Source organism: Geobacillus sp. BK01 (assembly GCF_052220245.1).
GTDB lineage: Bacteria > Bacillota > Bacilli > Bacillales > Anoxybacillaceae > Geobacillus.
On the sequence record NZ_JBQPTH010000003.1, the window covers coordinates 230,687 to 320,923 of the forward strand.

A 90,237-nucleotide genomic window follows, 5' to 3' on the forward strand; every position below is an offset into this window, starting at 1 on the left:
CCCCTTAAAATGAATGAATGACCATTCATTTTTTAAGTAAAAAAATTCGAACTATAATTTATTATAAAAAAAAGAACAGCAAAGGACAAGTGGAAGCGTTTCCTTTGCTGTTTTTTCGATGATTTTTGTTATAGCGCCCACACTAAACCGGTGCGGGCGAGGCGAATGACGCCGCGGAACGTCCGCTCCGCTTCTTCAACGAGCTGTTCGTGCCTGCCAACGTGCGGCAAGTGCGTCAACCATAGTTCACCAACACCCGCCCCCTCGGCGATGGCCGCCGCCTCCTCGCTCGTCATATGGCCGGCCGGGGCTGCGTTTTGCCCGGCGTAAAAATTGCACTCGCAAATGAGCAAGTCAGCTCCTTTTGCAAACGGTGCAAATTCCGGCATGTAGCTTGAATCAGCCGTATACACGACAGTCTTGCCCCCAGCGGTAATGCGCATAGCGTAGCATGGCACCGGATGGGCTGTTTTTAGAAATGTAAGCGAAAACGGCCCAACAACAAGCGTCCCTTCCGGATCATAGGCGTTTCCCTCCGTAATGCCGCTATGCGTCAGGCGGGCGAAGGCCGCCTCATCTTCTTTGTGGCCGTAAATCGGCAACACCGGCAGGTTCGCTCCTAAATTTTTATGAATGAGACGCGCATATTGGAGCGGACCGATGTCGGCGATATGGTCATAATGATAGTGGGAGACGATGACGGCGTCCAAGTTTTCTACAGCCGTGTAGTTTTGCAGCTTGGCAAGCGCTCCGCTCCCGCAGTCGACAAGCAAACGAAACCCGTCATGCTCAAACAAGTAAGCAGATGTCGCCTCATTGGCGGCCGGAAACCCTCCCCAATAACCGATGACTGTCACTTTCATTTCCTTTCCTCTCCTTCCATCCATCTTGCCTTCATCATACATGACAACCACCATTTTTTCATCTTTGTTGTTTTTTTGTTTTAAAACACCTATTGACATTTTCGGTTGTGTTATAATACAATAAAACCAACAAGACAACGGAGGGGATCGAGATGTTGATGAAAGTGTTGGAATTTTTCAAAAACCTGCCGCCGAAAAAGTGCTCGCAATGCGGCAAAACGATTGACGAGCAACACGAGTGCTACGGCAACACATGTTCTGACTGCCTTGGCGCCGCTTACCGCCACTAGGTGAGCGGACGCTGCCCTTGCGTCACGATGCCGGCTGCCCTGCCGGCGATAGGCTGTTCCTCGATGCAGCCTGCTTTTTTGCCTTGGTGCCCCAGTTATGGGGCCTTTTTTTATTTATCCATTTATCCTCAAAAAAGAAAAGCGCCCATTGTGGTGTTAAAGGCGCTTTTTGCCTAATATGGGACGGTTGCTGCCGGCCGTTCCCCGTTCTCAAGCTGCTGTTACCGTCTCGGCCCATGCTCGATAGCGGCGGCGGTAAAGGAGAAGAAAATACCCGAGCGTCGCTGCAGCAAAGACCGCAGCCACTCCTGCCAATATGGACGCCTCCTTCCACATGAGCGTGAAATCGCCGCTCGAAATCACCGCCCGCAGCCCGCGAATGGCGTGCGTCATCGGCAGCCATTGGTGGATGCGCTGCAACGCACCTGGAACGAGTTCAAGCGGATACGTGCCGGCGCTTCCAATCAACTGTGCGATCAAAAGCAAAATCGCGACAAACCGTCCCGGATTGTCAAAGAGTGTGACAAGGCATTGAACGATCATCATGAAAGTCATGCTGATGATCCACGTCAACAAAACAAAGCGGCCGACGCTCTGCACATGCAAACCAAGGCCATAAAGCAGCCATGCATCAGCCAAAAGCGTTTGTGCCGCCGCCGCCGCGGCAAGCACTCCCCATTTCCCGAAAAACCAAGCAAAGCCTGACGATGGGCGCCCGGCCGGTTCACGCAGCGGAAAGACGATCGTCAACAACAGCGCCCCGACGAACAAGCCGAGCGACAAAAAGTACGGGGCAAACCCGGTTCCGTAGTTCGGCACATGATAAAGCGGCTGTTTATCCTTTTGCACCGGATCGGCAATCATTTGCGACGCCTGATCGTCCGCATGAATGCCATCCGCTTTTTCCGCTCCTTCTTGCAAGCGGTCGGCCAGCTGCTCCGCTCCATCCTCAAGCCGGCCGAGGCCGCCTAGGAGCGATTCTCCGCCGCGGGCAAGGCGGCCAAGCCCTTCATGAAGCGAAGACGCCCCCTCCGCCACAGCGGAAACGCCATTGGAAAGCTGGTTGGCCCCTTCGGCTAATTGATTTGTCCCCGAGACGAAGCCGGCTGAACCGGAAGCCAGTTTGTTGACCCCCTCGGCAAGCTCGCGGCTTCCGGCAGCAAGCGTTTGCGCTCCGTCATGCGCATGTTGCAGCTGTTTGGCCAACTTGTCCGCTCCGTCGGCCAATGTTTGTTGGGCGGCGAGTAGACGATCTGCCCCATTGACCAACTGTTGTTGCCCGTTAACGAGTTTTCCTACACCAGACTGTGCCGCCTGCTGTCCGGAGGCAAGAGCGGACGCGGCGCCCGCGAGGCGGGAAAGCCCGTTTTGGATCGGCTCCATTCCATCAGCCAACGCTCCGACACCATTTGCCACATTTCCGCTTTCCTCAACGAGCGGCTGAAGCTGTTCATACAGCGCCTGCAACGTTTCCTTTTCCTGCGGATCTTGCGCCTTGGCAGCCAACACTTGCAACCCGGCGGCATACTGCTCGAGTCCTTTTTGCACTTCGCTCCCCCCGGCGGCAGCTTCATTCGCTTTTCGCTTCCACATTTCAACCTCTCCGCTTAGTTGAGACGCGTCGTGTTGAAGTCGATTGGCGCCATCCGTTAACACCGGCAACTGCGTTTGCAGCTCTTTGAGGGCAGAAAGCGAATCATGAAGCCCGCCCGCAAGCGATGCCGCCCCATGTTGAGCGGCGGTTGCACCATCGGCAAGCTCGCGGCTTCCGCTAGCCAGCTGCCCAAGGCCGTCTGCAAGCGACGCCGTCCCGTCCTGCACTTGTTTCGCTCCGCTGTTAGCGGCTTGCAAGCCGTTTTCAAACGTCAGCGATTTCTCGGCCAACTCAGTTAAATAACGGGTTAACTCGTCCGCCCCGTCCTTGGCTTGCTTCGCTCCAGCAGACAGACGGGCGCTGCCTTGCTCCGCCCCTGTCATTCCATCGACAAGTGCGCGGCCCCCTTTTCGCGCGGCTTGCACCCCGTCATGCAGCTGGCTCGCCCCTTTGCCCGCCTCACCGAGCCCGTCAGCTGCCTCTTGCATCTTCGCCAACATCGTCTCTACATAAGTTCTTGTCACATTGTTCGCCATTTCTTCCTTAATGGCTTCTATCGCGGAATCGCCGATTTTTCCCGCCAAATAGTTCGCCCCTTCATTCGGGATGTACACCAGTTTCAGCGGCTTCGGCTTCCCGCTTTGCACCGTTGTTGCGTTGGCGGAAAAATCTTTCGGGATCATGACCGCCATATAATACGTTCCGTCCTCTAACCCATCATCCGCCTGCTTGCGGCTGACAAACTGCCAATCAAACGTACCATTTTCCTTCAGCCGTTTCACGACATCGTTGCCAAGCTGAATTTTCTTGCCGTCAAGCAGCGCCCCCTCATCTTCATTGACGACCGCAACCGGCAATCGATCCAAATGACCGTACGGATCCCAAAACGCCCACAAAAACGATCCGCTATAAAGAAGGGGAATGAACAAAACCGCAAGAACCGGAATGAGCACTTTCGGGCGGAGCAGAATAGCTTGCAATTCTTTCATCAGCATCTAGCCTATTCCTCCTTTGAACAAATGACCAATTTGTCCATATGGTCATAACTAACAAAAAAAGACAGGATCATCTACTTGGACAATCCTTGTAAAAAATAAAGGGCAAACAGTTCGGCAATTTGCTCTTTTGTCAGCGGCTCATGATCTTTTTCCCAATCGACGATCAAGGCAATGTACACCTTCAACATTAAAAATGCGGTAATTTCCGAATTGCACGGACGGATTTCCCCTTTTTCCACCGCTGCCTCAATTTTTTGCCGGATAAACTCAACCATCTCCCGGTCGAGCTTGGCCAGCACGTCCTGTACCGCCGCAGTGCCAATGTTGCGCACTTCTTGGAGCAGCTTCGCCGTCAATTGGTGGCGCTGACGGAATTCCAAAATGCGGTACAAAGCGCGATGGACGTTTTCGGAAAATGGCAACGACGGAGCCATCGCCTGCTCAGCTTCTGCCTTGATTTCTGCGATCAAAGATGAAACGATTTCATCAAGCAGCTCCTCTTTGCTTTTAAAAAACGTGTAAATCGTCCCTTTGCCGACGTTGGCGAGCTTAGCAATTTGCTCCATCGTTGTCGCCTTATAGCCGAACGCAGCAAACGATTGGGCCGCCGCCTCGATAATTTGCCGTTTACGGTCGCTTGCCATGAGCCTCATCCTTTAACTTGACTGAATGGACAAATTGGTCAATTCGTCTCTATCATACCATGTGCACGCCGCCACGTAAAGGACCAAAATGATGCCCCCTTGAGGAGGCCCGGCCTCAACATTGTCTCCGACGGCCTCCACCGCCGGGCGCCAGCGAGCTGACGGCTAATGGACGCCGCTGTACAGGGCTTCTGCCGGCCGGTCGGGTTTCCCTTGCCACAAATAATCAAGCACGTCACGGACTGCCTTCTCCCCTTGATCAATGCAATCCGGCAACCCAAGTCCTTCATAGGAGCTGCCGGCCAAAAACACCCCAGGCAACTCGGCGGCCATATGTTGCTTAATCTTCGCCAGCCGCTCGCGATGCCCGACCGTATATTGCGGCATCGCCCGTTTCCATCGGGAGATGACGGCAAACTCCGGCTGGCCGTCAATTTTCATCACCTTGTTTAAATCATCCAATACAACGCGGACAATCTCGTCATCCGGCTGATCGACGATCTCCTCATCGCCTGGACGTCCGACATAGCCGCGCAGCAGCGCTTTACCGGATGGTGTCGTATGCGGCCATTTTTTGTGCGTCCACGTGCACGCCGTCATCGTATAATCGCTGCGGCGCGAGACGACAAACCCGGTGCCGTCAATATCTTGGCGGATCGCTTGTTCCGGAAAAGCAAGCGCGACCGTCGCCACCGACGTCAGCGGCACCGATCGGAACGGGGCAAAAAACGGGTAATCGGCAAACATGTCAGGCACAATATGGTGTGGCGTGGTGATGATCACACTGTCTGCCTCCCATGTTTCACCGTTGCTCAATTGCAGCTGGTACACCGAACCGGCGCGGGCGATCCGCTCCACGCGCGTTCCTTTTATGACGCTGCCCGGCTCAAGCCGTTTCTCCACCTCTTCAACAAGCGACTGCAAACCCGTTTTTAATGTCTGAAACGCCCCTTTTCGCTCCTTTTGCTCTTTTGGCGTCGTTCGTTTTGCACCACGAACGAGGCTTCCATATTTTTGTTCAAGCTGAAAAAACTGCGGGAATGTCGCCATTAAGCTCATTTCGTCGATGTCGCCGGCATAAATGCCGGACAGCAACGGTTCGATCAAATTGTCTACCACTTCATCGCCTAAACGGCGGCGAAAAAAGCGGCCAAGCGGCATGTCACCGTCTGTTTTCACCGGCGGCAGCACAAAATCGAGCGCCGCCCGCAGCTTGCCCGCAGGGGAAAACAACCCGGTCGCCACAAACGGGGCAATGCGCGTCGGGATGCCCATCACCGCCCCGCCCGGAATCGGATATAGCTTTCCGTTAACTAAAATGTACGACTTTCCGGTCGCATTATGGACGATTTCCTGTTCAAGCCCGACTTCTTTCACAAGTCGAAATGCGCTCGTTTTCCGTGCTAGAAACGAGTCCGGGCCACGCTCAATGACAAAGCCGTCGCGGACGACTGTCTGCACTTTTCCGCCGAGCCGGTGCGTCGCCTCAACAAGCTTGCATGCCAGCGGTAGATGCTGTTCTTTGATCGCTTTTTGCAAGTAGTAGGCGGCAGTAAGACCCGTAATGCCGCCGCCGATAATCACAACCGTCCGTTGTTCTTCACTCATGCTGATCGCCTTCTTTTGCGAACCGCTTTAACACGACCGTCGCCAACGCATCAATAAACAGTGGATCGGTGTTTGGCATCTCCGGCCGGTAATAGCGGGCGCCAATTTCTTCGGTTACTTGTTTGCATTCAATGTCGTTGTCATACAACACTTCCAAATGATCGGCAACAAAGCCGACCGGCGCATAAACGAACGACGTATAGCCGTGCTCTTCATGGAGGAGACGCGTCAAATCTTGTACATCCGGGCCCAGCCATGGTTCCGGTGTGTTGCCGGCACTTTGCCAGCCGACGGCGTAATGGGCGACGCCGGCCTGTTCGGCGATGCGCCTTGCCGTGTCTTCAAGCTGTACTGGATACGGATCCCCGGCCTCGATGATTTTTTCCGGCAGGCTGTGGGCCGAGACGATCAACACAGCCCGCTCCCGCTCACGTTCCGGCATGGCATCAAAAATGGCTTTCACCTGTTCGGTCCAATATTGCAAAAACTTCGGTTCGTCATACCACTGGTCAATCGTATAAATGGCCGGGCCGCCGAGCCGCCCGGCTGCCGCTTTGGCCCGCTCGTTGTACGAGCGGATGCTGAATGTGGAATAATGCGGCGCCAACACGATGCCGACCGCCTCTTTTATGCCGTCGGCGTGCATGCGTTCAACCGCGTCCTCAATGAACGGCTCGATATGTTTCAACCCCAAATACGCGCGAAACTCCACGTCCTCTTGCACAGCATTCAGCCGTTTCTCGAGTTGCTTCGCCTGCGCTTCCGTAATGTTCGAAAGCGGCGACAGGCCGCCGATGGCTTGATAGCGCGCTTTTAAATCATCGATTTGTTCTTGCGGCGGCTTCCGCCCATGGCGGATATGTGTATAGTATCTCTCGATATCCTCTTCTTTGTACGGAGTGCCGTACGCCATCACAAGCAGTCCGACAATGTTCTTGGCCATTGTGTTGCACCTCGTTTACTTTGCTGAAGTATACTCATGGATAAAAGCTGTGAGCCGTTTCAATGTGGCCGGCTGCACATCAGGGAAAATGCCGTGTCCCACGTTAAAAATATAGCCCGGCTGCTCCGTTCCTTCGTCCAAAATGCGTTTCACCCGCTCTTCAATCACATTCCATGGCGCGAGCAGCACCGCCGGATCCAAGTTGCCTTGGATGGCTTTCGTAATGCCTTGGCGGCGCGCTTCACGAATCGATAGCCGCCAATCAAGACCGATGACGTCAAGCGGCAAATCGTTCCACTCGCGCGCCAAATGGCCCGCCCCGACGCCAAACATGATGAGCGGTACACCTTCCTCACGCAAAGCGGCAAAAATGCGCGCCATCGCCGGCTTAATAAACGTCCGGTAATCGTCCGCATTCACCGCGCCAACCCAAGAGTCAAAAATTTGCACGGCGCTTGCCCCCGCCTCAATTTGTGCTTTCACATAGCGGATCGTCATCCCGGCGAGCTTGTCCATTAACGCAAACCATGCCGCCGGCTCGGCGTACATAAACGCTTTCGTTTTATAATAGTTTTTCGACGGGCCGCCTTCAATCATATAGCTCGCCAACGTAAACGGCGCGCCGGCAAACCCAATGAGCGGCACGTCGAGCTGTTCGGTGACAAGCAACCGGATCGTCTCAAGCACGTACGGCACATCATAATCCGGATCGATTTCCCCGAGCCGTTCGACGTCTTGAAGCGAGCGGATCGGGTTGGCGATCACCGGCCCGACGCCACCCTGAATCTCTACATTAACGCCCATTGCCGGCAGCGGCGTCATAATGTCTTTATATAAAATCGCAGCATCAACGCCATATTGCTCAACCGGAAGCCTCGTGACGTAAGCGCAAAGCTCCGGCTGGTGTGTGATCTCAAACAGTGAATACTTTTCTTTCAACGCCCGATACTCCGGTTGCGACCGCCCGGCTTGCCGCATGTACCACACCGGCACATAATCCGTTTTTTCGCCGCGGCAGGCGCGCAAAAACGTATCGTTCATTCGTCTTGTCATCTTCATCCGCCTTTCCTTCATCCAGTCCAGTCAACGATTTCCTGATTTCTTGTACATCCACGTTGCTTATCTCTTTTTCACTATACAGTTTTCGATGCCCGATGTATAGAGAAGGAAACAAACTGTCAAAAAATCGACCGATTTTTCAATCCATGCTTATTATAACAAAAAAGCCGTCCCGGCCGCACGGGACAGCTTTTTGGTCAGATGAGAAACATGGCGACAACGGTCGTGATCGCCAATCCGACCGCTACGGGAATCAAGTTGCGGCGCGCCAGCTCAAACGGATCGACGCCGCAAATCGCCGCAGCCGGGATGAGCGCCCACGGAACAAGCGTGCCGCCGCCAACCCAAATAGCAGCAATCTGGCCAAGTGCTGTTAACGTGGCCGCCCCGCCGCCAATGGCAACGGCAAACAAATGAGCGACCGAACCGGCAAGTGAGATGCCGGAAAATCCAGAACCGTCAAGGCCGGTAATGGCGCCGACGATCGTGAGCGTGACCGCCCCGATTTCATTGTTCAGCGGCACCGCATGAGCCAAGGCGACCCCTAAATCGTTGACAATCCCTTGTGACGCCTGCGGCAAATAGTCACCAATAATTTTCACGAATCCGGCATCACCAAGATAGAAAAAGGCCGCAATCGGAATGACGGGACCAAACACTTTAAACCCGAATTGAAACCCTTCAATAAAGTAGTTTGTCACCTCCTCAAAGCTTTCTTGTCGGTGGGCTAAAACAGAAATAAGAATTAAGATAAAAATCGCCGTTCCGCCAACTAGAGCCGTTGCCTCCCCGCCTTGCAGATGCAAATAAAACATCGCGATGACGTCAAGGACAAACAGCACCGGAATCAAAAGCGCCAGCCATTTTTTCGTCGTCTCGGCCAGCAGCCCACCCGTTTTCTCAAGCGCCGAATCGGTGGCGGCAGCGATTTCTGCATCCCCGTTCGTCAAACGGCCTTGCTTCATGTCACGGCGCAACAAATAAAACGCCGTGACAGTCGTGACGACCCCCATGACCAACACGAGCGGCACACTGGCCGCAATGACGTCGCCAACCGGCAGTCCGGCCGCATCAGCTGTCAGCTTCGGCGCCCCTTGAATGATAAAATCACCTGAAAGGGCGATGCCGTGTCCGAACAAGTTCATCGCCATCGCCACCCCTAGCGCCGGCAAGCCCACCCGAACCGCTGCCGGCAACAGCACCGCCCCCATAAGGGCAACGGCCGGAGATGGCCAGAAAAACCAAGAGATCACCATCATCAACATCCCGATCGTCCAATACGCCCAAGCCGGCGTGCGGATGAAACGGACAAACGGCGATACCATGACATCGTTGATGCCAGTCGCCGATAACACTTTGCTCATCGCAACAATAATCGAGATCACTAAAATTGTCGGCAGCAATTCGGTAATGGCGTAAATAAAGCTGTTAAACACACCGCTGACCGCTTCGCTCAGTGAATGGGTAGCGACCGCCGCCAACAAAAAAATGCCGGCAATGCAAACGAGTGATGTATCTTTGCGGGCGACCATAAACCCAATAATGAGCACGATAAACAGCAGGTAAATCCAGTGCAGTGCCACAAGCTCTACACCCATAAACAAATCCCCTTTCTCCCCGACTTCCAGCCCGGCCCGCCAGACATGCGCCTGGGCCGGTGTACTACAGCATATGAAACGGGAACAGAGGTGTGAGAACAAAGTGCGGGCAGCAGTGTGAGGTGCAATGCAGGATGGGTGGAAGAAAGAAACATGGACATAAGCATGCGTGCAGATCAAGACGAGGAAGTGGGAGCATTCTCGCCGGAAACAAAAAACGCCGGCATTAACGCAGAAAAGCGTTAACGCTCGGCTTTTAAGCCGTGCCGCGGGCGGACATACCGTCCGGCCGTCCAAACGCCCCAAACGATTCCACCCACCCACGTGGCGAGCCAAAGGGGGTGCGGGGAAACAACGAACAATACGAGATGAAACACCGTATTTTGCCCGATGAGCAAGATGGAGAACAACCGGTTGGCAGCCGCAGCCGGCTCTGTCGGCGGCAGCGGATACAGCTGCGTCCACAGCGAATAGCGGTGGCGGGAAGGCAGCGCTGCCAACTGAACAACAGTCAAATAAAGAAAGAAAAACACGATCGCCGCCCGGGCGTATTCGTGATCGACCACAGCGAGCAACACGCTCCCGAGCACCGTCAGGCGGATGTATAGCCCGGCATACCCACCGGCGCGGAGAAACGTACGCACGTACAAGTGAAAAAAGACGTTCCGCTTCCCATACGGGATAAGGCGAAGCAGCGGGTCAAGCCAACGCCGCCGCTTCGCTTCCTCCCGCCATTGTGGAACATCAGTAAACAAATTAGCCAGCCGGTAAAACGCCCTTGCTGCGCGCTGCTCCTCAGCAATGAGCCATTCCCATTTCCACCCTTTCCCTTTCGTCAAACGTAACAAATAAATCGAAAGGGCGCCCATCAGCGCAACAATCACTGCCGAAAACGGCCATGGAGCCCCCGCCAACCAAAAATAAACGGCTAACGCCGCCAACCCGAAGCGGGCGAGTGCACTTTGACGATGAAAAGACAACTCGGCGACAAAGCTTCCTTTCCAAGCGACCCATAAATTCCAAAGCTTTAAGCCCGCAAGACCAAGCAAAAAAAGCGGCCACGGAACCGGGGAAAATCTGGCATGAAGCGGTCCGGCCAGCAATAGCACCAGGCAGAGGCCGTATACGTGCCACACCGAAGAGAAAAGAAACGCCCGGCGAATATACGGAGATAGCTGCCATTCAGCCGCCAACAGAAACACCGCATCCGCCTCGCGAAATAACGTGCGCACCGTCCCGGATGAGACTGCCCAGCCGAACACGGCCGCCGCAATGGCAGGATACGGGAACGAGTCCGGGAGCGTCTCGACCCAGCGCTCGTACATGACCGCTATACCGCCGAGGACGATGACCAAACCGACGAGCAAATGATCGTTCAACATATAGCGCAAATAGCGGATCCTTTTTTTTCCTTCGGCTTGGAGACGTTGTTGCCAAAGCTTATGAGCATCGATCATGGCGCATCGTCCTTTGCCAATTCAATATATACTTCATCAAGTGTCGCCGCTTTCAGTCCGAACTGACGGCGAATGTCCTCAAGCGTCCCTTTCGCTTTAACCCGGCCTTGATGCAAAATGACGAATGAATCGCAAAACCGCTCCGCCGTCGCTAAAATGTGTGTCGACAACAAAATGCCTGCCCCTTTCGCTTTTTGTTCATTCATCCGCTCAAGCAACGCATGAATCGCGAGCGGGTCAAGGCCGAGAAACGGCTCGTCGATAATGTAAAGCGGCGGTTCGAGCAAAAAAGCGCAAACAATCATCACTTTTTGTTTCATCCCTTTAGAAAAGTGGGCCGGAAACGAGGAAAGCCGCCGCTCTAACCGAAACTCGCGAAGCAGCGGCGGAAGACGCCGTTCATACTCCGCCTCGTCAAGCCCGTACGCCATCGCCGCCAGACGCAAATGTTCCTCAAGCGTCAATTCTTCATACAACACCGGCGTTTCCGGAATAAAGGCAAACTGCCGCCGGTACGTTTCCGGTTCCGTCGCAAGCGTATGGCCGTTGATCGAAACGGTACCGCGGCGCGGCTCCATCAGACCGATAATATGTTTGATCGTCGTGCTTTTGCCAGCTCCATTTAAGCCGATCAATGCAACCATTTCACCACGATCGACCGTAAATGTCACATCCTCAAGCACGTTTTGCGCTGTATATCCCCCGTATAAGTGCTCCACTTGCAAAAGCGTCATCGTCTGCTTCCTTTCCGTTCTCTAATCGCTGTCGTCCCCATTGTACCAAAAAACAGCTATTTTTACCAAAAAAGTTCTTTTCGCTACTTTGCATAAACACTGTGATCCGAGGCATGATAAATAGCGAAGAGGGGATGGGGAATCACCAAGCAAAGGCTGATGAACGATCCATCCGAAATGGGGTGTTCGTCAAAGACACCGTTGTGAGCTGCAAGACGTTGTAACCCTTCATGAACAAAGGCCATCTATCTGTTGCTGGGAAGCAACGAACCTGTCCAAAAGGGGATGGTCACGTTGAACAAAGGAAGCGCTCACGTCTAAACGACTTTGTCGCAAATGGGGTGTTCATCAAACGCACATTTGATTTTGCATGATCCTCTCCCCTTTTCACCGGCCGGGATGTAGCCGTTTTACGGGATTACATCCCGGTTTTTTTATGGTAAAATGAAGAAAACAAAAGGAAAGGGTGACCGTTTTCGTGAGCGATTGTATTTTTTGCAAAATTATTAATGGTGAACTGCCGGCGGCGAAAGTGTACGAGGACGAGCATGTGCTCGCGTTTTTGGACATCAGCCAAGTTACGAAAGGCCATACACTTGTGATCCCGAAAATACATACAGAAAACGTTTTTACCCTCACGCCTGATGTAGCCAGCCGATTGTTTAGCGTCGTGCCCGCGATCGCCAACGCATTGAATAAAGCGTTCTCCCCGGCCGGGCTCAATTTGCTGAACAACAATGGCGAATCAGCTGGGCAAACGGTGTTCCATTACCATCTTCATCTCATTCCGCGCTACGGCAAAGGCGACGGATTTGGCGCCGTCTGGAAATCACATGCCAGCGACTATACACCCGCCGACTTGCAGACAATCGCCGCCACAATCCGCCACCAACTCAACTAAAAACAGAAGCAGGCAAAACCCTGCTTCCGCTTTTTTACTGTTGTCCAAGCACATCTTGCAAGTCTTTGTCCTTGATCTCAACGCCGGCGTCTTTCACAAGTTCATCCACTTTCGATTGCATTGTTGTCGGGTCAAGTTTGCTCCGTTTTACTTCAAATGTAATTTCGTCTTTCATTTCGTTAAATGACTTTTTCTTTTCCTTATCCGTCACTTTAATGATATGGTAACCGTAATCGGTTTTAATCGGATCGCTCACTTCGCCGACTTTCAGTTGGTAGGCCGCATCCTCAAACTCTTTAACCATTTTGCCCGGGCCGAACCAGCCTAAATCACCGCCGTTAGAAGCCGAGCCCGGATCTTGCGAATACTCTTTTGCCAACTTGGCGAAGTCTTCACCTTTGTCCAGCTTCGCCTTCACTTCTTTCGCGGTTTTTTCATCTTTCACTAAAATATGGCTGGCGCGAACTTTTGGCTTGTAGTTTTCGTAATACTCTTTCAGCTCTTCATCCTTCACTTTAATATCTTCAATCGCTGCCTTCGTCCGCAGCAAGTCGAGCTTGATCATCTCGCGGATCACGTTTTCTCCGTTTTGCTGTACAATCAAGTCGTACTGCGTGCCGTACGCCTCCTTAATCCGTTCGATTTCACGGTCGATCTCCTCGTCTGTCACCTTGTACTTTTCACTCAACACTTTTTGATCGATTAAATCACGAAGCACTGTCTTGCCGACGCGCTCTTTCATTTCATTATAAAATTCATCTTTCGTAATAGCACCGTTTTCCGTTTCGACAATCGCTTCTGAATCGCCGTTATTGCAGGCCGACAAAGCCAAAAGCGAAACAACGGCGGCAGCCATCATCCATTTTTTCATCCGTTTCACAACCCCTACATCTTTTTTCATTTTCCTTTTCAAGCTGCCGGCTATTGATGTTCCGGCATCAGTCGGTTGAACTTGTTCAACACCGGGCGATGCGTTACGCACCTGCGGAGGCATTGCGAAACAAAACGCCTCCCCCCTAAACCACGACAATAACTATACCACATTTGCCGCAAAAAAAAAACCTATTTCCGTTTCAGCCATCCGCCCATCCATTGCCCGCTTGCCGCACATATGATGGAGATGAAGCACCGCGGCGGGCTTCTCCTTGCCGAAAGGGGGTGTTACAATGAGCGCACCTTATGCCGGAGGCTTTGCGTTAATTGTCGTGCTGTTTATTTTGCTCATCATTGTCGGCTGTGCTTGCGTCATCTATTAAGCGAAAGAGGGTGTTCCCGCGCCGGGAGCACCCTCTTCGTTCATTGTCCCCTCTTCGCCTGTGGGCGGAGCAGGCGTTTTTATGTAAGCAACACTTCAAAATAGGAAGAAATCAATAAAATCGTAATAAGTACATTGATGGTGCGAAAAACGGCCGGCTGTTGCTCCTCCGGGATATCGCGCTGTGCACAGAGCGAGTGGGTGAGCTGGTTCGCCAAAAACAAGACCGCAACCGCTAGAGGGATAAAATAAAGCGTCAAAGCTGTTCCCCTCCTCCTCGTCTTAACCAAACGCCTCCCATGGCTTTAACTTTACATCGTCCACGACCGGAAATCAATCTTTTTTCTCTTTCACGCATGGCGCACTAATTTTTTTCTATTGGTGAATGTGCACAAATTCGGTAAAATATACGTAAAAGCGGTCACATTTTATGTCAGCCAAAGGAGCACGGTGTATGGAAACGTTGGAAAAACGAGTCGCTAAGCTCGAATTTCACCAGTCGTTGCTGATGGAAATGGTGGATGAAACGAAAAAACCGTTTTATTCCCTCGTCATCCGCGCCGATTTAACGAAAGAAGAAGTCGATGCGTTCCTGTCGTTTTGTCACGAGCTCGCCGAACAATATGAGCAGCAAAAAGCGGAAGGATTGACGATTTTTACTCCCTTGCTCGTGCAATTCGCCGGGATGCTTCATCCGAACCTTCCGCTTGAACAAACAGTTGATGCCATGTTGGCCCAACAAATGTTTGTGCCGCTTATGACTGAACTAAAAGCACTCATCCGAACCGTCAGTTAGCCTGGCCGGCCAGCTCTTTCTCGTGCTCTTCCGCTTTTGGCGCCCGCTTGACGAGCTTACCGTCCTGCTCGACAAAATCTTCTTTAATGTTTTCGAACGCCCGCTCGAAAATCTCCATAAAATCATCCCCGTAAATGTTGCGGACAATGCACATCATTTCTAAAATTTCAGGAAACTTACCGTACAAGTCGCGCAACGGCAGCGCCCCATTAAACACCGCATTTTTCGCCGGATCGTACGTTTCCATGAGCTTCATCAGCACTTCTTCGCCCTTTTCTGTCAGCTCGATATACGTATTACGCTTGTCATCTTGCTTTTTGGAAAACGAAAGTAATCCTTTTTCTTCCAGTTTTTTCGAAAAATTAAATGCCGTTGAAACGTGCATCACACCAAATTTGGCAATTTCCGAAATCGAGGCGCCTTTAAAATGGTAGGCGATCCATAAAATATGGTGCTCGTTAATGTTCAAGTCAAACGGCTTAATCCATTGCTGCCAATCCTTTTCAATCGATTTCCATAACGCTTTGCTCAGCTGGGCGATCCGTTGGCTGAATAACATGGCCTCTTTGATGGAATAGTGCTGTTCTGTCGCTTTCATCGTTCCACCCACTCTTCCCTCACCGTATTTTTTACTCCCTATTATATCAATAAAACAAAAAGGAATAAAGACAAAAACATTTATTTTTATAATTTTTTTTGCATATTCATAGTAGTAACCATAAAGCGCTTGCCGCATACAGGAGGAGAACATAATGATGTATATACAATGGTTGCTTGTCACTGCCGGATTCTTATTTTTCTGTCTTTTTATAAACACCTTTTTTGCTTTATGGAAAGCGCGGGCATACCCGCCGAAAGCACTGCTGAAAGAGCGGGCTGTGCGCTATATTGGAATAGCGTCCATCTGTCTGCTCGCCGCCTGGCTTCTTCGCTACGTCTAGAACTTATTTGAATTTTCACATAATGAAAGGTAATAACCAAGCTATGGATGGGCATTTTTTTCCGCCCGCCCCCTTTGATAGCAAAAAACCCGACCAACCATGATCGGGTTTTTTGCTGTTTACACGTGCGCTGTGACGTTCATCCGCCGGAAAATCGACGCCACGATCGGATAGACAATGACCATCGCCACTGTGTTCAACGCCGCGGCCGGCAGCACAACGGTGACAAACAGCGCCGGAAACGCCGTTCCGCCCGGCAACCCGACGAGCAAGAGCGCCGCCGTCAAAAACACCGCGCCAGAGATGACGGTGCCGACAGCCGTCAACACCGCGGCCCCGACAACCGTTTGGCTGTATTTTTTCAGCAAGGTTACGAGGGCAAACACAACAAAGGCGGTGATAATTTTATCGATCACATTTGGCAGCTGCCCGCCCGGGAACGTCGTCGTCATAGCGGAAATCAAGCCGGTGGCGACACCGACAAGGCCGGCCGCTTTAACGCTCGGAAACAGCAAAATCGCCAAAAACATCATGGCCAGCATCATATCCGGCTTCATGCCGGCAAACAGTCCAGGAATGACCGCATGCAGCACGGCTCCGATTCCGACTAACAGCGCCATTGATACTAATGTCCTCACATTCATGCTCATCTCTCCTCATCTCTCCTCGTCTATTCTCTCGCTTGAGAATTTTTCTATCATTATATCACTTTGCAGCACAAAAGTGAAGAAGAAATTTTCAGGCAAAACGAAGGCGGAAGTCGTTCATAAACGACGCAAGCGCCTCGCATGCTTCAAGCGGCACTGCATTGTAAATCGATGCCCGGCATCCGCCAACCGACCGGTGGCCGCCAAGCCCAACAAAACCGCGCTCCTTCGCTTCCGCAAGGAACGTTTTCGTCAGCTCGTCATTCGGAAGCGTAAAGGTGACGTTCATAAACGAGCGGCTTCCTTTTTCGGCGTGCGGTTTGTAAAAGCCGTCACTTTCGTCAATCGCCCCGTACAGCACCGCCGCTTTTTGACGATTACGCTCTTCTACAGCAGCCACACCGCCTTGTTCCTCAACCCATTCGAGCACAAGCGACAACATATAAATCGCAAACGTCGGCGGCGTGTTGTACAACGAATTGCTTTTTTGATGCGTCCGATAATCAAGCATTGTCGGCAGCCCATCCGGGATGCGCTCAAGCAAATCGTTGCGGATGATGACGACCGTAACTCCCGACGGACCGAGATTTTTTTGTGCCCCGGCATAAATGAGGGCAAACTTGTTAACATCAAACGGCCGGCTCAAAATGTCGCTCGACATGTCAGCGACAAGATCAGCCGGCACGTCCGGAAACTCGTGCCATTGCGTACCGAAAATCGTGTTATTGGATGTAATGTGGACGTAGGCAGCATCTTTCGGCCATTTCACGTCGTCGAGCGACGGAATATACGTGTAGTTCGTCTCTTTGCTCGAGGCGACAACCGTCGTCAAACCAATTTTTTGCGCTTCTTTCAGCGCTTTCTCCGACCACGCCCCTGTCAGCACATAGCAGCCGATTTTCCCTTCAGCGAGGAAATTCATCGGCACCATCGCAAACTGCAAGCTCGCCCCGCCTTGCAAAAACAAAACGTCATAGCCATCCGGTACGTTTAGGAGCCGCTTGAGCCGCTCTTTCGCCGCATTATGGACGGCGTCGTATTCTTTGCTCCGGTGGCTTAATTCCATGACCGACATCCCGGTGTTTTGAAAGTTGAGCAGCTCCTGTTGCGCCCGCTCGAGCACCGGCAGCGGCAGCGCCGACGGGCCGGCATTGAAATTGTACGCGCGTTTCATTCCTCATCCCTCACTTTGTCCACTCGTAGTCCGTTGATATTATTATCCTAACATGAATTCTTAAAAAAGAAAGGGAATTTTTCGAAAAAAGCGTTTTCAAATGATATTTACTAAAAAAAAGAAGCCCTTGAATATTACAAGGACTTTGCTTGCTTGCGCCGTTCGCGTTCTTGGCGAATGCGCTCCATATAAACTTCCCCCTCTTTTTCAATAAACGCCTCATCTATTTCCCGCTCGCGCGCCGCCGTTTTCACGGTCATATAACCACTGAAAATAATGCCGGCCACGACTAGGTAGATCCACCACGGCAAACTGAGCATCCTCATCCCCCTTTTTCATGTGCTTGTCTTACTACACTATACGCGCAAGCAGGCAGCCGTATGCATAAAGAAAGAGGCGGGAACACCGCCTCTTTCTTTGGGACAACGCTTATGCTTCATTTCGCCTTTTCGTTTTCTCCTTTGCTTTCTTCCACTGTTTGCGCAGCTCGCTCAACTTTTCTTTCGCCTGTTCGTGCTGGGATGTTGGGACGATTTCAATGATCGGTTCGATCACGCTCTATCCCTCCTTTGCCGACGGCTATTTTTCATTACCCTCTTTCTTCGGTGTTGAAACAGCTAGAAACGCTGGTTTGTAAAACGAACGGTTGTCAAGGGCAAAGATGCGCTCCGTAAATTCGCCCGGCTTCACTTTTTCGAGCGCCCGATCGATCATGTTCATTTTCGCATCCAAATTGTCAATATAATGAAGCACTTCGGCTTCTTTCACGAGCGGCGGCTTCGGACTCCCCCACTCGGCCTTTCCATGGTGTGACAACACGAGATGTTGCAAAATGATGACTTCCTCCCCTTGAATGCCAAGCTGTTCGGCCGCTTTGCTAATTTCGCTCACCATGATGGAAATATGGCCGAGCAAATTGCCTTCGAGCGTATATGACGCCGACACCGGGCCAGACAGCTCGATCACTTTGCCAAGGTCATGCAAAATAATGCCGGCATACAGCAAATCTTTGTTGAGCGACGGATACAATCGGACGAGCGCCTTGGCAAGTTCAAGCATCGACACAACATGATACGCCAGTCCGGAAATAAATTCGTGATGGTTTTTCGTCGCCGCCGGGTATTCAAAAAACGGTTTTTCATATTTTTTTAACAAGTAACGGGTAATGCGCTGGATGTTCGGATTTTCCATTGCGAATATGTATTCGGTCACCTTCGCCCGCATGTCTTCCCGGTCAAGCGGCGCCGTCTCCAAAAAGTCATGAACGCGCACCGCATCGCCGGGGTGAGCCGGGCGGATCGAACGGATGCGCAGCTGCAATTTGCCGCGGTAATTGTGAATGTCTCCCGCCACTTTGACAATGCATTCCGGCACATACCGCCCCTCATCGTCCGGAGAGACGTCCCACAATTTCGCTTCAATGTCCCCGCTTTTATCTTGCAAAATTAATGTTAAAAACGGCTTGCCGTTGCTGGCAATGCCTTTTGTCGCCGATTTAATAAGCAAAAACAGATCGACTTGTTCCCCGACTTCGTAATGAATAATGCCTTTGGCCACTTCGTTCTCCTCCGTTTCCCTGTACGTACTCTCTAGTATATCATAACGGCTCGTGGGCAAAAAGAAAGCCTTGCCGAAACGGCAAGGAAAGCACATACAACGCATCTGTTTACTTTTTCGTCAGCTGAATCGCCTGTTTCATATCCTTGAACATGTTCACCCGTCCATACATCAACACCCCGCCCCGATACACTTTGGCGCCAACATAAATCAAGAAGGCGATCGTCCCCACCAACAGCGCAAAGCAGAGCGCCACTTCCCAAGCAGGCACGGACACAAGGCCGATGCGCAAAAACATGAGCAACGGCGCAAAAAACGGAACAAATGAGGCGCCAATCACAAACGGCGAATCGGGGGCGTTCAATCCAAACATCGCGATCATGAACGCGATCGCCACAATCATGATCACCGGCGTAATGAGCGGCTGGACATCTTCAACCCGGCTGACAAGCGAGCCGAGCACGGCAAACAACACCGCATACAAAAGATACCCGAGCAAGAAAAACAGGAGCGCATACACAAATATCGATGTTGGGAGATGGTCCAACCCGAGCAAGCGCCACACTTCTTGCCCGCTCATTTTTAATGCGGCAAAAGCAACGACAAAAAAGATGAAAAACTGCGTCAAGCTGACAAGGGCAACACCGATGATTTTGCCAAACAGCTGTTGGATCGGGGGAATGCTTGACACTAAAATTTCCATCACCCGCGACGATTTTTCCGTCGCAACTTCGGTGGCGATCATGCCTCCATACATCAAGACAAACATATACATCGCGAAAAGAAGGACGTAAACGAGCACGCGCGCTTGATTCAACTCCTCTTCCGTCTTGGCGTCTTCTTCAAGCGCCACCTTTTGGAACGAAACCGGTTTGTAAAGCTCCGCCATTTGTTCATTCGTTAAGCCGAGCTTAGCAGCGGAAAGCGCTGTTTTCAGCTGGCTTAACGCTTGTGCAAGCTCTTCCGGCGTCTGATTGTCGACAATGGTCTTGGCATAATAGACCGCTCTCGGCAACCCTCCCTCATCCGCAGACAAAATAAGCAGACCGTCCCATTCTCCTTCTTTAACCGCTTCTTTTGCCTCCTTTTCCATGTCCGTAATTTTGGTCAAGGCAACTTCGCCGCCGTTTATCTGTTTTGTTAACGGGCCATACAACGATCCCGTGCGGTCAATGACGGCCACTTGAGCCTTTTCATCGCTAGTGAAAAACTTAATGATCGATTGAATATTGGCTAAACCGATAATCAACAGGCACGTGATGGCAGTGGTCACCAGAAATGATTTTGCCTTCAACTTTGTTCCATATGTATGGCCCATGACAAGAAAAAATTTATTCATATGCCGCCCCCACTTTTTCAATAAAAATATCATTCAAAGATGGTTCCTCCAAGGCAAATAGACGCACCTTCACCTTCCCTGTGATATGGCTGAGGATCGCTTGCGCTATTTCCTCATTGGCGATCTGCAGCCGCACTCCTTCCACCGTCCGTTTCCACTGCAAAACGCCAGGAAATTGCGCCAATTCTTCCAACGGCCCCTCCCCTTGAATGACGAGGATTTGTTTTCCGAACGAACGTTTCAACTCACGGAGCATCCCAGACACCACGGCCTGTCCCCGGTGCAAAATGCAAACATGTTCACACAGCTCTTCTACATGTTCCATGCGATGGCTCGAGAAAATGATCGTCGCACCGCCCTGTTTTAAATCCAGCACCGCCTCTTTCAACAGTTCGACGTTCACCGGATCAAGGCCACTAAACGGCTCATCCAAGATGACTAGCTTTGGTCGGTGAAGCACGGCAGCGATAAACTGGACTTTTTGTTGGTTGCCTTTTGACAACTCTTCGACCCGCCTATTGGCATAATCACGAATATGGAAGCGTTCTAGCCATCGGTCGATTTCTGAGAGGAGATCTGTCTTTTTCATTCCACGCAAACGCCCTAAATACAGAAGCTGCTCTTTCACTTTCAGCTTCGGATACAATCCGCGCTCTTCCGGCAAATAGCCAATCAAATGACTTTTGGAGTAATCAATCGGCTCCCCGCACCAACGGATCACTCCTTCCGTTGGAAGCAAAAGACCTAAAATCATGCGAAAAGTCGTCGTCTTTCCCGCCCCGTTTGCGCCGAGCAGACCAAACATTTCCCCTTCCGGAACAGTCAACGTCAGGCCATCGACAGCAGTCGCTTGACCAAACCGTTTCGTCACCCCGATGATCTCTATGCTCATCCATATTCCCCCAATGAAAAATAAATTTTCCACACATATTATAAAACGTATTATTGAAAAAAAAGTTTCACCTGTAAGCAGGAATCCGCCCCTCCAATCGCCAATAAAAAAATGAACAGGGATTCATTGAAAGGGGATGACAACATGCCAACGTATACGTTGACCGCCTTTGAACGCGACGGGGAAAAATTGCTTGATGAGACATTTGAAGCCGCGAATGATGAAGAAGCGAAAAAAATCGGTGAACAAAAGCTGCGCGAGCGCGGCTGTTGGGACAAAACGCATCGCTGTGTCAACGCCGGCGGCAAGCTCATTTTATTTCACCGCTAAAACACCCCGGGTTAGTTCCCGGGGTGTTGTTGTTTACCTAAATATTTCCTTTAACAGATTAATTTTTTCTTCCGTATATTCGGCGAAATGCTCGTTGTACACTTTCGGCTCTTTCGGATTCGCCTGGCGGGTGATTTTCCGTGTTTTTGGATCGACGAATTTGCTTGACGCCCCACAGCCGAGCCCGATGATCGACTGCTGTTCTTCCATGATCATGATATTGTAAATGCTCTCGTGCCCCGGCAAGGCGTAACCGACGTTTTCGAGGTTGCCGAGAATATTTTTTTGCCGATACAAGTAATACGGGACATACCCGCGCTCGTTTGTCCACCCTTGAGCCGCCTTCATCATCGCCTGTATTTCTTCACGGCCGGCGACTTTGTACCTCTCTTTGTTTTTCGTCATCTCGGACGCCCGCTTGAACGACAGCGTATGGACGGTAAGTGACTCCGGCATGAGCCGTTCCGTCTGTTCGAGTGTATACGTAAACTCCGGCAGCCCTTCACCCGGCAGACCGATGATTAAATCCATGTTGATGTTGTTCATGCCCATTTGCCGCGCCAACCGAAACTTGTTGACCGTCTCTTCAACCGTATGATGGCGGCCGATCGCCTTTAACGTTTCTTGGATGTACGACTGCGGGTTAATGCTGATTCGATCGATTTTCCATTTTTTCAGCACCTCAAGCTTTTCCGACGTAATCGTATCCGGCCGGCCGGCCTCGACCGTGATTTCACGGACGCGGTCAACATCCGGAAAGACGTCGTACATATGAGCGTATAAACGGTCCATCTCGTCAGCCGTAATGCTCGTCGGCGTTCCGCCGCCATAGTAGATCGTCGTAATGCGAATGCCGCGTTCGCGCAAAAAGCGGCCGACCGCTTCCATTTCATAATGGAGCCCGGCCAAAAAGGCGTCGACCGACCCTTGGCGGCCGTTAATGGCGTACGCCGGAAACGTACAATACGCGCACTTTGTCGGGCAAAACGGAATGCCGATATAAACGCTCACTTCATGAGCCAAATCGTATAAATCGGGCACGACCGTGAGCTGGCGGTCGACGATCGCCTGCATCAGTTCGATTTTCTCCTTAGTCACCAAGTACTCCTCGGCCAGCTTCCGATGCGCCTCTTCTTTCGAGAGCCCCGAGCGCAACAGCTGATGGAGCAGCTTCACCGGGCGAACGCCTGTTAAAATCCCCCACGGCTGGACCAGGTCGGTATAGTTCTCAAGCAACGTTAAATACACATGGAAGACTGCGTTTTTGAGCTGCTTTTCCTGCGCTTTCCCATCCGCGTCCGCCGGCACCCTTCGCTCATGCCCGGCTTCCTCGGTGCGCCCGGACGCCTTGTCAACAAGCGTTCCGAAAACAGCAATGCGCCCGTTTCCGCTGATGGCAAACGAGAGGGCCACATCAGCCTCAGGAAGCGGCGCAAACGACAGCTCCGGCGCTTCGAAAAACAGCTCGGTCATCACTTCAAGCGGACGTTGAAACCGCTCCGGATTTGGCAGTCCTTGAATTTCAATCCGCACGTTCATCACCTTTTCTGTCAAACTTCTTTCAGTGTACAGAACTGCTGTTTCCCCCGTCAAGCGGAAGAATGCACCTTCCTCGCCGCCTTGATGGAAGGACGCCGCTTCAAGCCGAGCCATATAATAAGGGGGCTGTCCGAAAGACCATTTTCGTTTAACCGGCGTTATATACCGTTTCCGGCTGGTGGGGAAAATGAAAAAGGGGGTCTCTGCGAACCCCCTCTTCCCCACCGTTTACTGTTGCGTTTTGAGTTTTTGCAAAAACTCGATTCGTTGTTGTTTGCGGAAATGTTCTTTCACCATGTAGGCGACGCCGAGTTGTTCGTTCGTACGGGTCACCCAGTCGGCTACCCGCTTTACTTCAAGCGGCGCATTGCCCATGGCAACACCAAGCCCGGCCGCTTCAATCGCTGGTAAATCATCAACGCCGTCACCGATCACTACTGTTTCTCTCAGCGATACGCCGATATGTTGAGCGAGCCGGCGCAGCCCGGCGAGCTTCGATACGCCTTGCGGGACAATTTCCATTTTTCCGCCCGGCTGCATAATCATATCGATAGACGGAACCGCCTTCGCCAAGACAGCGGCCGCTTCATCCCGTTCCGCATCCCCAGCAAAAAAGACATCAATTTTTGGCACCGCAATCGGTTCATCGATCAACACATCGCCGAGCGAATCCACAAATTGGGTCGGATAGAAAAAGGGATCGCTTGACGAGAGCACCGTTTGCACGACGAGGTTTTTTTTCACCTTTTTCCGGTTGCCGAGCGAATACCGTTCGTGCATGAGCCGAATATTGCAATTAAAGTTCTCCAAAATTTGTACGATATTAAACGTCCGTTCCTCGGGAATCAACATTTGGAACAGCTTGTCATCCAGCGTTTTGCCGACCATCGCCCCTTGAAAGGTGATGAGCATCCCATCGAGTCGGAGCGCTTTCGCCACTTTGCGGGCGGAAAGCAAATTGCGACTGGTCATTAATGTGACGTAAACCCCTTTTCGCTTTACATAGTTGACGGCCTCCTTCGTTTCACGCGGCAGGCGGCCGTTATTTTTCAAAATCGTTCCGTCAATGTTAAGTGCTAAGAGCTTATACACGGCTGTCTCCCCCTTTTGTCCATCCCGCTTTTTCCATCAGCGGATCATCACGCCGCTCTTTTGTTCGTTGGCAGCTTTGCATTTCTTTTCATTTTCATGACTATGACGGAACGGACAAAAAAAGAACACCCGACCGGGTGTTCTCCCCTTATTTTTCCCCCATCAGCGAGCGGTGCAACTCTTCGAGCGGTTTCATGGCGATTTGTTGGACTTCGGCGATCGTCATGCTCATTTGTTGTTCAAGCGCCATCAGACGGGCTAGTTTGGTGTTTTGTTGGGCAAGTGCCATCGCCTTTTGCGCCTGCTCGATTTCATCCGGCAAAATGGCAGCCCCGCTCATTTGTTTTTCGTGAAGCCGGAGTTGAATGTCGCGGAAGCTGGCAAACACCCGATAGGCGGTTTCATCGCGGCGGACATCTTCATATGCCTGTTTCAGTTGTTGGAACGGCTGGCTTGCCCGGATCGCCTGCTCAAGTTGTCTGGCGAGTGCGTGAAGAGATTCAGACATAAACAGGAGCCTCCTACATTAATATCGTTCACGTTCTAACGTATGCGCCGGCGGGCGGCGATATGCCTCCGGCTACAGCCATAAGCCGATGACGCCTTGAACAGCGCCGATCATCCCGCCAAGAAAAGCGCCCAAATACGTGATCATTTTCAACTCACGGCGGGCGATCGACAAAATGATCGCCTCTAATCGCCTTAGCGAAAACGATTCAACTTGATCGCGGACAATGTCCGCCAATCCGAGCTGCGCCACGATCCCCTCCATTTTGTCCCCAAGCACGCGAACCGCTGCGCCCACCGCTTGCGGAACGAGACGGTCGAACAGTTTTTGTTCATACGGAGCGATCAGCACGGCGATGGGGCGGTGCAGCCAGCCGTTGTTTCGCACAAGACTGCGGGCGGCGGCACTCACCGCCTCACGAATGCGCCGGCGACCGATCATCTCTTCAACAGCGGCCAGCGGATAGCTGATCCATTTGTTCCATTCCGCCCAAAGAAGGCGGGCGAGCATCGCTCTCGTACCGGCATGGCGCAAAAATTTGCTGAGCTCCGATTGCACTTTATCGACGAAATTGACATTGCCGAGCAACATTTGCAACATGCCCCCGACCATCCCTCTCTCCTGGAAAAAGCGGTGGATCATGCCGGCCAGCTGTTGTTTTCCTTCTTCACTGCTGAAATAATCGAGCACCCGATCGGCCAGGTAGCCGGCCAAGGCTTCAACGCGCGCCTCCATCGTTTGCTTCAGTTCCGGCGGCAATAGATCGCGAATGGGCCGCAGACGCCACGTTTCGCCCCATCGTTCATACACCTGCTCGATCTCCTTAGCCGCCAACTCGCTAAGCCGTTCATCAGGCGAATGGACGCCGAGGCGCTCGAGCAGCTGTGCTGGTGTTTCTTGGCGCGAAAGCCATCGTTTCAACCATTCACGTCCCCAGTCAGCCATTCCTACAGCAAAGTCATGATCCGTTAGCTTCCGACGCAGCCCTTCCGGTGTCACTAAATGCTCAACGACTGTTTTCCCGAGCTGTTCCGCGAGTTCCCGCCTCCGTTTTGGGATCAAGCCAGGGGTGAACGGCAGCTGTTTTCCAAATATGTATATCGGCTCATACGGGCGAAACAACATGACGATCGCGATAAAGTTCGTCACTCCACCGATTAGCGCCCCGACCGCGATCATAAACAACAAATAAACGAACGTGTCCATCATCTTCCCCTTCCGTCCGTGCCGCTGTCACCAAACAGCAGCCCTCATCATACGATACGGTATAAACGTTTGCCTAATTTTTCATTATAGACCTTGCCTGACGAATGCGCAAATGAGGGACTGCGATGAACGAACAACGAACCGTTGCCGTGCTGACGGAAATGAAGGAAACAAGTGAACAAACATATTTTGGCTCCATCCATCGTTTTTGCGAGGAACTGGCGCAATACGGGGAAGAGCGCGGCCTCTTTGTTTACGTCACATCGCCGTCGCTTTATTTGCAGCACATAGGCTATCAATGGGTTGGCGGTGAGTGGAGGAAACGAGATGTTCCTCCGGCTGATGTCATCTACAACCGGCTCCACTCGCGCCAATCGGAATATACTCCTTTGTTCACCGGGCTGCTCACCCGGCTTGCCGAGGAAGGGGGAACGATATTCAATCGCCGTTTTTTGCATAAATGGGAAGTGCATCGCTATTTCGAGCGGCACGAGTACTTGCATCCCTATTTGCCCAAAACGGCATTATGGAACAACGAACACACGCTTGAAGCCTTTTTGGCCGCCTTCCCATCCGTCTTTCTCAAACCGATCCACGGCAGCCAAGGGCGAGGGATTTTCTGCCTTGAACGTTTGGATGGCGGAATTTGTCTTCGCCACTCCACTTCCGCTTCGACAGCCATATACAGCTCGATAGACCATGTAGTTTCCGCTTTGCGGCAACGAACGAAGACGACAATGATCATTCAACAAGGGCTTGATCTCCGCACATTTGACGGCCGCCCGGTCGATTTCCGGCTTCTTTGCCATCGCGTTCGCAACAATGATTGGCGTGTTACCTCAGCGGTCGCCCGTGTGGCGCCGCCCCATCAGTTTGTCGCCAATCTCGCTCGGGGCGGGGAACTGATGGCGGTCAATCCCGTATTGCGAGAATGGTACACAGCATCAGACGCTTTCCAGAAAAAACAGCTTCTCAAAGAAATTGCGTTGGAAGCGGCGGCCGTGCTGACGCTTGAAGCGGAAGGGCTGTATGGGGAGTTGGGGATCGATCTCGCGATTGATGTCCATGACCATCCTTGGATCATTGAAGTGAACACAAAACCGTCGAAACAGACGGAACCGACAGCCTCTCCACAATCCGTTCGTCCGTCGGCGAAAGCAGTTATGGACTATTGTTTAGCATTGATGGAGGAAAGGGAGTGAACGACGTTGATTTCACTCGGTTTTGTCACCCTTGACGAACAGCAAGACCGCGGCTATTGCACCGAAGTGGCTAAACGCGCCGGGCGCTACGGCATTTCGGTTTGCCGTTTTTCGCCGCTGAATATTGACCCACAGACGGAACACGTTCACGGCTTTGTCTTTCAGGAAGAGACGAACGAATGGGCGGATGCCGTCTTTCCCATTCCACCGTTTTTATACGACCGTTGCTTTTACGGCCATGACGATCGTTCGAAAAAAGCGAAACCGATAATGCGCTGGCTAAAGCAGCGGCCTGACTTGGTCTTTTTAGGCTATGGCCTGCCCAACAAGTGGGAGGTGTACGAATCGCTTTCGGCCCATCCGCTTCTGTCGGCGTATGTGCCGCCGACCGTCCGTCTCGAACGCGCTGATGACATGCTCGAGCTTCTCCGTCGCGAACAGGCCGTCATTGCCAAGCCGGTGCACGGTTCCGCCGGACGCGGTATTTACGTTATCCAAAAAAAAGGGAAAACGTTATCCGTCCAAGACGGGAGCGGCAAAGAACGGGCGGTCATCACCCGCCGGAGAGAACTGGATCAGCTTGTCACCTCGTTGAACCGCCGCGACGGCTACGCGCTGCAGCCGCTTCTTTCACTGTCCACTCCGGCGAGCGAACCGTTTGATCTTCGCGTTTTATTGCAAAAAGATGAAACCGACCGTTGGATCGAACAAGTGCGGGCCGTGCGGATCGGGCACGCGGGAACGTGGGTGGCCAACGTCCGCGCTGGGGCCGATATTCGGCCATTTGCGGATTGGCTTGATTGCCTGCCGTCTCCAAAGCGCATCGTCGTGCTTGATAGTATCGAAACGATCATCCGCACACTGCCAACTTATATCGACAGTGAGTTCGGCCCACTGTTTGAGATTGGCTTAGATCTTGGCGTGGCCGACAACGGGGCGGTCTGGATTTTAGATGTGAATTCCAAACCAGGGAGAAAAGTCGTCAACATCCTCTCTGCGGAGCAACAAAACGGCATTTATGAAGCGCCGCTCCGCTACTGTTTGTTTTTGGCGGGCGGGGGGAACAGTCGATGACCTATGAATTCATCATTGACAAAAACGGGGAGAACACGGTCACCTTGCCCGCCTCGCTTCAAGCAAACGGACAAACGGCAGCTGCGTTTGGCAGCGTGCTTGTCCCGTGCCGGATTGTTTCCTCTTCCGCGCTCACCGACCGCGTGGTCATTACAAGTGACGTCGCCCGGCGCCTATCCATTCCGTTTGCCGCTAACGTCCACGTCTTTTTAACCGCGGAAGCCGTCCATTTCGGTCCGCTTGTCGGCGTTTTCACCGCCGGATTTACAAAGTCGCTTCAGCGGCCGGTCGGGGGGCGCAGTTTTTTCTTCGCCAAACTGTTAGCGCAAGAGAAACAAGTCGGCGGATTCGCTTTTTTGTTCGGCCCTTCCCATATCGACTGGGAAAACGGAATGATCAACGGCTATTTTTATACGGAACGCGGTTGGGAGCGCCATACGGTGCCATTGCCGACCGTTATTTACAACCGCCTGCCAAACCGGCGCATTGAAAATAACGAAATGTTTCAAACGATCACCGAGACGTTGCAAACCGCTTATGGCATTCCGGTGTTTAATGGTCATTTTTTCAACAAATGGGATATTTACCGTCAACTCGCCACCCATCGCGAAGCGCGACCGTACTTGCCAGCGACATCTGCCCATATTACATGGCAGACAGTCGAACAGTTTCTCACCCGCTACACGGAAGCGTATGTGAAACCGGCGGATGGGAGCCTCGGCCGCGGCATCTACCATTTGGCCCAAAAAAACAATGTATACGAATGCCGTTTTCGCGATGAACAAGGGGAAACGAAAACCGCCCTGTTTCCAACTGCCATGGCACTATGGCATTATTTGCTTGCCGAGGCGCCACTGCATCGCTGCGTCATTCAGCAGGCTGTGCCGCTCATGACCGTCAATGGCCGGCCGACGGATTTTCGCGTCCATACTAATAAAAATGAATACGGCCAATGGCAAGTGAGCGCCATCGCGGCCAAAATCGCCGGAAGGCAAAGCATCACCACTCATATGAACAGCGGCGGAATCGTTAAAACACTCGAAGACATTTTTCCGGACACTGCCCAGCGCGAAACCGTGTTGGCACGTCTGCATAACGCCGCTCTTACACTTAGCCGCTGCCTTGACGAAACATCGGAAACTTTGATCGGTGAAATCGGCTTTGACCTCGGTGTGGATAAACAGGGGAAAATTTGGATGTTCGAAGCCAACTCCAAACCAGGGCGCTCAATTTTTAAGCATCCAGGGCTTAAGGAGGCAGATGAGCGCACGTCGCTGCTGCCGCTCGCTTATGCCGTCCACCTAAGCAAAACGGCCATCACCGAACCAGAGGCGCTTTGGCCATGATCGTGATCGGCTATCGGCGCGACACGGGCGAGTGGGTTTGCAAGGAAGCGGGCGGGCTTTATCGATTTGGCAGCGGCCAGCTCGTCTTCACCGCTTCTCTTCCCGATCTTACTTTTGCCGTTCGCGCACAAGACGGGCGGGTCGGACCGCTTGTCGGCATTTTGGTGAGCGAATCGTCCATTCCGGCTTTGCTTGGCGGGAGAAAGCCGTGGCTTGAGACTGTCATCCGCTCGTTCCATGCTAATGGCGGGATCACCATCGTCAGCACAGCAGCCGGCATCGGTGAGAAAACGGTCTCCGGCTATGTATTCGTCCCGGCGCTCGAGCGTTTTGTCGAATCGTTTACCCCGTTGCCAGACGCCGTCTACAACCGGGTAAAAAGCCGCGAGGAAGAACAAAGCGAGCCGTTTCAAACAGCAGCGGCCCGGCTTGCCGCTCGCGGCATCCCGCTCGTCAACCGCTCCTTTTTCCGCAAGTCGGACGTTTACGACACATTGCGGACTGACCGTCGGCTTTGGCCGTACTTGTTGCCGACTGCACTTGTTGACACGGTGGATGACGTGCGTGCTTGGCTTGATCAATACAGCTGCATCTATGTCAAACAAGATAGCGGGTCAAGAGGAAACGGCTTATTCCGCCTCACCGCCTTGCCTGGGGCGGCGGCCATATGCGAATCTCCCCGCGGCCAAAAACGGTTGAGGGCGCTCGATGAGCTGGCGCCCCTTCTCCAATCTTGTCGTTACATTGTCCAAGCAGCAGCCGACACCGATACGTGGAACGGCCGCCGTTACGATTTGCGCGTGCTTGCTCATTGGCAGCGCGGCCGCTACACGATTACCGGCGTCGGTGTCCGCCTTGCCGGAACGCAGTCGCTGACCACCCACACTTTTCATGGTGGAACCGTATTGCCATACACAGAAGTCAAAGAACGCATCGACGAACAGGCGCTCGGGCAACTGATTGCCCTTAGCGGTGAACGCCTTAGCGAGCGGTTCGGCTTTGTCGGCGAATTTTCCGCCGACATCGGTGTCGGCCGCGAACGGCAGCTGTACGTTTATGAAATGAACGCCAAACCGATGGTGTTTGACGAACCGGAAATTGAAACGCAGCGTCTCAGGCGGCTTAATCAGCTGTTTGCCGAATTAGCTCATCTTGTGCCATAGCCCAAAACTCACGGCTGTACTGAAGCGCCTGACGAACTACTTGGCTGGCCGCCTGTTTGGCCGCACCATCCAATCGTCCGCAAATGTCCCGGCATAACTTTGCCTTTTCCCATTCTGCTTCCGCCAAGGATTGCAGCAAGTCCAAACGGCTGGCCCCCGTTTCTTTTCGCCCTCTTCCTTCATGGCATTCCACGTTAGCGCCGGACACTAAATAATGCACATATTGCCAAAGCTTCTGCTGCCGGCGGGTCTCGTCTAAGTAGCGAGCCCATGTCGGCTCGTCCGTTCCGGTCCCGGCGAGCTGTCTCGCCTTTGTTTCAGTTGCGGCGGTCGTTTCGATCAGCTTTTTAATGGAAACGATCATGCCCTATTCGCTCCTTCCCGCTTGTTCTGATTATCCATATGAGGTCAGTGGATAACGTATGCCTATTCCGCGCAAACTAGAAAAAAACGATGAGAAAGGAGCAAAACGATGGAACGGAAAGAAGCCGGACACCAAGACGTTTTGTACGAAGGGCGCGATGAATATTATATGGATATCGACCGGATGATTAATGAAGGAATGGCCGGCGGCGCTGTGCACGGTCGCGGCGATGAGGTCAATATCGAGGAAGCGCGCGACCTTGTAAAAGAGGAACCCCCTTATGAAGCAGGCGATTGACCAATGAACCGATTTTCCCGGCGTCGGGAAAGTCGGTTTTTTGTTATAATGAGTAAAAAAATGACAGAAAGGGTTGCGCCGCAATGTTAAAAGAGCTCAAGTTACTTTATGAAGAAGATATCGTCATTAACGGCCAGCCGGAAGATCCGGAAGCATACGAATGGTTTTATACTGCCGACGGCGATGAGATTGGCATCGCCAAACAGCGGTTAACGAAACGGGAACGACAATTGCTGGCGCTGTTTTTGATCCCGGCCGATCACCGGCGGGAACGAGAAAGTGAAGAGGAGCGGGCGTGGAAGCGCTGGATGGCAAGCGGCGACCCAGCGGCACCCGCCATGCTGGCTGCTCCGTACTGCCGGTTGATTCACTTCATCGTGAACCGGCCGATCACCGACAAAATCGAATTTGCTGAAACGATCCGCGACCTTTTTGATTCCCCAGTAACGATCGTTTGGAACAAGGATAAGGGCGGCCTGATCATCGAAGCCAGGCAAAAACGGACAGCCAAACCGCCGCTGTTGGCAGAAATGGCCGACGCGCTCGCTGCCGATTTTTACGCTACAATCCATTTATTCATCGGTCCGACTCGCCCTGTCGATGATCGGCTATATGAATCGTTTCTTCTTGAAAAAGAATGCTTTTCCGCCGCCCGGCGCTTTTGGCCGAAACAAACGGTGTACGAATGGGAAGATGCCATCCCTCTTCCTCTCCTTGGCGATGGCAGGAGGGATACGACCGAGCGGATCTTATCGTTTCTCGATGGATTTGATGAAGACGAAATACGAGCGATGGAGACATTTTTGCAATGTAATTTAAACGTCTCCATGGCGGCGAAAAAGCTGTACATGCACCGCAACAGTTTGCAATATCGAATCGATAAATGGACGGAGCAAACGGGTATTGACATCAAGCGATTTAAAGGGGCTGCGGCGATCTATTTGGCCATTTTGCACCGCCGCCGCACTTAACAGCCGCTGGGCCGTCCCGGCATGTCGCCGAAAACGGGCGGCATTTTTTGTGCACCTTGTCCATTTACGAATGTTCGTATTTTTCTATAGACTAGTACTAGGAGAAAGCGATTTCAATGATAGGAGGATTCATGATGGCAGAACTCGTTCTTGACCATATTTACAAAATTTACGACAACAATGTCACCGCCGTTAAAGACTTCAACTTACATATTCAAGATAAGGAGTTTATCGTCTTTGTCGGTCCGTCCGGCTGCGGCAAATCGACGACATTGCGAATGGTCGCCGGTCTTGAGGAAATTTCAAAAGGCGATCTGTATATCGATGGCAGGCGGATGAACGATGTGCCGCCGAAAGACCGAGACATCGCCATGGTGTTCCAAAACTATGCTCTTTACCCGCATATGAGCGTTTATGACAACATGGCATTCGGCTTAAAGCTGCGCAAATTCCCGAAAGCGGAAATCGAGAAACGCGTCCGCGAGGCGGCGCGCATCCTCGGACTGGAGCAATATTTAGACCGTAAGCCAAAGGCACTCTCCGGCGGACAGCGGCAACGCGTGGCGTTAGGACGCGCCATCGTCCGCGATGCGAAAGTATTTTTAATGGACGAACCTCTTTCAAACTTGGACGCCAAATTGCGCGTGCAAATGCGCTCGGAAATCGCCAAACTCCATCAGCGTCTTGAAACGACAACGATTTACGTCACCCACGACCAAACGGAAGCGATGACGATGGCAACCCGCCTTGTCGTCATGAAAGACGGCGTCATCCAGCAAGTCGGAACGCCGCGCGAAGTGTATGAGAAACCGGAAAACATCTTCGTCGGCGGCTTTATCGGCTCGCCTGCGATGAACTTTATTAGAGGGACGCTGCAAGACGGCAAGTTTGTCGTTGGCCAAACGTCATTTGGCGTGCCGGAAGGAAAAATGAAAGTATTGCGCGATCAAGGGTATATCGGCAAGGAAGTCATTTTAGGGATCCGCCCGGAAGACATTCACGATGAGCCACTCTTCTTAGAGGCATCGCCTGCGACAAAAATTAAAGCCCACGTCGAAGTCGCTGAGTTGCTCGGTGCCGAATCGATGATTTACTCCAACATCGATGGCCAAGAGTTTGTCGCCCGTATTGACGCGCGCACCGAAATCAAGCCGGGGCACCGCCTCGATCTTGCACTTGATATGAACAAAGCGCATTTCTTTGACGTCGAAACGGAGCGGCGCATTCGGGCTGCAGACGACAAGTAAGCCCTCATTTGTTTCTATGTAGATCCATCAGGCTCTAGCGTTGCGCTAGAGCCTATTCTTTAATAAAGCGCACTTCCTCTTCCCGGCAGTGCGGGCAGTAAAACAAATGGACACATTCGCGGTTCAAATACGTGCGCGGATAACCGTCGACAAGCTTCATGACATCCGTGTCCATATACGGGCTGTAATCGTCCAAATAGTCAGTAACTTTTCCTTGGTCCTCCATCGGCTGTCGGCAGTAGCTGCAGTACACTGTCATCCGGCGCAGCCCGTTGCAAAGCGGGCATACATTCATGCTGCTTCCTCCTCTAAGATGCTCCTTATTTTACATATTCCCTAATGATGACGACGTTAAAACGTTAAAAATTACCATATAACCATGGTGAATAACGGACTAAAAGCGAACCAAACTATGAGTACCGCCGGCAAAACAGGCCACCCGCCGCAATACCTATGCTGGCGAAAGCAAAAGCGGGTGGACGTTGGGTTCAGCCAAGCTTGGCAGCGCGCCTTACGGCGTGCGGCGCTGGTGCAAATCCAGCCAACCCAGCCATCAAAATTTACAAGAGGAGATGATCAACTATGGCACGCAACAATAACAATAATCAACTGTTAGTCGCTGGCGCTCAACAAGCCATCGACCAAATGAAATTCGAGATCGCTCAAGAGTTTGGTGTCAACCTTGGCGCTGATACGACTTCCCGCGCGAACGGTTCAGTCGGTGGGGAAATTACGAAACGCCTTGTAGCGATGGCCCAACAACAACTGGGCGGCCAATTTGGCAACGTTCAATAACCATTCTGCAGACAACTTCATAATAGATGGCCAGAGCCCCAGGCAAGTCAGCCTGGGGCTCTTTTATCTCGTCGTTATATGCCTCCCGCCTGCTCGGCGAGCGGTTGGCTCAAAGAGACAAGCACTTTGCGAATGCGCCGGTTATCAACTTGACGGACGGTCAACGTCAATGGACCGTACTGCAACGTTTCGCCCACTGCCGGAATGCGCTCAAACATTTCAAAAATCCAGCCGCCCAACGTATGCGATTCGCTTTCCGGCACGTCGATCTTCATCACTTCACAAAATTCATCAAGCGGCAGCTCGGCGCTGAATTCAAAACTATGCTCATCAATTTGGCGCACCGTTTTCACTGCTTCGTCATGCTCATCCCATATTTCGCCGACGATTTGTTCGATGATATCCTCGAGCGTAATCAAGCCGGCCGTGCCGCCGAACTCATCGACGACGATCGCCATGTGCACTTTGCTTTTTTGCAGTTCCGGCAACAAATCAGACACTTTCATCGACTCGACAACAAACAGCGGCTGACGCAACAACTCACGGATACGCACGTTGCGTTTTTGGATAAGCTCGCTAAAAAAGTCGCTTTCCGACAAAATGCCGATGACATTATCGATATCCCCTTCATATACCGGAATGCGGGAGTACCTTTCTTCCAAAAACACATCGCGAATCTCTTCAATCGACTGATTCACCTCAACCGCCACCATATCGGCGCGCGGTGTGAAAATTTCTTCGACTAAAATTTCATCAAAATCGAGCGAACGTTGAATCAGTTCTTTTTCCTTGTTGTCAATAACCCCTTCTTCTTCACTCAACTCGACCATCACTTTAATATCTTCCTCCGTGACGGCCGGCGCGGCAGCCCCGTTGGTGAACCGCCGGGCGATTCGTTCCCCCATGGCTTCAAACAATACCGTGATGGGGGCCATTAGTTTCATCAGCCCGTAGGCGAGGCTGGCATACCGAATCGCGAGCGGCTCTGCCTGCTCTTTCGCCATCGATTTTGGCAAAACTTCACCGAAGACAACGGACAAAATCGTCATGACCGCAATGGAGACAAATAAACCGGTCTGTTCCCCAAGCAGTGAAGCAGCGATATAAATAAACAGCGCGACCGCCGTGATGCTCGTCAGACGGTTGGCAATCGCGAGCGTCAACAACACGCGATCGAGTTGTTCGATCACCGCCTGAAGACGCTTATGGTGTGGATGCTCTTCCGCATGATGCTTTAACCGTGGTTTGCTTGCCGATGAAAATGCCGCCTCGGCCGAAGCGAACAATGCGTTTACGAGCAGAAAAAGAAAAAACCAACCGAACAACCTTAACGGCCACTCTTCCAATGAATCTTCACACTCCTATAGGAACATGACTATGTTATTCATATCCATTTTTTCACCGAAACATGCCTGCGAAAACAAAGTTTGCTTCACTGGATGGGAACGGCTGCACGTGGCATCCGCAGTCGGTTTCCGTCCCCTTACTTTAAATATACCAAATTTTTTGCCAACTGGCTACATCCGACGGATTATATTTCCATTTGAACGCTCTCCCACCTGCGCATACGCTTAGAGATGGGAGATGTTAGGAACCCCCGCCCCACATCAGGCTGTCAACCAAGCCATCTCCACGCATCCCGCGGTGCAGCTTTACACTTTCTGCTCTGTTGGAGCAAGAGGAAGATCGACGACGAATCCCGATTCATCCCCCCACTTGCCCTTGCGGGTGAAAATGGGGGGCTTCCCGACGCGGGATGATAAAAATAAAACACGTCGGAACACACCGACGCGTTTTACGATTCAAGCCAACAAGAGCCGATAAAATACACAAGCACCAACAATGAAGCGATATTAAGCGTAACGGACCACTCGGCCATTCATCTTCCCCTCCCGCCTTAATCGTATCATATTGACAAGCGGGAGAAGCAGGAAAAGAAAGAACGTTTTTTGACAGTTTGGTGACATAGAAGACGGGGATGCCCGCCTTGCATGGACATCCCCATTCCATAGCGCTCAAAGATGCTCTCTTCTTGTCCCGGTTTCACCCTAAATACCGGTAATAAATCGTTTTTGCCTCTTGCACATCTTTCGTGCCGTGCACGAGCGCACGGCCGTCGCTAAATACGACGAGCCGCTTGTCGTCAAGCGAAACAGAAACGAGATACGGGTTTGCTTCGGCCTGCAGCCCTTGGCGGCGAAACAGCACCGCCAATTCATCCAAATCGTACTGACGCCGGGAAGGGGGGCGGATTTGCACGGAATCGCGTCCGCACAGCACGGCGGTCTTCGTTTGTTGCTCATAAGAGAGAAACGGATAAGACGGATCATGACCGCACGTCGGACAGTCATCCCTTTTCACCGCATCAATGCGAATGGCTGCATATTCGTTCGTCCAAAGATCAAACGAGACGAGCTTACCGCGCAGCGCCCCCCAGTCTTCCACTAAAATTTTCAGCGCCTCTGCCGTTTGATAACTGACAACCATTTGGACCGCCGGGCTAATAATGCCGGCTGTGTCGCATGTCAAGCCCCCTTGTGGCACCGTTTCAAGCAAGCAATACAGACACGGTGTACGCCCTGGGATGAAGGCGTAGCTTAAACCGTAGCTGCCGACACAGGCGCCGTAAATCCATGGAATCCCGTATTTATAGGCGACGTCATTAACGATCATGCGCGTGTCAAAATTGTCGGTCGCATCAATCAATACATGAGGGCGCTGTTCACCTATAAGCGCCTCCAATTCTTCCGCACCGGCATCCCCAACAATGGCCTCAATATTGACATCGCTGTTTACTTGTTTAAGGCGTCGCTTGGCGGCGATCGCCTTCGGCAGCCGTTCTTTCGCGTCTGACTCGCCGTACAACTGTTGGCGCTGCAAATTGCTCCACTCAACGTAATCGCGGTCAATGATCGTCAATTTGCCAATGCCGGCGCGTACGAGCGCTTCGGCATTGCCCGTGCCAAGCGCCCCGGCGCCGATCAAGACAACATGCTTTTCCCGTATTTTCTTTTGTCCTTCTTCACCGATTGGGGCAAACAATTGCTGTCGGGAATATCGTTCGTTCAAACAACACTCATTCCTTCCGTCGGGCTGCTCGCTGACGCGTATCGTTTTTTCGGAATGCGTCCGGCTTCATAGCCAAGCCGGCCCGCTTCAATCGCCAGCTTCATCGCTTTCGCCATTTTCACCGGATCAGCTGCGCCGGAAACGGCGGTGTTTAATAGCACCCCGTCCGCCCCAAGCTCCATCGCCATCGCTGCATCCGCCGGCCCGCCGATGCCGGCGTCGACAATGACCGGCACGGTTGCCTGCTCGATGATGAAGCTCAAATTGAGCGGATTGATGATGCCCTGCCCTGAACCGATTGGAGACGCTCCCGGCATGACCGCATGGCAGCCAAGCTCCTGCAGCCGCCTCGCTAGCACAACGTCATCGGACGTATATGGCAACACAATAAATCCTTCCTCAAGGAGCATTTCTGCTGCCTTTAACGTTTCAACCGGATCCGGGAGCAACGTTTTGTCGCAGCCGATCACTTCTACCTTAATCATATCACATAATCCGGACGCTTTCGCTAACCGGGCGATGCGCACCGCTTCCTCAGCCGTTTTCGCCCCGGCGGTGTTTGGCAGCAGCTTATATTTGCCCAAGTCGAGCCGCTCTAAAAAGTTCGGCTGCTCCGGAGAAAAAATGTTCATCCGTCGAACTGCAAACGTCAAAATTTCTGCGCCTGATGCTTCCACAGCTTCTTTTTGCACATCCAAATCCGGATATTTGCCCGTGCCAAGCAACAGACGGGAAGAAAATTCATATGGACCGATTTTCAACATCTCAACCGCCTCCTACAAAATGAACGATTTCGACGCGATCGCCATCGGCAAGCGCCGTTTTTGCATATTCATGCTTCTGAATAATGCGAACATTGACTTCCACAATGGCGAGCTTGTTGTCAAGCCGGAAATGAGAAAGCAACTCGCTGACCGTTTTGACTTCATCGGGCACCGTGACGGTCTCCCCGTTGATGATTAATGTCATTCGATCCCCACCTTTTTTTCTGTATGGCGTGTCAACGAAAACGGCAACAAATCAATTCCCGGGTCTTTCCGCTCGACTAAATCAGCCATCAACCGCCCGGTCATCGCACTGAGCAAGATCCCGTTTCGGTAATGGCCGGCGGCAACGAACAGGCCGGCCCGGTCCGGATGTTCGCCGATATATGGCAAGCCATCTTTCGTTTGCGGCCTGATGCCGCTCCATGCCCTCAACCATTCCGCCTGTTTAACGTCAGGAAGCAAACAGGAAGCGCGGTGAAGCAAATTCATCACCCCGTCGGCCGACACACGCCGGTCGTATGTACCGGGAGTGGACGTCGCGCCAATCAGCAACCGGTTGCCCCGCTTTGGTACGATGTAGCAGCCGCTTTTCGCGAACACGGTCGCCTGCAGCAACGGAGCCGCCGTCCGCACCATGACGCACTCCCCTTTGACCGGATACACGGGAAGGGAAAGCCCAAGCCCGGCGCCAAATCGCGCCGTCCAAGCACCCGAAGCGATGACGACTGCCGCAGCCGCAAACGTTCCGTTCGCTGTTTCCACGATATGGCCGCCGGCGCCCGACCGGATGCCCAACACTTCCGTATGCTCATACAAATGGGCGCCGGCGGAGGAAGCGGCTGAAGCAAGAGCGGCGGCCAAATCCGGAGCGCTCACTTGTCCGTCGCCCCCGATGTACATAGCGCCGGCAATCGCTTCCGTTGCGAGATGCGGCTCGAGCTCAAGCGCTTCCTGTTTCGTCAACCAGCGCACCGGCTGATCTGTCGCCCGCCAAAATTCGTAATGACGGCGCAGCTCTTCTGTTTCTTCCTCTGTTGTCGCCACTTTCAGCATTCCTTTTTCGACAAGTCCAATGTCAATACCGGTTCTCTCCCGCAATTCTTCGGCAAGCACCGGCATGAGCGACCGGCTTTTTAACGCCAGCGGCACGAGCGGACTCGGCTCGGAAAATTCCGATTGCGCGCCAAGCATGCCGGCTGCTGCGCTTGACGCTTCACCGGCCATCGCTGCTTTTTCCAAAATCGCAACGCGATGCTGCCGTTTGGCGAGCTCGAAGGCCACTGCCGTCCCGATCACCCCGCCGCCGACAACTGCGACGTCATAATGATGCGCAGTCACGTTATCCCCTCCCTTTGACAATTTCATTGAGCCGTTTCGCCTCACCGACCGGATCGGCTGCGAAAAAAACGGCCGATAACACCGCCACTCCCGCTGCACCGGCTTCTAGCACTTGACGGACATTGCCGGCATGGATGCCGCCGATGGCAATGACGGGAATATGTACAGCGGCGGCCATTTCCTTCAGCAAGTCCACGCCGCGCGGCAGCAACCCGGGCTTGCTGGCGGTTGGGAAAATATGGCCAAATAAACAAAAGTGGGCACCGTCCTTTTCCGCTTTCTTCGCCTCTTCGAGCCCATGCACCGAGCAGCCGACTGTCAAATTGGAGAACGAGCGGCGGACGGCGCGTACCGGCAGGCTATGGTAAGCGAGCTGCACCCCGTTGACGCCGTAGACGGCCGCGACATCGACCCGGTCATTGACAATGATTTTTTGCGGCGGCACCCCGGCGCGAAGAAGTGCGGTGACAAATTCAGCAACCTCGCGCGCCGTTTTCTCCTTTTCCCGAATATGAATAGCATCGGCGTACGGATGAATGTGCCGACAAATGGCGGCGAACTCGTCGGCCGTCTGCCGGCCGGTCGAAATGAAGTGAAGAGTTCCCATCACGATCCCTTTCTTTCTACCGTACATCGTTGATTGAAATATACGGATACTGGATGCCGGCATAATAGGCAGCAAAGGACAAGACGGCAAACAAACCGACAAACAGAACATCGTATTTGCCAAACCCGATTTCATAATAAAACGTGCGCGGGCCGCTGCCGGAAAACTGTTTTGCCTCCATGGCCACCGCGATGCGTTGGGCGCGGCGGATGCTTTGCGCCAAAAGCGGAATGGCGTAGCGCTTCACTTTGCTAAGTCCGCCGCGGCTTGGCACGCCGCGCACCTTCAAAGCATAGCGCACGGTTTGAAACTCCTCCATCATCATCGGCAGCAAACGGACGGCCGCCAAAAAACTGTACGCATACTTCGGTTTCAACTTCAGTTGCTGCATAAGGGAATAAAACAGATGTACCGGCCGAGTCGTCAAGGAAAAAATTAATCCCAACAGCCCAAGTGCCAAGGCGCGAAACCCGAGATGCACGCCGCGCCAAAAACTTTCCGCTGTCACATGAATGAGACCCCAACGGAACCATGTTGTCGTCCCTTCGCCAAACATCATCATCGAGGAGGCGGTGGAAACAAAGATCAGAAAAAACGGCAAAAACAACGAGACAAGCATCTTAACCGGATACCCGGTACCAAAGCAAAACAAAATGAAAAGGGCAAACGACAAATTGATCAGCACGTTCGGATTATGAACGAACAACACCGCAAAAAAGAGCATGACGAGCACAATGAGCTTCAAACTCGGGTTCGCCTCATAAAGCCATGTCTCACGGCGCTGAATGTTCCAATTCATCGCCATGTCCCCCCTTCAGCCAGCACGGGCTTCAAAACGGCGAGCCGCTCATCGCGAACAAGCGCGCCATCCTCAATCGTCCACCGTCTCGTCGCGAAACGGCGGACGATTTGTTCGTCATGAGTGACCATGATGATCGCCGCTCCTTGCTCGCGATACGATTCAAGCATCGCCAGCAGCGCGAATGTGTTTTTCGCATCTTGTCCAAATGTCGGCTCATCAAGCAAAAAAAGACGTTGACCGGCGACGATCGAGGCAGCTACACTCAACCGGCGCTTTTGGCCGACCGACAGCTGATACGGATGCACCTCTTCCTTTCCGTCAAGGGCAAACGCGCTGAGCAGGCGGGTGACCGTCTCATTGATTTCCTCTTCAGGCCGCCCCTCAAGGCGCAACGAATACGCCAGTTCATCGCGCACAGAATGAGTGACAAACTGAAACTCCGGGTTTTGAAACACAAACGCAATATGGCGGTAGAGCGGCTGCCGGCGCTGAATGTCTTCCCCCAACAATGTATATTCGCCTTCTGTGCGAATCAGTTGCATCAACCCATGCAAAAGCGAGCTTTTGCCCGCGCCGTTCCGGCCGGTGACGGCAACCCATTCTCCCTCCCGCACAGTAGCTTCCGGGACGTTGATTTTTACCTCCCGACCGCGAAAACCGCGAAAATTGCGGAGGCAAAGGAGGTCCTTCCCCTCTTGCCGCTTTGGCCGCTGGACTCTTCGATCGTATTCGTCCCAAATGCCCGGATGCCAAATGCCCTCGGCGTGAATGACATCTTTATATTCAGAAAATACGTTCTTGGCCTTGCCATCAGCCATAATCCGTCCGTCGCGGCCGAGCAATACAATCCGATCAACAAAGTCTAAGACATGATCGATTTTATGTTCGACGATGACGACTGTTTTATCGCGACCCACCTTTTTGACGGTTTGCCATACCGCTTTTGTCCCTTCTTCATCAAGCAGTGCGGTCGGCTCATCCAAAAACAAAACATCTGGCTCAAGCGCGAGCACGGAGGCGAGCGCCAACCGCTGCTTCATCCCGCCGGAAAGTGTATGAATATCGGTGTGCGGTTCGATCGCCAACCCGACTTGATCCAACAGCGCACGGATACGGCCGGGCATCTCTTGACGCGGCACGCGTCTATTTTCGAGGGCAAACGCGATTTCCTCATCGGCATACGGCATGCAAAACTGTGCATCCGGATCTTGAAACACATACCCCCACTGTTTCGGTCGCTCAAGGCGCCCGGCTTTCATCGGCACGTCGATCGAACGCGGAATCAAGCCGGCCATCACTTGCAAAAGCGTCGACTTACCGCAGCCAGACGGACCGAGGAGAAGTACTTTCTCCCCAGCGGCGATCGACAGCGACAAGTCGCGAAACAATAAGTCGTTGTGCCCGGGAAATTTCAAGCGCAACTGTTCAATCACAATGGCTTGCTTCATCGCTTTTTCCCCTTATCGGTTCAGCGCATCGTAGTCCTCTTTGGAAGCCGGCCGCCACATTTGCGTCACCCCTGTTTTCTCAAGCGCCTTGGCCAACGAAACGGCGAACACGCCGGAAATGAGAACGGCGCCGACAAAGCGCGCCAACAAAAAGAGCGCCATGTTCCACGGGGCGAGGGCCTCGATATATCCTTTGTAAAAATCCATGATCAGCGAACCGACTGTCGCTCCGATAGCACTGAGCGACACGACAAGCACATCAAACCGTCGATAGCGGAATGCGGCAAACACCAACTCGGCAAACAACCCCTGAATGACACCATAAATGAGCACTTCAAGCCCCCATTGCGACCCCATGACCAGTTCGCCGGACGAAGCTGCAATTTCAGCGAGCAGTGCCACTCCCGGCTTGCGGATGAGCAAATAGGCGAGCGATGAGGCGATAAACCACATTCCGTATATCAATTGGTCGGCGTGAAACCCGAATACTTTCACCACTTCATACAACGGTCCCCACACTTTATAAATGACGCCAAACACAACAGCAATCACAATCGTCGTTAAAATATCGGCCAGCTTCAAGCCTTTCGATGTTTTTTCCAAGAAAACCCCCCCTTTTTAGTGTCGACGCCGTTTTACCGGCTCTCCACCAGCCCGGCGGACGGCCATCGCTCCAATTCATACGCCATCTCCCAAAACTTGTACTCATAGTCGCTGCTGATCAAAAAATGCTGTTCCATCCGACGCCGATCTTCCTCGGTTACAGCGGCGGCAATGGCGTCAAGCCGGTCGATCTGCTCCTTAACAAGCGAGCGAAACCAATCGGAGCTATATGTACTGATCCATTTTTCATAAATCGGATCGTTCGGCCGGCACGTTTTCAGCCGCTCGCCGATTTCGTAATACAGCCAATAGCACGGCAAAATCGCGGCAATGACATCACCCAAATGCCCTTCATACGCCGCCCGATACATATGCGATGTATACGCATAAGCCGTCGGCGCCGGCATGAACGCGGCCCGCTCCTCTTCGGTGATGCCAAGCAGTTCGGCAAACGTTTCGTGAAGCGATAATTCCGCTTCGCATGTGCTTTGGGCATGGTGCGCCAGCCGAGCCGTCGTCGCCAAATCCGGCGATTTCGCCGCCCCGATCGCCTGCACACGGGCAAAATGGCGCAAATAATACGCATCTTGCATGACATAATAACGGAATTTCGCACGATCCAACGTTCCTTCGCCAAGCTCTTTGACAAACGGATGATGAAAGCTTGCCTGCCAGATCGGATCAGCTGCCTGGCGCACCCGCTTTGCAAACGACATTTGTCTCCCCCTTTTCCACAAAATAAAAACGCCGCTTCCTTTACCAAGCAACGTAAAGAAAGCGGCGTGAGCCTACAATTTCGCAAGGCAGAATCATGATCCGCCTATGTGCAGCTCCTCCACTTCCCTACGCTGGTATTACCCAGATCAGGTGCTAAGGGTCTCAAAGGCACACTTTGATCTCAGCCTTTCTAAAGGCCCCCCTAGTGGATGTTCTATCATGATGCCATTTTCCTGTTTATCTTTATCATATCACGACGGCGGCGATTGTCAACCTTTTTTTTCCGTCCGACGTTGCACCGCGCTCCGCGATTCGCTATGATTAAAACGCAACAATTGACTATCGGATGGGAGTGGAACGAATGGCAAAAGTCATGTTAAAACGGCAGCGGAAAAAACGGCTCGAACAAGGCCATCCGTGGATTTTCCAAAGCGAAGTCGACCGCATCGAAGGCGACGTCAAGCCGGGCGACTTCGTCGATGTCTATAACCATCAAGGCTATTGGCTGGCGAAAGGATACATTAACCCGGCCTCGCAAATCATCGTGCGCGTGCTGACGCAAAATCCCGAGGATGAACTCGATGAGCGCTTTTTTATTAGGCGCATCCGCCAAGCGTGGGCGTACCGCGAACGGATGATTCCGGGCGTCCGCTCATGTCGCGCCGTCTACGGCGAAGCCGACTTTCTTCCGGGGCTCATCGTCGATAAATATGAGGACGTGCTTGTAGTACAAATTTTGTCGCTTGGGATGGAAAAACGCAGAGATTGGATTTTGCACGGCTTGCTTGACGTGTTCTCACCAAGAGCCGTTTATTTGCGCAATGATGTATACGTCCGCGAACTGGAGGGGCTCGAACAAGAAAAAGGCTTTTGGTACGGAGAAGCGGAAACCGAAGTCGAAATCGAGGAAAACGGTGTCAAATATATTGTTGATATTGAAGGCGGTCAAAAAACCGGCTTTTTCTTCGATCAGCGGCAAAACCGCGCTGCTCTGCGCCCGCTTATCGGCCCGGAGACGACGGTGCTTGACTGTTTCACCCATACCGGCTCCTTTATGTTAAACGCCTGTCTGTACGGGGCAAAGCACGTCACCGCCGTCGACATTTCCGAACATGCGATTGAAACAGCAAAACGAAACGCCGCCTTAAACGGGTTTACAAATGTGGAATTTGTCGTCGCCAATGCGTTTGACTATTTACGCGAAGCGGTGCGGGCTGGCAAACAGTGGGATGTCGTCATCATCGACCCGCCGGCGTTCGCCAAATCGGCCCACGCGGTATCAAAGGCGCTGCGCGGCTATAAGGACATCAATTTAAACGGGCTGAAGCTTGTCAAAGACGGCGGCTTTTTCGTCACATCGAGCTGCTCATATCACGTTCGCCCCCATCGATTTCAAGAAATGGTCGCCGACGCGGCGTTTGACGCCAAAAAAGTGCTGCGCGAAGTGTACTGGAACGGCGCCGGCTATGACCACCCGAAACTGCTCGCTGCCGATGAAGGCGACTATTTAAAATTCGCCATTTATGAAGTGCATTCCCGACGTTAAGGAAAAACGCTTAAGGACGAGCCTTAAGCGTTTCTTTCTTGCCCCGGGCGGAGCGGCTGTTCTTTGCGCACCACGCTCAAATAAACGAGCATGGAAACAAGCACCGAACCGGCGGACGCTAAATAAATGCTCGGGTAGCCAAACCAATGGCTAACTTGACCAAAGACGATCGCTCCGATGCCAACTCCCAAGTCAAAAAACGAGAAAAACGTTGCGTTCGCCATTCCTTTCCGGTGAACAGGCGCCCGCTCGACCGACCATGCCTGCAACCCCGGCTGCACCATGCCGAACCCAAATCCGTACAGCACTGCTGCAGTCAACAACGCCCACTCCCCTGGCAGCCAGGCGAGCATCAGCATCGCAAGCAAAATAAGCCCCGCCCCCGGGAGAAAGACAGCCCGATGCCCTTTCCGGTCATACAGTTGGCCGGCGAACGTCCGCGTTACCATTAAAGCGAGCGCGTAAAGCAAAAAGTACAGCTGCAAGCCGCCGATCCCTTTTTGCGCCGTATACAGCGGCAAAAACGAAGCGATGCCGCCAAACGTCACCGTTAAAAAGAACAGCAGCACCGATGGAATTAAGGCCGTCCTTTCGTAAAGGTCCCATTTGTTCTCCTCTTGTCTATCCCCTGCCTCCGCCTTTTTATATGTAATGGCAGCGGCAAACAATAAGGAGGCTACACCGAGCGCCGCACAAATCATAAATAAATGGCTGAACGGAATGGCAGCCGCCAGCACGAGTCCGAGTGACGGTCCAAAAGCGAGGGCGATGTTCCCCGACAATCCGTAATAGCCCATCCCTTCTCCACGGCGGTTCGCCGGGATAATGTCCGTTGCCACCGTGCCGGACGCCGTTGTCGAAAATCCCCAGCCGACCCCTTGAACAACCCGCATCAAAAAGAGAAGAAAAATGCCGGAAATGAAACTATACGAGCCGACCGAAATAACAAAAATAAACAAACCGAACAAAAACACAAACCGCCGTCCCCTCGTCTCAAGCGCATGGCCGGCAAACGGACGGACAACGAGCGCTGAAAACGTAAACACCCCGACAACAAGGCCGATTAACTGATCATTGCCGCCTAACTGTTCGACAAACAGCGGCAATGTCGGCAACGTCATTTGAAACCCGAGAAAGATGAAAAAGTTGGCCAGGCAAATTAAAACGAAATTGCGTGTCCAAATTTTTTCCTTCTGTTCCGCAACAACTTGCTTTTGTTGCGCATTCATACCGATCCCCCTTGTGAAATATGTATTTCGTGCCCCTTAATATTTGTCAGTATAACATAACTGTATGCTTTCGTTTAACGAAAATGTTTTTCCAACATGTTTTTTGAAAAAAGAGTCGCGCAAAGGCAGCTTCTCTCATCAGCGGCAAATGGCCGGACGTCCACACCCCCTCATTGGGTGTCAAACTGTTGGAATTGCGCCTTGACCAACTCGTAGTAAGCGCCGCGCTGCCTCATCAGCTCCTCGTGCGCCCCTTGCTCGACGATGCGGCCGTGGTCGAGGACGATAATATGATCGCGTCACAAATCGTCGACAACCGGCGGGCGATGATAGCAGTTGTCCGCCCGCTGAGCAGCGTTTCCAATGTCCGTTGGATAACGAGCTCCATTTCGGTATCGATGCTGGCCGCCGCCTCGTCCAAAATTAAAATTTTCGGGTCGGCCAACAGCGTGCGTTCCTTCCCTTTCTGAGTAAAAAAAGCCGCCAAATCGGCGGCTTTTTTACCATCCTTTCCGTTCCCGCAATGATGTAATTTGCGCGGTATGGTGCTTCCCGTGCCATGTATACAGCGCGGTCAATACGTACAGCGGCATCGGCTGCAACGCTCCTTCCGGGTGGACGAGGCGATGAAAATTCGCTTCTGTCATTGACTCGAGCAGCATCGCCCACCGTGCATGCAGCCCGTCAAGCAATAAAAGCGACGATTCGATCGACAATGTGCGGGCATCAGCTGTTTTGGCCCATTCGCTTTCGATAAACGGTTTAACGGTCGGCGCCTCTTCCGTCAATCCCCATTTCGTGCGCAAAAACGCGTTCATGCTGGCATCGGCCAAATGGTGGACAACTTGAGCCACCGTCCAGCCGCCGTCGCGATATGGCGTGTTCAATTGCTCATCGTTTAAATCGGCGACAGCAGCCCGCACCGCGTCAGGCAGCCGGCGGACATCGGCAATCCACTGCTGCACGTCTTCCGTCCGGAACTGCGCCGGCGCTTGAAACGTTCCGATCGGATAGCGGATCGGATCGATCGTTGACACCATTAATCATCTCCCTTCCACCTTATTTATTCAACGCGGATGGACGGATTCCTTCTTATTCTTTCCAGATGTAGACACGGACTTCATACGGCTTGAGCTTAAAGCGCGTCGCATTTTTATGCGTCGGAACCGGATAGTTGCCAAGCGCCAACTGGTGCGATTGAAGGCGAAGGCCGTCATGGCGGTAAAGCGAAGGGCGATCCGACAAGTTGACGACCACAAGCGCCCGGTCACGGCCGAGCGTTCTTGTATACGCGTAAATGGATGGGTGGTTTTCCAAAAGCAAATCGTACGTCCCATACACGAACAACTCGTTCGCTTTGCGCAGCTGGATCATTTTCCGGTAAAACGACCAAACGGAATTCGGATCGCGCTGTTCAGCCTCGACGTTAATCGTGCGGTAATTTTCGTTCACCTTGATCCATGGCGTACCGGTTGTAAATCCAGCGTTCGGCCCACTAGACCATTGCATCGGGGTGCGCGAGTTGTCGCGTCCGGTTTTCCAAATGATCTCCATCGCTTCCTCATGCGTCCGGCCATTCGCCCGTTCAAGTTCATACAGACGCCGGGCGGCGACATCGCGGTAATCACGAATATCACGGAATTGCACGTTCGTCATCCCGATCTCCTGCCCCTGATAAATGAACGGCGTCCCTTGCATAAAAAAATAGAGCGCGCCGAGCGCCTTGGCGCTTTCCGCCCAATAGTCGCGGTCATTCCCCCACGTCGAAACAGAGCGAGGCAAATCGTGGTTCTCCAAAAACAACGCATTCCACCCGCGGTTTTCAAGCCCTTTTTGCCATTTCGTCAACGTCCGCTTCAGGCGCCGGACATCGATGGAACCGTCAGTCCGCCTTTTCCATAGCCCTAGATGCTCAAACTGAAAAATCATATTGAACACGCCGGTTTCTTCCCCGACCCATTGTTCCGCCTCATCGACTGTGACTCCGTTCGCTTCGCCAACTGTCATAACATCATAACGCGCAAACGTTTGCTCCTTCAATTCTTTTAAATACTCCATAATGCCCGGCTGGTTCATATGCCCGGCGAACGACGGCACATACGTCAGCCCCTTCGGATTCGGCAAATCCGGCAGTCCCGGCTTTTTCTTAATATGCGAAATGGCGTCAACGCGAAAGCCGTCGATGCCTTTATCAAGCCACCAGTTGATCATCGCATAAAGCGCCCGCCGCACTTCGTCGTTTTCCCAGTTCAAGTCGGGCTGTTTGACGTCAAAAATATGCAAGTAATATTGCCCCGTCCGCTCATCGTATTGCCATGCCGAACCGCCGAAAATGCTTTCCCAGTTGTTCGGCTCACGTCCATCTTTGCCATCGCGCCAAATGTACCAATCGCGTTTCGGGTTGTCGCGCGATGACCGCGACTCGATGAACCATGGGTGCTCATCGCTCGTATGGTTGATGACCAAATCCAAAATGACTTTCAGCCCGCGCCGGTGCGCTTCAGCGAGCAGTTCATCGAAATCGTCCATCGTCCCAAACTCATCCATAATCGCTTGATAATCGCTAATATCGTATCCGTTATCGGCGTTCGGCGACCGGTAAATCGGGCAAATCCATACGATGTCAACCCCGAGTTCCACTAAATAATCAAGTTTTTCAATAATGCCGCGAAGATCACCGATGCCGTCGCCGTTGGCATCCATAAAGCTGCGCGGATAAATTTGATAGGCGACGCCCTCTTTCCACCATGTTTTCTTCAAGGCTGCCTCCCCCTTTGTGCACACGTTTTCACTATCACTGTACACTACATGGCGGCAATATACAACTCTCTTTTTTTCAAGGCTAGCGAAAAAATGGTTGACAGCTATTTTTGGACTGTTGTTTTCCATCGCCGCCCGTAAAACAATAGCCGTTTGCCAGACCATGTACATGCCGGCAAACGGCCGATTCGAACCATAATCAATGTTCGTTAGCGGTGCGGCCCGCCTCGTAAATTTTCAAGTTATGATATACGGTTTCAAGCGTCGGGGCATGGATGTCATATCGTTTCGCCAGCTGCAGCAAATACCCTTGCAAATGATCAGCTTCAATCGGCAGCCCTTTTTCCATATCGCGCTGCATTGATGACTTCATCGTCGGGGCGATCTGTTCGAGCTGAGCGCGCTGCCGCTCGGCCATCTCCTCGGTGAGTGGCGCGCCGTGCGCCTGCATGATCGTTTTGATTTCCCCAAGCAACCGGCTGATAATGGCGCCTCCATACTCACCGGAACGAACCGGCCCGATCGGAGCGCGAAACAGCGTCGTTACGCCCGACATCGTTGCAATAAATAAATATTTGTTCCACATGTCTGAAACGATCCGTTCGCTTAGCCGGAAACGGGCGTTGGCGCCGGCAAACAGCGATTCCAACGCTTCAACCCGCTCCGTCCGTTCGCCGGACCACTCACCGAAACGAACTTCATGCGCCGGACTTGTTTGGACGATTTCCCCTTTTTCGTTTAGCGTCGTTTCGATGAAACAAAGGCCTCCCAACACCTTGTCATCGCCAAATGACTCCTGCAACACATCCATATGGGCCATGCCGTTTAACAGCGGCAAAATCATCGTTGTCTCACCGACGTACGGTTTGGCATCAGCGATGGCGCCCGCCAAGTGATACGCCTTGTTTGAAAATACGACAAGATCGAACGGCTCCGTCCGTTCACCGGCCGCGATCAGTTTCGGCGCGAGCACTGCATCGCCGTGGACGCTGCGGATGACAAGCCCGCGCTCCTCAAGCTCCCGCTTTCTCCGCTCACGGACGAGAAATGTCACATCGACGCCTTTTTCAAGCAGGCGTCCGCCGAAATAGCCGCCAACCGCCCCTGCTCCCACTACAAGAATGCGCATGTATGTATCCCCCTTTTCGGTGTGTTTATGGCCAAGTCCCAGCTTGAATGGGCATCTCCCCGATGCGGACGTTGAAGAAAAAAAGGAAGAAGGGGCACCCCCTCCTTCCCTCCCACTCCTAGCAGCAGCGCGATACTTTGCCGCCTTTGGCGTTATAGCGCGCCTCTTGCGCTTCGCAGAAAAACTCTTTCCGCGACTTGATCGGCTCGCCCGGATGATGGGTTTTCATATGTTCGACATATTTTTCATAGTTTGGCACGCCGACAAGCAAGTCGAGAAACTGCCGGCGGTAAGCCAAAACGGTTTGCAGCCATTTAGGCATAATGCTTCGCTCCTTCTCCATCGCGCGGCACGTACGGCGCTTCTTTGAGCGGCACATGTTTGTTTTGCAGCACTTTGATCCAGATGTTCAATGCTGCGATGAGCATCGCGATGACAACCAACATAAAGATCGCTGTGAGCGTCGCATCAATATAATCGTTCATAATAATTTGCCGCATTTGCGCCTCATTCGCGGCCGGCGCTAAGATTTTTCCTTGGCTCAGGCTGTCTTGGAACATTTTCGCATGCGATAAGAAACCGACTTTAACGTTTTCGTGGAATAGCTTTTGGTATCCCGCCGTCAACGTGACGACCAAAAGCCATGTCGTCGGCACGAGCGTGACCCAAACGTACGCTTTTTTGCCCATTTTAAACAAGACCGTTGTCGCAAACAACAGGGCGATGCCGGCGAGCATTTGGTTGGCGATGCCAAACAATGGCCATAGCGTGTTAATGCCGCCGAGTGGGTCGACAACCCCTTGATACAAGAAGTAGCCCCAAGCCAGGACACAAAGCGTCGTCGCGATCAAGTTGGATACGAGCGAATCCGTTTTGCCGAGCGGCTTGTAGAACGTTCCCATAATGTCTTGGATCATGAAACGGCCGACGCGCGTGCCGGCGTCAATCGTCGTCAAAATGAACAGCGCTTCAAACAAGATGGCGAAGTGGTACCAAAACGCCATCAATGCCTTGCCGCCAATGACGTTCGACAAAATGACCGCCATCCCGATCGCCAGCGTCGGCGCCCCGCCCGTGCGTGACAACACGGTTTGTTCGCCGACGTCTTTCGCCAGCTCCGTCAACATGTCGGGAGTGAGCGTGAACCCCCACGACGATATGACTTTGGCGGCCTGCGCTACATCCGCCCCGATCACCGCCGCCGGGCTGTTGATGGCAAAATACACCCCTGGCGTCAAGATGCAAGCTGCGACCATCGCCATCACGGCAACGAACGATTCCATCAGCATGGCGCCGTAGCCGATCGGACGCGAATGGCTTTCCAGCTCGATCATCTTCGGCGTCGTGCCGGACGACACGAGCGCATGGAATCCGGACACCGCCCCGCAGGCGATCGTAATGAACAAGAACGGGAACAAGTCGCCGGCAAACACCGGTCCCGTTCCATCAACAAATTTCGTTACAGCCGGCATTTGCAAATCAGGCGTAACGACTAAAATGCCGAGTGCTAGTCCAACAATCGTGCCGATTTTCAAAAATGTGCTCAAATAGTCGCGCGGCGCCAACAGCAGCCACACCGGCAGCGCCGAGGCGACAAAACCGTAAATAATCATCAAGATCGCGATCGTTTCGCCTTTTAACGTAAACATTGCCGAGAGCGTTGGATGCTCCGCAACGTATTGCCCGGCCACGATCGACAAAATCAATAATACAAATCCCCCGAGCGACGCCTCAGCAACGCGCCCCGGACGGATGAAGCGCATGTAAATGCCCATCAAAATCGCAATCGGGATCGTAGCAGCAATCGTGAACATTCCCCACGGGCTTCCAACGAGCGCTTTCACGACAACGAGCGCCAAAACGGCCAATAAAATAATCATAATGCCCAAAATGCCAAGCGCTGCGATAAAGCCCGTCACCGGCCCCATCTCGTCCTTGATCATCTCGCCAAGCGACTTTCCGTTGCGGCGCATTGACGCGAACAAGATGATAAAATCTTGCACCGCCCCGCCGAGCACAACGCCAATAATGATCCAAAGCGTGCCGGGCAAGTAGCCCATTTGCGCAGCCAAAATCGGTCCGACAAGCGGCCCGGCGCCGGCAATGGCGGCGAAATGGTGTCCAAACAGCACCCATTTGTTCGTCGGGACGTAGTCCTTCCCGTCGTTAAACACTTCGGCCGGCGTTTTCCGATTATCGTCGAGCTCAAATACTTTACGGGCGATAAACCGGCTGTAAAAACGGTAGGCGACCGCATACGTACACACCGCAGCCACGATGAGCCACATCGCGTTGACCGACTCGCCGCGGCTTAACGCCAAAACAGCGAACGCTGCGGCTCCAAGGACGGAAATGAGCCCCCATAGCAAAATCGATTTTAGCCCCTTCATATGCCTCCTCCTTATTGGTCTTTCATTAATATTCCCGATATTACTATTATATTTATTATTCTGAAAAAATCAAAGACATTTTCTAACTTTCTGCTATTGTTCGAATCCACAGGAGAATGTTCCTTCTTCACTATTGCAAAAAAGTATAAAATAGGACTTTAGCGCGAAAAATGTAATTGTGCACCACCGCCTTGAGCATAAAATACTCACTTGCTGCCTCCCGCTCCGCTACACGGTGCAACAGACAAAGCAACGATCAACCAACATTATTTCAGTAAAGAGTCGAGAAAGTGAAAGCGATCGAAACATTGCTGTGGAGCATTGCGTTGCCCGGATTTGGGCAACTGTTAAACAAAAGGTATGTAAAAGGAATTGCGTTTATTTTGTTGGAACTGCTCATTAACACTCAATCTCAATTCAACGAAGCCATCCGTCTCAGCTTTTTGGGTCGTACGTACGAAGCGGCGGACGTTGTAGGAATTGAGTGGCTGATGTTTTACCCTTGTTTATACTTTTTCGCCATGTGGGATGCGTTCAAAGATGCCGGCGGCGGACAAACGCCGTACTCGTTCTTGCCCTTTGTCTTCTCCGCCTACTTTGTGACGGTCGGTTTAATGTACTCGTTCGACGTCACGATTGCCGGCATCTTTTTCGGACCGATTTGGTTGCCGATCTTGTCGGTCATCCCCGGGCTGGCCGCCGGCTGGCTGCTTCAGCTTCTCCTGCTGAAATGGCACAAACCCACCGACCCATAGCGTAAAAAAAAGCCGCCAATTATTCATTGGCGGCTTTTGGTTGCGGTTCTTTGGCGGCTTTTCTTTTTTTCATTGTCCCAATTGTAATGACAGCAGCAACAACAAGCAACTCAAATCCGTATTTCACCACTGGATTGGCGAAGTACTCTTTCAAAAACGGCTCGCCGACGATCATTTTCGATGCCGTCCAAGCAAGGACTCCGGCACCAATCGTAATAATAATCGGGAAACGCTCAATCCATTTCAAAATGAGCGTGCTGCCCCACACCATAATCGGTACAGAAATAACCAATCCAAGGACAACAAGGAGAAAACTTCCGTGCGCCGCACCAGCAACCGCCAACACGTTGTCAAGCCCCATCAATGCATCGGCAATAATAATGGTGCGAATCGCTTCCCATAAACTTCCCCCGGCCTCGATGTCATCGTGCCCTTTTTCCTCAACGAGCAACTTGTAAGCGATCCAAACGAGCAATATACCGCCGACAAGCAAAAGCCCCGGGATTTTCAGAAGCCATACGACAAATATCGTTGCCAGCGCGCGGATGACAACAGCGCCGACGGTTCCCCAAATGATCGCCTTTTTTTGCTGGTGCTTCGGCAAGTTACGGGCCGCCAGCCCAATGACAATCGCGTTATCCCCTGCCAAGACAAGGTCAATAATGATAATCGACAGCAGCGCTGTCCAAAATTCTGGAGAAAACAGCTCCACAAAATCGTCCCCCTTTATAAGTTATATTTTTCCTTTAATGATACTGGAGCCATCTTAATGACTTGCTGCAAAATAAACATGAAAACGGCGAAATCATCAATAATACCAAATAGTGCTAGCCAATCGGGAATGAGATCAAACGGCAACGCTATATATAACAGCAGCAACCCGACGGAAATCGCCTTTTTCCGCACCGGCACCTCGCGCGAGGCAAAAAACTCAAACAAAAACGGAAGAAAACGCCGGACGTGAACGATCAAGCGAAGTCGCTTCCACCACTTGCGCATGACATTCCCCCCATCTTTCTTACCATTTTTCCTATAAAATCGAGCCCATTTTGTTTTACGATTATCTTCCCCCCTTTCGTTTCATGAAATGAAAAAAACCTTTACCACACTTGGTAAAGGTCTTTAAACAAACAGAGACCTTTACCACAATAGGTAAAGGTCTCGCTAACAACGTTGCCGTTGCCAACAAAGCCGAGGGCGTGCACCCTGAACTGACGACTTTGCTGTTAAAGCTACTCCCCTTTAGCAACAGGATATTTACCTTACAATTCCATGATATTCAATGTTTATGCGTCCTGTCAATGCATTTTTTCCACACGTAATAAAAAATCGAACTCTTTTCACACCGTGCGAAAGCAGGAATGGATTTTTTCTGTGAAAATGCTTGCCTTAATCAGCCTTTTTCATATTGCGTGGTGAGCGGCGCTTTGCTCATGGATGTTTGTTGAAACCAACCGACAGCTTCTTGCTCCTTCCGATTGTTACTGTCCAGCTGTGAACTTTAAACCGATGATTCCGACAAGGATGAACAATAAAAAGACAATTCGCGGCGCGTTAACCGGCTCGTTTAAAAACAGCATGCCGATGATGACCGCCCCGAGCGCCCCGATTCCCGTCCAAACCGCATAGGCGGTGCCGATCGGCAACGTTTTCGTTGCCATCGATAAAAAGTAAAAACTAGCTGCCATCCCTGCAACAGTGACGACAGACGGCCAAAGACGGGTAAAACCGGCCGTGTATTTCAGCGAAATGGCCCATACGATTTCGAACACTCCGGCGACAAATAAGTATACCCACGCCATGTATCATTTCCCCCTTTCAAAACAAAAAAGCCGCGGGAAATATCGAAATGATACTCCTCCCGGGCTTTTGTCCCTCCGTGTACGCGGGCGCGCCGCGCGTTTTCTCTCGGTCACAGGCCGGCTGCCAAACAGCCGCGGAACCCTAGAAAACGTTTCTTGTATTTACTGGTTGTTAATCAGTATAACACATCAGCCAAACGCTTGCAATCCATCCGCCTTCCGCATATTTCCGACAGGTGAAGGCCGAGGAACCCCCATCCGTCTTACACCGGGTCGTTATCGACGCCACTGTACGATTCAATCGCTTGATCAAGCGCTCGGTAAGCTTCGGCGAAGGCGTTCGTCGCCGATTCGTCACCGGCGGCGGCAAGTTCGACCCGCGCATTGCGCGCATGCGTGACAGCGCGAATGACGTCTTCAATCATTTGCCTCTTCTCCCCAGCGTTCTCCTTCAATTGTTCAAGCTCATGGAGCGCCCCGTCAAGGCTCGTCGAACGCGGTTCGTCAAATGCTTGTTCCAACTGTTCTTTCACACGCTGCAACACTTCTTTCATGATCGCCCATCCTTTCTTTATTCATTGTCATCCGCTAGTGTGGGCGATTCACCGCAAACTATGCATCCTTGTCTCCATCGTGTTCAGTCATTGATCCGTGCATCTTTCAATCCGGCCCAAAAGGCGGCAACGACGGAAAGGGCAACAATCAGCAGCGGCGCATACATGATCAAAAACGTTTGCATCATCCTTTTCCTCCTTCCCATTTCCCTTTGACGTACGCTTTATTGAACAAAAAGAGGCGCATCAGCAAATACAAAGACGGGATGAGAAGCAAGAACCCGGCGATAAACGCAACAATTAACGCCATCGCCATCGTTTCATTGGTGAACCCGTCATAAATCGTTAAATGCGGGTAAAGCAAATACGGGTAATGCGAAATGCCGTAAGCATAAAACGCGAACGCATATTGAAACAAAAGCGCGATGAACGCCCAGCCAAATCGCCGTCGCCGCCAAAGCAGCCAAACGGTGACGACAAAAAGCAAAAAGGACACAGCCAACATCCACGCCACTTCCCATAGGTTGGCATAATGCTCTGGATTATGGTAGCGGAGTTGGTAAATAATGAGCAACGCTGACAACATCGTCGGCCCGCTCCAAAGCAGAGCATAGCGGCGCAACAGCTCTCGCGCCCGCTCGTCCCCCGCCGCGTTCGCATAATACGTCAAAAACACGGCGGAAATGTACAAGACGCTTGTGACGCTTAACAATACGATGCTCCATGACAAAGGACTTGCAAACAGTTTTTCGTAATCCAACACAACGGCCCCTCCGCGCCTCTCGACAAACCCGCCTTCTGAAATCGTCAAGACGACTGACAGCGAAGCGGGGATCAATAAGCCCGTCAGCCCGTAAGCGAGCAAATACCAGTTCCGCTCCGTCCCTCCGTATGTGTGAAAGGCGTAGTACGAGCCGCGGATGGCGAGCAAAACAATGGAAATGCTCGCTGGAACGAGCAGCACCGAGCCATAATAATACGCCGTTTTTGGAAAAAAGCCGACGATCCCGACAAAGAAAAAAACGAGAAAGACGTTTGTCACTTCCCACACCGGCGACAGATAGCGCTGGATGATGCGGTGCAAAATATGCTGTTTGTTCGCCCAATGGCTGTAGGCGCTGAAAAACCCGGCGCCAAAGTCAATCGAGGCAACGATAATATACCCGAACAAAAACAGCCATAACACCGAGATGCCGATGACTTCGAGCGTCATGGCGTCACCTCCCCGTTATTGGCGCGCTCTTCCAGCTCCCGTTCGACCGGGTTGCGTCGAAACATACGGACAAGCACCGTGGCGCTTGCAATGACGAGCACCATATACAAAAGACAAAACAAAACAAGCATCGTATCAACATGAGCGGACGATGTCGCCCCTTCCGCCGTTTTCATATAGCCGCGCAAAATCCACGGCTGCCGCCCGACCTCCGCCAAATACCAACCGGCTTCAATGGCGATCATCGCCAACGGCCCCCCTGCGATCAACAGCCCAAAAAACCATTTTTTCGCTGTCCATTTCCAACGAAAGATCGATCCGAGCCAATAAGCAGCCGATAAAATCATTAAAAACACGCCAATCGTCACCATGACATCAAACAAATAATGGATATAAAGCGGTGGACGCTCATCTTTTGGAATATCGTTCAATCCCGTTACAACCGCCCTTGGATCGTTGTGTGCCAAAATGCTTAACGCATATGGGATTTCAAGGGCATATTTCACTTCCCCGTCCTCCGTCAACGTACCAAATAAGATGAGCGGCGCATGGGAACCCGTTTCAAAATGCCATTCGGCAGCCGCCAGCTTTTCCGGTTGGTATTCGGCTAAAAACTTTCCTGACAAGTCGCCGACAAGAGCGCTCGCCACGGAAAAAATGAGCGCCGTTTTCATCGTTAAATGAAGCGCCTTGCGGTGGTACACATGCCGGTTGCCCTTCCATAAATGCCACGCCGCAATCGAAGCGAGTATAAACGCCGATGTCATATACGCCGTCGCCAGCACGTGGGCCACTTTTGTCGGCATCGCCGGGTTGAACATCGCGGCAATCGGGTCGATGTTGATAAGCTCGCCGTTTTTTATCTCAAACCCTTGCGGCGTATTCATAAACGCGTTCACCATCGTAATAAACATGGCCGACGCGGAAGAGCCGATCGCCACCGGAATAAGCAATAGCAAATGTTTTTTCTGATTTTCAAACCGATCCCATGTATACAAATAAACACCAAGGAAAATCGCTTCAAAAAAGAAGGCGAACGTCTCCATGAACAGCGGCAAACTGATCACTTGACCGGCCAGCTGCATAAAGTTCGGCCATAAAAGCGACAGCTGCAAACCGATCGCCGTTCCGGTCACGACGCCGACAGCGACGGTGATGACGAAGCCGCGCGTCCAGCGGCGGGCAAGCAAAATATAATGCATATCGTTTTTTCGGATCCCAACCCACTGGGCGATGGCAATCATCAATGGAATCCCGACGCCGATTGTGGCATAAAGAATATGGACGGTTAGCGTCAATCCCGTCAAAACACGGCTGAGCAGCACCGGATCATAGTTAGTCATGGTCATCCCCCCTTATGAAAACAAGCGGCCAATCAAAGAAAGCAAGACAACTGCTGCGACAGCAAAACTAATGAACACAAGCGCTTTTTCGTGTCGCTCCCACATGTTCATCCCCCCGGACGCTTAGACAATCACGAAAAAATTGTGACAACCATCACAAACTACCTACTTCATATTATTTCATAAAATCGGGAACGTTATCCGCCATGATTTCGAATAATTTGTGACATTTATCACATATTCATGGTGACAAACAAAAAAAGCAGGATATCCCTGCCCTCGATTATAAATATTTCCGATGCACCGTCTTCCCGTCATACGTAAACAACATCGGCTTTTCCTCGACGACCGTCTCCATATGGACCGGACGGCCCCACAACTGATAAATGTATGGCAGTACTTTTTCCAAATACTTCAGATCGAGTTCGATCCCCTCATACCAATGTTTTAAATACAGCTCTCCGTTGCGCATATAATCGCCGTCATTGACCGTGATATACGGGAATCCGCCGTTCACCCGCATGCTGACGAGCTGATCGCGGATATGCTCCCAATGTTTGTCAACGATTTTGTAATCTCTCCCTTGCTTTTGGAATAAATACATATCTTCGCGCATGACGAGCTCTTTCGTCAAATAGTTGCGCAAAAACGAAATGTCGGATTCCAATTCGCGCACTTCGAAAAGTTTCGCCCGTCCCGACCCCGGTTTGACGCCATATTTTTTCATCTCTTCCGTCGGATTGTTCCACCGCTCTTCAATGTCTTCAAAAATTTTCAACCCTAAATAGTACGGATTAATGCCCGTGCGCGACGGCTGCACAACGTTGGCGTTCAGTTTGGCAAACTCAATGGCTTCATCGCTCGTCAAATCCATTTCCCGCAAAATGCGCTGATGCCAATACGTCGCCCAGCCTTCATTCATAATTTTCGTTTCAAGCTGCGGCCAAAAATAAAGCATTTCCTCGCGCATCATCGTTAAAACGTCACGCTGCCAATCCTCGAGCTCGCGGCTGTATTCCTCGATAAACAGCAAAACGTCTTTCTCCGGCTGCGGCGGAAACTTGCGCCGTTTTTTCCGCGGTGGCGTTTTTGGCTTGTTCCGCTCATCAAGTAACCATAAATCATCGTATGGCGTCGATGTTTTGGATGGTTCCTCCTCCTCATACACTTCCGTATCTTCCCATGTCCACGACAGCTTCGGCCGCAACAGCGACGGGTCGATATGCTCTTGAATGGCTAAGACGGCATCTAAAAATTTTTCCACTTCCAATTTTCCGTATTGGTGCTCGTAATGTTTGATCCGCTCTGCTGTCGCGGCCATGCTTTCCACCATATCGCGCTTCGTGTTGCTGAAGCGGACATTGTTTTTGAAAAAGTCGCTATGGGCCAACACATGGGCGACGATCAACTTATTTTGAATGAGCGTGTTTGTATCGAGCAAAAAGGCGTAACAAGGATCCGAGTTAATGACGAGTTCGTAAATTTTGCTCAATCCTAAGTCGTAATGAAGCTTCATCTTGTAAAACTGCTTTCCAAAACTCCAATGAGAAAAACGCGTTGGCATCCCGTAGGCGCCAAACGTGTAAATAATGTCCGCCGGACAAATTTCGTAACGCATCGGATAAAAATCCAACCCAAATCCTTCTGCGATTTCCGTAATTTCCGCAATCGCCCGTTCCAGTTCGTTCAGCTCGTCCTGCCGCATCCAAATCCCCCCTTTTCCCCTTACCACAATGTATGAGGGAAAAGGCGTTTTGATACGTTGAATCATTGCCCATGCTTTTCATTTCGGCCTACCGTCCGTTATAATTTGTGTTATACACGACATGTTCCGATAAAGCGTGGTGATCGTTTGCATCAATATTGGCATCATCTCATCGAACATTTTGGCTACGTCGGCATTATGGTTGCGCTCATGCTCGGCATCGTCGGATTGCCGATTCCGGACGAGCTGCTGCTGACGTATGCCGGCTACCGCGTTTCAACCGGCGCCTTTTCGTATCCGCTTGCTTTTCTCGCCTGTTGGTTCGGGGCGATCGCAGGCATTTCACTCAGTTATATTCTTGGGATCACGTTGGGGCTGCCTTTTTTGCATAAATTCGGTCCAAAATTCCATCTGACCGAGAAACGGCTCGCACAGACGAAAGCACTTTTTTCTAAACTCGGCCCATCCGTTTTATTCATTTGCTACTTCATCCCCGGCGTTCGGCATGTCGCCGCTTTTTGGGCCGGCACAAACGCCTACAGCTGGAGAAAGTTTGCCTTGTTTGCCTATAGCGGAGCGATGGTATGGGTCGCCGTCTTTTTAACGATCGGCGCCTACTTTGAAAGCCGCTGGATGGAGGTCAAGCAGTACGTTCATACGTACCGCTTGCCTGTTGTCCTTGCTTTTCTGGCTGTTGTTGCATCGGCAACCTTATATTGGTACATCCAGCAAAAACGAAAAACACCGGGGTAATGTCCGGTGCTTTTCATTCTCTATGCACGCTATACGTTCCCGCGCGGGCCGCGGTGATACGTCTCTGTCAACAGCCCCATAAACAAACCGAATCCAAACATCACCATCGAGGCTCCGATGATTCCGAGGCTGACGATCGTCAAGAAAAAGTCTTTGTTGTAAGCGCTTGCGATAAAGCTAAGCAAAAAAAGCGCTGTTCCGACGATTAGGCCGACGGACGCCATCCATTTGCACATCTTTGTAATTTCGTGCCCTTCGTGCCGTTTGTTCATTTTCATCATCCCCTTTCTTAGAGGATACTATTATTGTCACAAAATTGCAATATTTACTTTTCCTTTTTTATCTCCATTTCGGTTATAATTTATATTTTGCCTTCTGTCACAACATTTACAGGGCAACAAAACAGCCCATCGTCATACACTAACAATGACTCCTTCTCGATAAAGGAGGCATGCCGCTTGAACACCGTCGACTACGATAAGGCGCTCTATTATACACATCGCTCCGAGTGGGATAATTTGCTCATTTTAATGGTGCGTACACCTGATGACATGCTGTCGAAAAAAATTGAAAAGTTTCTCCACGCCTATAATTTCGAGCACGACTATTCCGTCATCCAGGAAAGGCTCACTGCCTTGTTGCGCTACATCGACCACGCACTTGAAGTAAGTGAACAAAAAATGGGAGTCGAGCAGTACGCATATTTCTACTCGTAAAAGCAACGGGGAATTGGTTGAGTCCAATTCCCCGCCGTTGTTTACCCGTCAATTATTGAGCGTAAGAAGGCGAAACGGTGCGCAGCACATCATGTACTCGCTGCATGACACCATCAGTAAGCTTCGCCAATTTTTCTTCACTATCTTGCAACGATGCTCCTTTGACACCAAAGTACGCTTTCATTTTCGGTTCCGTCCCTGACGGGCGCAGGCAAAACCACGAGCCGTCTTCCAATACGTATTTCAAGACGTTGGAGGCCGGGAGCGTAATGGCTGTTTTTTCCCCGGTCAACGTATTGGTTCGTTCCTTCGTTTTGTAATCCTCGATCACCGTTACCTTTTTCCCCGCAGCCTCAACCGGCGGTTGCTGGCGGAATGACGCCAAAATGGCAGCGATTGTTTCCGCCCCTTCCTTCCCTTTTAACGTCAGCGACCGTTGCCCTTCGCGGTAATACCCGTACTTGGCAAACAATTGAAGGAGTGCTTCATACAGCGACAGCCCCTGCTTTTTGTAAAACGCGCACACTTCCGCCGCAAGAACAGCCGCCTGCACCGCGTCCTTATCGCGGGCAAAATCCCCAATCAAATACCCGTAGCTTTCCTCATAGCCAAACTGGAACGTATACTGCCCTGTTTGTTCATATTCCTTGATTTTTTCACCGATAAACTTAAACCCGGTCAGCGTATCGACGGTTTCCAAACCGAACGAAGCGGCGATCGCCCGACCGAATTCGGACGTGACAATCGTTTTTAAGATGACGCCGTTTGGCGGCAACAAGCCTTTTTCCTTCCGCTGTGACAATAAATAATGAAGCAGCAACCCTCCCGTTTGATTGCCGGTCAAAACGACATACTCTCCTTGCTCATTTTTAACGGCTATGCCGAGCCGGTCTGCATCCGGGTCGGTGGCAATGAGCAAATCCGCATTTACTTGCTTGCCGAGCTCAATTGCCAGGGCAAAGGCTGCGTGCTCTTCCGGATTTGGCGAAGTAACGGTTGAAAAACTGGGATCCGGCTTCTCTTGCTCCTTGACGACAAAGACGTTTTGGTAACCGAGTTCAGCCAACGCACGGCGCACCGGTTTGTTTGATGTACCGTGAAGCGGCGTAAACACGATGTTAATCGGCGTCTCTTGAGCCAGTTCCGGACGGAGCGAGATCGTTTTCACAGCGTTCACATACGCCTCATCGATTTCCTGGCCAATGATGCGGATGAGTCCTTTTTCTTTTAGCGTCTTTTCATCATCAACCTGAATGGCAAGCTCGTTCTCGACTTCATTGACGTAGCGGATCACTTCATCAGCGGTGTCTGGAGGCAACTGTCCGCCGTCTTCACCATATACTTTGTAGCCGTTATACTCCGGCGGGTTATGGCTGGCGGTGATGACAATACCGGAAAACGCCTGCAAATGGCGAACGGCAAATGATAATTCCGGTGTCGGACGCAATTCGTCGAACACGTATGTTTGAATGCCGTTCGTCGCCAACGTTTTCGCCGCTTCCATGGCAAATTCCGGCGATTTATGCCGCGAGTCGTAGGCGATCACAACACCGCGCCGCTTCGCCTCGTCGCCAAACGATTGTATGTATCGCGCCAATCCTGCCGATGCTTTCCGGACCGTATAAATGTTCATCCGGTTCGTTCCTGGTCCGATTTCACCACGCATACCACCGGTACCAAACTCCAAATTTTTGTAAAAACAATCTTCGAGCCATCGTTCATCGTCGCGATGCTTCTCCAATATTCCCCTCAGCTCCGGGTCTAGCTGCGGCTCGCGGAGCCATTGTTCATATTTCTGTCTCCACTCCATTAGTCTTACCCCCAATCTTGATTTCCCCTGTTTATGTATTCGCCCCCATCATGCAATATACCTGCTTAAAGAAAAAGGATGCCTCGAAAAACGAGGACATCCTCTTTCTTCCATTACCCTTGCGGCTGCGACGGTTCTGAAATATTCGTTAATGCCTGTTCAGCCGCTTCGTTCGATGCGCTGTTCGTCGCGATATCGCCTAAAGCCACGATGCCTTGAAGCTGGTTGTTGTCGACAATCGGCAAGCGGCGGACTTGGTGCTGCGCCATCACATTGGCGGCATCTTGAACGCTCATGTTTGGCGTACCGGTGACGACTTGGTTAGTCATGACATCCGCCACTTTGACCGTCGCCGGGTTTTTCCCTTGGGATGAGACACGCAGCGTAATATCACGGTCTGTAATCATCCCTTTGACTTGCCCATTTTCCACAACCGGAAGCGCGCCAATATTTTTTTGGCTCATAATTTGCGCCGCTTCTTGCACCGTTTGGTTCGGCGAAATGGTTGCGACGTTTTTCGTCATAATGTCTTGCACTTTGTTTCCGCTGTTGTTGGTCAATGTAATCCTCCCCTTTCACCGATTAGTATGACTCGTTTGCCGGACGATATAGATAGAAAATACTGTTTATCACCTTAAACCGGGAGGATCTTCGCTTCTTAGCGTAAGTGCGAGGGCGTCCAATACGTATATATTCCCATCCATAAGTAGGCGCACCGCTTTCTATGCTTTGCCATAGTGTCGAAAGAAAACGTTGGCTTCAATCGAGCGAAGGTCACGGTCTATAGATGGGCGGGAGGCAGATGTCGGTTGGCGTCGGCCAACGCGCATGATAAAATGAAGGTGTATTATGTTCTTTTCAAACCAAGCATTAGAAGGGCATGGGGAGCAGCCAGTGCGAAAACGAAGCAACACCTTCCATGCGTAAAAAGATCCATGGTGTGGAAAAATGCCGAATCTTTGGATGCTTATGGTTGGGATGGCCCAAATTGTGACGCTTAAGAAAGCGAAAGGCAGCTTTCACCATGGAACGGAGAAGCTTCCATATTCCAGCCGGGCTCAGTGGAAATAGGACACGACAGAGCAGAGTTCCCTCCGCAACATAAGGGGACAGAGGGAGCACAATGCACGGAAAAGGCCGCTTTTTCACGAATTCCCCCGCTAAGATGGCAACTGTCGGCAGCACTCCATAAGGAAGAAGGTGAACAAATGGGGGAAGAAAAACGAAGAGAAAATTTACTTTTGGCCGCTTGGGCGACAGCGTTTATTGCCACGCTTGGGAGCCTCTATTTTTCTGAGGTGCTTGGATTCGTTCCATGCGATTTATGCTGGTTTCAACGGATTTTTATGTATCCGCAAGTCATTATTTTAGGGATTGCCATCGCCCGCAAAGACTTTACAGCCGCCCGTTACAGTTTGGCGCTGTCTATTATCGGCGGCACTATTTCCTTATATCATTACTCTTTGCAAAAGATTCCTTTTTTCCAGTATTATGCCATAAGCTGCGGCCGCGTCCCCTGCACAGGGCAATACATTAACTGGCTTGGCTTTATTACCATTCCATTTTTGGCGTTGACGGCCTTTACCATTATTATTTTCTTGAACCTTGCTGTCATGCGCCGGCAAAGGGAGGAGAGCGGACGTTGAAAAAACTGCTTATATTTGGCGGCATCATCGCCGCTTTATTTGCTGCCATTGCTTTTGTCACGTTGTATGAACAAAAAGAAGCGGCCAAGAACAATCCTTATCAGAAAAGCGAGTTGCATCCGGCCACGATCGACCAACTTGACGATCCGAATTACCACAACATTATTTTGCCTGACGAGTTGCAACAACAATTGTCCAGCGGAAAGCCCGTTACCGTCTATTTTTACAGCCCGACATGCCCTCATTGCCGGCGGACAACACCAATTGTTGTTCCCTTAACGAAACAGCTTGGCATCGAGTTGAAACTGTTTAACTTGCTTGAATTTGAAGATGGCTGGGACACATACCGTATTGAAGCCACCCCGACAATCGTCCATTATGAAGACGGGAAAGAGACGAAACGTATTGAAGGATATCACGATGAACAAACGTTTCGCCAATGGTTTGCCTCCTTGCCGGAACAAGAAAAATAAGGAGCTTCGCCCGCTGTTGGCTCAGCTCCTTTTTCCTTACATCACCCACTGGCTCGTGGCAGGAACATACATGCTGCATGGCAGCACTCGCTTGCGGGTGAACTGCCTCGCCTGAAATGGAAAAGTGATTCCATGGCGGGCCAAAATGTTTTGGTTACGCTCAAACAACCATTCGTATTGTTCGTGCTCTCCGTGTTCCCCGATATGTTCGATGACCGTGATCAACGACTGTAACGCTGAGATGATTTGGAACGCCTCTTTCATCGTTCCGTTATATGTAACATGCTCATGGTCCAACGAAAGAATGCCAAGTTCCTCAAACTGGCGAATTTGCTCATCATCGAAATAGTACGGGAAAATATCAGTGTAGAAATAATGTAACAAATAGTGCATGTAATTTTCTTGCTCCGGAGTCACCGCATACATAATTTTCAATGTTCATACCACCTTTTCTTGCCGCAATGCTTGCGTTCTCCATCGCTGAAACGATACTATGAGTGTATCATATTCAATACACTTATAGGGGTAGAAAGTGTTTCCACGACTACAGAGAACTGGGAGGGACGACGACGTTTGTGGACGAGAAAAGGTGATTGGCTTGAATGCATCATCCCCAACCTATGGGGTGGGCTGACCATAGAACAACTGCTTAAAGAAGTATGGGCCGCCTCCAAAAAACTCGCCCATCGATGGCGGATGGAACAGGGCGTCAAACTGAACGGCCGGACCGTCTCTTGGCAGACGGAGCTTCGCGAACGGGATCGGCTTCAGCTTTATGCGTATCAACCGGAGCTATCGCTCATCATTCCGGAATACCGGGAACTTTCGATCTTATGGGAAGATGATCACTTGCTCATCTTAAATAAAGAAGCCGGCATCGATATCCATCCGTCCGAGCCGGAGCAGACAGGCACACTCGCCAATGCGGTCGCTTTTTATTTACAATCGCAGGCGATTTTGACAAAAGTCCGCCATATTCATCGGCTTGACCGTGATACGTCGGGGACAATTTTATTTGCCAAACATCCGCTCGCCGGGGCGACACTCGATCGAATGCTTGCCCGCCGTGGCATTAAACGAACGTATGTCGCCCTCGTTCACGGCCACCTGTCTCCGAAATCCGGTACAATTTCCGCGCCGATCGGCCGTGACCGCCACCATCCGACGCGACGTCGCGTCTCAAAAACAGGAGCGAGAGCAGTGACACACTATCGCGTGCTCAAAACGTTTCCGACCACGTCACTTGTGGAGCTTATCCTTGACACCGGGCGGACACACCAAATTCGCGTCCATTTGGCCCATCTCGGGCATCCGCTCGTCGGCGACGTGCTTTATGGCGGCCAACCGGTGTTTCATCGTCATGCGCTGCATGCCGCTAAACTAACGTTCCGCCACCCGTTTACAAATGAAGAAATTGTCTGTCTCGCGCAGACGAACGACTTCCCTGTCGATCTCACGGTCATTGATCATGAATCTCTCCCGCCTTCGCTTTAGTTGGCAGGAGAAGATGTTGAACACCCTCCCCCTGCGCTCACGCCGGCAAGCAGCGGTTTCCGGTTTAGGATGATAAAAGGCAGACGGTCTTCCGTCTGCCTCATAAACGCAATTTTTCCTCCTCTTCCGTACCTGTCGTTTCTCCCTCTTCTTCATCCAACTCCGGTTCTTTTTTCACCACTTCCAATGTCTTGACATGATGACCATCCATTTCTTTCACAGTAAAGAGATAACCATCAATCTCCACACTATCCTCTATCTGAATATCGTAATGTTTCGTCAAAATCCAACCGCCAATCGTATCGACATCGTCATCATCGATTTCAAGCCCTAACAAGTCGTTCACTTCGCTAATGAGCACTTTGCCATCCAAAATGAACCGATCCTCAATTTTTTGGATGAGCGGCGTTTCATCAATATCGAACTCATCTTGGATTTCACCAACGATTTCTTCCAAGATGTCCTCTACCGTGACCAAGCCGGACGTGCCTCCATACTCATCGACTAAAATCGCCATATGGATGCGTTCTTTTTGCATTTTAACCAACAAATCATGAATGGCGATCGATTCAATGACTTGAATGATCGGGCGAATATAGTCTTTCATTTGCTTTTCGTTTGATGGATTGACGACAAAATCCGTAAATACTTCTTTTACGTTAATGAGCCCGAGCACATGGTCCTTATCGCCATCAATGACCGGGTAGCGCGTATACTTTTCTTCCTGAATAATTTCCAAATTTTCCTTGACGCTCTTATTAATGTCTAGCGCCACGATCTCCTTGCGCGGCACCATAATTTCTTTTGCCACGCGGTCATCAAAACGAAAAATATTGTTGACATAGCGGTACTCAGACTGGTTAATCTCTCCGCTCTTGTAACTTTCCGATAAAATGAGACGCAACTCTTCTTCGGAGTGAGCAATCTCATGCTCCGCGACCGGCTTGAGACCAAAGAGACGCGTCACCAACCGGGCTGAATTGTTTAACGACCAAATCACTGGATACATGATTTTATAAAACCAAATGAGCGGTTTGGCCGTCCATAGCGTAATCGCTTCCGCCTTATGAATAGCAAACGTTTTCGGCGCCAACTCGCCGACGACAACGTGCAAAAACGTAATGAGCGAAAACGAAATAATAAACGCTAAAAGGTGGGAAATCGATTCCGATAAATGGAGGCGTTCAAACAGCGGCAGCAACATCCGCGCCACCGTCGGCTCCCCAAGCCAACCAAGACCAAGCGAAGTGAGAGTAATGCCAAGCTGGTTCGCCGATAAATAACCATCCAAGTTCGAAATCACTCTTTTCGCCGCGACCGCCCGTTTATTTCCTTCATTGACAAGTTGATCGATGCGCGAGCTGCGCACTTTGACAATGGCGAATTCCGAAGCGACAAAAAAAGCGGTGCAAGCGATTAACAGTGCCACTACCAATAAACCGGCTATGTCCAATTTGTATCTGAGCGCGGATGAAGCGCCCAGGTTACACCTCCTGCGCATAAAAGTATCAACAACAGCCTATAAGAAGTGCTGCCGCCGGACGGCCGCCAACGGCGGGCGACCCGAAACCGGCGGCTAACGTTTTACGATTCCTCGTTATGGTTCCCTTGGGTGAAAATGAGCACGTATTTCAACAATTCAAACACAGCGATCAATGTCGCAGCTACATACGTCAACGCCGCCGCACCGAGCACTTTGTTCACGCCGCGCGCTTCATCCGAAGCGATCATTCCTTCCGCCAAGATAAACCGTTTCGCCCGGGCGCTCGCATTAAACTCGACCGGAAGCGTAATAAGTTGGAATGCCACCGCCAGTGAGAAGAACAAAATGCCGAGGCCGAGCAACGAAAATTGCTGGAATAAAAACCCCGCCAACAGCAAAAACGGGGCCACACCGGAAGCCAAATTCACAACCGGGAACATCCGGTGGCGAAGCACGAGCGCCGCATACCCTTGCTGATGCTGAACGGCATGGCCAACCTCATGGGCGGCAACGGAAATGGAAGCGATCGAACGCCCGTAAAAGACGGGTTCCGACAGACGAACGACACGAGAAATTGGATCGTAATGGTCGGAAAGCCGCCCTGGCACGACCTCAACCGGCACGTGATGCAACCCTTGGCGATCCAAAATCATGCGCGCCACTTCTGCTCCGGTCAAACCTGATGAGGCAGGAACTTTAGACCAAGTATTGAAGTTGTTCGATACCTTCCATTGTGCCCAGAGCGAGATGAGGAAGGCAATAAAAATGAAAATATCCATCGGATGAAACAGCATTGCAACACCCTCCGTTTTTTCAATGTTCGGCAAATGTGTATACTATTATTTATTGTACTTATTTACTGTTTCATACGTCAAACATGCCGCTTTGGTTTCATTCCTTATAGAAAAAACAGCGCCAGCAGTAGGCGCTGTTTGGCTGATCCATTCATCAAAAGTTGAAATTGTCCGGGTCGGCTCCGATCCGTTTGTTTAAGTTTAATGCATCGATTCGCTTCATTTCCTCTTCAGTGAGCGAAAAGCCAAAAAGGTCCGCATTTTCCTTGATCCGCGCCGGCGTCACCGATTTCGGAATCGTCACGACGCCGTGCTGCAAATCCCAGCGCAACACGACTTGCGCTGGCGTTTTTCCGTATTTTTTTCCGATTTCAACGATCGTCGGCTCGGTTAAAATTTCCCCGCGCATAAGCGGCGACCATGCCTCAAGTTGAATGCCGTTTTCCTGACAAAACGACTGCAGCTCTTTTTGTGTCAGGCGTGGATGATACTCAACCTGGTTGACCATTGGTTTGATTTCGCAGTCAGCCATCACATCCTTCAAATGGTGAATTTGGAAGTTACTGACGCCAATCGCACGCACATAGCCGTCTTTATACAGCTTTTCAAGCGCTTTGTACGTCTCTTTATACTTCCCTTTCACCGGCCAGTGGACTAAGTACAGGTCAACGTAATCAAACCTAAGCTTTTTCAAGCTTGCATCAAACGCCTTTAGCGTCGTTTCATACCCTTGGTCGGTGTTCCATACTTTCGTCGTTACAAATACTTGCTCGCGCGGGATGCCGGATTCACGGATCGCCTGACCGACCCCTTCCTCATTTTCATAAAAAGCAGCTGTATCGATATGGCGATAGCCAACTTCCAACGCGGTGCGCACGGCGCTTTTCACTTCGTCTCCCTCTTTCACTTTGTAGACGCCAAGGCCGACCCAAGGCATTTGCACCCCGTTATGTAAAACCGCGCAATCTTGCAAGCTGTTCACGGTGATTCCCCCTCCAACATCAGTATAACTCTATTATGGAAAAACCGACAAGAAAAAGCAAAATATATGCGTTAAGGGAAACGGTCTACCCCGGCCTTTTTGTCTCCATCGATCCAGTTAACCTAACTGTTTGACAATGCCCTTGGCTTCAAGTTATGTGGCTATTTTACCAACAGCGGCACTGATCCCGTACAATCTGGCAACGACACCGCTATTTACAGATAATTAAAATATTTATAGAAAATTAACAATCATTTACATTCATTTTATTCACATTTCCTTTTTGGCTCTATACAATCATAACTGTAAGTCCACTAACGACTAAAGGGGGAATCGGGAACGATGGATCGCCGTTTATTCTTAAAATATGTAGGAAGCAGCACGGCCGCCCTAGTCGCGGCATCATCCGGCATTGAGACATTAACCGCGAAGGCCGACGCCTTGACCGCCAACCACTTGATGAACGGCCAGCCTCACGGAAAGGGTAAACCGCTCACCGCGCCTTTTAAGCCGATCAGCCGCACATGGGAAAACGATTTAGTCTTGCCGACAGGTTATCGATACAACATTATTGCTTCATATGGGGATGTCATTAACTCGAAAGGGGAGCGGTTCGGTGACTCGGCTGATCTTACGGTCTACTTTCCGATCGATAGCCTGACAGGCGGCAACAACTCCGAAGAAGGATTGATTTGGATCAACCATGAATTTCCTGAGCCAGAAAACTACATGAACATACTCGGAATTGACCCGAGTAAGTTTGACAAATCCAACCTTTCACGCTATCCCGAATTGTTAAAAATGGAGAAAGAAGCTGTCGGCGGCTCTATTATTCACGTTAAAAAAGAAAAAGGGGAATGGAAAGTAGTAAAAGACGACCAATACAACCGCCGGATCGATGCGAACACTCCGATTGTGCTGACCGGTCCCGCAAGCGGGAGCAGGGCGGTAAAAGGGGCCAAAACGGTAATAGGAACGCTTGGCAACTGCAGCGGCGGAAGAACGCTTTGGAACACCGTTCTTTCCTGTGAAGAGAATACATATTACGGCGACGACTACGGATGGCCTGATTTTATCAACGAGCATTATGGATGGGTTGTAGAAGTTGATCCGTTTAACCCAGATGCACCGATACGCAAACATACCGCGCTCGGACGCTTCGCCCATGAAAATACAGCTATGTCCTTGACAAAGGATGGCAGAGTTGCCGTTTACATGGGTGATGACAAAAGCGACGCCTTTTTCTATAAGTTCATTAGCCGAAAGAAATATAATCCGAATAGCCGCGAGGCCAACTTCGATATTTTAGAAAGCGGAACATTGTATGTCGCCGATCTCGGAAAACAAAAATGGATCGCGCTCGACTACGAAACGAATACAGATTTGCAAAATTACGAAAAGAACGGCAAAAAGTTTTTCACCAGCCAAGCGGACGTACTGACTTACGCGCGGGAAGCAGGTGTCGCGGTTAAGGCCACACCGCTTGATCGCCCGGAAGATGTCGAAATTCATCCTTATGATGGAAGTGTCTTTTTATCGTTAACAAATAATTCGAAGCACGGAAATTTCCATGGTCAAATTATTCGTTTTATCCCTGCAGATGGTGATCACGGAAGCGATAAGTTCACTTTTGAAGTATTTATTGCCGGCGGACGCTAAAGCGGCATTACGTGCCCGGACAACCTCCACTTTGATAGCAAAGGAAACCTTTGGGTGGTTGAAGACTTTTATGCAACGGAAGATAATGTGTACGCCGCCTACAAAAACTGTGGGGTGTTTATGATTCCGACTGACGGCAAACATTACGGGGAGCCGTTCCAATTTGCATCGGGGCCAAAGGGATGCGAAGTCACCGGCCCGTGGTTCACCCCCGATGAGCGTACATTATTTTTAGATGTACAACATCCGGAGACGTGGAATCCTTATCCGGGCCATCGTTTCGGCCGTTCTTGTCTCGTAGCTGTGCAAGGAGGGCATTTCAATAAATAGATGAAAAACCGTGTGCAAACGGATAATCCGTTTGCACACGAAAATGACAACTAAAAATCAGGAGGATATTGACATGTTGCAAAACATAGGAATTCCAGGACTAATCCTTATTTTAGTCATCGCCTTAATCATCTTCGGGCCGTCCAAACTTCCCGAAATTGGGCGCGCTTTTGGCACAACATTAAAAGAGTTCAAAAAATCGACGCGGGAATTGGTCGCAGACGATGAGCCGAACAAAACGTTGCCAACCAATAATAAAGTAGAAAAAACGAGCTAGCTAAAAGCAGAAAGCAATAAGGGGCAGCCCTTGCCCCTTGTTGAACAGGGGGAAGACAATGGACAAGAAAGATATGGAGCTTATCGGGCACTTAGAAGAATTGCGCAAACGGTTGATCATTACTTTGAGTGCTTTTGTTCTTTTGCTAATCGGCTCGCTCTTTTCTGCCCCGTCTATTTATAGATGGCTTGCCGAAGATCTTCCGGTGAAGCTTGCGGTTCTCGGACCGAGCGACATTTTATGGATTTATTTCATCTTAGCCGGAGTCATCGCCTTAGCCGGAACGATTCCCATTGCCGCCCATCAGGCATGGCTGTTCGTCCGGCCGGCATTGCACGAGCACGAGCGGAAAGTCACATTGGCCTACATCCCGGCACTGTTTCTTCTTTTTGTACTAGGAGTTTGCTTTGGTTATTTTATTATTTTCCCATTTATTTTTAAATTCCTTCTCTCTTTATCAGGGGATGCATTCACAACGCTCTTTACAGCGGAAAAGTATTTTCGATTTGTCATTCATACGACGGTTCCATTCGGATTTTTGTTTGAACTCCCGGCCATCATCATGTTTTTGACAAGTCTCGGAGTGTTGAATCCATACCGGCTGCAGCGGATACGAAAATTTGCTTATTTTGTATTAATGTTGATCGCAGTGTTCATCACTCCTCCGGATCTGCTATCAGACGTTCTCGTTATTATCCCCTTATTATTCCTATATGAGTGCAGTGTTTGGCTGTCTAAATCAGTGTACCGCCGAAAACATAGAACGAATGACGGATGGGTAAAAAACGAGGCCCGCTCTGTTCCGTAAGCTGCTTTTCCCGTCTGCATCTCCGTTCAGTTCAGCCAAATATCCCTAATCCCGCGGAAATCTGGCGATCGTTGGAACGATGTAAAAAACAAAAAGGCTCGCTCCAAAGATGACACGTGTCATCTTTGGAGCGGAGCCTCTGCTTGTTACTTCGCGATCGTCATCTTTCCTTCCACTAATTCCTGTTCGCTAGAAGGATGAAACTCATTTTCCATTTTCGAAACGACAACAGTCGCCACGGCGTTACCGATAATGTTCGTGATCGCCCGCGCCTCGGACATAAAGCGGTCGACCCCGAGCAACAAGGCAATGCCCTCAACCGGAATCATTGGGAATGCCGCTAACGTGGCGGCTAGTGTAATAAAGCCCGAACCGGTAACCCCAGCCGCTCCTTTCGAGGTGAGCATCAACACGCCAAGCAACGTCAGCTCTTGCCAAATCGTTAGGTCAATGCCGTATGCCTGGGCGATGAAAATGGCCGCCATCGACAAGTAAATCGATGTGCCGTCCAAGTTAAATGAATACCCGGTCGGAACGACAAGGCCAACGACCGACTTCGAGCAACCATATTTTTCAAGCCGTTCCATCAGCCGTGGCAGCGCCGATTCCGATGAAGACGTGCCAAGGACGAGCAACAGTTCTTCCTTAATATAAGCGAGAAACTTAAAGATGTTAAATCCGTAAAACTTCGCAATCCCGCCAAGCACGATGAAAATAAAGAGCGCCATCGTAATATATACCGACCCCATCAGCTTGCCAAGCGACACGAGCGAGCCGAGGCCGAATGTACCGATCGTGTACGCCATCGCGCCAAATGCGGCGATCGGCGATACTTTCATAACCATGTTGACCACGCCGAAGAAAACTTCTGCGATCCGCTCAAATAGAGAAAGCACTGGTTTGGCTTTTTCCCCTAACCCCGCTGCTGCCAAGCCAAACAAGACGGCAAAGAAGAGCACCGGAAGCAGTTCCCCACTGGCCATCGCGGCAACGACGTTATCCGGAATGATGCTTAATACAAAGTCGACAAATCCATGGCTCGTTTCTTCCGCCTGCTTCGTATATTGCGAAATGTCGCCGCCTTTAACTGCGTCAGTGTTGAAACCAATTCCCGGTTTGATGAAGTTCACAACGACAATCCCAATCGCCAGGGCAAACGTCGTCACGATCTCAAAGTAAAGAAGCGCCTTTCCACCAATGCGGCCAATTTTTTTCAAGTCGCCCATATTGCCGATCCCGATAACAACTGTAAAGAAAATGATCGGGGCGATCACCATTTTAATGAGCTTAATAAACCCATCAGCCAACACTTTTAACTTTGTGCCGAATTCCGGGAATAAAAATCCGACGGTAATCCCTAAAATAATACCGATAATGACTTGCACGGTTAAATTTTTGAATTTCCCCCTCATTTCTCCCACTCCTTTCTTTGTCTTGACAACGCTTTCAACACTATCATAAAGAAAAGTCGATTAAATAAAAATATTATGGTGATAATGGTCGTTTTGGTCTTTTTGGTCCCGGATGTTTGCCACAGGGAAACGGCAAAGGCAGAGCTCTTATCCGCTAAAAAAATCAAAAAAGCTTCCAACGATGGAAGCTTATTCATGGAATTCCTTAATTTCATTCAAAAGTTTCGAACCAAACTGTCTCGCAAACTCTTCATACAGCGGGGCAAGTTTTTGTTCCCATCTCTTTCTTTCCATCTCCGATAACAAGTAAAGATGGACGCTTTTCTGCTGCTTTAGTTGCTGCAATTCCCGCTCGTTTTGGGCCTTTGACTGACGCAAGTTCCATTGGGTCGCTTCGGCCATCGCTTCAGTGATTTTTTGCTGGATGTCTTTGGGCAGGCGATCCCAAAATGATTGGTTCATCATTACGGCATAGCCAAGATAGCCGTGATTGCTGATCGTAATATACGGTTGAAACTTGTAAAACCCCTTCGAATAAATATTGGAAATCGTATTTTCCTGGCCGTCAAACTCATGTCGCTCAAGCGCCCGGTATATATGGTCGAACGAAACGGCGACCGGTTCGCCGCCAAGCAGGCGAAACTGCTTATCAATCACTTCGCTCGGCATAATGCGAAAGCGCAAACCGCGGAAATCGTCAGGTTCGATAAGTGGGCGGGTAGTCCCCATCATTTGCTTAAATCCGTTGCTCCAAAGCGCCAACCCTTTGATTCCTTTTTCTTCAAGCATTCCGAGCAGCTCGTCTCCGACTTTTCCAGTGAATACACGGCGTATGTCGTCATCATCATGAAACAAAAACGGCAAATCGAGCACTTGCCATTCCGGAATGAGTTCTGTCACCTTCGAAAACGACGGGGCGATCATTTGTACATCGCCGCGCATCAGTGCATCAAGTTCCTCCCCGTCCGAATAAAGCGACCCGTTCGCGAACACTTCCACTTTCACGCGGCCGTTCGTCTTTTGTTCGACGAGCTCGGCAAACTTTTGCGCCGCTAGTCCTTTCGGTGTATTTTCCGCAACGACATGGCTAAAATAAATGATAATTTGGTTTTGCAGCCCTTTTTGTTCGTCGTCATACACCACTCGTTCCCGGGTTGTCTGGCGGTTCACAGCCCATACAACAAGACCGATGCCGATTATAAGAAATATCCCCCATAATTTCCACCTTTTTCTCATTATCCACACCATTTTCATTCTTAGTTTTCTTCCTTTTTATCATATCACCGGAATCGTGTTAGAATAAATAATAATGAATTTTCCGCATAAAACGAGGAGTTCATCAATGAATCGACTACCGATCCGTTGGAAAATCACAATTTTAATTTTTGTTATCGTCAGCTTTTCAATGCTGCTGAGCGGCGTGTTTATTATTAGCGATTTTTTCCATACAAAGGAAGAAGAATTAAGCCAGCGCGCCTTATTGACGGCACGCACCGTATCCGAACTGCCGGAAGTCAGACAGCACATTACCGGGCCAATGCCAAGCCGAGCACTCGTGAACCCGATTGTTGAACGGGTGCGCGTCATCCATAACGCTGATTATATTGTTGTGCTCGATATGAACAAAATCCGCCTCTCCCACCCGCTTCCGGCGATGATTGGCACCGTTTCCCGGGGCGCTGATGAAGGGCCGGCATTTGCCGAGCATACATACACATCAAAAGCGCACGGGGAAATCGGAACAGTAGTTCGTGCCTTCGTGCCGATCATGAATCCCGATCATGAGCAAATTGGTGTCACGATCGCCGCTTATCGATTGCCAACGTTTTGGGAGGCGATTAACACGTTAAAAGAGGAAATCGCCATGGCGGTCGTTCTATCGCTGCTCGCCGGCGGAAGCGGAGCTTGGCTGCTCGCCTCTCATATTAAGCGACAAATGTTTGAACTTGAACCGCATGAAATCGCCAAACTGCTCGTTGAGCGAACAGAGGCGTTTAACGCCATGCACGAAGGCGTCATCGCCATTGACAGCGATGAAAACATCACCATTTTTAACGACCGGGCGAAGCAAATGCTTGGCATTGAAGGGGATCTGGTAGGGCGGCCGATCCGTTCTGTTATCCCGGATACGTACCTTCCTGAAATACTTGAAGTGAACAAACCGATTTATAACAAAGAGCTGCAGCTTGGCAATTTAACGATTTGGAGCAACCGTATCCCGATTAAGATCGACGGAAAGACGGTCGGCGCCATTGCCATTTTCCAAGACCGGACGGAAGTCAAACGATTGGCCGAAGAACTGACGGGGGTAAAAGCGTTTGTCCACGCCTTGCGCGTGCAAAACCACGAATACATGAATAAGCTCCATACAATTGCCGGACTCATCCAGCTTGGCCATATTGAGAAGGCGCTTGAGTACGTGTTCCAAGTTACAGAAGAGCAAGCGGAGCTCACACAGTTTTTAAGCCGCCACATCAAAGATGAAAGCATTTCCGGACTATTGTTAAGCAAAATCCGCCGCGGCAAAGAGCTCGGTATTCGTGTGACAATCGACCGGCACAGCCGGCTGCATCGCCTCCCACCGCGCCTTGACCACCATGATTTCGTCGTTCTTCTTGGCAACTTGATTGAAAACGCCTTCGATGCGTTCCAAGGGATAACCGACCGGGAAAAAGAAATTTACGTCAGCATTGAACAAAATGAAGACATTTGTTCTCTCTCAGTCGAGGACAACGGCCAAGGCATCGCCCGTAAGCATATCGATCACATTTTTGATGAGGGTTTTTCAACAAAAGGAAAGAGCGGGCGCGGCATCGGCCTATATTTGGTGAAGAAAATTGTGGAAAAAGGAAACGGGCACATCGATGTTCAATCCGAGGAAAGAAAAGGAACCGTATTTACGATTACATTTGATATGTAACCGATTGATCTATACAGTGGTGTCCGCATTCGACATGCCCCTCATAAAACAAAGGAGGAAAAGTCTATGTACCGCGTGTTGCTCATTGAAGATGATCCGATGGTTCAAGAAGTAAATCGGCAAATGATCGAACAAGTGAACGATTTCACCGTTGTCGGCATTGCCGGAAACGGGGGGGAAGGGCTACGTCTTATCGAGAAGCTCCACCCTGATTTAGCTGTCATTGACATTTACATGCCACAATTAGACGGCCTTCAAACGTTAAAGGAAATCCGTGCCCGTGGGCATGAAGTAGATATTCTAGCCATCACTGCCGCGAGCGACATCGAAACGGTGCGCCGCGTCTTGCAAAATGGGGCATTCGACTATATCGTGAAACCGTTTAAATTCGAGCGGCTCAAACAAGCGCTTGAAAACTACCGGGCATTTCGCCGGTCGCTCGCGGAAAAAGAATCGCTCACCCAGGCAGAACTCGACGCATTGCGGCAAACAGCCGAGCAGCCTGCCGCCCCACTTCCTGAGCTTCCGAAAGGATTAAACGAAGTGACATTGGAAAAAGTCGTCTCCTATTTACGCCAACACCGCTTTCCTGTCTCTGCCGAAGAAGTGGCCGAAGGTGTCGGCATCGCCCGTGTCACTGCCCGCCGCTACTTGGAATACCTTGAGAAAACGGGAAAAGTGATGCTCGATGTCCAATACGGCGGCGTGGGCCGTCCCGTCAACCGCTATCAGTTGAAGCGCACATAGCTTACCCGGTGGTCCGCACGATCAATCGGGTCGGCAGCTCTTCTTGTTTTCGCGGGACATGTCCTGTTTCAAGCCAATGATGGAGGAGTCGAAACGCTTTTTCCCCAAGTGAAAAATGAGGGAGCGCAACCGTCGTGATGCCTAACATCTCCGCAAGCGGATCATTGTCAAAGCCAATAACGGAAAGTTCTTCAGGAATGTGCACTCCGATTCGATGCGCTTCGAGCACGATGCCGGCCGCCACCTGGTCACTCGTTACAAGCAACGCGCTCGGCCGCTCCCCCATCGCCACCCATTGCCTCATGACACGCTTTCCGTCTTCAAGAAACAAACAACCGTCAAAAACCCAGTGGCGCCGAGGAACAACGCCGATGTCACGCAGCACATCTTGATACGCCGCCGCCCTCGCTTGACTGTTCGGTCCTGTCATTCTTCCGATGCAATAGCCGATCCGCCGATGCCCTTTGTGCACTAAATAGCGCAGTGCCTTGGCGAACGCCCGATAGTGATCGATATAGACAGTGAAGAAATCGTATTCTTCCGCCTGCTCGCATAAAACGATGGGCCCCTCTTCCTGATATGCCGCGAGCACCTCCGAGCCCGCTTCATGAGAACAGACGATCAACCCATCCATTTGTTTCATCCGCAGCCGTTCTAACGCCTCAAGTTCCCGTTCCACATCATAATTGGTCTGAAACAAAAGCAACTGATAACCGTAACGAAGCGCCTCCTTGGAAATCCCTTCAATCACGGCTGAAAAATAAGGGTGATGAATGTACGGGAGCATGACCCCAACAATCGTCGTCCTTCCTTTCGCCAGATGAACCGCTTGAATATTTTTCGTATAATGAAGCTTCTCAACCGCTTCCCAAACCGCCCTTCGCTTTTCCTCGCTTACATACGGATACCCGTTCAATACCCTTGATACCGTTGCTACCGATACACCTGCTTCTTTCGCCAAATCGCGGATGTTCGCCACGTTCCCACTCCTTCCAAAAAAACGCTTGACTTGAAACGCGTTTCATACATTATGTTGATCCCACCATCTAGTATACAGGAGGAGGAGTGCACATGCTTTACGGGTTTGCTTTACTCGCGCTGCTTATGGCCACTGTTTTGGGGGGTGCGCATATCGCTGTAAACGCCAAAAATCGAAGAAAATCAAGCGATCGGAAAAAATGAGGAAACCAGCCTGTTTGTTTCTACTGTTTCAACTGCTATAATGAATGGTATATGGAAAGCAAGGAGGAATCGAGATGCTTCGATACTGGAAACCACTTTTCTCGATCGCTGTCACCGCCGCCTTGCTTGCCGGCTGCGGCACAGAGGCGCCTGCATCAGAAGGGACAGCTGCGAAAGAAAAGCAATCCGCAAGTTCGGATGAGAACTCCACCAACACGCAAACAGCAGAGCCAGCGGGCCAACAGGCCCCCCCGATCGATGAACAAAATGAGGCAGGAGGTGGACAAGACGGGGCGAAAGGGGACGAAACCGCCTCTTCACGGCCGACGACCTCCTTGTCCTACCAAAGCGGAAATCAAACCGTTACCGGAACAGCGACTTTGCAAACAAGCGACAACCAACATTTCTCCCTCTATGTACTGGACGGTTGGACGCTGGACGCTGAAGAGCCTCATGCCGATGTATTGCTCCACGGTGAGTCGTTCGCCCGCATTCGCTTGCTTCAAGACGGCGAGACCAACTATGAGCAGCTGGCCAAAGAACATGCCCAAGCGGTCGACGCCAACGCCGCCCGTCAGCAAACGGACAGACTGCCTAAGCCGTTCGCTGATGCGGTTTGGTACACGGCCCAATCCGACGGTGTTACCGTCCACGTGATCGCCAGCGCCCAGCCGGTGCCGATGTTGCTAATCGTACATGCGCCTGATCAGAAGGATGTGCTCGGTGCTGTGCTCGCCATGGTAGCGACGCTGCAAAAGCAATAACTCGTTTTCGGGAGGGCCTCGCCCTCCCGCCCTTTCAAAAAGAAAAACCCCCTTTTTTGCACCGTTAAGAGGGTCAAACGAGCTGCTTGCTTTCTTCTTTGCGGAAAAACGTTCTCATCGCATGAAACACATCCGATTTTTGCTTTAAGATATAATGGCGGAATTTTTCATCTTTAATATTGCGATACGCGGACATAAGCGTGGAATGGCGATTGTACTGGTTCACTTCCCCATACCCAAACATGTTCGATACTTTCATCAATTCTTGAACAAGCTTGACGCAGCGGGCATTGTCAGATGTCAAGTTGTCGCCGTCGGAGAAGTGGAACGGATAAATGTTGTAGCGTGACGGAGAATATTTCGTTTCAATCAGTTCAAGCGCTTTGCGGTAGGCCGACGAACAAATCGTGCCGCCGCTTTCTCCTTTGGTGAAAAATTCTTCCTCACTGACAACTTTTGCCTCTGTGTGGTGGGCAATAAAGGCGATATCCACCGTCTCGTACTTCGTTCGCAAAAAGCGCGTCATCCAGAAGAAGAAACTGCGCGCCATATATTTTTCCCACATGCCCATCGAGCCGCTTGTATCCATCATCGCTAGGACGACCGCTTTCGATTCTGGTTTGACGACTTCGTTCCACGTTTTAAACTTCAAATCCTCGCGATAAATCGGGTAAAAGCCCGGTTTGCCGCTCATGGCGTTGCGCTTGAAAGCGGCAAGCATCGTCCGTTTTTTATCGATGTTCCCCATCAGTCCGGTGCGGCGAATATCATTAAACTCGATATGTTGGACAACGTTTTGGTCGAGCTCTTTCCGCTTCAAATTCGGAAGCTCCAATTGGCTAAAGAGCGCCTCCTCGATTTCCATTAACGACACTTCAGCTTCGTAATAATCTTGGCCTGGCAAATCGCCGGCTCCTTGGCCTTTTCCTGGCCCTTGCCCCTCCCCGCTTCCGTCTCTGGCCACCACATCACCGACTTGGCTGTCTCCGTTTCCTTGGCCGACGTGTTTGTTTTTCTCGTAGTTGTAGCGGATTTTATACTCGTCAAGCGAGCGGATCGGAATTTTGATCACGTCGCGTCCGTTGGACATAATAATGCTTTCTTCCGTAATTAAATCCGGTAAGTTATTTTTGATCGCCTCTTTTACTTTTTCTTGATGGCGCTTTTGGTCATCATGACCTTTGCGGTGGAGGGACCAGTCTTCTTTCGATACAACGAAATTCCCCTTCATTCTTTCCCCTCCTTTGTCAAAATTGTTTTCACACTTTTCGCTTTTCCGCATATACTTATGTTGGCGTCATCAAAACGGACCATCACTATGCCAGTTTGTTTATTTTTATCCTATGCAAAAATTCAAAATAATTGACAGATGAAAGCGGAAAATAGAAAAGCGGACAAGAGGCGGACAAGCCCGATTATCGGGGCAAAAAAAGCATGCCCCGGCGCTCGAGGCATGCCTAGCGGTTCAACAAGCTGCCGACATAGCGGAGCAATTCATTGGCCGATGTGGAATTGTACCCGTACTCATCGATCAAGCGGGCAACGACTTCGTTAATTTTCTTCAGTTGTTGCTCATCAGGCGTCTTCGTCGACGTCGTAATTTTCACGATGTCCTTCAAATCGGCGAACAGCTTTTTCTGGATCGCTTCGCGCAACCGCTCATGCGAGTTGTAATCAAACTTTTGCCCTTTGCGTGCATAGGCAGAGATACGGATTAAAATTTCTTCACGGAACGCTTTTTTAGCGTTTTCGGAAATGCCGATCTGTTCCTCAATCGAGCGCATCAACTTCTCATCCGGATTCATTTCCTCGCCGGTGAGCGGGTCGCGTAATTTCGTTTTGTTGCAATACGCTTCCACATTGTCCAAATAGTTATCCATCAACGTCTTCGCCGATTCCTCATACGAGTACACGAACGCCTTTTGTACCTCTTGCTTGGCGATTTCATCATACTCTTTGCGCACAAGCGAGATAAAGTTCAAATACCGTTCACGATCTTCTTTTGAGATGGATGGGTGCTGATCCAATCCCTCTTTCAACGAGCGAAGCACATCGAGCGCATTGATCGAGGGCACTTCCTTGCGAATAATGCATGCAGAAATGCGGTTGATGACATAGCGCGGGTCGATGCCGCTCATCCCTTCGTCTGGATGTTCTTTTTTCAGTTCTTCTACATCGACTTCATTGAATCCTTCGATCATCTCTCCGTCATACAGGCGCATTTTCTTCAATAAATCCACATCCGGCCGCTTCGATTCTTTCAGCCGCGTCAAAATCGTAAACATAGCAGCAATTCGAAGTGTATGGGGAGCGATATGCACATCAGCGACATCGCTTTCACGAATCATTTTTTCGTAAATGCGCTCTTCTTCGGAGACGCGTAAATTGTACGGAATCGGCATCACGATAATGCGCGAATGAAGCGCCTCGTTCTTTTTATTCGCAATAAACGAACGATACTCTGTTTCGTTCGTATGGGCTACGATCAGTTCATCTGCGCTGATGAGCGCAAACCGCCCAGCTTTGAAATTGCCTTCTTGCGTCAGCGACAACAAATGCCAAAGAAATTTTTCATCGCACTTTAACATCTCTTGAAATTCCATAATGCCGCGGTTCGCCTTGTTCAGCTCGCCGTCAAACCGGTACGCGCGCGGGTCGGATTCTGAACCATACTCAGCAATCGTCGAAAAATCGATGCTCCCTGTCAGATCGGCAATATCTTGTGACTTCGGGTCAGACGGGCTGAACGTCCCAATGCCGACACGGCGGTTTTCCGAGAAGAAAATGCGTTCAATGATCACGTCTTCAATCCGGCCGCCATACTCTTTCTCCAGCCGCATCATATTGAGCGGCGACAGCTCCCCTTCGATGCGAATGCCGTATTCACGGTAAAAATCATCACGCAAATGGTGGGGAATCAAATGAAGTGGATCCTCGTGCATCGGGCAGCCTTTAATGGCATACACAGCGCCGCGGTCTGTTTTCGAATACTCCTCGAGCCCGCGCTTCAGAAGCGTCACAAGCGTCGATTTCCCGCCACCGACCGGCCCCATCAACAACAAAATCCGTTTGCGTACATCCAACCGTTTCGCCGCTGGGTGGAAATATTCTTCAACGAGCCGTTCGAGCGCCTCCTCAAGCCCAAACAAATGCCGACTGAAAAACTTATACCGTCTCCGTCCATCCACCTCTTCGACTCCGGCATCTTTAATCATATTATAAACGCGCGAATGAGCCGATTGGGCCACCCACGGCTTTTCTTTTAAAATCTCTAAATACTCGGCAAACGTCCCTTCCCACCTCAGCCGTTCTTCCTCTTCCCGGTACCGTGCGATTTTTCTTAAAATATCCATAAAGGACCTCCTCACCCTTGGATGTCTAACAGCAAGATTATTACAATTTATGCGAGGATGTCCCGTATCATTCGCCGCAAAAAAAATTTTGTCTTCGAACCGCTGGCGGCAGTCATTCACATGCTTGGCCATATTCGCTATAATAAAGAGGGAAACGCCTGCCACTTTCATTGCAAGGGAGGAAAAAAGCGATGCGCACATTGCTTGTACTAGGGGTTATCATTGCATTTTTAACGGCCATTTTCACCGCTGGCTACGAAGACAAACCAGGCGTCAAACAATAAGGCCCAAAAAAACGACCTCCATAGCGAAGGTCGTTTTTTTGTTCACGACAGACCGTGAAACCGTTGCTGTCGCAACGCCTCATACACTAAAATCGCCGCCGTATTGGATAAGTTCAGCGAACGGACTTTGTCGTTCATCGGAATGCGCAGGCAACGGTCCATATTGGCCTCGAGCAGCTCCTTCGGCAACCCGGTCGTTTCCCGGCCAAATACAAAGAAAATGTCTTTTTCCGTATCGCTGAAGTCAAACGAGTCATAATATTGTTGGCCAAATTTTGTAATAAAGTAAAACTCACCGCCTGGAAACCGGGCAAACAACTCATCGAGCGAGTCATAATACGAAATGTTGACGTACGGCCAATAGTCAAGGCCAGCGCGCTTTAACATTTTATCATCCGTTGAAAACCCAAGCGGACGAATCAGGTGGAGCGCCGTATCCGTCGCCGCGCATGTGCGGGCGATATTCCCGGTGTTGGCTGGGATTTCTGGTTGATACAGTACTACATGAAGCGGCATTTTGTTCACCTCAACAACGTCGTTTATTTGCGATCAATGATGTGAAAAAATTTATACCGAATGTTGGGGGTATAGGCACTTGAATCTTCATATGACCAGTAACGCATGCGGCTGTTTGTCGTATGGGCGTTCACAAGCGGCATCCCGTCTTGGTCTTTCGCCACCACGATCGTCGTATGGTCGAAGCGGCCGTCTCCTTGAAAATCATAACAAATGACATCGCCTGCCATCAATTGCTCTGGTTCGGGCACTTCCACCGCCTGCAGACCGATGCGCGATCCGCTTAAATACCAGCGCAGCGAGTGGGCGACAGCCCAACTATAACTCCAACTCTCGTTTTGACACCACCATCCCCGTGCCCGGTTTGGATAACCAGTCATCGGCGCTCCCCCCGCATACAAGCATTGGGAAACAAAGTTCGTACAATCAACGCTGAAGGATGGAAACGCCGGATTATGCCGGTTCCACCACGTTTCCGCATACCGCACCGCTCGCGCACGATCATATTGGTAAGACAACCGCTCGCCCGTCCACCGCTCACGCTCGACACGCGGCGCCTCAACATATTCCCCCGTCCGGCTGATCCGTTGGTCATCAGCCAGCTCACCGCCAAAAAAGCAGGCGCATCGTTCCTCGACTTGCTCTTCAATATATAAAGCTGCCCCGTGCTTAATTAAAAATTGATGGTGGGCAATGTAAATCATTTTTGTCTCTCGTTCGACTGTCTGCTTGCCGACAACTTGCCCGCGGATCGTGCACCGGACAATTTCAGCCCCACGTTTGTTGCAGAGCTGCTTCTTTCTTACCACTTCTTCATCCTGTACATGATCTTCCGCCACAAATGAACGGGCCCGCTCGTTGAGCCACTGTTGCAGCTGCTTTTTCATACCGCTCCCCACTTTCTTTTTGTTACTACCTTATGTGAGGAAGCGGCAGTTTTTTCCCTATTCCTTCACCTCGGCCAACAGTTTCAATCCCTTGTCAATCTCAACGATTACATCGATATCAGTCTCCGTTTCCCTTGCCGCTTCCAAATGCGGCTTGGCGCTTCGATCACCGATTTTCCCCAGCGCCCATGCCGCCGTCCCGCGGATGACCGGGCGGCTGTCTTCCTTTAACAGCCGCAATAAATGCGGCACTGCCGTCCGGTCTTTGTAGTGAGCAAGGGCAAGAATCGCGTTGCGTTGGATCGGTTTTTTCCCACGCCACGAGCCGGCCATCGCGCCAAACTTTTCTTTAAACTCGCGATTGCTTATTCCAAGAAGCGGAACCAACTTCGGTTTGGCCGCCTCCGGATCCGGCTCCAATTCCGGATGCAAGTGAAAATCTTTTCCCTTGTTTTCCGGGCAGACTAATTGGCATGTATCACATCCGTACAACCGGTTGCCAATTTTCTCCCGAAATTCATCAGCCAAAAAGCCTTTCGTTTGCGTTAAAAACGAGATGCACCGTTGGGCGTTCAACTGCCCCCCCTGCACAAGCGCCCCGGTCGGGCAGGCGTCAATGCATTTTGTGCACGTCCCACATCGGTTTTCAATCGGCTCATCCGGAGGAAATGGGATGTTGGTAATCATTTCTCCAAGATATACATATGAGCCAAACTCCGGGGTAATGATCGAGCAGTTTTTCCCACTCCACCCGATCCCAGCCCGCTCCGCCACCGCCCGATCAGCAAGCTCTCCTGTATCGGCCATTGACCGAACACGGGCGGATGGCACCCTCGCGAGTAAAAACTCCTCTAACTTCTGCAAACGTTCTCGCAACACATCATGGTAATCCTTCCCCCATGATGCGCGGCAAAAAAGGCCGCGCCGCTCCGTTTTCGTCCCACGCGGCGCATCTTTCATTTTCGACGGATAAGCGAGGGCGATGGCAATGATCGATTTTGCTTCAGGAAGAAGCAGCGAAGGATTCGTCCGTTTTTCAATGTCCGGCTCCTCGAATCCTGACTGATAACCGAGTTCTTGTTGCCGTCGCAGCCGTTCCTTTAATTCTATAAATGGGTCCGCACTCGCAAATCCGATTTTATCAATGCCGATCAATCGGCTATACTCAATCACATCCTTCTTTAACTCCATGACGTCCATTATTTTCCCCCCTTCCGCGGTATATGGTAAAATAAAACGCGAGGTGATTCATATGCAATGCATCATATCCGCGCAATTAAAACAGCGGCTTCCTTCAGGTAAATTCGGCATCATCCGCTATCGTCATATCGAAGTCGGCGACTCGCCGCAAATGGTAAAAGGACGGCTTGAGCTGTTTCAAGAGTCCATTTACGTGGAACTGCAAGAAAGGCCACTTGCCGACATTCCCGAACTCGCCGAATGGCGCCGGTCATTCAAACAAATCGGCACTGATCCAAGCCGCTACCGCCCATCAAGCGAAAGTTTATACCGGCGCATCCAGAAAAGGAATTTCATTCCTTCTATCCATTCCGCGGTTGATGTGAATAATTTTTTTTCACTTTATTACAAAATCCCGGTCGGCATCTATGATCTTGACCGCATCGAAGGAATAGTGGCCATCACGATAGGCACAGAGCAAGATGAATACATCGCTTTAAACGGCCGTCCCGTCAATTTCGCCAACAAACTCGTCAGCAAAGACGAACGCGGCCCGTTCGGCAGCCCTATCGTCGACTCTGAACGAACAGCAGTGACGCGAGAAACAAAAAACGCCCTGCAAATCGTTTACTTTCTTCCATCGATGAAAGAGGACGCGGCCCGACGCCAACTTCAAGCCATTCAAACGATGTTTACACAAATTCATGGCGGCGAGGCCGATGCACAATTGCTAGTATAACAAAAAAACGCAATGCCCCGTTCGTTGACGAAACGAAACACTGCGTTGTCCCCAATGTGTAATTCAAGACTAACGGTAACTATTATAACAAAACACTACAGGCAAGGCAAGGAAAAGCGCAAAAATCGACAAAATTGGTTGTATAAAAGGGCACCAGACTATCTGGTGCCGGCACTAATGACCCGTACGGGATTCGAACCCGTGTTACCGCCGTGAAAGGGCGGTGTCTTAACCACTTGACCAACGGGCCATTCATGGCGGAGAAGGCGGGATTTGAACCCGCGCGCCGCAAAACTGCGACCTAACGGTTTAGCAAACCGTCCCCTTCAGCCACTTGGGTACTTCTCCATAAAATGGCTCCGCAAGTAGGATTCGAACCTACGACCTACCGGTTAACAGCCGGTTGCTCTACCGCTGAGCTATTGCGGAATGATGCATCCACAAAAAAGTTCATTAGTATTATAACGAATCATCTGACAATATGCAACGGAAAATGGTGGGCCTAAGTGGACTTGAACCACCGACCTCACGCTTATCAGGCGTGCGCTCTGACCAGCTGAGCTATAGGCCCCCAAAAGCGGGTGATGGGAATCGAACCCACGACATCAGCTTGGAAGGCTGAGGTTTTACCACTAAACTACACCCGCATAATATTTGGCTTAACATCCGCCACGCTTCTTCCATGCCTCTTCCTCTACAAGCATATTCGAAGATGCCAGGTGCGTCGAGGCAACTCGAAGCGGATTCGACGATGCGGTGCTCGTGGCTGCAGTTTTACCACGAAACTACACACACAACAAACATGAATGTAAGAAAAAGAAAGGGCGACTAGTGGGAATCGAACCCACGCATGCCAGAGCCACAATCTGGTGCGTTAACCACTTCGCCATAGCCGCCACATTGATGGTGCCGGCTGCAGGACTTGAACCCGCAACCTACTGATTACAAGTCAGTTGCTCTACCAATTGAGCTAAGCCGGCGCATTTAAATTCATCACTGATTCATATTATCTGCCTAGTTGTGCCTCTTCCTCTACAAGCTGATTCGAGGATGCTGGATGCGTCGAGGCAACTCGAAGCTAATTCAATGATGCCGATGCTCGTCTCTACCAATTGAGCTAAGCCGGCACATTTAAATTCATCACTGACTCATATCGGTGCTATAAATGCATGGCGGAGGAGGAGGGATTCGAACCCCCGCGCGCCTTGCGACGCCTCTCGGTTTTCAAGACCGACCCCTTCAACCACTTGGGTACTCCTCCAAAAAGTAATATAATAATGGTGGACCTTGTAGGACTCGAACCTACGACCGGACGGTTATGAGCCGTCTGCTCTAACCAGCTGAGCTAAAGGTCCGATAATAGTGGCGGTGGAGGGGATCGAACCCCCGACCTCACGGGTATGAACCGTACGCTCTAGCCAGCTGAGCTACACCGCCAAAATAATATAAATCATATATTCGAATGGTGGAGCCTATCGGGATCGAACCGATGACCTCCTGCGTGCAAAGCAGGCGCTCTCCCAGCTGAGCTAAGGCCCCATACAAAAATCGGGAAGACAGGATTTGAACCTGCGACCTCACGGACCCGAACCGTGTGCTCTACCAAGCTGAGCTACTTCCCGGTGAAACGCGCTCGAGAGGATTCGAACCCCTAACCTTCTGATCCGTAGTCAGATGCTCTATCCAATTGAGCTACGAGCGCAAGTGCCGAGGGCCGGACTCGAACCGGCACGGTAGTTACCTACCCCAGGATTTTAAGTCCTGTGCGTCTGCCAATTCCGCCACCCCGGCAGACAGCTGGAGCGGAAGACGGGGCTCGAACCCGCGACCCCCACCTTGGCAAGGTGGTGTTCTACCGCTGAACTACTTCCGCAAAATGGTGAGCCATGGAGGACTCGAACCTCCGACCCTCTGATTAAAAGTCAGATGCTCTACCTGCTGAGCTAATGGCTCATATTTTCAATAACACTCTAAGCATCGCTTTGCTCTACCTGCCCCTTCCTCTACAAGCTCATTCATGGAAGTCGAGTGCGTCGGGGCAACTCGTGGCCTATTCGACGATGCATCGCTCGTTACTGAGCGAATGGCTCATATTTTCAATAACACTCTGAGCATCGCTTTGCTCTACCTGCCCCTTCCTCTACAAGCTCATTCAAGGAAGTCGAGTGCGTCGGGGCAACTCGCAGTCAATTCGATGATGTATTTTCGACAAAATAAGGAATGCCGGCTGCAGGACTTGAACCCGCAACCTACTGATTACAAGTCAGTTGCTCTACCAATTGAGCTAAGCCGGCACATTTAAAATTAGTTAGTGACTCATATTATCTGCCTAGTTGTGCCTCTTCCTCTACAAGCTGATTCGAGGATGTTGGATGCGTCGAGGCAACTCGAAGCTAATTCAATGATGCCGATGCTCGTCTCTACCAATTGAGCTAAGCCGGCACATTTAAATTAATTAATGAGACAATGGTGGCTCGGGACGGAATCGAACCGCCGACACAAGGATTTTCAGTCCTTTGCTCTACCGACTGAGCTACCGAGCCGTATTAGGTTTTATGCTGTTTACCTGTTCTGCCCTGTGTCTCTTCCTCTACAAGCTGATTCCAGGAAGCCGGATGCGTCGGGGCAACTCACAGCTAATTCGATGAAGCGGATGCTCGTCTCTACTGACTGGACTGCTGAACCTTGTATTTCACAAAAAAGTGGCGGTCCCGACGGGACTCGAACCCGCGATCTCCTGCGTGACAGGCAGGCATGTTAACCACTACACTACGGGACCAATTTGGTTGCGGGGGCAGGATTTGAACCTGCGACCTTCGGGTTATGAG

Annotated in this window: 91 protein-coding genes, 19 tRNA genes, 2 pseudogenes and 2 riboswitches; of the genes and pseudogenes, 28 read left to right on the top strand and 84 right to left on the bottom strand. The window is 51.1% G+C overall.

Annotated elements, in window-relative coordinates; all coding sequences use genetic code 11:
- Nucleotides 1-128: 128 nt before the first annotated feature.
- On the bottom strand, nt 129-863 hold the full coding sequence (locus ACTVDO_RS05270; protein WP_442901168.1) for an MBL fold metallo-hydrolase: 735 nt from the start codon (nt 861-863) through the stop codon (nt 129-131).
- 152 nt (nt 864-1,015) lie between these two features.
- Between ACTVDO_RS05270 and yhfH the strand changes: the two genes are divergently transcribed.
- The gene (yhfH, locus tag ACTVDO_RS05275; RefSeq protein WP_020958812.1) at nt 1,016-1,153 is read left to right on the top strand and encodes a protein YhfH; all 138 of its coding nucleotides are present in this window, start codon (nt 1,016-1,018) and stop codon (nt 1,151-1,153) included.
- Nucleotides 1,154-1,363: 210 nt separating this feature from the next.
- Here yhfH and ACTVDO_RS05280 read toward each other — a convergent pair whose 3' ends face one another.
- The 8 genes from ACTVDO_RS05280 to ACTVDO_RS05315 form a co-directional block, all read right to left on the bottom strand.
- Nucleotides 1,364-3,742: a YhgE/Pip family protein gene (locus ACTVDO_RS05280; protein WP_442901169.1), complete on the bottom strand. Its 2,379-nt coding sequence runs from the start codon at nt 3,740-3,742 to the stop codon at nt 1,364-1,366.
- Between the two features lie 74 nt (nt 3,743-3,816).
- Nucleotides 3,817-4,389, bottom strand: coding sequence for a TetR/AcrR family transcriptional regulator (locus tag ACTVDO_RS05285; RefSeq protein WP_020958810.1), 573 nt, complete (start codon nt 4,387-4,389; stop codon nt 3,817-3,819).
- A gap of 165 nt (nt 4,390-4,554) precedes the next feature.
- Entirely contained in the window at nt 4,555-5,997 is a 1,443-nt protein-coding gene (gene hemY / locus ACTVDO_RS05290; protein ID WP_020958809.1) for a protoporphyrinogen oxidase, read from the bottom strand.
- A complete protein-coding gene (gene hemH, locus ACTVDO_RS05295) occupies nt 5,990-6,940 on the bottom strand; it encodes a ferrochelatase (protein WP_020958808.1) in 951 nt (316 codons plus the stop codon). Before hemH ends, hemY begins: the two co-directional genes overlap by 8 nt.
- Nucleotides 6,941-6,955: 15 nt before the next feature.
- Nucleotides 6,956-7,993, bottom strand: a complete 1,038-nt coding sequence (gene hemE / locus ACTVDO_RS05300; RefSeq protein WP_023817483.1) for a uroporphyrinogen decarboxylase — start codon at nt 7,991-7,993, stop codon at nt 6,956-6,958.
- Nucleotides 7,994-8,196: 203 nt separating this feature from the next.
- Entirely contained in the window at nt 8,197-9,597 is a 1,401-nt protein-coding gene (locus ACTVDO_RS05305) for a hypothetical protein (protein WP_020958806.1), read from the bottom strand.
- A gap of 242 nt (nt 9,598-9,839) precedes the next feature.
- Nucleotides 9,840-11,054 (bottom strand): ABC transporter permease, encoded by a 1,215-nt coding sequence (locus ACTVDO_RS05310; RefSeq protein ID WP_020958804.1) that lies wholly within the window; start codon nt 11,052-11,054, stop codon nt 9,840-9,842.
- Complete coding sequence (locus ACTVDO_RS05315) at nt 11,051-11,788, bottom strand: ABC transporter ATP-binding protein (protein WP_020958803.1); 738 nt, start codon at nt 11,786-11,788, stop codon at nt 11,051-11,053. Before ACTVDO_RS05315 ends, ACTVDO_RS05310 begins: the two co-directional genes overlap by 4 nt.
- Nucleotides 11,789-12,266: 478 nt before the next feature.
- Here ACTVDO_RS05315 and ACTVDO_RS05320 point away from each other — a divergent pair, with 478 nt between their 5' ends.
- Nucleotides 12,267-12,689, top strand: a complete 423-nt coding sequence (locus tag ACTVDO_RS05320; RefSeq protein WP_020958802.1) for an HIT family protein — start codon at nt 12,267-12,269, stop codon at nt 12,687-12,689.
- A 34-nt stretch (nt 12,690-12,723) separates the two neighbouring features.
- Here ACTVDO_RS05320 and ACTVDO_RS05325 read toward each other — a convergent pair whose 3' ends face one another.
- Nucleotides 12,724-13,560 (bottom strand): peptidylprolyl isomerase, encoded by an 837-nt coding sequence (locus tag ACTVDO_RS05325; protein WP_041267842.1) that lies wholly within the window; start codon nt 13,558-13,560, stop codon nt 12,724-12,726.
- A 295-nt stretch (nt 13,561-13,855) separates the two neighbouring features.
- On the opposite strand from ACTVDO_RS05325, the gene ACTVDO_RS05330 reads away from it, so the two are divergent.
- Nucleotides 13,856-13,945 carry a YjcZ family sporulation protein gene (locus ACTVDO_RS05330; RefSeq protein ID WP_020958800.1) on the top strand — a complete coding sequence of 30 codons (90 nt, stop codon included), beginning with the start codon at nt 13,856-13,858 and terminating at the stop codon, nt 13,943-13,945.
- Between the two features lie 79 nt (nt 13,946-14,024).
- Here ACTVDO_RS05330 and ACTVDO_RS05335 read toward each other — a convergent pair whose 3' ends face one another.
- Nucleotides 14,025-14,204 (bottom strand): hypothetical protein, encoded by a 180-nt coding sequence (locus ACTVDO_RS05335; protein ID WP_020958799.1) that lies wholly within the window; start codon nt 14,202-14,204, stop codon nt 14,025-14,027.
- 194 nt (nt 14,205-14,398) lie between these two features.
- Here ACTVDO_RS05335 and ACTVDO_RS05340 point away from each other — a divergent pair, with 194 nt between their 5' ends.
- On the top strand, nt 14,399-14,740 hold the full coding sequence (locus ACTVDO_RS05340; protein WP_442901170.1) for a YhaI family protein: 342 nt from the start codon (nt 14,399-14,401) through the stop codon (nt 14,738-14,740).
- Here the strand turns inward: ACTVDO_RS05340 and ACTVDO_RS05345 are convergent.
- A complete protein-coding gene (locus ACTVDO_RS05345) occupies nt 14,733-15,338 on the bottom strand; it encodes an HTH-type transcriptional regulator Hpr (protein WP_020958797.1) in 606 nt (201 codons plus the stop codon). The genes ACTVDO_RS05340 and ACTVDO_RS05345 overlap by 8 nt on opposite strands.
- Nucleotides 15,339-15,492: 154 nt before the next feature.
- On the opposite strand from ACTVDO_RS05345, the gene ACTVDO_RS05350 reads away from it, so the two are divergent.
- Entirely contained in the window at nt 15,493-15,681 is a 189-nt protein-coding gene (locus ACTVDO_RS05350; RefSeq protein WP_023817481.1) for a hypothetical protein, read from the top strand.
- A gap of 119 nt (nt 15,682-15,800) precedes the next feature.
- Here the strand turns inward: ACTVDO_RS05350 and ACTVDO_RS05355 are convergent, their stop codons facing one another.
- The 7 genes from ACTVDO_RS05355 to ACTVDO_RS05385 form a co-directional block, all read right to left on the bottom strand.
- Complete coding sequence (locus ACTVDO_RS05355; protein WP_023817479.1) at nt 15,801-16,325, bottom strand: tryptophan transporter; 525 nt, start codon at nt 16,323-16,325, stop codon at nt 15,801-15,803.
- Between the two features lie 94 nt (nt 16,326-16,419).
- The gene (gene serC / locus ACTVDO_RS05360) at nt 16,420-17,502 is read right to left on the bottom strand and encodes a 3-phosphoserine/phosphohydroxythreonine transaminase (protein ID WP_442901171.1); all 1,083 of its coding nucleotides are present in this window, start codon (nt 17,500-17,502) and stop codon (nt 16,420-16,422) included.
- Nucleotides 17,503-17,636: 134 nt separating this feature from the next.
- On the bottom strand, nt 17,637-17,822 hold the full coding sequence (locus ACTVDO_RS05365) for a sporulation YhaL family protein (RefSeq protein WP_020958793.1): 186 nt from the start codon (nt 17,820-17,822) through the stop codon (nt 17,637-17,639).
- A 109-nt stretch (nt 17,823-17,931) separates the two neighbouring features.
- On the bottom strand, nt 17,932-18,057 hold the full coding sequence (locus tag ACTVDO_RS05370; protein ID WP_020958792.1) for a hypothetical protein: 126 nt from the start codon (nt 18,055-18,057) through the stop codon (nt 17,932-17,934).
- A 24-nt stretch (nt 18,058-18,081) separates the two neighbouring features.
- Nucleotides 18,082-19,059, bottom strand: a complete 978-nt coding sequence (gene yhaM / locus ACTVDO_RS05375; protein ID WP_442901172.1) for a 3'-5' exoribonuclease YhaM — start codon at nt 19,057-19,059, stop codon at nt 18,082-18,084.
- A gap of 109 nt (nt 19,060-19,168) precedes the next feature.
- The gene (locus tag ACTVDO_RS05380; protein WP_442901173.1) at nt 19,169-20,398 is read right to left on the bottom strand and encodes an ABC transporter permease; all 1,230 of its coding nucleotides are present in this window, start codon (nt 20,396-20,398) and stop codon (nt 19,169-19,171) included.
- Nucleotides 20,391-21,290 (bottom strand): ABC transporter ATP-binding protein, encoded by a 900-nt coding sequence (locus tag ACTVDO_RS05385; protein ID WP_442901174.1) that lies wholly within the window; start codon nt 21,288-21,290, stop codon nt 20,391-20,393. The genes ACTVDO_RS05380 and ACTVDO_RS05385 overlap by 8 nt, the downstream gene beginning before the upstream one ends.
- Nucleotides 21,291-21,434: 144 nt before the next feature.
- On the opposite strand from ACTVDO_RS05385, the gene ACTVDO_RS05390 reads away from it, so the two are divergent.
- A complete protein-coding gene (locus ACTVDO_RS05390; protein WP_020958788.1) occupies nt 21,435-21,620 on the top strand; it encodes a YhzD family protein in 186 nt (61 codons plus the stop codon).
- Nucleotides 21,621-21,653: 33 nt separating this feature from the next.
- On the opposite strand, the gene ACTVDO_RS05395 is transcribed toward ACTVDO_RS05390, so the two are convergent.
- From ACTVDO_RS05395 to ACTVDO_RS05410, 4 genes are all read right to left on the bottom strand, one after another.
- On the bottom strand, nt 21,654-23,159 hold the full coding sequence (locus tag ACTVDO_RS05395) for a coproporphyrinogen III oxidase (protein ID WP_442901175.1): 1,506 nt from the start codon (nt 23,157-23,159) through the stop codon (nt 21,654-21,656).
- Nucleotides 23,160-23,387: 228 nt separating this feature from the next.
- The gene (locus ACTVDO_RS05400; RefSeq protein WP_020958786.1) at nt 23,388-24,251 is read right to left on the bottom strand and encodes a Cof-type HAD-IIB family hydrolase; all 864 of its coding nucleotides are present in this window, start codon (nt 24,249-24,251) and stop codon (nt 23,388-23,390) included.
- Nucleotides 24,252-24,399: 148 nt separating this feature from the next.
- Entirely contained in the window at nt 24,400-24,759 is a 360-nt protein-coding gene (locus ACTVDO_RS05405) for a YlbF family regulator (RefSeq protein ID WP_442901176.1), read from the bottom strand.
- A 72-nt stretch (nt 24,760-24,831) separates the two neighbouring features.
- Complete coding sequence (locus ACTVDO_RS05410) at nt 24,832-25,965, bottom strand: DUF445 domain-containing protein (protein WP_020958783.1); 1,134 nt, start codon at nt 25,963-25,965, stop codon at nt 24,832-24,834.
- Nucleotides 25,966-26,090: 125 nt separating this feature from the next.
- Here ACTVDO_RS05410 and ACTVDO_RS05415 point away from each other — a divergent pair, with 125 nt between their 5' ends.
- The 4 genes from ACTVDO_RS05415 to ACTVDO_RS05430 are packed head-to-tail and all read left to right on the top strand — an operon-like array spanning nt 26,091 to nt 30,750.
- Entirely contained in the window at nt 26,091-27,167 is a 1,077-nt protein-coding gene (locus ACTVDO_RS05415) for a YheC/YheD family endospore coat-associated protein (RefSeq protein ID WP_020958782.1), read from the top strand.
- Between the two features lie 6 nt (nt 27,168-27,173).
- Entirely contained in the window at nt 27,174-28,241 is a 1,068-nt protein-coding gene (locus ACTVDO_RS05420; RefSeq protein ID WP_442901177.1) for a YheC/YheD family endospore coat-associated protein, read from the top strand.
- Entirely contained in the window at nt 28,238-29,587 is a 1,350-nt protein-coding gene (locus tag ACTVDO_RS05425) for a YheC/YheD family endospore coat-associated protein (protein WP_020958780.1), read from the top strand. The genes ACTVDO_RS05420 and ACTVDO_RS05425 overlap by 4 nt, the downstream gene beginning before the upstream one ends.
- Nucleotides 29,584-30,750 carry a YheC/YheD family endospore coat-associated protein gene (locus tag ACTVDO_RS05430; RefSeq protein WP_442901178.1) on the top strand — a complete coding sequence of 389 codons (1,167 nt, stop codon included), beginning with the start codon at nt 29,584-29,586 and terminating at the stop codon, nt 30,748-30,750. Before ACTVDO_RS05425 ends, ACTVDO_RS05430 begins: the two co-directional genes overlap by 4 nt.
- Here ACTVDO_RS05430 and ACTVDO_RS05435 read toward each other — a convergent pair.
- Nucleotides 30,710-31,114 (bottom strand): hypothetical protein, encoded by a 405-nt coding sequence (locus ACTVDO_RS05435; protein WP_442901179.1) that lies wholly within the window; start codon nt 31,112-31,114, stop codon nt 30,710-30,712. The genes ACTVDO_RS05430 and ACTVDO_RS05435 overlap by 41 nt on opposite strands.
- 108 nt (nt 31,115-31,222) lie before the next feature.
- Here ACTVDO_RS05435 and ACTVDO_RS05440 point away from each other — a divergent pair, with 108 nt between their 5' ends.
- From ACTVDO_RS05440 to ACTVDO_RS05450, 3 genes are all read left to right on the top strand, one after another.
- Nucleotides 31,223-31,411: a hypothetical protein gene (locus ACTVDO_RS05440; RefSeq protein WP_020958777.1), complete on the top strand. Its 189-nt coding sequence runs from the start codon at nt 31,223-31,225 to the stop codon at nt 31,409-31,411.
- 83 nt (nt 31,412-31,494) lie between these two features.
- Entirely contained in the window at nt 31,495-32,382 is an 888-nt protein-coding gene (locus ACTVDO_RS05445) for a PucR family transcriptional regulator (protein ID WP_020958776.1), read from the top strand.
- Between the two features lie 134 nt (nt 32,383-32,516).
- The gene (locus tag ACTVDO_RS05450) at nt 32,517-33,629 is read left to right on the top strand and encodes an ABC transporter ATP-binding protein (protein WP_020958775.1); all 1,113 of its coding nucleotides are present in this window, start codon (nt 32,517-32,519) and stop codon (nt 33,627-33,629) included.
- Between the two features lie 52 nt (nt 33,630-33,681).
- Here ACTVDO_RS05450 and ACTVDO_RS05455 read toward each other — a convergent pair whose 3' ends face one another.
- Nucleotides 33,682-33,924, bottom strand: coding sequence for a hypothetical protein (locus tag ACTVDO_RS05455; RefSeq protein ID WP_020958774.1), 243 nt, complete (start codon nt 33,922-33,924; stop codon nt 33,682-33,684).
- 287 nt (nt 33,925-34,211) lie between these two features.
- Here ACTVDO_RS05455 and ACTVDO_RS05460 point away from each other — a divergent pair, with 287 nt between their 5' ends.
- Entirely contained in the window at nt 34,212-34,424 is a 213-nt protein-coding gene (locus ACTVDO_RS05460) for an alpha/beta-type small acid-soluble spore protein (protein ID WP_008881613.1), read from the top strand.
- A gap of 74 nt (nt 34,425-34,498) precedes the next feature.
- Here ACTVDO_RS05460 and ACTVDO_RS05465 read toward each other — a convergent pair whose 3' ends face one another.
- The 10 genes from ACTVDO_RS05465 to tenA form a co-directional block, all read right to left on the bottom strand.
- On the bottom strand, nt 34,499-35,770 hold the full coding sequence (locus ACTVDO_RS05465; RefSeq protein WP_020958773.1) for a hemolysin family protein: 1,272 nt from the start codon (nt 35,768-35,770) through the stop codon (nt 34,499-34,501).
- Nucleotides 35,771-36,467: 697 nt separating this feature from the next.
- Nucleotides 36,468-37,493, bottom strand: coding sequence for a thiazole biosynthesis adenylyltransferase ThiF (locus ACTVDO_RS05470; protein ID WP_442901180.1), 1,026 nt, complete (start codon nt 37,491-37,493; stop codon nt 36,468-36,470).
- Nucleotides 37,490-38,257 carry a thiazole synthase gene (locus ACTVDO_RS05475; RefSeq protein ID WP_020958771.1) on the bottom strand — a complete coding sequence of 256 codons (768 nt, stop codon included), beginning with the start codon at nt 38,255-38,257 and terminating at the stop codon, nt 37,490-37,492. The genes ACTVDO_RS05470 and ACTVDO_RS05475 overlap by 4 nt, the downstream gene beginning before the upstream one ends.
- A gap of 1 nt (nt 38,258) precedes the next feature.
- Nucleotides 38,259-38,462: a sulfur carrier protein ThiS gene (gene thiS / locus ACTVDO_RS05480; protein ID WP_020958770.1), complete on the bottom strand. Its 204-nt coding sequence runs from the start codon at nt 38,460-38,462 to the stop codon at nt 38,259-38,261.
- Nucleotides 38,459-39,598, bottom strand: coding sequence for a glycine oxidase ThiO (gene thiO, locus ACTVDO_RS05485; RefSeq protein WP_020958769.1), 1,140 nt, complete (start codon nt 39,596-39,598; stop codon nt 38,459-38,461). The genes thiS and thiO overlap by 4 nt, the downstream gene beginning before the upstream one ends.
- Nucleotide 39,599: 1 nt before the next feature.
- Nucleotides 39,600-40,205 carry a thiazole tautomerase TenI gene (tenI, locus tag ACTVDO_RS05490; RefSeq protein WP_020958768.1) on the bottom strand — a complete coding sequence of 202 codons (606 nt, stop codon included), beginning with the start codon at nt 40,203-40,205 and terminating at the stop codon, nt 39,600-39,602.
- Nucleotides 40,206-40,221: 16 nt separating this feature from the next.
- The gene (locus tag ACTVDO_RS05495) at nt 40,222-41,004 is read right to left on the bottom strand and encodes an energy-coupling factor transporter transmembrane component T family protein (RefSeq protein WP_020958767.1); all 783 of its coding nucleotides are present in this window, start codon (nt 41,002-41,004) and stop codon (nt 40,222-40,224) included.
- On the bottom strand, nt 41,001-42,455 hold the full coding sequence (locus ACTVDO_RS05500) for an ABC transporter ATP-binding protein (RefSeq protein ID WP_442901181.1): 1,455 nt from the start codon (nt 42,453-42,455) through the stop codon (nt 41,001-41,003). The genes ACTVDO_RS05495 and ACTVDO_RS05500 overlap by 4 nt, the downstream gene beginning before the upstream one ends.
- Before the next feature lie 12 nt (nt 42,456-42,467).
- The gene (locus ACTVDO_RS05505; RefSeq protein WP_020958765.1) at nt 42,468-43,058 is read right to left on the bottom strand and encodes an ECF transporter S component; all 591 of its coding nucleotides are present in this window, start codon (nt 43,056-43,058) and stop codon (nt 42,468-42,470) included.
- Nucleotides 43,059-43,090: 32 nt separating this feature from the next.
- Entirely contained in the window at nt 43,091-43,774 is a 684-nt protein-coding gene (gene tenA, locus ACTVDO_RS05510) for a thiaminase II (RefSeq protein WP_020958764.1), read from the bottom strand.
- Between the two features lie 107 nt (nt 43,775-43,881).
- Nucleotides 43,882-43,989, bottom strand: a riboswitch (TPP riboswitch).
- A gap of 147 nt (nt 43,990-44,136) precedes the next feature.
- Here tenA and ACTVDO_RS05515 point away from each other — a divergent pair.
- Nucleotides 44,137-45,321, top strand: a complete 1,185-nt coding sequence (locus ACTVDO_RS05515; RefSeq protein ID WP_020958763.1) for a class I SAM-dependent rRNA methyltransferase — start codon at nt 44,137-44,139, stop codon at nt 45,319-45,321.
- Nucleotides 45,322-45,344: 23 nt separating this feature from the next.
- Here the strand turns inward: ACTVDO_RS05515 and ACTVDO_RS05520 are convergent, their stop codons facing one another.
- The 7 genes and pseudogenes from ACTVDO_RS05520 to ACTVDO_RS05550 form a co-directional block, all read right to left on the bottom strand.
- Nucleotides 45,345-46,550, bottom strand: a complete 1,206-nt coding sequence (locus ACTVDO_RS05520; RefSeq protein ID WP_020958762.1) for an MFS transporter — start codon at nt 46,548-46,550, stop codon at nt 45,345-45,347.
- 170 nt (nt 46,551-46,720) lie between these two features.
- Nucleotides 46,721-47,004 (bottom strand): annotated as a pseudogene (locus ACTVDO_RS05525) (ABC transporter ATP-binding protein); the annotation flags it as partial.
- A 46-nt stretch (nt 47,005-47,050) separates the two neighbouring features.
- Nucleotides 47,051-47,587: a YfiT family bacillithiol transferase gene (locus tag ACTVDO_RS05530; RefSeq protein ID WP_041267840.1), complete on the bottom strand. Its 537-nt coding sequence runs from the start codon at nt 47,585-47,587 to the stop codon at nt 47,051-47,053.
- 55 nt (nt 47,588-47,642) lie between these two features.
- Nucleotides 47,643-49,310, bottom strand: coding sequence for a glycoside hydrolase family 13 protein (locus tag ACTVDO_RS05535; RefSeq protein ID WP_020958759.1), 1,668 nt, complete (start codon nt 49,308-49,310; stop codon nt 47,643-47,645).
- Nucleotides 49,311-49,509: 199 nt separating this feature from the next.
- Nucleotides 49,510-50,439 carry a 2-dehydropantoate 2-reductase gene (panE, locus tag ACTVDO_RS05540; RefSeq protein ID WP_442901182.1) on the bottom strand — a complete coding sequence of 310 codons (930 nt, stop codon included), beginning with the start codon at nt 50,437-50,439 and terminating at the stop codon, nt 49,510-49,512.
- Between the two features lie 118 nt (nt 50,440-50,557).
- A complete protein-coding gene (locus ACTVDO_RS05545) occupies nt 50,558-50,761 on the bottom strand; it encodes a YbdD/YjiX family protein (RefSeq protein ID WP_020958757.1) in 204 nt (67 codons plus the stop codon).
- Nucleotides 50,754-52,829: a carbon starvation CstA family protein gene (locus ACTVDO_RS05550; RefSeq protein WP_442901183.1), complete on the bottom strand. Its 2,076-nt coding sequence runs from the start codon at nt 52,827-52,829 to the stop codon at nt 50,754-50,756. Before ACTVDO_RS05550 ends, ACTVDO_RS05545 begins: the two co-directional genes overlap by 8 nt.
- A 290-nt stretch (nt 52,830-53,119) precedes the next feature.
- On the opposite strand from ACTVDO_RS05550, the gene ACTVDO_RS05555 reads away from it, so the two are divergent.
- Nucleotides 53,120-53,584 (top strand): hypothetical protein, encoded by a 465-nt coding sequence (locus tag ACTVDO_RS05555; RefSeq protein ID WP_020958755.1) that lies wholly within the window; start codon nt 53,120-53,122, stop codon nt 53,582-53,584.
- 19 nt (nt 53,585-53,603) lie between these two features.
- Here ACTVDO_RS05555 and ACTVDO_RS05560 read toward each other — a convergent pair whose 3' ends face one another.
- From ACTVDO_RS05560 to ACTVDO_RS05595, 8 genes are all read right to left on the bottom strand, one after another.
- Nucleotides 53,604-54,296 carry a TerC family protein gene (locus tag ACTVDO_RS05560; RefSeq protein ID WP_020958754.1) on the bottom strand — a complete coding sequence of 231 codons (693 nt, stop codon included), beginning with the start codon at nt 54,294-54,296 and terminating at the stop codon, nt 53,604-53,606.
- Nucleotides 54,297-54,310: 14 nt separating this feature from the next.
- A complete protein-coding gene (locus tag ACTVDO_RS05565; protein ID WP_442901184.1) occupies nt 54,311-54,583 on the bottom strand; it encodes a YkvA family protein in 273 nt (90 codons plus the stop codon).
- 482 nt (nt 54,584-55,065) lie between these two features.
- Nucleotides 55,066-55,386 (bottom strand): DMT family transporter, encoded by a 321-nt coding sequence (locus ACTVDO_RS05570; protein WP_020958752.1) that lies wholly within the window; start codon nt 55,384-55,386, stop codon nt 55,066-55,068.
- A gap of 54 nt (nt 55,387-55,440) precedes the next feature.
- Nucleotides 55,441-55,543: riboswitch (guanidine-I (ykkC/yxkD leader) on the bottom strand.
- A 106-nt stretch (nt 55,544-55,649) separates the two neighbouring features.
- A complete protein-coding gene (locus ACTVDO_RS05575) occupies nt 55,650-55,940 on the bottom strand; it encodes a hypothetical protein (protein WP_020958751.1) in 291 nt (96 codons plus the stop codon).
- Between the two features lie 83 nt (nt 55,941-56,023).
- Nucleotides 56,024-56,125 (bottom strand): cytochrome bd oxidase small subunit CydS, encoded by a 102-nt coding sequence (cydS, locus tag ACTVDO_RS05580; protein WP_420480333.1) that lies wholly within the window; start codon nt 56,123-56,125, stop codon nt 56,024-56,026.
- Complete coding sequence (locus ACTVDO_RS05585) at nt 56,125-57,153, bottom strand: cytochrome d ubiquinol oxidase subunit II (protein WP_020958749.1); 1,029 nt, start codon at nt 57,151-57,153, stop codon at nt 56,125-56,127. Before ACTVDO_RS05585 ends, cydS begins: the two co-directional genes overlap by 1 nt.
- On the bottom strand, nt 57,150-58,496 hold the full coding sequence (locus tag ACTVDO_RS05590; RefSeq protein WP_020958748.1) for a cytochrome ubiquinol oxidase subunit I: 1,347 nt from the start codon (nt 58,494-58,496) through the stop codon (nt 57,150-57,152). The genes ACTVDO_RS05585 and ACTVDO_RS05590 overlap by 4 nt, the downstream gene beginning before the upstream one ends.
- A gap of 283 nt (nt 58,497-58,779) precedes the next feature.
- Nucleotides 58,780-60,201 carry a SpoVR family protein gene (locus ACTVDO_RS05595; protein ID WP_020958746.1) on the bottom strand — a complete coding sequence of 474 codons (1,422 nt, stop codon included), beginning with the start codon at nt 60,199-60,201 and terminating at the stop codon, nt 58,780-58,782.
- Between the two features lie 147 nt (nt 60,202-60,348).
- On the opposite strand from ACTVDO_RS05595, the gene ACTVDO_RS05600 reads away from it, so the two are divergent.
- Nucleotides 60,349-60,954 carry a DedA family protein gene (locus ACTVDO_RS05600; RefSeq protein WP_020958745.1) on the top strand — a complete coding sequence of 202 codons (606 nt, stop codon included), beginning with the start codon at nt 60,349-60,351 and terminating at the stop codon, nt 60,952-60,954.
- A 29-nt stretch (nt 60,955-60,983) separates the two neighbouring features.
- Here ACTVDO_RS05600 and ACTVDO_RS05605 read toward each other — a convergent pair whose 3' ends face one another.
- The gene (locus tag ACTVDO_RS05605; protein WP_041267839.1) at nt 60,984-61,232 is read right to left on the bottom strand and encodes a hypothetical protein; all 249 of its coding nucleotides are present in this window, start codon (nt 61,230-61,232) and stop codon (nt 60,984-60,986) included.
- 180 nt (nt 61,233-61,412) lie between these two features.
- On the opposite strand from ACTVDO_RS05605, the gene ACTVDO_RS05610 reads away from it, so the two are divergent.
- Nucleotides 61,413-61,670 carry a YhdB family protein gene (locus tag ACTVDO_RS05610; RefSeq protein ID WP_020958743.1) on the top strand — a complete coding sequence of 86 codons (258 nt, stop codon included), beginning with the start codon at nt 61,413-61,415 and terminating at the stop codon, nt 61,668-61,670.
- A gap of 52 nt (nt 61,671-61,722) precedes the next feature.
- On the opposite strand, the gene ACTVDO_RS05615 is transcribed toward ACTVDO_RS05610, so the two are convergent.
- Both ACTVDO_RS05615 and ACTVDO_RS05620 read right to left on the bottom strand, forming a co-directional pair.
- The gene (locus ACTVDO_RS05615) at nt 61,723-63,480 is read right to left on the bottom strand and encodes a phospho-sugar mutase (RefSeq protein ID WP_020958742.1); all 1,758 of its coding nucleotides are present in this window, start codon (nt 63,478-63,480) and stop codon (nt 61,723-61,725) included.
- A 113-nt stretch (nt 63,481-63,593) separates the two neighbouring features.
- Nucleotides 63,594-64,040, bottom strand: coding sequence for a CBS domain-containing protein (locus ACTVDO_RS05620; protein WP_020958741.1), 447 nt, complete (start codon nt 64,038-64,040; stop codon nt 63,594-63,596).
- Nucleotides 64,041-64,688: 648 nt separating this feature from the next.
- Between ACTVDO_RS05620 and ACTVDO_RS05625 the strand changes: the two genes are divergently transcribed.
- A complete protein-coding gene (locus ACTVDO_RS05625; RefSeq protein ID WP_020958739.1) occupies nt 64,689-65,126 on the top strand; it encodes a disulfide formation protein C in 438 nt (145 codons plus the stop codon).
- The gene (locus ACTVDO_RS05630) at nt 65,123-65,599 is read left to right on the top strand and encodes a thioredoxin family protein (RefSeq protein WP_020958738.1); all 477 of its coding nucleotides are present in this window, start codon (nt 65,123-65,125) and stop codon (nt 65,597-65,599) included. The genes ACTVDO_RS05625 and ACTVDO_RS05630 overlap by 4 nt, the downstream gene beginning before the upstream one ends.
- Nucleotides 65,600-65,635: 36 nt before the next feature.
- On the opposite strand, the gene ACTVDO_RS05635 is transcribed toward ACTVDO_RS05630, so the two are convergent.
- Complete coding sequence (locus tag ACTVDO_RS05635; RefSeq protein WP_020958737.1) at nt 65,636-66,034, bottom strand: YhcU family protein; 399 nt, start codon at nt 66,032-66,034, stop codon at nt 65,636-65,638.
- A 138-nt stretch (nt 66,035-66,172) separates the two neighbouring features.
- Between ACTVDO_RS05635 and ACTVDO_RS05640 the strand changes: the two genes are divergently transcribed.
- Nucleotides 66,173-67,093 (top strand): RluA family pseudouridine synthase, encoded by a 921-nt coding sequence (locus tag ACTVDO_RS05640; protein ID WP_442901185.1) that lies wholly within the window; start codon nt 66,173-66,175, stop codon nt 67,091-67,093.
- Between the two features lie 100 nt (nt 67,094-67,193).
- Here the strand turns inward: ACTVDO_RS05640 and ACTVDO_RS05645 are convergent, their stop codons facing one another.
- The 3 genes from ACTVDO_RS05645 to ACTVDO_RS05655 all read right to left on the bottom strand — a co-directional run bounded on the left by ACTVDO_RS05645 (nt 67,194) and on the right by ACTVDO_RS05655 (nt 70,352).
- Nucleotides 67,194-68,546: a hemolysin family protein gene (locus tag ACTVDO_RS05645; RefSeq protein WP_020958735.1), complete on the bottom strand. Its 1,353-nt coding sequence runs from the start codon at nt 68,544-68,546 to the stop codon at nt 67,194-67,196.
- Nucleotides 68,547-68,677: 131 nt separating this feature from the next.
- On the bottom strand, nt 68,678-69,370 hold the full coding sequence (locus ACTVDO_RS05650) for a zinc metallopeptidase (RefSeq protein ID WP_020958734.1): 693 nt from the start codon (nt 69,368-69,370) through the stop codon (nt 68,678-68,680).
- A gap of 154 nt (nt 69,371-69,524) precedes the next feature.
- Entirely contained in the window at nt 69,525-70,352 is an 828-nt protein-coding gene (locus tag ACTVDO_RS05655; RefSeq protein WP_020958733.1) for an aldo/keto reductase, read from the bottom strand.
- A 459-nt stretch (nt 70,353-70,811) separates the two neighbouring features.
- Between ACTVDO_RS05655 and ACTVDO_RS05660 the strand changes: the two are divergent.
- The 3 genes and pseudogenes from ACTVDO_RS05660 to tatC all read left to right on the top strand — a co-directional run bounded on the left by ACTVDO_RS05660 (nt 70,812) and on the right by tatC (nt 73,426).
- Nucleotides 70,812-72,341, top strand: a pseudogene (locus ACTVDO_RS05660) (PhoX family protein).
- Between the two features lie 73 nt (nt 72,342-72,414).
- Entirely contained in the window at nt 72,415-72,618 is a 204-nt protein-coding gene (locus tag ACTVDO_RS05665; RefSeq protein WP_020958731.1) for a twin-arginine translocase TatA/TatE family subunit, read from the top strand.
- Between the two features lie 58 nt (nt 72,619-72,676).
- Complete coding sequence (gene tatC, locus ACTVDO_RS05670; protein WP_020958730.1) at nt 72,677-73,426, top strand: twin-arginine translocase subunit TatC; 750 nt, start codon at nt 72,677-72,679, stop codon at nt 73,424-73,426.
- A 146-nt stretch (nt 73,427-73,572) separates the two neighbouring features.
- Here the strand turns inward: tatC and ACTVDO_RS05675 are convergent, their stop codons facing one another.
- Together ACTVDO_RS05675 and ACTVDO_RS05680 are read right to left on the bottom strand one after the other, a co-directional pair.
- Nucleotides 73,573-74,838 (bottom strand): dicarboxylate/amino acid:cation symporter, encoded by a 1,266-nt coding sequence (locus ACTVDO_RS05675; RefSeq protein WP_020958729.1) that lies wholly within the window; start codon nt 74,836-74,838, stop codon nt 73,573-73,575.
- A gap of 189 nt (nt 74,839-75,027) precedes the next feature.
- Entirely contained in the window at nt 75,028-76,074 is a 1,047-nt protein-coding gene (locus ACTVDO_RS05680) for a TRAP transporter substrate-binding protein (RefSeq protein WP_041267837.1), read from the bottom strand.
- Nucleotides 76,075-76,180: 106 nt separating this feature from the next.
- Between ACTVDO_RS05680 and ACTVDO_RS05685 the strand changes: the two genes are divergently transcribed.
- Complete coding sequence (locus ACTVDO_RS05685; RefSeq protein WP_020958726.1) at nt 76,181-77,758, top strand: ATP-binding protein; 1,578 nt, start codon at nt 76,181-76,183, stop codon at nt 77,756-77,758.
- A gap of 66 nt (nt 77,759-77,824) precedes the next feature.
- Nucleotides 77,825-78,505: a response regulator gene (locus ACTVDO_RS05690; RefSeq protein WP_020958725.1), complete on the top strand. Its 681-nt coding sequence runs from the start codon at nt 77,825-77,827 to the stop codon at nt 78,503-78,505.
- Between the two features lies 1 nt (nt 78,506).
- Here the strand turns inward: ACTVDO_RS05690 and ACTVDO_RS05695 are convergent, their stop codons facing one another.
- Nucleotides 78,507-79,484: a LacI family DNA-binding transcriptional regulator gene (locus tag ACTVDO_RS05695; RefSeq protein ID WP_020958724.1), complete on the bottom strand. Its 978-nt coding sequence runs from the start codon at nt 79,482-79,484 to the stop codon at nt 78,507-78,509.
- A 277-nt stretch (nt 79,485-79,761) separates the two neighbouring features.
- Here ACTVDO_RS05695 and ACTVDO_RS05700 point away from each other — a divergent pair, with 277 nt between their 5' ends.
- Nucleotides 79,762-80,451 carry a hypothetical protein gene (locus ACTVDO_RS05700; protein ID WP_442901186.1) on the top strand — a complete coding sequence of 230 codons (690 nt, stop codon included), beginning with the start codon at nt 79,762-79,764 and terminating at the stop codon, nt 80,449-80,451.
- Between the two features lie 73 nt (nt 80,452-80,524).
- Here the strand turns inward: ACTVDO_RS05700 and yhbH are convergent, their stop codons facing one another.
- From yhbH to queG, 5 genes are all read right to left on the bottom strand, one after another.
- The gene (gene yhbH, locus ACTVDO_RS05705; protein WP_020958721.1) at nt 80,525-81,682 is read right to left on the bottom strand and encodes a sporulation protein YhbH; all 1,158 of its coding nucleotides are present in this window, start codon (nt 81,680-81,682) and stop codon (nt 80,525-80,527) included.
- Nucleotides 81,683-81,908: 226 nt separating this feature from the next.
- Nucleotides 81,909-83,804 carry a PrkA family serine protein kinase gene (locus ACTVDO_RS05710; RefSeq protein ID WP_442901187.1) on the bottom strand — a complete coding sequence of 632 codons (1,896 nt, stop codon included), beginning with the start codon at nt 83,802-83,804 and terminating at the stop codon, nt 81,909-81,911.
- A 326-nt stretch (nt 83,805-84,130) separates the two neighbouring features.
- The gene (gene trmL / locus ACTVDO_RS05715; RefSeq protein ID WP_020958718.1) at nt 84,131-84,604 is read right to left on the bottom strand and encodes a tRNA (uridine(34)/cytosine(34)/5-carboxymethylaminomethyluridine(34)-2'-O)-methyltransferase TrmL; all 474 of its coding nucleotides are present in this window, start codon (nt 84,602-84,604) and stop codon (nt 84,131-84,133) included.
- Between the two features lie 23 nt (nt 84,605-84,627).
- Nucleotides 84,628-85,491, bottom strand: coding sequence for an amidase domain-containing protein (locus ACTVDO_RS05720; protein ID WP_020958717.1), 864 nt, complete (start codon nt 85,489-85,491; stop codon nt 84,628-84,630).
- Nucleotides 85,492-85,548: 57 nt separating this feature from the next.
- The gene (queG, locus tag ACTVDO_RS05725; RefSeq protein ID WP_020958716.1) at nt 85,549-86,691 is read right to left on the bottom strand and encodes a tRNA epoxyqueuosine(34) reductase QueG; all 1,143 of its coding nucleotides are present in this window, start codon (nt 86,689-86,691) and stop codon (nt 85,549-85,551) included.
- Nucleotides 86,692-86,743: 52 nt separating this feature from the next.
- Between queG and ACTVDO_RS05730 the strand changes: the two genes are divergently transcribed.
- Entirely contained in the window at nt 86,744-87,409 is a 666-nt protein-coding gene (locus ACTVDO_RS05730; RefSeq protein WP_020958715.1) for a B3/B4 domain-containing protein, read from the top strand.
- A gap of 178 nt (nt 87,410-87,587) precedes the next feature.
- Here the strand turns inward: ACTVDO_RS05730 and ACTVDO_RS05735 are convergent.
- From ACTVDO_RS05735 to ACTVDO_RS05825, 19 genes are all read right to left on the bottom strand, one after another.
- Nucleotides 87,588-87,659, bottom strand: a tRNA-Glu gene (locus ACTVDO_RS05735).
- A gap of 5 nt (nt 87,660-87,664) precedes the next feature.
- Nucleotides 87,665-87,757: transfer RNA gene (locus ACTVDO_RS05740), tRNA-Ser, on the bottom strand.
- A 6-nt stretch (nt 87,758-87,763) separates the two neighbouring features.
- A tRNA-Asn gene (locus ACTVDO_RS05745) sits at nt 87,764-87,838 on the bottom strand.
- Between the two features lie 65 nt (nt 87,839-87,903).
- Nucleotides 87,904-87,980, bottom strand: a tRNA-Ile gene (locus tag ACTVDO_RS05750).
- A 5-nt stretch (nt 87,981-87,985) separates the two neighbouring features.
- A tRNA-Gly gene (locus ACTVDO_RS05755) sits at nt 87,986-88,056 on the bottom strand.
- A 176-nt stretch (nt 88,057-88,232) separates the two neighbouring features.
- Nucleotides 88,233-88,305, bottom strand: a tRNA-His gene (locus ACTVDO_RS05760).
- Between the two features lie 8 nt (nt 88,306-88,313).
- Nucleotides 88,314-88,389 (bottom strand) — tRNA-Thr (locus ACTVDO_RS05765).
- 190 nt (nt 88,390-88,579) lie between these two features.
- A tRNA-Ser gene (locus ACTVDO_RS05770) sits at nt 88,580-88,670 on the bottom strand.
- A 17-nt stretch (nt 88,671-88,687) separates the two neighbouring features.
- Nucleotides 88,688-88,764, bottom strand: a tRNA-Ile gene (locus tag ACTVDO_RS05775).
- An 8-nt stretch (nt 88,765-88,772) separates the two neighbouring features.
- Nucleotides 88,773-88,846 (bottom strand) — tRNA-Met (locus tag ACTVDO_RS05780).
- A 26-nt stretch (nt 88,847-88,872) separates the two neighbouring features.
- Nucleotides 88,873-88,948 (bottom strand) — tRNA-Ala (locus tag ACTVDO_RS05785).
- Nucleotides 88,949-88,957: 9 nt separating this feature from the next.
- Nucleotides 88,958-89,031 (bottom strand) — tRNA-Pro (locus ACTVDO_RS05790).
- Nucleotides 89,032-89,037: 6 nt separating this feature from the next.
- Nucleotides 89,038-89,111: transfer RNA gene (locus ACTVDO_RS05795), tRNA-Arg, on the bottom strand.
- A gap of 3 nt (nt 89,112-89,114) precedes the next feature.
- A tRNA-Leu gene (locus ACTVDO_RS05800) sits at nt 89,115-89,200 on the bottom strand.
- 7 nt (nt 89,201-89,207) lie between these two features.
- Nucleotides 89,208-89,282 (bottom strand) — tRNA-Gly (locus tag ACTVDO_RS05805).
- A 4-nt stretch (nt 89,283-89,286) separates the two neighbouring features.
- A tRNA-Lys gene (locus tag ACTVDO_RS05810) sits at nt 89,287-89,362 on the bottom strand.
- A gap of 268 nt (nt 89,363-89,630) precedes the next feature.
- A tRNA-Thr gene (locus ACTVDO_RS05815) sits at nt 89,631-89,703 on the bottom strand.
- Nucleotides 89,704-89,876: 173 nt separating this feature from the next.
- Nucleotides 89,877-89,952, bottom strand: a tRNA-Phe gene (locus ACTVDO_RS05820).
- 160 nt (nt 89,953-90,112) lie between these two features.
- Nucleotides 90,113-90,188 (bottom strand) — tRNA-Asp (locus ACTVDO_RS05825).
- Nucleotides 90,189-90,237: the final 49 nt, after the last annotated feature.

Excerpts from the sequence above, each read along its gene's own strand:
- ACTVDO_RS05270 (WP_442901168.1), bottom strand. The coding sequence starts at position 863 with ATGAAAGTGACAGTCATCGGTTATTGGGGAGGGTTTCCGGCCGCCAAT.
- yhfH (WP_020958812.1), top strand. The coding sequence starts at position 1,016 with ATGTTGATGAAAGTGTTGGAATTTTTCAAAAACCTGCCGCCGAAAAAG.
- ACTVDO_RS05280 (WP_442901169.1), bottom strand. The coding sequence starts at position 3,742 with ATGCTGATGAAAGAATTGCAAGCTATTCTGCTCCGCCCGAAAGTGCTC.
- ACTVDO_RS05285 (WP_020958810.1), bottom strand. The coding sequence starts at position 4,389 with ATGGCAAGCGACCGTAAACGGCAAATTATCGAGGCGGCGGCCCAATCG.
- hemY (WP_020958809.1), bottom strand. The coding sequence starts at position 5,997 with ATGAGTGAAGAACAACGGACGGTTGTGATTATCGGCGGCGGCATTACG.
- hemH (WP_020958808.1), bottom strand. The coding sequence starts at position 6,940 with ATGGCCAAGAACATTGTCGGACTGCTTGTGATGGCGTACGGCACTCCG.
- hemE (WP_023817483.1), bottom strand. The coding sequence starts at position 7,993 with ATGACAAGACGAATGAACGATACGTTTTTGCGCGCCTGCCGCGGCGAA.
- ACTVDO_RS05305 (WP_020958806.1), bottom strand. The coding sequence starts at position 9,597 with ATGGGTGTAGAGCTTGTGGCACTGCACTGGATTTACCTGCTGTTTATC.
- ACTVDO_RS05310 (WP_020958804.1), bottom strand. The coding sequence starts at position 11,054 with ATGATCGATGCTCATAAGCTTTGGCAACAACGTCTCCAAGCCGAAGGA.
- ACTVDO_RS05315 (WP_020958803.1), bottom strand. The coding sequence starts at position 11,788 with ATGACGCTTTTGCAAGTGGAGCACTTATACGGGGGATATACAGCGCAA.
- ACTVDO_RS05325 (WP_041267842.1), bottom strand. The coding sequence starts at position 13,560 with ATGAAAAAATGGATGATGGCTGCCGCCGTTGTTTCGCTTTTGGCTTTG.
- ACTVDO_RS05330 (WP_020958800.1), top strand. The coding sequence starts at position 13,856 with ATGAGCGCACCTTATGCCGGAGGCTTTGCGTTAATTGTCGTGCTGTTT.
- ACTVDO_RS05340 (WP_442901170.1), top strand. The coding sequence starts at position 14,399 with ATGGAAACGTTGGAAAAACGAGTCGCTAAGCTCGAATTTCACCAGTCG.
- ACTVDO_RS05345 (WP_020958797.1), bottom strand. The coding sequence starts at position 15,338 with ATGAAAGCGACAGAACAGCACTATTCCATCAAAGAGGCCATGTTATTC.
- ACTVDO_RS05350 (WP_023817481.1), top strand. The coding sequence starts at position 15,493 with ATGATGTATATACAATGGTTGCTTGTCACTGCCGGATTCTTATTTTTC.
- ACTVDO_RS05355 (WP_023817479.1), bottom strand. The coding sequence starts at position 16,325 with ATGAATGTGAGGACATTAGTATCAATGGCGCTGTTAGTCGGAATCGGA.
- serC (WP_442901171.1), bottom strand. The coding sequence starts at position 17,502 with ATGAAACGCGCGTACAATTTCAATGCCGGCCCGTCGGCGCTGCCGCTG.
- ACTVDO_RS05365 (WP_020958793.1), bottom strand. The coding sequence starts at position 17,822 with ATGCTCAGTTTGCCGTGGTGGATCTACCTAGTCGTGGCCGGCATTATT.
- ACTVDO_RS05380 (WP_442901173.1), bottom strand. The coding sequence starts at position 20,398 with ATGAATAAATTTTTTCTTGTCATGGGCCATACATATGGAACAAAGTTG.
- ACTVDO_RS05385 (WP_442901174.1), bottom strand. The coding sequence starts at position 21,290 with ATGAGCATAGAGATCATCGGGGTGACGAAACGGTTTGGTCAAGCGACT.
- ACTVDO_RS05390 (WP_020958788.1), top strand. The coding sequence starts at position 21,435 with ATGCCAACGTATACGTTGACCGCCTTTGAACGCGACGGGGAAAAATTG.
- ACTVDO_RS05395 (WP_442901175.1), bottom strand. The coding sequence starts at position 23,159 with ATGAACGTGCGGATTGAAATTCAAGGACTGCCAAATCCGGAGCGGTTT.
- ACTVDO_RS05405 (WP_442901176.1), bottom strand. The coding sequence starts at position 24,759 with ATGTCTGAATCTCTTCACGCACTCGCCAGACAACTTGAGCAGGCGATC.
- ACTVDO_RS05410 (WP_020958783.1), bottom strand. The coding sequence starts at position 25,965 with ATGGACACGTTCGTTTATTTGTTGTTTATGATCGCGGTCGGGGCGCTA.
- ACTVDO_RS05415 (WP_020958782.1), top strand. The coding sequence starts at position 26,091 with ATGAACGAACAACGAACCGTTGCCGTGCTGACGGAAATGAAGGAAACA.
- ACTVDO_RS05425 (WP_020958780.1), top strand. The coding sequence starts at position 28,238 with ATGACCTATGAATTCATCATTGACAAAAACGGGGAGAACACGGTCACC.
- ACTVDO_RS05430 (WP_442901178.1), top strand. The coding sequence starts at position 29,584 with ATGATCGTGATCGGCTATCGGCGCGACACGGGCGAGTGGGTTTGCAAG.
- ACTVDO_RS05435 (WP_442901179.1), bottom strand. The coding sequence starts at position 31,114 with ATGATCGTTTCCATTAAAAAGCTGATCGAAACGACCGCCGCAACTGAA.
- ACTVDO_RS05440 (WP_020958777.1), top strand. The coding sequence starts at position 31,223 with ATGGAACGGAAAGAAGCCGGACACCAAGACGTTTTGTACGAAGGGCGC.
- ACTVDO_RS05445 (WP_020958776.1), top strand. The coding sequence starts at position 31,495 with ATGTTAAAAGAGCTCAAGTTACTTTATGAAGAAGATATCGTCATTAAC.
- ACTVDO_RS05450 (WP_020958775.1), top strand. The coding sequence starts at position 32,517 with ATGGCAGAACTCGTTCTTGACCATATTTACAAAATTTACGACAACAAT.
- ACTVDO_RS05455 (WP_020958774.1), bottom strand. The coding sequence starts at position 33,924 with ATGAATGTATGCCCGCTTTGCAACGGGCTGCGCCGGATGACAGTGTAC.
- ACTVDO_RS05460 (WP_008881613.1), top strand. The coding sequence starts at position 34,212 with ATGGCACGCAACAATAACAATAATCAACTGTTAGTCGCTGGCGCTCAA.
- ACTVDO_RS05475 (WP_020958771.1), bottom strand. The coding sequence starts at position 38,257 with ATGTTGAAAATCGGTCCATATGAATTTTCTTCCCGTCTGTTGCTTGGC.
- thiS (WP_020958770.1), bottom strand. The coding sequence starts at position 38,462 with ATGACATTAATCATCAACGGGGAGACCGTCACGGTGCCCGATGAAGTC.
- tenI (WP_020958768.1), bottom strand. The coding sequence starts at position 40,205 with ATGGGAACTCTTCACTTCATTTCGACCGGCCGGCAGACGGCCGACGAG.
- ACTVDO_RS05495 (WP_020958767.1), bottom strand. The coding sequence starts at position 41,004 with ATGAATTGGAACATTCAGCGCCGTGAGACATGGCTTTATGAGGCGAAC.
- ACTVDO_RS05500 (WP_442901181.1), bottom strand. The coding sequence starts at position 42,455 with ATGAAGCAAGCCATTGTGATTGAACAGTTGCGCTTGAAATTTCCCGGG.
- tenA (WP_020958764.1), bottom strand. The coding sequence starts at position 43,774 with ATGTCGTTTGCAAAGCGGGTGCGCCAGGCAGCTGATCCGATCTGGCAG.
- ACTVDO_RS05515 (WP_020958763.1), top strand. The coding sequence starts at position 44,137 with ATGGCAAAAGTCATGTTAAAACGGCAGCGGAAAAAACGGCTCGAACAA.
- ACTVDO_RS05520 (WP_020958762.1), bottom strand. The coding sequence starts at position 46,550 with ATGAATGCGCAACAAAAGCAAGTTGTTGCGGAACAGAAGGAAAAAATT.
- panE (WP_442901182.1), bottom strand. The coding sequence starts at position 50,439 with ATGCGCATTCTTGTAGTGGGAGCAGGGGCGGTTGGCGGCTATTTCGGC.
- ACTVDO_RS05545 (WP_020958757.1), bottom strand. The coding sequence starts at position 50,761 with ATGCCTAAATGGCTGCAAACCGTTTTGGCTTACCGCCGGCAGTTTCTC.
- ACTVDO_RS05550 (WP_442901183.1), bottom strand. The coding sequence starts at position 52,829 with ATGAAGGGGCTAAAATCGATTTTGCTATGGGGGCTCATTTCCGTCCTT.
- ACTVDO_RS05565 (WP_442901184.1), bottom strand. The coding sequence starts at position 54,583 with ATGCGCAAGTGGTGGAAGCGACTTCGCTTGATCGTTCACGTCCGGCGT.
- ACTVDO_RS05570 (WP_020958752.1), bottom strand. The coding sequence starts at position 55,386 with ATGGCGTGGGTATACTTATTTGTCGCCGGAGTGTTCGAAATCGTATGG.
- ACTVDO_RS05575 (WP_020958751.1), bottom strand. The coding sequence starts at position 55,940 with ATGAAAGAAGTGTTGCAGCGTGTGAAAGAACAGTTGGAACAAGCATTT.
- cydS (WP_420480333.1), bottom strand. The coding sequence starts at position 56,125 with ATGCAAACGTTTTTGATCATGTATGCGCCGCTGCTGATTGTTGCCCTT.
- ACTVDO_RS05585 (WP_020958749.1), bottom strand. The coding sequence starts at position 57,153 with ATGACGCTCGAAGTCATCGGCATCTCGGTGTTATGGCTGTTTTTGTTC.
- ACTVDO_RS05590 (WP_020958748.1), bottom strand. The coding sequence starts at position 58,496 with ATGACTAACTATGATCCGGTGCTGCTCAGCCGTGTTTTGACGGGATTG.
- ACTVDO_RS05595 (WP_020958746.1), bottom strand. The coding sequence starts at position 60,201 with ATGCGGCAGGACGAGCTGAACGAACTGGAACGGGCGATTGCGGAAATT.
- ACTVDO_RS05605 (WP_041267839.1), bottom strand. The coding sequence starts at position 61,232 with ATGAAAATGAACAAACGGCACGAAGGGCACGAAATTACAAAGATGTGC.
- ACTVDO_RS05615 (WP_020958742.1), bottom strand. The coding sequence starts at position 63,480 with ATGGAGTGGAGACAGAAATATGAACAATGGCTCCGCGAGCCGCAGCTA.
- ACTVDO_RS05625 (WP_020958739.1), top strand. The coding sequence starts at position 64,689 with ATGGGGGAAGAAAAACGAAGAGAAAATTTACTTTTGGCCGCTTGGGCG.
- ACTVDO_RS05650 (WP_020958734.1), bottom strand. The coding sequence starts at position 69,370 with ATGCTGTTTCATCCGATGGATATTTTCATTTTTATTGCCTTCCTCATC.
- ACTVDO_RS05665 (WP_020958731.1), top strand. The coding sequence starts at position 72,415 with ATGTTGCAAAACATAGGAATTCCAGGACTAATCCTTATTTTAGTCATC.
- tatC (WP_020958730.1), top strand. The coding sequence starts at position 72,677 with ATGGACAAGAAAGATATGGAGCTTATCGGGCACTTAGAAGAATTGCGC.
- ACTVDO_RS05675 (WP_020958729.1), bottom strand. The coding sequence starts at position 74,838 with ATGAGGGGGAAATTCAAAAATTTAACCGTGCAAGTCATTATCGGTATT.
- ACTVDO_RS05680 (WP_041267837.1), bottom strand. The coding sequence starts at position 76,074 with ATGAGAAAAAGGTGGAAATTATGGGGGATATTTCTTATAATCGGCATC.
- ACTVDO_RS05685 (WP_020958726.1), top strand. The coding sequence starts at position 76,181 with ATGAATCGACTACCGATCCGTTGGAAAATCACAATTTTAATTTTTGTT.
- ACTVDO_RS05690 (WP_020958725.1), top strand. The coding sequence starts at position 77,825 with ATGTACCGCGTGTTGCTCATTGAAGATGATCCGATGGTTCAAGAAGTA.
- ACTVDO_RS05700 (WP_442901186.1), top strand. The coding sequence starts at position 79,762 with ATGCTTCGATACTGGAAACCACTTTTCTCGATCGCTGTCACCGCCGCC.
- yhbH (WP_020958721.1), bottom strand. The coding sequence starts at position 81,682 with ATGAAGGGGAATTTCGTTGTATCGAAAGAAGACTGGTCCCTCCACCGC.
- ACTVDO_RS05710 (WP_442901187.1), bottom strand. The coding sequence starts at position 83,804 with ATGGATATTTTAAGAAAAATCGCACGGTACCGGGAAGAGGAAGAACGG.
- trmL (WP_020958718.1), bottom strand. The coding sequence starts at position 84,604 with ATGCCGCTTCATGTAGTACTGTATCAACCAGAAATCCCAGCCAACACC.
- ACTVDO_RS05720 (WP_020958717.1), bottom strand. The coding sequence starts at position 85,491 with ATGAAAAAGCAGCTGCAACAGTGGCTCAACGAGCGGGCCCGTTCATTT.
- queG (WP_020958716.1), bottom strand. The coding sequence starts at position 86,691 with ATGGACGTCATGGAGTTAAAGAAGGATGTGATTGAGTATAGCCGATTG.
- ACTVDO_RS05730 (WP_020958715.1), top strand. The coding sequence starts at position 86,744 with ATGCAATGCATCATATCCGCGCAATTAAAACAGCGGCTTCCTTCAGGT.